At 63.4% G+C, this 112723-nt stretch carries 108 protein-coding genes, 3 tRNA genes, 1 pseudogene and 1 riboswitch (2 of these 113 only partly in view); of the genes and pseudogenes, 53 read left to right on the forward strand and 59 right to left on the reverse strand.

The window, feature by feature from the left end; genetic code table 11:
• From CK219_RS01980 to CK219_RS02000, 5 genes are all read left to right on the forward strand, one after another.
• Positions 1-580, forward strand: the end of a protein-coding gene (locus CK219_RS01980; RefSeq protein ID WP_095765079.1) for a CpaF family protein. It extends 842 nt beyond the left edge of the window; only the last 580 of its 1422 coding nucleotides appear in the window; its start codon lies off the left edge, out of view; it ends in the stop codon at positions 578-580.
• A gap of 4 nt (positions 581-584) precedes the next feature.
• Positions 585-1550, forward strand: a complete 966-nt coding sequence (locus CK219_RS01985) for a type II secretion system F family protein (RefSeq protein ID WP_095765080.1) — start codon at positions 585-587, stop codon at positions 1548-1550.
• A gap of 1 nt (position 1551) precedes the next feature.
• The gene (locus CK219_RS01990) at positions 1552-2514 is read left to right on the forward strand and encodes a type II secretion system F family protein (protein WP_095765081.1); all 963 of its coding nucleotides are present in this window, start codon (positions 1552-1554) and stop codon (positions 2512-2514) included.
• 228 nt (positions 2515-2742) lie between these two features.
• The gene (locus CK219_RS01995) at positions 2743-3216 is read left to right on the forward strand and encodes a hypothetical protein (protein WP_095765082.1); all 474 of its coding nucleotides are present in this window, start codon (positions 2743-2745) and stop codon (positions 3214-3216) included.
• Positions 3217-3390: 174 nt separating this feature from the next.
• Positions 3391-4563: a GGDEF domain-containing protein gene (locus CK219_RS02000; protein WP_095765083.1), complete on the forward strand. Its 1173-nt coding sequence runs from the start codon at positions 3391-3393 to the stop codon at positions 4561-4563.
• Between the two features lie 7 nt (positions 4564-4570).
• Here the strand turns inward: CK219_RS02000 and gcvP are convergent, their stop codons facing one another.
• Genes gcvP through gcvT form a run of 3 tightly spaced genes read right to left on the reverse strand, consistent with a single transcriptional unit; the run spans position 4571 to position 8874 of the window.
• Positions 4571-7381 (reverse strand): aminomethyl-transferring glycine dehydrogenase, encoded by a 2811-nt coding sequence (gcvP, locus tag CK219_RS02005; RefSeq protein ID WP_095765084.1) that lies wholly within the window; start codon positions 7379-7381, stop codon positions 4571-4573.
• Positions 7382-7397: 16 nt separating this feature from the next.
• Entirely contained in the window at positions 7398-7766 is a 369-nt protein-coding gene (gcvH, locus tag CK219_RS02010; RefSeq protein WP_095765085.1) for a glycine cleavage system protein GcvH, read from the reverse strand.
• Between the two features lie 7 nt (positions 7767-7773).
• Positions 7774-8874: a glycine cleavage system aminomethyltransferase GcvT gene (gcvT, locus tag CK219_RS02015; RefSeq protein ID WP_095765086.1), complete on the reverse strand. Its 1101-nt coding sequence runs from the start codon at positions 8872-8874 to the stop codon at positions 7774-7776.
• Positions 8875-9023: 149 nt separating this feature from the next.
• Positions 9024-9110: riboswitch (glycine riboswitch) on the reverse strand.
• 222 nt (positions 9111-9332) lie between these two features.
• On the opposite strand from gcvT, the gene CK219_RS02020 reads away from it, so the two are divergent.
• Complete coding sequence (locus CK219_RS02020) at positions 9333-10337, forward strand: hypothetical protein (protein WP_095765087.1); 1005 nt, start codon at positions 9333-9335, stop codon at positions 10335-10337.
• Here CK219_RS02020 and CK219_RS02025 read toward each other — a convergent pair.
• The 7 genes from CK219_RS02025 to CK219_RS02055 all read right to left on the reverse strand — a co-directional run bounded on the left by CK219_RS02025 (position 10334) and on the right by CK219_RS02055 (position 15523).
• Positions 10334-10765 carry a GNAT family N-acetyltransferase gene (locus CK219_RS02025; RefSeq protein WP_095765088.1) on the reverse strand — a complete coding sequence of 144 codons (432 nt, stop codon included), beginning with the start codon at positions 10763-10765 and terminating at the stop codon, positions 10334-10336. The two genes, CK219_RS02020 and CK219_RS02025, sit on opposite strands and share 4 nt — an antisense overlap.
• Complete coding sequence (locus CK219_RS02030; RefSeq protein WP_095765089.1) at positions 10765-11556, reverse strand: molybdopterin-binding protein; 792 nt, start codon at positions 11554-11556, stop codon at positions 10765-10767. The genes CK219_RS02025 and CK219_RS02030 overlap by 1 nt, the downstream gene beginning before the upstream one ends.
• 1 nt (position 11557) lies before the next feature.
• Positions 11558-12430 (reverse strand): cytochrome b/b6 domain-containing protein, encoded by an 873-nt coding sequence (locus CK219_RS02035; RefSeq protein ID WP_095765090.1) that lies wholly within the window; start codon positions 12428-12430, stop codon positions 11558-11560.
• Between the two features lie 98 nt (positions 12431-12528).
• Complete coding sequence (locus CK219_RS02040) at positions 12529-13200, reverse strand: DUF1345 domain-containing protein (protein ID WP_095765091.1); 672 nt, start codon at positions 13198-13200, stop codon at positions 12529-12531.
• A 26-nt stretch (positions 13201-13226) separates the two neighbouring features.
• Positions 13227-13694, reverse strand: coding sequence for a YaiI/YqxD family protein (locus CK219_RS02045; protein ID WP_095765092.1), 468 nt, complete (start codon positions 13692-13694; stop codon positions 13227-13229).
• 66 nt (positions 13695-13760) lie between these two features.
• A complete protein-coding gene (gene gfa, locus CK219_RS02050) occupies positions 13761-14330 on the reverse strand; it encodes an S-(hydroxymethyl)glutathione synthase (RefSeq protein WP_095765093.1) in 570 nt (189 codons plus the stop codon).
• 65 nt (positions 14331-14395) lie between these two features.
• Complete coding sequence (locus CK219_RS02055) at positions 14396-15523, reverse strand: S-(hydroxymethyl)glutathione dehydrogenase/class III alcohol dehydrogenase (protein ID WP_095765094.1); 1128 nt, start codon at positions 15521-15523, stop codon at positions 14396-14398.
• A 268-nt stretch (positions 15524-15791) separates the two neighbouring features.
• Between CK219_RS02055 and CK219_RS02060 the strand changes: the two genes are divergently transcribed.
• Together CK219_RS02060 and dnaE are read left to right on the forward strand one after the other, a co-directional pair.
• On the forward strand, positions 15792-17804 hold the full coding sequence (locus CK219_RS02060) for an acetyl/propionyl/methylcrotonyl-CoA carboxylase subunit alpha (protein WP_095765095.1): 2013 nt from the start codon (positions 15792-15794) through the stop codon (positions 17802-17804).
• 113 nt (positions 17805-17917) lie between these two features.
• Positions 17918-21442, forward strand: coding sequence for a DNA polymerase III subunit alpha (gene dnaE, locus CK219_RS02065; protein WP_095765096.1), 3525 nt, complete (start codon positions 17918-17920; stop codon positions 21440-21442).
• A gap of 146 nt (positions 21443-21588) precedes the next feature.
• On the opposite strand, the gene CK219_RS02070 is transcribed toward dnaE, so the two are convergent.
• Entirely contained in the window at positions 21589-22476 is an 888-nt protein-coding gene (locus CK219_RS02070; protein ID WP_095765097.1) for a DMT family transporter, read from the reverse strand.
• A gap of 178 nt (positions 22477-22654) precedes the next feature.
• Here CK219_RS02070 and CK219_RS02075 point away from each other — a divergent pair, with 178 nt between their 5' ends.
• Complete coding sequence (locus CK219_RS02075; RefSeq protein WP_095765098.1) at positions 22655-23158, forward strand: hypothetical protein; 504 nt, start codon at positions 22655-22657, stop codon at positions 23156-23158.
• Between the two features lie 4 nt (positions 23159-23162).
• Here the strand turns inward: CK219_RS02075 and CK219_RS02080 are convergent, their stop codons facing one another.
• Entirely contained in the window at positions 23163-24491 is a 1329-nt protein-coding gene (locus CK219_RS02080; RefSeq protein WP_095765099.1) for a DNA polymerase IV, read from the reverse strand.
• Positions 24492-24556: 65 nt separating this feature from the next.
• Here CK219_RS02080 and CK219_RS02085 point away from each other — a divergent pair, with 65 nt between their 5' ends.
• On the forward strand, positions 24557-25132 hold the full coding sequence (locus CK219_RS02085; RefSeq protein WP_095765100.1) for a GNAT family N-acetyltransferase: 576 nt from the start codon (positions 24557-24559) through the stop codon (positions 25130-25132).
• A 149-nt stretch (positions 25133-25281) separates the two neighbouring features.
• The gene (locus CK219_RS02090) at positions 25282-26859 is read left to right on the forward strand and encodes a hypothetical protein (protein ID WP_095765101.1); all 1578 of its coding nucleotides are present in this window, start codon (positions 25282-25284) and stop codon (positions 26857-26859) included.
• A 9-nt stretch (positions 26860-26868) separates the two neighbouring features.
• Here CK219_RS02090 and CK219_RS02095 read toward each other — a convergent pair whose 3' ends face one another.
• Together CK219_RS02095 and CK219_RS02100 are read right to left on the reverse strand one after the other, a co-directional pair.
• Positions 26869-27522 (reverse strand): hypothetical protein, encoded by a 654-nt coding sequence (locus tag CK219_RS02095; protein WP_095765102.1) that lies wholly within the window; start codon positions 27520-27522, stop codon positions 26869-26871.
• Complete coding sequence (locus CK219_RS02100; RefSeq protein WP_095765103.1) at positions 27519-27818, reverse strand: DUF3572 domain-containing protein; 300 nt, start codon at positions 27816-27818, stop codon at positions 27519-27521. Before CK219_RS02100 ends, CK219_RS02095 begins: the two co-directional genes overlap by 4 nt.
• Positions 27819-28058: 240 nt before the next feature.
• Here CK219_RS02100 and CK219_RS02105 point away from each other — a divergent pair, with 240 nt between their 5' ends.
• Both CK219_RS02105 and CK219_RS02110 read left to right on the forward strand, forming a co-directional pair.
• Positions 28059-28430 (forward strand): response regulator, encoded by a 372-nt coding sequence (locus tag CK219_RS02105; protein ID WP_027166515.1) that lies wholly within the window; start codon positions 28059-28061, stop codon positions 28428-28430.
• A gap of 31 nt (positions 28431-28461) precedes the next feature.
• Positions 28462-29835, forward strand: coding sequence for a PleD family two-component system response regulator (locus CK219_RS02110; RefSeq protein ID WP_095765104.1), 1374 nt, complete (start codon positions 28462-28464; stop codon positions 29833-29835).
• A gap of 489 nt (positions 29836-30324) precedes the next feature.
• Here CK219_RS02110 and rpmG read toward each other — a convergent pair whose 3' ends face one another.
• The 7 genes from rpmG to topA form a co-directional block, all read right to left on the reverse strand.
• Complete coding sequence (rpmG, locus tag CK219_RS02120; RefSeq protein WP_006201775.1) at positions 30325-30492, reverse strand: 50S ribosomal protein L33; 168 nt, start codon at positions 30490-30492, stop codon at positions 30325-30327.
• Between the two features lie 156 nt (positions 30493-30648).
• A complete protein-coding gene (locus CK219_RS02125; RefSeq protein WP_095765106.1) occupies positions 30649-31107 on the reverse strand; it encodes a hypothetical protein in 459 nt (152 codons plus the stop codon).
• A gap of 91 nt (positions 31108-31198) precedes the next feature.
• The gene (locus CK219_RS02130; protein WP_095765107.1) at positions 31199-32374 is read right to left on the reverse strand and encodes an MFS transporter; all 1176 of its coding nucleotides are present in this window, start codon (positions 32372-32374) and stop codon (positions 31199-31201) included.
• 20 nt (positions 32375-32394) lie between these two features.
• Positions 32395-33135, reverse strand: a complete 741-nt coding sequence (locus CK219_RS02135) for an NUDIX hydrolase (protein ID WP_095765108.1) — start codon at positions 33133-33135, stop codon at positions 32395-32397.
• Between the two features lie 91 nt (positions 33136-33226).
• A complete protein-coding gene (locus CK219_RS02140; RefSeq protein WP_095765109.1) occupies positions 33227-33670 on the reverse strand; it encodes a DUF983 domain-containing protein in 444 nt (147 codons plus the stop codon).
• Positions 33670-35976 carry a ribonuclease R gene (rnr, locus tag CK219_RS02145; protein ID WP_095765110.1) on the reverse strand — a complete coding sequence of 769 codons (2307 nt, stop codon included), beginning with the start codon at positions 35974-35976 and terminating at the stop codon, positions 33670-33672. The genes CK219_RS02140 and rnr overlap by 1 nt, the downstream gene beginning before the upstream one ends.
• A 6-nt stretch (positions 35977-35982) precedes the next feature.
• Complete coding sequence (gene topA / locus CK219_RS02150) at positions 35983-38550, reverse strand: type I DNA topoisomerase (protein ID WP_095765111.1); 2568 nt, start codon at positions 38548-38550, stop codon at positions 35983-35985.
• A gap of 347 nt (positions 38551-38897) precedes the next feature.
• Here topA and CK219_RS02155 point away from each other — a divergent pair, with 347 nt between their 5' ends.
• Positions 38898-39644 (forward strand): cytochrome c biogenesis CcdA family protein, encoded by a 747-nt coding sequence (locus CK219_RS02155; RefSeq protein WP_095765112.1) that lies wholly within the window; start codon positions 38898-38900, stop codon positions 39642-39644.
• Between the two features lie 177 nt (positions 39645-39821).
• Here the strand turns inward: CK219_RS02155 and CK219_RS02160 are convergent, their stop codons facing one another.
• On the reverse strand, positions 39822-41645 hold the full coding sequence (locus CK219_RS02160) for an adenylate/guanylate cyclase domain-containing protein (protein WP_245340370.1): 1824 nt from the start codon (positions 41643-41645) through the stop codon (positions 39822-39824).
• Between the two features lie 296 nt (positions 41646-41941).
• Between CK219_RS02160 and glmU the strand changes: the two genes are divergently transcribed.
• The gene (glmU, locus tag CK219_RS02165; protein ID WP_095765114.1) at positions 41942-43312 is read left to right on the forward strand and encodes a bifunctional UDP-N-acetylglucosamine diphosphorylase/glucosamine-1-phosphate N-acetyltransferase GlmU; all 1371 of its coding nucleotides are present in this window, start codon (positions 41942-41944) and stop codon (positions 43310-43312) included.
• Positions 43313-43316: 4 nt separating this feature from the next.
• Here glmU and CK219_RS02170 read toward each other — a convergent pair whose 3' ends face one another.
• The gene (locus CK219_RS02170) at positions 43317-43691 is read right to left on the reverse strand and encodes an ADP-ribosylation/crystallin J1 (RefSeq protein WP_095765115.1); all 375 of its coding nucleotides are present in this window, start codon (positions 43689-43691) and stop codon (positions 43317-43319) included.
• 326 nt (positions 43692-44017) lie between these two features.
• On the opposite strand from CK219_RS02170, the gene glmS reads away from it, so the two are divergent.
• Entirely contained in the window at positions 44018-45841 is a 1824-nt protein-coding gene (gene glmS, locus CK219_RS02175) for a glutamine--fructose-6-phosphate transaminase (isomerizing) (RefSeq protein WP_095765116.1), read from the forward strand.
• A gap of 186 nt (positions 45842-46027) precedes the next feature.
• Here glmS and CK219_RS02180 read toward each other — a convergent pair.
• Positions 46028-46315: pseudogene (locus tag CK219_RS02180) on the reverse strand (GIY-YIG nuclease family protein).
• A 277-nt stretch (positions 46316-46592) separates the two neighbouring features.
• On the opposite strand from CK219_RS02180, the gene CK219_RS02185 reads away from it, so the two are divergent.
• Both CK219_RS02185 and CK219_RS02190 read left to right on the forward strand, forming a co-directional pair.
• Positions 46593-46787: a hypothetical protein gene (locus tag CK219_RS02185; protein WP_141245284.1), complete on the forward strand. Its 195-nt coding sequence runs from the start codon at positions 46593-46595 to the stop codon at positions 46785-46787.
• Positions 46788-46791: 4 nt separating this feature from the next.
• The gene (locus tag CK219_RS02190; RefSeq protein WP_095765117.1) at positions 46792-47547 is read left to right on the forward strand and encodes a DUF502 domain-containing protein; all 756 of its coding nucleotides are present in this window, start codon (positions 46792-46794) and stop codon (positions 47545-47547) included.
• On the opposite strand, the gene recG is transcribed toward CK219_RS02190, so the two are convergent.
• A complete protein-coding gene (gene recG / locus CK219_RS02195) occupies positions 47499-49607 on the reverse strand; it encodes an ATP-dependent DNA helicase RecG (RefSeq protein ID WP_095765118.1) in 2109 nt (702 codons plus the stop codon). The two genes, CK219_RS02190 and recG, sit on opposite strands and share 49 nt — an antisense overlap.
• Before the next feature lie 93 nt (positions 49608-49700).
• Between recG and CK219_RS02200 the strand changes: the two genes are divergently transcribed.
• From CK219_RS02200 to CK219_RS02210, 3 genes are all read left to right on the forward strand, one after another.
• Positions 49701-49988: a succinate dehydrogenase assembly factor 2 gene (locus tag CK219_RS02200; protein ID WP_095765119.1), complete on the forward strand. Its 288-nt coding sequence runs from the start codon at positions 49701-49703 to the stop codon at positions 49986-49988.
• Between the two features lie 13 nt (positions 49989-50001).
• Positions 50002-53499, forward strand: a complete 3498-nt coding sequence (mfd, locus tag CK219_RS02205; RefSeq protein ID WP_095765120.1) for a transcription-repair coupling factor — start codon at positions 50002-50004, stop codon at positions 53497-53499.
• Positions 53500-53711: 212 nt separating this feature from the next.
• Positions 53712-55085 carry a 3-deoxy-7-phosphoheptulonate synthase class II gene (locus tag CK219_RS02210; protein ID WP_095765121.1) on the forward strand — a complete coding sequence of 458 codons (1374 nt, stop codon included), beginning with the start codon at positions 53712-53714 and terminating at the stop codon, positions 55083-55085.
• Positions 55086-55170: 85 nt separating this feature from the next.
• Here CK219_RS02210 and CK219_RS02215 read toward each other — a convergent pair whose 3' ends face one another.
• Positions 55171-56604 (reverse strand): glycosyltransferase family 39 protein, encoded by a 1434-nt coding sequence (locus CK219_RS02215; protein ID WP_245340371.1) that lies wholly within the window; start codon positions 56602-56604, stop codon positions 55171-55173.
• Positions 56605-56943: 339 nt separating this feature from the next.
• Here CK219_RS02215 and CK219_RS02220 point away from each other — a divergent pair, with 339 nt between their 5' ends.
• A complete protein-coding gene (locus CK219_RS02220) occupies positions 56944-57648 on the forward strand; it encodes a hypothetical protein (RefSeq protein WP_095765123.1) in 705 nt (234 codons plus the stop codon).
• 82 nt (positions 57649-57730) lie between these two features.
• Here the strand turns inward: CK219_RS02220 and CK219_RS02225 are convergent, their stop codons facing one another.
• The 3 genes from CK219_RS02225 to CK219_RS02235 form a co-directional block, all read right to left on the reverse strand.
• Positions 57731-58498 (reverse strand): RES family NAD+ phosphorylase, encoded by a 768-nt coding sequence (locus CK219_RS02225; protein ID WP_095765124.1) that lies wholly within the window; start codon positions 58496-58498, stop codon positions 57731-57733.
• Positions 58458-58835 carry an antitoxin Xre/MbcA/ParS toxin-binding domain-containing protein gene (locus tag CK219_RS02230; protein WP_027166494.1) on the reverse strand — a complete coding sequence of 126 codons (378 nt, stop codon included), beginning with the start codon at positions 58833-58835 and terminating at the stop codon, positions 58458-58460. The genes CK219_RS02225 and CK219_RS02230 overlap by 41 nt, the downstream gene beginning before the upstream one ends.
• Before the next feature lie 63 nt (positions 58836-58898).
• A complete protein-coding gene (locus CK219_RS02235; protein ID WP_095765125.1) occupies positions 58899-59969 on the reverse strand; it encodes a diguanylate cyclase in 1071 nt (356 codons plus the stop codon).
• 317 nt (positions 59970-60286) lie between these two features.
• Between CK219_RS02235 and CK219_RS02240 the strand changes: the two genes are divergently transcribed.
• Positions 60287-60706: a GFA family protein gene (locus CK219_RS02240; protein ID WP_095765576.1), complete on the forward strand. Its 420-nt coding sequence runs from the start codon at positions 60287-60289 to the stop codon at positions 60704-60706.
• Between the two features lie 78 nt (positions 60707-60784).
• On the forward strand, positions 60785-61144 hold the full coding sequence (locus CK219_RS02245; RefSeq protein WP_095765126.1) for a diacylglycerol kinase: 360 nt from the start codon (positions 60785-60787) through the stop codon (positions 61142-61144).
• A gap of 14 nt (positions 61145-61158) precedes the next feature.
• On the opposite strand, the gene CK219_RS02250 is transcribed toward CK219_RS02245, so the two are convergent.
• Together CK219_RS02250 and CK219_RS02255 are read right to left on the reverse strand one after the other, a co-directional pair.
• Complete coding sequence (locus CK219_RS02250) at positions 61159-61758, reverse strand: DedA family protein (protein ID WP_095765127.1); 600 nt, start codon at positions 61756-61758, stop codon at positions 61159-61161.
• Complete coding sequence (locus tag CK219_RS02255; RefSeq protein ID WP_095765128.1) at positions 61755-62312, reverse strand: DUF1003 domain-containing protein; 558 nt, start codon at positions 62310-62312, stop codon at positions 61755-61757. Before CK219_RS02255 ends, CK219_RS02250 begins: the two co-directional genes overlap by 4 nt.
• A 91-nt stretch (positions 62313-62403) precedes the next feature.
• On the opposite strand from CK219_RS02255, the gene CK219_RS02260 reads away from it, so the two are divergent.
• The 5 genes from CK219_RS02260 (at position 62404) to CK219_RS02280 (ending at position 69124) form a co-directional block, all read left to right on the forward strand.
• Complete coding sequence (locus CK219_RS02260) at positions 62404-63117, forward strand: DNA-3-methyladenine glycosylase I (protein ID WP_095765577.1); 714 nt, start codon at positions 62404-62406, stop codon at positions 63115-63117.
• Positions 63118-63367: 250 nt separating this feature from the next.
• Entirely contained in the window at positions 63368-65047 is a 1680-nt protein-coding gene (locus CK219_RS02265) for an NAD+ synthase (protein ID WP_095765129.1), read from the forward strand.
• A gap of 20 nt (positions 65048-65067) precedes the next feature.
• A complete protein-coding gene (locus CK219_RS02270) occupies positions 65068-65475 on the forward strand; it encodes a GNAT family N-acetyltransferase (RefSeq protein ID WP_095765130.1) in 408 nt (135 codons plus the stop codon).
• A gap of 374 nt (positions 65476-65849) precedes the next feature.
• Positions 65850-67655, forward strand: coding sequence for an ABC transporter ATP-binding protein (locus CK219_RS02275; RefSeq protein WP_095765131.1), 1806 nt, complete (start codon positions 65850-65852; stop codon positions 67653-67655).
• Positions 67656-67966: 311 nt separating this feature from the next.
• The gene (locus CK219_RS02280) at positions 67967-69124 is read left to right on the forward strand and encodes a hypothetical protein (protein WP_095765132.1); all 1158 of its coding nucleotides are present in this window, start codon (positions 67967-67969) and stop codon (positions 69122-69124) included.
• Positions 69125-69129: 5 nt separating this feature from the next.
• Here CK219_RS02280 and CK219_RS02285 read toward each other — a convergent pair whose 3' ends face one another.
• From CK219_RS02285 to CK219_RS02300, 4 genes are all read right to left on the reverse strand, one after another.
• A complete protein-coding gene (locus CK219_RS02285) occupies positions 69130-69618 on the reverse strand; it encodes an NUDIX hydrolase (protein WP_095765133.1) in 489 nt (162 codons plus the stop codon).
• Positions 69619-69816: 198 nt separating this feature from the next.
• Positions 69817-70317 carry a xanthine phosphoribosyltransferase gene (gene gpt / locus CK219_RS02290; protein WP_095765134.1) on the reverse strand — a complete coding sequence of 167 codons (501 nt, stop codon included), beginning with the start codon at positions 70315-70317 and terminating at the stop codon, positions 69817-69819.
• 263 nt (positions 70318-70580) lie between these two features.
• Entirely contained in the window at positions 70581-71414 is an 834-nt protein-coding gene (locus CK219_RS02295) for a universal stress protein (protein ID WP_095765135.1), read from the reverse strand.
• 80 nt (positions 71415-71494) lie between these two features.
• Complete coding sequence (locus CK219_RS02300; RefSeq protein ID WP_095765136.1) at positions 71495-72235, reverse strand: competence/damage-inducible protein A; 741 nt, start codon at positions 72233-72235, stop codon at positions 71495-71497.
• Between the two features lie 135 nt (positions 72236-72370).
• Here CK219_RS02300 and CK219_RS02305 point away from each other — a divergent pair, with 135 nt between their 5' ends.
• Positions 72371-73333, forward strand: a complete 963-nt coding sequence (locus CK219_RS02305; RefSeq protein ID WP_245340372.1) for an alpha/beta hydrolase — start codon at positions 72371-72373, stop codon at positions 73331-73333.
• 177 nt (positions 73334-73510) lie between these two features.
• Complete coding sequence (locus CK219_RS02310) at positions 73511-73783, forward strand: hypothetical protein (RefSeq protein WP_095765579.1); 273 nt, start codon at positions 73511-73513, stop codon at positions 73781-73783.
• Between the two features lie 69 nt (positions 73784-73852).
• Here the strand turns inward: CK219_RS02310 and CK219_RS02315 are convergent, their stop codons facing one another.
• From CK219_RS02315 to CK219_RS02325, 3 genes are all read right to left on the reverse strand, one after another.
• Positions 73853-74092 (reverse strand): DUF2188 domain-containing protein, encoded by a 240-nt coding sequence (locus tag CK219_RS02315; protein ID WP_095765137.1) that lies wholly within the window; start codon positions 74090-74092, stop codon positions 73853-73855.
• 25 nt (positions 74093-74117) lie between these two features.
• Positions 74118-74396, reverse strand: coding sequence for a DUF982 domain-containing protein (locus CK219_RS02320; RefSeq protein WP_095765138.1), 279 nt, complete (start codon positions 74394-74396; stop codon positions 74118-74120).
• Positions 74397-74561: 165 nt separating this feature from the next.
• A complete protein-coding gene (locus CK219_RS02325) occupies positions 74562-75665 on the reverse strand; it encodes an NADH:flavin oxidoreductase/NADH oxidase (protein WP_095765139.1) in 1104 nt (367 codons plus the stop codon).
• Positions 75666-75854: 189 nt separating this feature from the next.
• On the opposite strand from CK219_RS02325, the gene CK219_RS02330 reads away from it, so the two are divergent.
• Positions 75855-76433 carry an NUDIX domain-containing protein gene (locus CK219_RS02330; RefSeq protein WP_095765140.1) on the forward strand — a complete coding sequence of 193 codons (579 nt, stop codon included), beginning with the start codon at positions 75855-75857 and terminating at the stop codon, positions 76431-76433.
• Positions 76434-76508: 75 nt separating this feature from the next.
• On the opposite strand, the gene CK219_RS02335 is transcribed toward CK219_RS02330, so the two are convergent.
• Positions 76509-76594: transfer RNA gene (locus CK219_RS02335), tRNA-Leu, on the reverse strand.
• Between the two features lie 165 nt (positions 76595-76759).
• Between CK219_RS02335 and CK219_RS02340 the strand changes: the two genes are divergently transcribed.
• The gene (locus tag CK219_RS02340; RefSeq protein WP_245340373.1) at positions 76760-77011 is read left to right on the forward strand and encodes a hypothetical protein; all 252 of its coding nucleotides are present in this window, start codon (positions 76760-76762) and stop codon (positions 77009-77011) included.
• 231 nt (positions 77012-77242) lie between these two features.
• Here CK219_RS02340 and CK219_RS02345 read toward each other — a convergent pair whose 3' ends face one another.
• Positions 77243-77908, reverse strand: coding sequence for an outer membrane protein (locus CK219_RS02345; protein ID WP_095765581.1), 666 nt, complete (start codon positions 77906-77908; stop codon positions 77243-77245).
• A gap of 160 nt (positions 77909-78068) precedes the next feature.
• Here CK219_RS02345 and ade point away from each other — a divergent pair, with 160 nt between their 5' ends.
• A complete protein-coding gene (gene ade / locus CK219_RS02350; RefSeq protein ID WP_095765141.1) occupies positions 78069-79886 on the forward strand; it encodes an adenine deaminase in 1818 nt (605 codons plus the stop codon).
• A 7-nt stretch (positions 79887-79893) separates the two neighbouring features.
• Here the strand turns inward: ade and CK219_RS02355 are convergent, their stop codons facing one another.
• The gene (locus tag CK219_RS02355; protein WP_245340374.1) at positions 79894-81042 is read right to left on the reverse strand and encodes an alpha/beta hydrolase; all 1149 of its coding nucleotides are present in this window, start codon (positions 81040-81042) and stop codon (positions 79894-79896) included.
• Positions 81043-81159: 117 nt separating this feature from the next.
• A complete protein-coding gene (locus CK219_RS02360) occupies positions 81160-82236 on the reverse strand; it encodes an alpha/beta hydrolase (protein WP_095765582.1) in 1077 nt (358 codons plus the stop codon).
• 231 nt (positions 82237-82467) lie between these two features.
• On the opposite strand from CK219_RS02360, the gene ilvA reads away from it, so the two are divergent.
• Together ilvA and CK219_RS02370 are read left to right on the forward strand one after the other, a co-directional pair.
• A complete protein-coding gene (gene ilvA / locus CK219_RS02365) occupies positions 82468-83724 on the forward strand; it encodes a threonine ammonia-lyase IlvA (RefSeq protein ID WP_095765143.1) in 1257 nt (418 codons plus the stop codon).
• Complete coding sequence (locus tag CK219_RS02370; protein ID WP_095765144.1) at positions 83721-84272, forward strand: DUF1697 domain-containing protein; 552 nt, start codon at positions 83721-83723, stop codon at positions 84270-84272. Before ilvA ends, CK219_RS02370 begins: the two co-directional genes overlap by 4 nt.
• 34 nt (positions 84273-84306) lie before the next feature.
• On the opposite strand, the gene CK219_RS02375 is transcribed toward CK219_RS02370, so the two are convergent.
• Together CK219_RS02375 and gloA are read right to left on the reverse strand one after the other, a co-directional pair.
• Entirely contained in the window at positions 84307-84594 is a 288-nt protein-coding gene (locus tag CK219_RS02375) for a DUF2218 domain-containing protein (protein WP_095765145.1), read from the reverse strand.
• Between the two features lie 114 nt (positions 84595-84708).
• On the reverse strand, positions 84709-85149 hold the full coding sequence (gene gloA / locus CK219_RS02380) for a lactoylglutathione lyase (protein ID WP_095765146.1): 441 nt from the start codon (positions 85147-85149) through the stop codon (positions 84709-84711).
• A 262-nt stretch (positions 85150-85411) separates the two neighbouring features.
• Between gloA and CK219_RS02385 the strand changes: the two genes are divergently transcribed.
• The 3 genes from CK219_RS02385 (at position 85412) to CK219_RS02395 (ending at position 87397) form a co-directional block, all read left to right on the forward strand.
• Positions 85412-86005 (forward strand): cold-shock protein, encoded by a 594-nt coding sequence (locus tag CK219_RS02385; protein ID WP_095765583.1) that lies wholly within the window; start codon positions 85412-85414, stop codon positions 86003-86005.
• 114 nt (positions 86006-86119) lie between these two features.
• On the forward strand, positions 86120-86614 hold the full coding sequence (locus CK219_RS02390; RefSeq protein WP_095765147.1) for a DUF192 domain-containing protein: 495 nt from the start codon (positions 86120-86122) through the stop codon (positions 86612-86614).
• Between the two features lie 15 nt (positions 86615-86629).
• Entirely contained in the window at positions 86630-87397 is a 768-nt protein-coding gene (locus CK219_RS02395) for an alpha/beta hydrolase (RefSeq protein ID WP_095765148.1), read from the forward strand.
• A 44-nt stretch (positions 87398-87441) separates the two neighbouring features.
• On the opposite strand, the gene speB is transcribed toward CK219_RS02395, so the two are convergent.
• Positions 87442-88407, reverse strand: coding sequence for an agmatinase (speB, locus tag CK219_RS02400; protein ID WP_095765584.1), 966 nt, complete (start codon positions 88405-88407; stop codon positions 87442-87444).
• A 94-nt stretch (positions 88408-88501) separates the two neighbouring features.
• Positions 88502-89107, reverse strand: coding sequence for a hypothetical protein (locus CK219_RS02405; protein WP_095765149.1), 606 nt, complete (start codon positions 89105-89107; stop codon positions 88502-88504).
• 131 nt (positions 89108-89238) lie between these two features.
• On the opposite strand from CK219_RS02405, the gene CK219_RS02410 reads away from it, so the two are divergent.
• The 3 genes from CK219_RS02410 to CK219_RS02420 all read left to right on the forward strand — a co-directional run bounded on the left by CK219_RS02410 (position 89239) and on the right by CK219_RS02420 (position 91286).
• The gene (locus CK219_RS02410) at positions 89239-89868 is read left to right on the forward strand and encodes a VOC family protein (protein ID WP_095765585.1); all 630 of its coding nucleotides are present in this window, start codon (positions 89239-89241) and stop codon (positions 89866-89868) included.
• Between the two features lie 215 nt (positions 89869-90083).
• Positions 90084-90932 carry a serine O-acetyltransferase gene (gene cysE, locus CK219_RS02415; RefSeq protein ID WP_095765150.1) on the forward strand — a complete coding sequence of 283 codons (849 nt, stop codon included), beginning with the start codon at positions 90084-90086 and terminating at the stop codon, positions 90930-90932.
• A gap of 150 nt (positions 90933-91082) precedes the next feature.
• Positions 91083-91286: a DUF3126 family protein gene (locus tag CK219_RS02420; RefSeq protein WP_027166457.1), complete on the forward strand. Its 204-nt coding sequence runs from the start codon at positions 91083-91085 to the stop codon at positions 91284-91286.
• 72 nt (positions 91287-91358) lie between these two features.
• Here CK219_RS02420 and CK219_RS02425 read toward each other — a convergent pair whose 3' ends face one another.
• The gene (locus CK219_RS02425; protein ID WP_095765151.1) at positions 91359-91946 is read right to left on the reverse strand and encodes a hypothetical protein; all 588 of its coding nucleotides are present in this window, start codon (positions 91944-91946) and stop codon (positions 91359-91361) included.
• A 345-nt stretch (positions 91947-92291) separates the two neighbouring features.
• Between CK219_RS02425 and CK219_RS02430 the strand changes: the two genes are divergently transcribed.
• From CK219_RS02430 to hupB, 4 genes are all read left to right on the forward strand, one after another.
• Positions 92292-92927: an ATP-dependent Clp protease proteolytic subunit gene (locus tag CK219_RS02430; RefSeq protein ID WP_095765152.1), complete on the forward strand. Its 636-nt coding sequence runs from the start codon at positions 92292-92294 to the stop codon at positions 92925-92927.
• A gap of 291 nt (positions 92928-93218) precedes the next feature.
• On the forward strand, positions 93219-94493 hold the full coding sequence (gene clpX, locus CK219_RS02435) for an ATP-dependent Clp protease ATP-binding subunit ClpX (RefSeq protein WP_040981372.1): 1275 nt from the start codon (positions 93219-93221) through the stop codon (positions 94491-94493).
• 275 nt (positions 94494-94768) lie between these two features.
• Positions 94769-97180, forward strand: a complete 2412-nt coding sequence (gene lon, locus CK219_RS02440; RefSeq protein WP_095765586.1) for an endopeptidase La — start codon at positions 94769-94771, stop codon at positions 97178-97180.
• Between the two features lie 196 nt (positions 97181-97376).
• The gene (gene hupB, locus CK219_RS02445; protein ID WP_027166452.1) at positions 97377-97649 is read left to right on the forward strand and encodes a DNA-binding protein HupB; all 273 of its coding nucleotides are present in this window, start codon (positions 97377-97379) and stop codon (positions 97647-97649) included.
• 73 nt (positions 97650-97722) lie between these two features.
• Here hupB and CK219_RS02450 read toward each other — a convergent pair whose 3' ends face one another.
• The gene (locus CK219_RS02450) at positions 97723-98745 is read right to left on the reverse strand and encodes an aldo/keto reductase (protein ID WP_095765153.1); all 1023 of its coding nucleotides are present in this window, start codon (positions 98743-98745) and stop codon (positions 97723-97725) included.
• A 184-nt stretch (positions 98746-98929) separates the two neighbouring features.
• Between CK219_RS02450 and hxlB the strand changes: the two genes are divergently transcribed.
• Positions 98930-99496 carry a 6-phospho-3-hexuloisomerase gene (gene hxlB, locus CK219_RS02455; RefSeq protein WP_095765154.1) on the forward strand — a complete coding sequence of 189 codons (567 nt, stop codon included), beginning with the start codon at positions 98930-98932 and terminating at the stop codon, positions 99494-99496.
• 4 nt (positions 99497-99500) lie between these two features.
• Entirely contained in the window at positions 99501-100244 is a 744-nt protein-coding gene (locus tag CK219_RS02460; RefSeq protein ID WP_095765155.1) for a creatininase family protein, read from the forward strand.
• 157 nt (positions 100245-100401) lie between these two features.
• On the opposite strand, the gene CK219_RS02465 is transcribed toward CK219_RS02460, so the two are convergent.
• The 3 genes from CK219_RS02465 to CK219_RS02475 form a co-directional block, all read right to left on the reverse strand.
• Complete coding sequence (locus CK219_RS02465) at positions 100402-101319, reverse strand: carbohydrate ABC transporter permease (RefSeq protein ID WP_095765156.1); 918 nt, start codon at positions 101317-101319, stop codon at positions 100402-100404.
• Between the two features lie 8 nt (positions 101320-101327).
• Positions 101328-102443, reverse strand: coding sequence for a sugar ABC transporter permease (locus CK219_RS02470; RefSeq protein WP_095765157.1), 1116 nt, complete (start codon positions 102441-102443; stop codon positions 101328-101330).
• 194 nt (positions 102444-102637) lie between these two features.
• A complete protein-coding gene (locus CK219_RS02475; protein ID WP_095765158.1) occupies positions 102638-104302 on the reverse strand; it encodes a sugar ABC transporter substrate-binding protein in 1665 nt (554 codons plus the stop codon).
• A gap of 280 nt (positions 104303-104582) precedes the next feature.
• On the opposite strand from CK219_RS02475, the gene ugpC reads away from it, so the two are divergent.
• The 4 genes from ugpC to CK219_RS31935 all read left to right on the forward strand — a co-directional run bounded on the left by ugpC (position 104583) and on the right by CK219_RS31935 (position 107277).
• The gene (gene ugpC, locus CK219_RS02480; RefSeq protein ID WP_095765159.1) at positions 104583-105641 is read left to right on the forward strand and encodes a sn-glycerol-3-phosphate ABC transporter ATP-binding protein UgpC; all 1059 of its coding nucleotides are present in this window, start codon (positions 104583-104585) and stop codon (positions 105639-105641) included.
• A gap of 26 nt (positions 105642-105667) precedes the next feature.
• A complete protein-coding gene (locus tag CK219_RS02485; RefSeq protein WP_095765160.1) occupies positions 105668-106120 on the forward strand; it encodes an RbsD/FucU family protein in 453 nt (150 codons plus the stop codon).
• A 4-nt stretch (positions 106121-106124) separates the two neighbouring features.
• Positions 106125-107069 carry a ribokinase gene (gene rbsK / locus CK219_RS02490; protein ID WP_176476905.1) on the forward strand — a complete coding sequence of 315 codons (945 nt, stop codon included), beginning with the start codon at positions 106125-106127 and terminating at the stop codon, positions 107067-107069.
• A 109-nt stretch (positions 107070-107178) separates the two neighbouring features.
• Positions 107179-107277, forward strand: a complete 99-nt coding sequence (locus tag CK219_RS31935; protein ID WP_208648418.1) for a putative RiPP precursor — start codon at positions 107179-107181, stop codon at positions 107275-107277.
• Positions 107278-107293: 16 nt separating this feature from the next.
• On the opposite strand, the gene CK219_RS02495 is transcribed toward CK219_RS31935, so the two are convergent.
• From CK219_RS02495 to CK219_RS02505, 3 genes are all read right to left on the reverse strand, one after another.
• Entirely contained in the window at positions 107294-107497 is a 204-nt protein-coding gene (locus CK219_RS02495) for a hypothetical protein (protein ID WP_095765588.1), read from the reverse strand.
• A gap of 245 nt (positions 107498-107742) precedes the next feature.
• On the reverse strand, positions 107743-108648 hold the full coding sequence (locus CK219_RS02500; protein ID WP_095765161.1) for an ankyrin repeat domain-containing protein: 906 nt from the start codon (positions 108646-108648) through the stop codon (positions 107743-107745).
• A 294-nt stretch (positions 108649-108942) separates the two neighbouring features.
• Positions 108943-109019, reverse strand: a tRNA-Asp gene (locus tag CK219_RS02505).
• A gap of 219 nt (positions 109020-109238) precedes the next feature.
• Between CK219_RS02505 and CK219_RS02510 the strand changes: the two genes are divergently transcribed.
• Positions 109239-109314, forward strand: a tRNA-Val gene (locus CK219_RS02510).
• Between the two features lie 82 nt (positions 109315-109396).
• On the opposite strand, the gene CK219_RS02515 is transcribed toward CK219_RS02510, so the two are convergent.
• From CK219_RS02515 to CK219_RS02535, 5 genes are all read right to left on the reverse strand, one after another.
• Positions 109397-109939 (reverse strand): hypothetical protein, encoded by a 543-nt coding sequence (locus CK219_RS02515; protein ID WP_095765589.1) that lies wholly within the window; start codon positions 109937-109939, stop codon positions 109397-109399.
• A 129-nt stretch (positions 109940-110068) separates the two neighbouring features.
• Positions 110069-110824, reverse strand: coding sequence for an ABC transporter permease (locus tag CK219_RS02520; protein ID WP_095765162.1), 756 nt, complete (start codon positions 110822-110824; stop codon positions 110069-110071).
• Positions 110821-111597: an ABC transporter ATP-binding protein gene (locus CK219_RS02525; RefSeq protein WP_095765163.1), complete on the reverse strand. Its 777-nt coding sequence runs from the start codon at positions 111595-111597 to the stop codon at positions 110821-110823. The genes CK219_RS02520 and CK219_RS02525 overlap by 4 nt, the downstream gene beginning before the upstream one ends.
• Positions 111597-112649, reverse strand: a complete 1053-nt coding sequence (locus CK219_RS02530; protein ID WP_176476906.1) for an ABC transporter substrate-binding protein — start codon at positions 112647-112649, stop codon at positions 111597-111599. The genes CK219_RS02525 and CK219_RS02530 overlap by 1 nt, the downstream gene beginning before the upstream one ends.
• Before the next feature lie 67 nt (positions 112650-112716).
• Positions 112717-112723 carry the 3' portion of a VOC family protein gene (locus CK219_RS02535; RefSeq protein ID WP_176476907.1) on the reverse strand. It continues 428 nt past the right edge of the window, so the window shows 7 of its 435 coding nt (coding positions 429-435); its start codon lies beyond the right edge, outside the window — the gene reads right to left on this strand; the stop codon is at positions 112717-112719.

The following is a 112723-nucleotide window of genomic DNA, read 5'->3' on the forward strand; positions in this document are numbered from 1 at the left end:
GGCCGAGCTGCAATTGCAGCAGCCGCATGTCGCGCGCATGGAGACGCGTCCGGCCAACATCGAGGGCCAGGGCGAATTGAAGCAGCGCGACCTGGTCAAGAACGCGCTGCGCATGCGCCCCGACCGCGTCATCCTCGGCGAATGTCGCGGCGAGGAAGCCTTCGACATGCTGCAGGCGATGAACACCGGCCATGAAGGCTCGATGGCCACCATCCATGCCAACACGCCGCGCGATGCCATCTCGCGTCTGGAACAGATGCTCGGGATGACCGGCATGCCGATGACCGTGCAGTCGATCCGCAGCCAGATCTCCAGCGCCATCGACATCATCGTCCAGCTGACGCGCCTTTCCGACGGCAAGCGCAAGGTGACCAGCGTCGCCGAAGTGACCGGCATGGAAGGCGACGTCATCCAGATGCAGGAGATATTCCGTTTCGTGCGCACCGGCATGGAGGCGGACGGAAAGATCCTCGGCCACTTCGAGGCGACCGGCATCCGCCCGCGCTTCCTCGAGGATCTGCGCAACATGGGCATCGAATTCCCGGGCAAGTATTTCGAACCCGGCCGGCCGCAGGACTAGGCCGGTGTTCGAGGGATTCAGCCCGGTCTACGTAGTCTACGCCGCGGCGGCGCTCACCGGCATCATGATCGCCGAGGGCCTTTATCTGCTCTATGCCGGGCGCAGCGACAAGCGCACGGCCATCAACCGCCGCATGAAGCTCGCGGAGAACAAGATCAGCCAGGAGCAGGTGCTGATCCAACTGCGCAAGGAACGCGGGATCGACGGCGGTACCTCCATCTTTTCTCTCGACCGCTTCCGCGCCCTGCGCACGCAGTCCGGCATAAGCACGCCGCTGCCGAAATTCCTGACGATCACATCGGGGATCGCTCTCGCCCTGGCGCTCGTGGCGATCTGGAAAGGCTTGCCGCTCCTGTTCGGCCTTATCCTGCTTCTCTTGCTGTTGCCGGTGTTGCCGGTCATGGCATTGCGCTGGATGCGCAAGCGCCGGCACAAGCGTTTCGGGATGCAACTGCCTGAGGCGCTTGAATTGATCACGCGCGGGCTGAAGGCAGGCCATCCGGTGCCGGTGGCGATTGCCATGGTGTCGCGCGAGATGGCCGATCCGATCGGCACCGAGTTCGGCGTCGTGGCCGACGAGGTGACCTACGGCTCCGACCTGGTCTCGGCGTTGAACAATCTTTTCGACCGGGTGGGGCATGAGGACTTGCCGCTGTTCGTCACGGCGGTCTCGATCCAGAGCAGTTCGGGCGGCAATCTGCGCGAGATCCTCGATGGCCTGTCGGCGACGATCCGCGACCGCGGCAAGCTGCGCCGCAAGGTGCGCGCCATTTCGACGGAAGGGCGCATGTCGGCTTACATCCTGACCGCGGTGCCAGTGCTTCTGTTCACCGCCATCATGGTGCTGATGCCGCAGTTCTATCAGGATGTCTGGGACGTGCCGAAGACCTGGTACATGATGGGCGGCTCCATCATCTGGCTGCTGCTCGGCAACGCCATCATGTTCAAGATGTCGAATTTCAGGTTCTGAGATGGAAGACGTGATCCGCTTCCTCGCCTCGCTCGCGCCGACCTCGCTGGTGCCGTTCGCCGTGCTGCTCCTTGTGCTGGGCGGCGGCGCCGTCGCCTGGCCGCTGGTGCTCGCTAAGGGCGATCGCGGCGAGGTCAAGCGCCGGCTGAAGGTGGAGACATTGCAACCGGCCGAGCAGGCGGAGCCCGCGCCCAAGAAGAGCACCAATGCCGTGCGCGAGAAGGCGGTGAAACGGGCACAGGAGTTCTACGCCAAGAGCGATCCGGAAAATGTCGCGCGGCTGCGCTTGAAGCTCATCCAGGCCGGCTACATGGAACCGCGCGCCGTCGGCATGTTCTTCCTCATCCGTTTCGCCGCGCTGGTCGGCGCGGCGCTCGGCGCATTCCTGGTCAATCACTGGGCGGCAAGCGCCGAGTCGACCATGACCAGCCGCTGGACCTTCATTATCCTGTCGGCTGCCGGCGGCTATTTCCTGCCTGGCCTGGTGCTGATGCAGAAAATTCGGGAAAAGATGCGCGAATACCGCAACGGCTTTCCCGATTTCATGGATTTGATGATCGTCTGCTCCGATGCCGGCATGAGCATGGAGGCCGGCATCGAGCGGGTCTCCAGAGAGCTTGCCAGGACCTATCCGTCGCTCAGCCAGAACCTGATCCTGGTGTCGCTGGAGTTGCGGGCCGGGCGCAGCCTCGACGACGCGCTGAAGGCGCTTGCCGACCGCCTCAGCCTCGACGAGGTTCGCTCCTTCGCGACGCTGCTGCAGCAATCCAAGGAACTCGGCACCAGCCTGTCGGGCTCGCTGCGTGTCTTTTCCGACGAAATGCGGCACAAGCGCATGTCGCTGGCCGAGGAGAAGGCGCATGCCCTGCCGGCCAAGATGTCGGTCCCGGTGACGGTCTGTATCCTGCCGGTGGTGCTGATGATCGCCATCATTCCGATCATTGTGAAGCTGACCGCGCGTTGAGTATTCAGCTGAGGCCGGTTTGCAAACGGCAGCTTCCTGCGCTCCGCCCCGGTTCTCGGAATCTGCCATTTTCGACTCGGCCTTACCTGAATCCAGGACATAGCCGTGGTTAACGCATCCTTGGCGCGCAACCGAATTTTATCTGCATTTCGGCACCGAAGCTTAATCGCTGTCCTGTATCGTTTTTCCTGAAGAACGACCCGGCAAATCGGGCGATGGGGCAGGGGCATGCGTCAGAGACTTCCCAGGGCAGCGGCGGCATTGGCGGCCGTCTTGATGATTACCGGCTGCACGACGAACAACGATGTCGACACGACCAAGACCACGGCGATCCAGCCGGTGGCCAAGGACGTCAGCGCCAACGACCTCGTTGAAGGCAAGGCGCAGTTCCGCGAGGCGAATTTCGGCCTTGCCGAACAGCATTTCCGCAAGGCGGTCGAGCTCAAGTCCGACAATGCCGAGGCCTGGATGGGGCTTGCCGCATCCTATGACGAGCTTGGCCGCTTCGACTTCGCCGATCGCGCCTATATGCAGCTGTTGAAGGTCGCCGGGCGCAAGCCGCAGATCGTCAACAATATGGGCTATTCGCAGCTTCTGCGCGGCAACAAGAAAAAAGCGCGCGCGCTGCTGCTCGAGGCCAAGGCCGGCATGGCCGATCAGACAGTGGTCGATGCCAATCTGGCGCTGCTCGACAAGGGCTGATCCTGCTCCCGCTTCGCGTATTCCGTGTGCCGTCATGGGATTTCGCCTCACATGTCGACGCTTTGTAAACCCTGTGTCGAGGTAGCGTTGGGTGTCCGCCGAAAACGGTTTGCGCCGGGCGCCGCCAGTCTACATTGAGGAGCGACGGGCACCCGCTAGAGGCAGTTCTTCAGGATGTTGGATTTCAGTTCGCTCCTGCTCGCGGCGGCGCTGTCGGGTACCTGCCTCAGCATCACTATGTTTGCGATCTGGCTCGCCACACCGAGGGCGCGCTTCGTGCTCACGGTCGCCTGCGGCATCCTCGTGCTCGTCGCCCATGTCGTCGCGTTCTGGCGCTATACCAAGAATGCCGATCCCTGGCTGTGCCAGGTCGTGCTCGCGCTGCTGACCCTGGGTTTCCTGGTCCTCTGCCTGTCGGCGATGCAGTATCTCGGCTTTCGCGACTACCGCCGCGCCATCGTGCCGACGCTGGCCGCGATGGCTGCCTGCGCGATCTTCACCTTTCTCGGTTTCGACGGCATCGGCTTTCAGATCACCTATGCGGCCGTGACGGCGTTGCTTGCGGCGATCGGGGCGATGTTCTGGATGAAGGGGGATCACGACCGCCGGATATTGCTCGTCGTTTCGTTCCTCAGCGGCGCCTGCGGCTTGTCCTTCGTGCTGTGCGGCCTGGCGTTGCTGACGCAAGAGCAATGGGTTCTCGGCGCCGCGCCCGACAATTGGGCGGAGCGATTGAACTCCGTTGTCGCGGTCGCCTGCATGACCGGCCTCGGCGCGCTGACGCTTTCACTGCACCATCTACAGGCGCAGATCGAGCTCAAGGCCGAAACCATGACCGATCCGCTGACCGGCCTGATGAACCGCAGGGCGCTCACCGAGCTTTACGGCGAGCGCAGCTTCGGTCCGTTCATGGCGATCGCCATGTTCGATCTCGACCATTTCAAGATGACCAACGACGTCTTCGGTCATCCCGTTGGCGACCAAGTTCTTTGCCGCTTCGCGGCGGTGATCAGGAAATATGGCAGGACAGGGATCGACGCGTTCCGGCTGGGCGGCGAGGAATTCGCGCTCGTCATGTCGCGCGTCACACCGGAAAAAGCGCATGACATTGCAAGCCGGATCGGCGTCGCTTTCGGCACCGAGGTCGTCGCGACCCATCGCGGGCCGCTGCGCAGCAGTGTCAGCGGCGGCATGGGTTTCGGGTCGATCGCGGGCCGTCCGCTCCATGAGGTGCTGGCGCAGGCCGACGCCGCGCTTTATGCGGCCAAGCGTGCCGGGCGCAACCGTGTCGTCGTTCAGGACGGAGCGGGCCAGCCCGATGCCGGGCCGGCCCTGAAGTCTGCCTGAGCAGACGCTACTCGGCCGCGCCGAGATATTCCGACAGCGGCGGACAGGAGCAGACCAGGTTGCGGTCGCCGGCGACGTTGTCGATGCGCGAGACCGGCGGCCAATATTTCGCCGCCAGATCGGCGTCGCCCGCCGGATAGGCCGCCTCCAGTCGCGAATAGGGATGCTTCCATTCACCGGCAAGCGCTTCCGCCGCGGTGTGCGGGGCGTTGACCAGCGGGTTGTCGCTGGACGGCCACTCGCCCTTCGCCACTTTCGCCGCCTCGGCGGCGATGGCGATCATCGCCTCGCAAAACCGGTCGAGCTCACGCTTGGGCTCGGACTCGGTCGGCTCGACCATCAGCGTGCCGGCAACCGGGAACGACATCGTCGGCGCATGGAAGCCATAGTCGATCAGGCGCTTGGCGATGTCGTCGACGCTGACGCCGGCGCTCTCCTTGAGAACGCGCGTGTCGAGGATGCACTCATGGGCGATGCGGTCGCTTCTGCCTTTGTAAAGCAGCGGGTAGTGCGGCGCGAGCCGTGTCGCCACATAGTTGGCCGAAACGATCGCCGTCTCCGTCGCTTGCTTCAGGCCGGTGCCGCCCATCATGCGGATATACATCCAGGTGATCGGCAGGATGGAGGCGCTGCCGAAGGGCGCCGCCGCCACGGCATGCGCCGAGCCTTCGGTGACATGGCCCGGCAAATAGGGTTTCAGATGCGCCCTGACGCCGATCGGACCGACGCCCGGGCCGCCGCCGCCATGCGGGATGCAGAAGGTCTTGTGCAGGTTCATGTGGCAGACGTCGACGCCGATGTCGCCGGGACGGGCGAGGCCGACCAGGGCGTTGAGGTTGGCGCCGTCGAAATAGACCTGGCCGCCATGCTCGTGGATCAGCGCGCACAGATGACGCGCGCCTTCCTCGTAGACGCCATGCGTCGAAGGGTAGGTGAACATCAGCGCCGCGAGGTTCTTGGAATGCTCATTGGCCTTGGCGCGCAGATCGTCCATGTCGATATTGCCGTCGTCCAGGCAACGCACGACGACGACGCTCATGCCGGCCATCGCGGCGCTTGCCGGATTGGTGCCATGCGCGGAAGACGGGATCAGGCAGATGGTGCGGTGGCCTTCGCCGCGCGCGCGGTGATAGGCGCGAATGGCGAGCAGGCCGGCATATTCGCCTTGGCTGCCGGCATTGGGCTGCAGGCTGACGGCGTCGAAGCCGGTGATTTCCGACAGCCATGCCTCCAGGTCGGCGGCCATTTTGCGATAGCCCGCCGAATGGCCGGCCGGCGCGAAGGGATGCAGATTGGCGACGCTCGGCCAGCTCACCGGCATCATCTCGGCGGCGGCGTTGAGCTTCATGGTGCAGGAACCGAGCGGGATCATCGTGCGGTCGAGCGCCAGGTCCTTGTCGGCCAGCCTGCGCAGGAAGCGCATCATCTCGGTTTCGGAATGATTGTCGTGGAAGACCGGCTGGGTGAGGAATTCCTTGCCGCGCGGCTTGCCCGGCATGGAGCTGCCTTCAGCCGCGCCGGGCTTGGCGCCAAACAGGGCAGCGATCGCCTCGAGATCGGCTTCCGTCGAGGTCTCGTCGAAGGCGATGCTGACATGGTCGGCATCGATGACCCGCAACAGCCGGCCGGTCTTCTCGGCGGCTTGCGCGATCGAAGCGGCCTTGCCCTTCACCTCGGCCGTGACCGTATCGAAGCGCCTCGCGCCGAGCACCGAAACGCCGGCTGCTTTGAGGCCCGAGGCGAGGCGGCCGGCCAACGCGTGGATCTGCCCGGCAATTGCCTGCAGGCCGGCTGGGCCGTGCCAAATCGCATAGGCGGTGGCCATGTTGGCCAGCAGCGCCTGTGCGGTGCAGATGTTCGAGGTGGCCTTGTCGCGGCGGATATGCTGCTCGCGCGTCTGCAGCGCCAGCCTGTAGCCCGGGCGGCCCTTGGTATCTGTCGACTGGCCGACAAGGCGGCCTGGCATCAGGCGGGTCAGCTTGTCGGAGACGGCGCAATAGGCGGCGTGCGGGCCGCCGAAGCCCATCGGCACGCCGAAGCGCTGCATCGGACCAACGGCGATGTCGGCGCCGAGCTTCGCCGGCGCATCCGTCAGCGTCAGCGCCAGCGGATCGGCGATGAAGACGACCAGCGCGCCGGCGGCGCGGGCCTTCTCGATCGCCGCCTTGTGGTCGCCATAGACGCCGAACGTGTCCGGCCAGGAGACGAGCAGGGCGGCGGTGTTGTCGTCGATCGTCTCGCCGTCGACCTCAATGTCGAGCGGCTCGGCGCGGGTGCGCACGACGTCCAGCGTCTGCGGATGCGGCGTGCCGGCAAGCGCCACCTTGGTGCGCTTGTCGCGGTGGTGGCGCAGCGCAATGCCGACGGCTTCGGCGACGGCGGTCGCTTCATCGAGCAGCGAGGCCGACGCCACCGGCAGGCCGGTGAGCTCGGCGACCAGGGTCTGGAAGTTGAACAGCATCTCCAGCCGGCCCTGGCTTATCTCAGCCTGGTAGGGGGTGTAGGCCGTGTACCAGGCCGGGTTCTCGAACAGGTTGCGCTGGATGACCGGCGGCACGAAGACGCCGTGATAGCCGGCGCCGATGAAGCTCTTCAGCACCGTGTTCTTCGCCATGATCGCCGACAATTCGGCCAGCGCTTCGGCTTCGCTCGCCGGAGCGGGCAGATTGAGCGGCAGGTCGAGGCGGATCGATCTCGGCACGGCCTGGCTGATCAACGTTTCGACGGATGGAACGCCGATGACGGCGAGCATTGCCCTGACGTCGTTGACGCCTGGGCCGATGTGGCGGGCCGAGAAGGGAATAGGTGCTGCGGTCATTTCCAGGATCCTGATATCAGCCAATATGGGCTTTGTAGGCGGCTTCATCCATGAGGCTGTCGAGCTGGCTTTCGTTGGCCAGCCTCATCTTCCAGAGCCAGCCGTCGCCGGTCGCTGCCGAATTGACCAGCGAGGGGTCGGCCGACAAAGAGGCGTTGGCTTCGGTGATCTCGCCGTCGACCGGCGCGTAAACGTCCGAGGCCGCCTTGACGGACTCGACCACCACGGCGGTATCGCCCTTGGCGAGCTTGCGGCCGATTTCCGGCAGCTCGACGAAAACGAGATCGCCGAGCTGTTCCTGCGCATAGTCGGTGATGCCGACCGTAGCGACGCCGCCGTCGACGCGCAGCCACTCATGGTCTTCCGTGAAATAGGTCTTTGCCATCTGAAAATCATCCTTTGCGGTAGCGATGTGGGGTGAAGGGCAGGGGCGTGACGTCGACCGGGATTTTCGTCCCGCGGACATCGGCAAAGAGCTTCGTGCCGGCCTTGGCCAGCGCGGTGTTGACATAGCCCATGGCGACCGGGTGGCCCGCCGAGGGGCCGAAGCCGCCCGAAGCGACATGACCGGCCGGATGGCCGTCGGCGTCGATCAATGCGGCGCCCGAGCGCACCGGCTGGCGTCCATCGGGCTTCAGGCCGACGCGCTTCTGCGACGGCCCGCGCTCGATGATCGAGCGCAGCGCGTCGGCGCCGATGAAATGACCCGAGGCGCGGATATCCTTGGGAATCGCCCACATCAGTCCGGCGCTTGCCGGGTCGATTTCCGGCGTCAGGTCCTGGCCGTGCAGGCAAAGCCCGGCCTCGAGCCGCAGGCTGTCGCGGGCGGCAAGGCCGATCCACTGCACGCGCTCGTCCCCCAGCAGCTTCGCGACCAGATCCCGCGCGTCCGCTTCCGGCAGGCCGATCTCGAATCCGTCCTCGCCGGTGTAGCCGGAGCGGCTCATGAACCAGTTTTGCCGGGGCTCGACCCCATGCATGAAGAGCAGCGAGCCGGTCTCGATGCCGGCCCGCGCCAAAGCTGCCCAGGCGTCCGGCCCCTGGACCGCCAGGAAGACGCGGTCGAGCGGATCGACCCTGGCATCGAAACCGGCAGCAAGCGCGCGCAGATGCTTCTCGTCCTCCACCGCGTTGCCGGCATTGGCCACCACCATGAACCGGTCATCGCCTAGGCGAGTCACGATGAGGTCGTCGATGATGCCGGCAGCCTCGTTGAGGAAGAAGGTGTATTTGGACTGCGAGATTTCCAGCGCGCCGGCATCGAGCGGACAGGCGCGGTTCAACAAAGCGATGGCCCCCGGACCGGAGACCTCGAACAGCTTCATATGCGAGATGTCGAACAGGCCGGCATGCTCGCGCGTGTGAAGATGCTCCTTCATCACGCCGGGTGGGTAGGTGAGCGGCATCGACCAGCCGGCGAAGGCGCCGAAACGCCCGCCCGCGGCCTGATGCAAATCCTCAAGGGGGAGGTGTCTGGTGTCTTGGCCTGTCATGTCTTCTCCAGAGTCGCACGGCTATCGACCGCCATTGGCGGCCTAGTCGTGCCCCTCTGTCTGAAGCCTGAGAGACTCGCGCCCCGTAACTCTGTCGGCAGCGCTTACACCTTCGGCGCGGGAAGATTCCCGACTTTCCAGAGTTGTCTTTCCCGTCCACGGTTCTTTTGCCTGAGAGATTTCGGGCGATTTCCCCTTCGGCGACAGCTTGCGCTGCTCTCTCCCGCAAACAGGTAGGACTCAGTCACCTAAGTCCTCGACGTGTCATCCATAGCCCGTCGGCGACACCTTGTCACCTCCCAGCGACATTTTAAGCGCGCCCTGCTTTTCAGCGACATGGATTGGCCGACAAGGCTTCGCTAACCACGCCGTTTGCCGGTTTCTCAAGATAATGCTGATAAAGCTTGGCGGGGTAACGCACTCAGTTCGCCGGCAACGGGCGACGGCAGGGACGGCAAATGGGCGAATTGATCATGAGCGCTCCAGTGGCGGGGCTGATCTCGAAGAACAAGATCACGGTCGAAGACGTGACGATGCTGCGGCGCGAGGTCTTCGCCGACGGCGTGGTGAGTCGCGGCGAGGCGGAGGCGCTGTTCGCGCTCGACCAGACGGCGCGCGACAAATGCGGCGAATGGGCGCCGTTCTTCGTCGAGGCGGTGACCGACTACATCGTCCACCAGGAAAAGCCGGAGGGCTATATCTCCGAGCAGAATGCCGACTGGCTTGTCCGCACCGTCTCGCGCGACGGCATGGTCGACGGCCGCACCGAGCTTGAACTGCTGGTGCATGTGCTGGAGGAAGCGAGGTCCTCCCCCAGCGAGCTCTCGGCCTATGTGCTGGAACAGGTCGCGCATGCGGTAATCGACGGCAAGGGTCCGCTGATGCATGGCGGCAGCCTGGTTCCGGGCCATATCGCCAAGGCCGAGGTCGATCTGCTGCGGCGCATCCTCTATGCCTATGGCGGCGACGGCAACATCGCCATCAGCAAGGCCGAGGCGGAGGTCCTGTTCAGGATCAACGACCGGACCGCGGCAGCCGACAACGATCCGTCCTGGAGCGACCTCTTCGTCAAGGCGATCGCCAACCACATCATGTGCTCGACCGGCTACGAGCCGCCGACGCGGGAAGTGGCGCTGCGCCACGAGAACTTCCTCGACGAGGCAGCGCCGACGCTTGGCGGCTTCTTCAGCCGGATGGTGTCGGGTGGTTTCGCGGCGATCCTCGAAGCCTATCATTCGCCCGGTGATATCGAGGCCGAATGGGAAGCCAGGAACCGGGCTGCTGAAGCGCTTGCTCGCCGCGCCGAGACGATCGACGCCAGCGAGGCCGAATGGCTTGCCAAGCGTGTCGGCGGCGGCCGGCGGCCGCTGCGCGACAACGAGCGCGCGCTGCTGACGCTGATCAAGCACGCGGCGCCGGAAATCCATCCGACGCTGAAGCCGCTGCTTGAGAAAGTGGCTTAGGCGTTTCCTGCAATCGTCTTGCAAAGAATGATGTTGGAATGGCCTTCGGGCCAGCCGGTCAATTCGGCCATGCGCTCGAAGCCGGCCTTTTCGTAAAGGCCCGGCGCCTGGAAGTCGTGGGTCGAAACCCATATCCGCAGCGAGCCGCGAGCGGCGGCTTCCGCGACGAAGGCATCGAGCAGCTTCCTGCCGAGGCCAAGGCCTCGATAGGCTTCGTCGACCCACATCAGCGTGAGCTCGGCAATGCTCGCCCAGGAATACCCGGCGGCGACCCCGACGGCGCGGCCTTGCTCATCCCGCAGCGCAAAGACCAGAGCACGGTCGTCGCCACGACCGGTCAGCCGCCGGTTGTCGTTGTCGAGACGCTCCTCGATGGCACCAAGCTCGGCGGCTGCTAGACTATGCTCGGCCTGCAGGCGAGGGGCCATCAAATCCCGCCATACCAGTCGTAGCCATTGTCCTCCCAGTAGCCGCCGCGGCCGCCGCCGACATTGGCGAAACTGTCGACCAGCTCGATCTTGTAGATGTATTTCGGCATCTTGTAGCCGAGCTGGCGCTCGACCCGCACGCGCAGCGGCGCGCCGTTCTCGACCGGCAGGGGCTTGCCGTTCAGGCCGTAGGCAAGAATCGTCTGCGGGTGGCGGGCGTCGATCAGGTCGATGGTGCCGTAATATTTTATGTCGCCGGACAGGCTTTGCTCGATCGTGTCGAGGCAGTGGAACATGACATAGCGGGCCTGCGGCTTGACCACGGCCTGGTCCAGCACCAGCGACAATGGCGTGCCGGTCCATTTGGCGATGCAACTCCAGCCTTCGACACAGTCGTGGCGGGTGATCTGCGTGCGGCTCGGCATGTTCTGAAGCTGCTCGCGGGTCAGCGAAAGCGGCTTCTCTACGAGGCCTGAAACCTCGAGGCGCCAGTCTGCGAAATTGTTGGCGAGCAGGCCCTTGTAGGTGTCGTCGTCCGGCGCTGTAACGCCGTTCGGCCGTTGCGGCTGGCGGATATCGGCCTCGGTGAATTCCGGCGCCAGCGCGTCCCGCCCGGCAAGCAGGCGCTGCGCGCGCCAGGTCAGGCTATTGGCGTTTTCGAGGAAGCTGCGCAGGCCGCCGCCGATGCCGAGGCCGCTGTCGAATACGTCGCAACCAGACAGCGCGATGCCGGACAGGCCGAGGCTGGCGGAGGTGAGGAATTTGCGGCGGCTGATCTGGAATTTTGCCATGTCAGGCGCTCCTCTCGGTCGGCTCAACGTGCTTCGCAGGCGGGTCGGTGCGGTACCAGCCGGTGATGATCGAACGCAGCTCGTTGATCGGGCCGGCGGCGAGGATCATCAGGATGTGGACGACGAAGAAAAGCACGAGCAGCACCATGGCGGTGAAGTGGATGGTGCGCGCCGTCTGCCTGCCGCCGAGGATTTCGTTGAGCCAGGGCAGCACCGAATTCATGCTCGGCGACATTGCGAGGCCTGTGACGATCATCAGCGGCAAAAGCACGAAGAGCACGCCGCCATAGGCCATTTTCTGCAGCGTGTTGTATTCGCGCGTGTGGTGGAACTTCAGCTTCGCATGATCGACGATGTCGCGCGGCAGCTTGCGCAGGTCTGACACGCGAGGGGCAAGATCGCGACGGATATGGCCGTTGACCAGGCTGGCGATCAGCCAGATGAGCAGGGTCGTGGTCAGGATCCAGGCAAAAAAGAAGTGCACGACGCGGGCCGTGCCGAGATCGTAATAGGACGGGATCGTGGCCCAGGAAGGGAAGGCGCGGGGCGTCTCTTGTCCCGGGGGACCCGACCAGCCGAGCACGCCGGTTGTGTCGAAGCGATGGCCGAAGATTTCAGTGAAGCCGCGCTGACCGTTGGCGGTGTTTTCGGCGCCGATCTGGAGGATCGTGTTGTTGAACTCGAAGCCGGACTGCTTGCCGACATAGAGCTGCGGCCGCGCGTTGAAGATCTGCAGGCCGGAAAGCAGCATGAAGAACAGCGAGAAAGCCCAAATCCAGTGGGTCAATCGCGTCCAGCGCGATTGCCGGTAGATGAGGGTCGTGTCCTTGCCTTCCGCCTCGACGGCGGAATGGTTGTTGGCAACAGTGTCCATCTTGCCTCCGGCCGCCTCAAGCAAGCGGCTTCTCAGGTCATTGTCTCCCCCTCAATACGTCGCCGCACAAGGCAATGTTTCATGCGATCACGGATTTATTACGGAGAGCCCAGGCTGACCGCGAGATTGACTGCCGCCGCGACGATCACCGTGTTGAAGAAAAAGGTCAGGATCGAATGAACAAGCACGACCAGCCGCATTTGCGAGGTGGTGACGGCCGTGTCCGCCGTCTGCGCCGTCATGCCGATGACCGTCGCGAAATAGAGGAAATCCCAGCCTTCCGGCCTTTTGCCGCCCGGAAAATCGAGGCCGCCGACCGGCATCTTCTTGTGGGTTTTCTCGTCGATCCCGTCGCCATCCTTCCAATAGACGTGCGCGTAGTGCAGCGACGCCATGGCGTGGATTGTGAACCAGCCGAGCGGGATCGACAATATGGCGAAGGCGAGTTGCAGCGGATGCGCGGCATCCTTGCGGTTGATCAGCAGGAACAGCGAGACGATGGCCGCGCCGACGACAAAGAGCGTGACGGCAAAGATCAGCAGCACGGGCAGGTCGGTCGCGCGCGCATTCTTTCGGAGATAGCGGCCGGTAAGGCTCGGCATCAGGGTCAGCACCAGGGCGATATAGCTTGCAAAGAACACATTGGCGCCGATCGAGTAGGGGAGCGGCCAGCGCAGCAACAAGGCAAGCAGCAGTGCCACGATACCGATGGCCGCGGCGAGGGCGAACTGCATGTGCCGATGCATCGGCGTCTTGAGATCGTCACCCATGGCCCGAGGCCCTTGAAGACGTTGGATCAGTCCGGTGTGACGGATTTGAGCGCGCGCCGCAAGATGCGGTCGAGCTCGCCCAGAAACTGCGAACGGTCCTTCGGTGTGAAGGAGGCATTGAAGCCCCGGCTTTCGCCGGTCTCGCGCAGATGCTGCTTGAGATCGCGCATCGCCACCGCCATGCCGATGGTTTCCGGGGTGAAGGGGCGGCCGGTGGGGCCGAGCACATGCGCACCGAGCGCCACCGTGCGCGCGGCAAGCGGAATGTCGGCCGTTATCACGACGTCGTTGGCCCTGGCGTTCTCGGCGATCCAGTCGTCGGCCGCATCCGCGCCTTTGGAGACGGCGACGTTGCGGATCATCGGATCGCGCGACGGCCGCAGGCCGCCATTGGAGACATAGGTGACGACGACGCCGTGGCGCTCCGCGACCTTCTCGACCTCGGCCTTGACCGGACAGGCATCCGCGTCGACATAAATGATTGGGGCAGGCAACCTTATCTCCAAATGAACGAAAGGGCCGACAATAGGCCGGCCCCTTCGCATGAAATTTCGCAATTGTCAGGCCGCCAAGGCTCCGGACCTCTTGGCGGTCCAGGTGGCCATATAGTCCATCAGGCCGGGATTGAGGCAGTCATAGGGCTCAAGCCCGATCGACTTCAGCTGGCCGCGGATGCCGGCCATGCGGCTCGGGTCGACGCCGGATTCGATGATCGAGGAGACGAAGGCGGCGAAGCCCGGCGGCGACCAGCCATCCTCCTCGAAGCGCTCGGGATGGATGAAGGACAGGCCCTTGAAGGGATGGTCGCGCTCGACCGGGCCGTACATGTGGACGCCGCAGCCGGTGCAGGCATGGCGCTGGATCAGCGCGGCGGGATCGACCACCTTCAGCTTGTCGCCATTCTCGGTGACGGTGACATCGCCAGTGCCGGCAACGGCCACGACCGAGAAGATAGCGCCGTCCGGCTTCCAGCATTTGGTGCAGCCGCAGGCATGGTTGTGGGCGATCTGGCCCTTGACTTTCACCTTCACCGGATTGCTGGTGCAGGCGCAGACCAGCGTGCCGCCGGCAAAGCTCGCGCTCTCCCTCGGCAAGCCGTTGTCGATCTTCGGATGCAGTTTTTCAGGCATTGAGTCCTCCCTTGTTGAACCTGTGCAACTTCAGTCGCTGGCCATAGGTCGGCGGCTTGTTTTCCTCAGTAAACCACGACGCTGCGAATCGACTTGCCCTCATGCATCAGGTCGAAGCCCTTGTTGATGTCCTCGAGCTTCAACGTATGCGTGATCATCGGATCGATCTGGATCTTTTTCTCCATGTACCAGTCGACGATCCTCGGCACATCGGTGCGGCCGCGCGCGCCGCCGAAGGCGGTGCCCATCCAGGTGCGGCCGGTGACCAGCTGGAAAGGCCTTGTCGAGATCTCCTGGCCGGCGCCGGCGACGCCGATGATGACCGACTTGCCCCAGCCGCGATGCGAGGCTTCCAGGGCCTGGCGCATCACCTTGGTGTTGCCGGTGCAGTCGAAGGTGTAGTCGGCGCCGCCGATCTGGTCGGCGCCGCGCTTGGTCAGGTTGACCAGGTAAGGCACGATGTCGCCGTCGATCTCCTTCGGATTGACGAAATGCGTCATGCCGAACTTCTCGCCCCAGGCCTTCTTGTCGTTGTTGACATCGACGCCGATGATCATGTCGGCGCCGGCAAGGCGAAGACCCTGGATGACATTCAAGCCAATGCCGCCGAGGCCGAAGACCACGGCGGTTGCGCCTTGCTCGACCTTGGCGGTGTTGATGACCGCGCCGATGCCGGTGGTGACCCCGCAGCCGATGTAGCAGATCTTGTCGAAGGGAGCGTCGGGATTGACCTTGGCCACCGCGATCTCGGGCAGCACGGTGAAGTTGGAGAAGGTCGAGCAGCCCATGTAATGAAACAGCTTGTCCTTGCCCATCGAGAAGCGCGAGGTGCCGTCGGGCATCAGGCCCTGTCCCTGCGTGGCGCGGATGGCGGTGCAGAGGTTTGTCTTCCGCGACAGACACGACGGGCACTGCCGGCATTCGGGCGTGTAGAGCGGGATGACATGGTCGCCCTTCTTGACCGAGGTCACGCCCTTGCCGACATCGACGACCACGCCGGCGCCCTCATGGCCGAGGATGGCCGGAAACAGCCCTTCCGGATCGGCGCCCGACAGCGTGAACTCGTCGGTATGGCAGATGCCGGTCGCCTTGACCTCGACCAGCACTTCGCCTTCGCGCGGCCCCTCGAGGTCGACCTCCATGATCTCCAGCGGCTTTCCGGCGGCGACGGCGACTGCGGCACGCGTTTTCATCAGGCGTTTCCTCCCAAGGCAATCAGTAAGTTTCAGGTTACGGCAGGCCGTCGTTCCCGCCTGGCGGGACGAAATCTCTGCCCGCCGTTTGTTTCTCCGAGCCCATCGACCACCTTATCGCTTTCCTTGCTGGCGGCCAACTTCCCTTGCGACGTTTTTCGCCGCGGCAGTCGCAATTCGAGCAAGTCGGATGCGCACCGGCCGGCCACTTGAGACATGGCGGGATTGTCCATAGAACTGGACCGCTTCGCCGGAGGACGACATCCGAATGTTCAAGAAAATCCTGATCGCCAATCGCGGCGAGATCGCCTGCCGCGTGATCAAGACCGCGCGCAAGATGGGGATTGCCACCGTCGCGGTCTATTCGGATGCCGACCGCGATGCCGTGCACGTCGAGATGGCCGACGAAGCGGTGCATATCGGACCTTCGCCGGCGGCACAGAGCTATCTGTTGCCTGAGAAGATCATCGCCGCCTGCAAGGAGACCGGCGCCGAAGCCGTGCATCCGGGCTATGGCTTTCTGTCGGAGCGCGCCTCTTTCTGCGAGGCGCTGGAGAAGCAAGGCATCGTCTTCATTGGGCCGAAGCCCAAGGCCATCAAGGCCATGGGCGACAAGATCGAATCGAAGAAGTTCGCCAGCCAGGCCAAGGTCTCGACCGTGCCCGGATGGCTGGGCGTCATCGAAGACGCCGACCATGCCGAAAGGATCGCCGGCGAGATCGGCTATCCGGTCATGATCAAGGCCTCGGCCGGCGGCGGCGGCAAGGGCATGCGCATCGCCTGGAGCAAATCGGAGGTGCGCGACGGCTTCGAGCGTGCGCGTTCGGAAGCGAAAAGCTCCTTCGGCGACGACCGCGTCTTCATCGAGAAGTTCGTCGTCGATCCCCGCCATATCGAAATCCAGGTGCTGGCCGACGCGCATGGCGCGGCAGTCTACCTTGGGGAGCGCGAATGCTCGATCCAGCGCCGCAACCAGAAAGTGGTGGAAGAAGCGCCGTCGCCGTTCCTCGATGCCAAGACCAGAAAGGCGATGGGCGAGCAGGCGGTGGCCCTGGCCAAGGCCGTCGACTACCAGAGCGCCGGCACCGTCGAGTTCATCGTCGACAAGGACAAGAATTTCTATTTCCTTGAGATGAATACGCGATTGCAGGTCGAGCACCCGGTGACCGAGCTGGTCACCGGCATCGACCTGGTCGAACAGATGATCCGCGTTGCCGCCGGCGAGAAGCTCGGCATCAAGCAGAGCGACGTGAAGCTCAACGGCTGGGCGGTGGAGAGCCGCCTTTACGCGGAGGATCCCTTCCGCAATTTCCTGCCGTCGATCGGCCGGCTAACGCGCTATCGACCGCCGGAGGAGGGCACGTTCGGCGGCACCGTCATCCGCAACGACACCGGCGTCACCGAAGGCTCGGAAATCTCGATGTTCTATGACCCGATGGTGGCCAAGCTCTGCACCTGGGCGCCGACAAGGCTGGAAGCCATCGACGCCATGTCAGAGGCGCTGGACAGGTTCATCGTCGACGGCATCGAGCATAACATCCCGTTCCTTTCGGCGTTGATGCAGCATCCGCGCTGGCGCGAGGGGCGGCTGTCGACAGGCTTCATCGCCGAGGAATATCCGGACGGTTTTGCGCCGGTCGCGCCGGATGGCGAGGAGAGGGCGGTATTCGCCGCCGTCGCAACGGCGATCGAACTGCTGCGCCGCGACAGGCTCGACCGCCTCAGCGGCCGGCTGGCGCCGCATTCCGGACATCTCAAGCGCGATTGGGTGGTGAAGATCGGCGCTGACTATCTGCCGGTCGAGATCGTCGATGGCATGATTTCCATCCCGATGGAGGTCGCTTTGTCGATCAACGGCGGCAAGCCGCTGACCGTCGCCTCGGACTGGCGGCCGGGCGACGCGATCTGGCAGGGCATGGTGGGCGCCGACAAGGTCGTGGCGCAGATCCGTCCGACGCTGAACGGTTTGCGCATCGCCTGGAAAGGCATGTCGGTGACGGCACGCGCCATGCTGCCGCGGATCGCTGAGCTCGAAAGGCTGATGCCGGAGAAGCTGCCGCCCGACACCTCGAAGATGCTGCTTTGCCCGATGCCTGGTCTCGTCGTCTCGATCGCCGTGGCGGAGGGGCAGGAAGTCAAGGCCGGCGAGACGCTGGCCGTGGTCGAGGCGATGAAGATGGAAAACGTGCTGCGCGCCGAACGCGACCTCACGATAGCCAAGCTCAACGCGAAGCCCGGCGACAGCCTGGCGGTCGATGCGGTGATCATGGAGTTTGCCTGACAAAGGGCGGTGCGGGACGCAAGCCTGTGTCGCGGTCGATTGTGCTGGACTGGCATGGCCCCGTCCGGGACAATACATCTGCACCGATGAGTCTTGGCACAGCGTGAAAAAACATGGCGGATGAACGACTTCCACGCGATCCTTTGCAGCGCGAAGCGGCAGTGAAGGCCAGCCGGCCCGAAACGCCGGCGCGTAGGTTCATCCATCTGCGCGTGCATTCGGCCTATTCGCTGCTCGAAGGCGCGCTTCAGCTTGGCGCGATCGTCGGCCATGCGGTCAAGGACGAGGCGCCGGCGATCGCGGTCACCGATACCAATAACCTGTTCGGCGCGCTCGAATTCGCCCAGAAGGCGGTCAAGGAAGGTATCCAGCCGATCATCGGCTGCCAGATCGATCTGGCCTTTTCCGGCGAGGTGAGCGACGGCCAGCGCGACCGCCGCCGCCACGGCCCGGACATGTCGCCGGTCGTTCTGATCGCCGCCAGTGAGGACGGCTACAGCAATCTCGTGCGGCTGATCAGCAAGGGCTATCTGGAGACGCCGCCAGGCGAGCCGGTGCATCTGACCAGCGCTATGCTGGAAGATCGGTGCGACGGGCTGATCTGTCTGACCGGCGGGCCGCGCGGTCCGATCGGCAGTGCGCTCAAAGCGGACCGGCGCGACCTCGCCGAACAGCGGCTGCTGTTCCTCAAAGGCCTGTTCGGTGACAGGCTTTATGTCGAGCTGGAGCGGGTCGCCGGCTACGACCGCATGGTCGAGAAATCGACCGTCGATCTTGCCTATACGCATGACCTGCCCCTGGTCGCAACCAACGAGGCCTTCTTCTCCAAACGCGAGGACTACGAGGCGCATGACGCGCTGATTGCGATTGCCGAAGGCTCGGTGGTTGCCGCCGACAACCGCCGGCGGCTTTCGCCTGACAATTTCCTGCGCGGCCAGGCCGAGATGGCGCGCCTCTTTTCCGACTTGCCCGAAGCGATCGACAACACGGTCGAGATCGCGATGCGCTGCTCCTACTATCCGAAGACCCGCAGCCCGATCCTGCCGCGCTTCACCGGCGCCGACGCTGCCGACAAGGACGCAGCCGAGAAGGCGGAGGCGGCCGAGCTTGCCCGGCAGGCGCGCGAAGGCCTGGAGGCGCGGCTGGCCGCGCACGGGCCGACGCCGGGCTACACGGTGGAGCAATATCGCGAGCGGCTCGAATTCGAGCTCGGCATCATCGAGAAGATGAAGTTCCCGGGCTACTTCCTGATCGTTGCCGACTTCATCAAATGGGCGAAGGCGCAAGGCATTCCCGTCGGGCCGGGGCGCGGTTCGGGCGCCGGCTCGCTGGTCGCCTATTCGACCACCATCACCGACATCGACCCGCTGCGTTTTTCGTTGCTGTTCGAGCGCTTCCTCAATCCGGACCGGGTGTCGATGCCGGACTTCGACATCGACTTCTGCCAGGACCGGCGCGAGGAGGTCATCCGCTACGTCCAGCAGAAATACGGCCGCGACCAGGTCGGGCAGATCATCACCTTCGGAACGCTGCAGGCGCGCGCGGTGCTGCGCGATGTCGGCCGCGTGCTGCAGATGCCTTACGGCCAGGTCGACAAGCTCTCCAAGATGGTGCCGCAGAACCCGGCCAACCCGGTCAAGCTGGCGGATGCCATCGCCAACGAGCCGCGTTTCGCCGAGGAGGCGGAGAAGGAGCCGATCGTGCAGACGCTGCTCGACACGGCGCAGAAGCTCGAAGGCCTCTACCGCCATGCTTCGACGCATGCCGCGGGCATCGTCATCGGCGACCGCCCGCTGTCCGAGCTGGTGCCGATGTACCGCGATCCGCGCTCGGACATGCCGGTCACCCAGTTCAACATGAAATATGTCGAGCAGGCGGGGCTGGTGAAGTTCGACTTCCTCGGCCTGAAGACGCTGACGGTGCTGGAAACGGCAGTGAAGCTGATAAGGCGGCGCGGCGTCGACATCGATCTCGCCAAGATACCGCTCGACGACCCCGACACCTACGCGATGCTGTCGCGCGGCGAGGTGGTCGGCGTGTTCCAGGTTGAAAGTGCCGGCATGCGCAAGGCGCTGATCGGCATGCGGCCGGACTGCATCGAGGACATCATCGCGCTGGTGGCGCTCTATCGGCCCGGCCCGATGGAGAATATCCCGACCTACAACGCCAGAAAGCATGGCGAGGAGGAGATGGCCTCGATCCATCCCAAGATCGACCATCTGGTGAAGGAGACCCAAGGCGTCATCGTTTACCAGGAACAGGTGATGCAGATCGCGCAGGAGCTTTCCGGCTATTCGCTCGGCGAAGCCGACCTCCTGCGCCGCGCTATGGGCAAGAAGATCCGCGCCGAGATGGACAAGCAGCGCGAGCGCTTCGTCACCGGCGCGGTCGAGCGCGGCGTCTCAAAGCCGCAGGCCGATTTCATCTTCGACCTCCTGGCCAAGTTCGCCGACTACGGCTTCAACAAGTCGCACGCCGCCGCCTACGCGGTCGTTTCCTACCAGACCGCCTATCTCAAGGCGCATTACCCGGTCGAGTTCCTCGCCGCGTCGATGACGCTCGACATGAGCAATACCGACAAGCTGGCCGATTTCCGCCAGGACGCCATGCGCCTCGGCATCGAGGTGGTGCCGCCGTCGGTGATGTCGAGCTTCCGTCCCTTCGAGGTCGGCGAGAACAAGATCTTCTATTCGCTGGCGGCGCTGAAAGGCGTCGGCGACGCGGCGGTCGAGCACATCGTCGAGAAACGCGGCGAGAAGCCGTTCAAGAACCTTGCCGATTTCTGCGAGCGGGTCGATCCCAAGATCGTCGGCAAGCGCGTCTTCGAAAGCCTGATCATGGCGGGCGCGCTGGATTGCTTCGGCCACGACCGCGCGCAGATGATGGCCGGCGTCGAGCGGATGATGGGCCTTGCCTCGCTGGCGCAGCAAAACGCCATCTCCGGCCAGGCCGACATTTTCGGCGCTTCGCTTGGGAGCCAGTCGCAGGCTCTCAACCTGCCGGCGACCGATCCGTGGCTTGCTGCCGACAAGCTGCACCGTGAATTCCAGATCGTCGGCTTCTATCTTTCAGCGCATCCGCTCGATGAGTACAAGTCCGCGCTGCAGAAGATGCGGGTGCAGAACTGGGCGGAATTCTCGGCTGCGGTCAAACGCGGCGCCGCCGCCGGGCGCCTCGCCGGCACGGTCACCTCCAAGCAGGAGCGCAAGACCCGTACGGGTAACAAGATGGGCGTCGTGCAGTTTTCCGACACGACGGGACAGTATGAGGCCGTACTGTTTTCCGAAGGCCTGGCGCAGTATCGCGACATGCTGGAGCCCGGCAGTTCGGTGGTGATTATGGTTGCGGCCGAAGACAGGCCTGAGGGTGTGAACCTGCGCATCAACTCGGTGCAATCACTGGACGATGAAGCCAGCCGCATCCAGAAAGCGCTGCGCATCTTTGTCAGGGATGATGGACCATCGTCGATCATTCAATCGCAGCTCAAACAGCGTGGCGACAGTCAAGTCAGCATCATCGTTCTCAAGGGAGAGGCACAGGGCGAGATTGAGATCGGCCTGGGTAATTATCGCGTCTCGCCGCAGATCGCCTCCGCCATGCGCGCGGTGCAGGGCGTGGTGGACGTGGAGCTGGTCTAGGTTGTGTTGAAATTCAGGTGATGCCAGCCTGCAAATGCTGGTTTTCTGCGCTTCCGGTGCTCACGGACCCGAATGTCCGCTCCGCTCCGGTTCTCGAAAGCCACCATTTTCGGCTTGGCCTGACCTGAATCTCAACACACCCGAGCTCAGGGCGTTGCCGCCTCCGCCTCTGCCACCCGCGGCGTCTTCTTCTGCAGGTTGAGCAAATTGCCGGCGAGAATCAGAGCCGCGCCGCCGGCGGTGAAGACGTCGATGTGCTCATGGTAGAGCAGCCAGCCTACCAACGCCGTCAGCGGCACGCGCAGGAAGTCCATCGGCGAGATGATCGTGGCATCGGCATGGACGAGCGCGCGGGCCAGGCAGAAATGCGACGACATGCCGGTGAAGGCGATGACGAAGATCCATGGCCAGAGCCCTGGCGAAGGGTTGTGCCAGCTGTAGAGAGCCGGGATCAGGCCAACCGCCGACTGGATGATCAGCATCCAGAAGATGATGCGCACCACGCTTTCGGTTTTGGTCATCGACTTGACCAGCACCATCGAGATGCCGAAGCAGACCGCGGCGCCCAAGACGACGAGGTGGCCGGGATCCATCGAGCCGGCGCTGGGGCGCACGATGACGAGCACGCCGATCAGGCCAAGCACGATCGCCGTGAGCTTCGACCGGGACAGTCTTTCCCCCAGAAAGCTGACCGCCAGGATCGCCGTCCAGATCGGCGTGGTGAACTCGATCGAGATCAGCACGGCGAGCGGAATGAGCGTCAGCGCGTAGAGCCAGGCGGCCTGGCCGGTATAGTGGATCATGTTGCGGGCGATATGGGCGAACGGGCGCTCACTGCGCATCGCGGCAAAACCGCCGCTCATCATCACCAGCGGCAAAAGGATGAAGAAACCGATCACCGAGCGCAGCTCCAGCACCTGGAAGACGTTGAGCTCGGCCGTCGTCTCGCGGCCGGCAACCGACATCGCCAGCATCGAGGCGATTGACAGAGCCATCCAGAACGCGGCTTTTGGGATCGAGGGAGCGGGCGCCATTTGAGCCCTATGTCGCAAGCCCGGACCCGGGCCGCAACCGTTAGTGGCGTCATTCCACTGGGCCAGCGGAGCGGGCGTCAAAAAACCGTCATCGCGGCGGCGGAACCTGGCGCCTGGGCATCCGTTAAGTCCACGCCTTCCGTCGGAGGGCGCATGATCGCGAGAGGGAAACGTCTTGATGAAATCGACCGCCGCTTTGCTGGCCGCCGCCTGTCTTTTCTGCGCGACGGGCGCGCATGCCGACGAGGCGGCCTTCCTGCGATCGCTGCAGGGGAAGTTCGCCGGCAAGGGGACGGTCAGGATCAGAACGAACACGCCGGTGATGAACATCAACTGCAACTTCACTTCGGACGCGACGGCGGACTCGCTCTCGCTTGACGGCACCTGTCGTGCGTTGTTGATCATGTCGCGGGAAATCCGCGCCGACCTGAAGGTCGACGGGGCGAGCTACACTGGCACTTACATAGGTTCGCGCAGCGGACCTGCCGGGCTCAGCGGAAGCCGCAAGGGCGACGCAATCAACCTCGACATCCACTGGGCGAAAGTCGTCAATGGCGACCGCAATGCGGAGCTGACCGTGGAAAAGATCGGGCCGGACAACATGCGCATGACGGTGACTGACATGGATCCGGCAACCGGCAAGATGGTGGTGACGAGCCGGATCGACCTCAAGCGGACCTGACCCTTCAATCTTCCAGCGGCTCGGGCGGATTGGCGGCGCGGCCCTTGCCGAATGTATAGCCGGTCTCGACGGCTTTCCTGCCGAACTTGTCGCGCAGCGTGTCCATCGCGCCTTCGGCAAGCGCGCGCTTGCGCGACTGCACGTCGACCAGATCCGGCGGATCGGCCTTTTGGTCGTCGGAGAGGTCGCTGACGCCGATTCCGAGCAGGCGGAATTTTGTGCCGTCGGCCTCGCGGCGCAACAGGTCGAGCCCGGTCTGGAAAATGCGGTCGGCCAGTCGCGTCGGGTCGCCGAGCTGGCGGTTACGGGTGCGGGTCTTGAAATCCTGCGTCTTCAGCTTCAGCACCACGGTGCGGCCGGCGATGCCGGATTTTTTCAGCCGGGCCGAGACCTTTTCCGACAGCCCGCGCAGCACCGGCACCAGCTCCGCCAGGGCTCCGATGTCGTTGTCGAAGGTGGTTTCGGCCGAGACGCTCTTGGCATCGCCGTCCGGATCGACCGGGCGGTCGTCCTCGCCTCGCGACAGGCGGTAGAGCCGGTCGCCCATCACGCCATAGCGGCGCATCAGGTCGCCGCGCTCCATGCGCTGCAGCTGCCCGATCATGCGGATGCCGTCGCGCTCCAGCGTCGCGGCCAGCGCCTTGCCGACACCCCAGATCATCGTCACCGGCTGCGCGGCGAGGAAGCTTGGCGCCTCGGCTTCGCCGATCACGGAAAAGCCGCGCGGCTTGCGGAAGTCCGAGGCAATTTTCGCCAGGAACTTGCAGTAGGAGAGGCCCGCCGAAACGGTGATGCCGAGCTCCTTTTCCACCGTCTGCGCAAAGCGCCCAAGCACCAGCGCCGGCGGCATGCCGTGCAGCCGCTCGGTGCCGGCGAGGTCGAGAAAGGCCTCGTCGATCGACAGCGGCTCGACCTGCGGCGTCAGCGCCTGCATCAACGCGCGCACCTGGCGGCCGACACCGACATATTTTTCCATGTCGGGCGGGATCACCACCGCTTCGGGGCACAGTTCGAGCGCCTTGAACATCGGCATGGCCGATCGAACGCCCTGAATGCGGGCGATGTAGCAGGCGGTGGAGACGACGCCGCGCCGGCCGCCGCCGATGATGACAGGCCTGTCCTTCAGCGCGGGATTGTCACGCTTTTCGATCGCCGCGTAGAAGGCGTCGCAATCGATATGGGCGATCTTGAGCTGGTAGAGCTCGGCATGGCGGACAAGGCGCGGGCTGCCGCAGCGATCGCAGCGGCGCGTCTCCGAGCGCTGGAGCGCCAAGCAGTCACGGCAAAAACCGTGTTCGGGATTGTTGACAGGAGCCGCCATCGCTGCGAACATAAAGAGAACAAACGCAATGGTACGACAGCGCAGGGCCGGCAACAAGCTTGGCCTGGGGAGATCGCATGAGCACGACCATCGCACCGCTGACTCCTGAGCGCTGGCCCGATTTCGAGGACCTGTTCGGCAAGCAGGGTGCCTGCTACGGCTGCTGGTGCACGCATTTCCGGTTGTCGCCGGCGGAGCGCCGCGCCAGCGACAAGGAGCGGAACAAGGATTTCATCAAGGCGCGAATCGAGACGGGCCCGCCGCCGGGGCTCTTGGCGCTCGAGGACGGCAAGGCCGCCGGCTGGATGCAGGTCGGCCCGCGCGCCGACATCCCCGAGTGGAACAATCAGGGCAGGGGCTCGGCCCCGGTCGATCCCGCCGATGCCGGCGACCCGGCCGTCTGGGCGATCTCCTGCTTCTTCGTCCGCGCCAGGGCGAGGGGACGAGGCATCACGCATCGCCTCGTCGAGGGCGGCATCGCCTTCGCCCGCGAGAACGGCGCGAGGCTGCTGGAAGCCTGCCCGATCGACCTGTCGCGCGATTCGCGCTCGATCGGGCTTTTCGTCGGCTCGTCGCGGGTGTTCGAGAAGGCCGGCTTCGAGAGGCTGGTGGAGCGCAAGCCCGGCCGGCCGCTGATGCGCCTTGTGCTTTAGGTACTGATGCGCCTTGTGCTTTGGGCGCTGATGCGCCTAGCGCTTTAGCCGAATGAGCTTTTGGCCTACAGTCGGCGTCTTGCGGCTGTTACGCTTCTTGCCTACCAGAAGCATGAATATTTCGTCTTCCGAAATCACGGAGAACTGACGTGAAGCGTATTTTGCCATTTGCCTTTGCCCTTGCGCTCAGCGCGCCGGCTTTTGCCCAGACCGTCGACAATCAAGGCGCCAAAGATCTTTCCGACAATCTGGCGCGCTATTTCGGCAAGCAGGCGTTCGACAAGGGCGTGCTCAAGGTTTCGGTCGAGGGCGACGCCTACAAGATTGCGCTTGACGTCAAGGCGCTCGTCAATGCGCTGCCGGAACAGAAGCTCCTGAAATTCAACATGGCGCCATACGCGCTGATGGTGAAGCCGCGCAGCGACGGATCCTGGGACGTCTCGTCGAATTTCTCGCAAGGCGCATCCTTCGAGTTCGAAGGACCGGAAGGCCGTCAGAGCATGGAGTTCACGATCAAGGACGGCAAGCTGACCAGCGTCTACGATCCGGCCCTCGCCGCCTTCACCAGCGCGACCAGCTCATTGGCCGGAATGACCATGACGTCGCGGCAAGCCAAGCAGCAGGCAGATGTCTCGACTGGCGCCGGCACCGCCACCGTTACCGCGACCAAATCCGCCAATGGCGGCGTCGACTTCACGGCCACGCAGAAAGTCTCGGACTTCGTCGAGATGATCAAGGTGAACGATCCCGACAGCGGGATGAATTTTCCGCTCACCTTGAAGACGCCGGAACTTTCGGTGGACGCAAACGGCAAGGGCGTGCGGACGAAGCCGCTGCTCGACCTGCTTGCCTTTGCCGTGGCCAATGAGGACGAAGCCAAGCTCAAGGCCAACCAGGCCGAGCTCAAATCGCTCATGCTGGCCGCGCTGCCCATTTGGGAAAGGGTCGACGGCAATTACGGCTTCAAGAATTTCGAGGTCGACAGCCCTGTCGGCAAGTTCGGCGCCACGCAATTCAGGACCGCATTCGGCATGGACGGCATCTCCCAGAACGGCAAGGTCGATTACGCGATCAAGGCTGCCGGTCTGACGATCCCGCATCAGACCCTGCCGGAATGGACCGCCCCATTGCTGCCCACCGACATCGACCTGCATTTCGGCGGCGCCAATATCGATCTCGATACGATGGCGAAAAAGGCGATCGAAGGCTTTGATCTCAATAAGAATCCGCCGCTGTCGGACGAGTTCGGCAAAGCTTTGGTCGCCGATTTCAAGGCCAAGAATCCGAAGGTCGTGATCGGGCACAGCACGGTGAAGAACGGCGCCATCGAAGTCGCGCTGGAAGGCGAGATGACCTTTCCCGGCGAGAAACCCGATGCGAGCGTGACCGTCGATGTCGCCGGCTATGACAAGATCGTCGATGCCTTGAAGGAAGCCGCCAAAAGCGATGAGCAGATGGCGCAGGCGTTCCCCTTTGCCCTAGCCGTCAAAGGCTTTGGCAAGACGCTGCCGGACGGCCGGCTGGAGTGGACGATCAACACCAAGGCCGATGGATCAGTCACGGTCAACGGCGCGATGCTGAAGGGACCGGACGCCGCCCAGGACGACAGCGCCGGTCAGGATGACAACTCAGGCGATGACGGCGCGGACGGAACGGATGATTCCACCGGCGGAGACGATTCGGACGGCGGCGACAATGGTGGGGCCGGAGCGAAGCTGAAGCCCTGAGTGCTTGGGTTAAAGCCCGAGCGCGGCCGCGATCTTTGGCGTCGCATCGCACCAGTCGTCGACCGAGATAATGTCTTCCGGCGTCGGCGGCAGGAAGGCGCGCAGCGAGTTGTCAGCCATCAAATGGAAGAGATGGGCATCTGCCACGGAGTTGCGCGCCGAAACCAGGTTGGAAGGCTGGTCGTCGACGAAGGCGACGGGCCGGCCCCCGACGCCGCGCAGTTTCGCGATGGCGGGTCCCTTGGCCATTTCCGTCGTCAGCAGCGGGTAATTGAGCCCCAGCGCATCGAGATGCGCACGGCGCACGGCGCGGTGCTTGTGCGGCATGGCGGTCAGCAGGACGATCTCGGCGCTTCGGCCGAGCATCGCCAGCGCGTCCGCCGCACCCTCTGCGATGCTTTGCCAGTCCGCCTGGGCGTCGAAGAAATCGCCGAGCAGCGCCGTCACTTCCGGCTGCTCGATCAGCCGCCCGCTCACCGTCTCGGCGATGTTGCCGGTGAGGCGGAAGGAAGCCAGCGTCAGCCCGAAGCCGCGCGTTTTCAGGAAATGCGGGAAGGGCCGGACGAATTCGAGCACGACATCGTCGACGTCGAGCACCAGCAGCGGCCGGTCATCCGCGGCAAGCTCTTCGATCTGCCGCGCCGTCTCGGGATCGTCGCTCATGTCGAGCGCTCGTGATCGTCGTCGCCGAGCGGAAGGGCGCGCAATGCCTTGCCGACGGCGGCTGGCGGCGTGCCGGTTTCCTCGGCGAAGCGCAGAAGCGTCGGCTCGTGCGCCAGGATGAATTGCAGAACGCCGGCAAGGAAGCCCGGCTCAGCTGCGGCCCTGCGGATCGAGTTCGCCTCGATGCCCGTGATCGCCAGAAAGCGGGGCAGAAGCTCCGGGTCGGCGGCGACGAAGGCCAGGGCCTTGACGGCAATGGTTTCCGCTTCCTCGCGCATTGACGGTGCGTTCGCCATCGTTACCTTTGCAATGGTGGATTTTTTCGAGTCTCCTTCCGCAGTAACGGCAAGCGTCGCTTGCGGCAAGCCTCCGCTCTTTCCCATGCAACGTCCGAAGGTGGAATTGGTGCAGCTTTCCAACCTCCGGTTTCCGTTTCGTCAATCATATTGGGCTAGAGTGGAAATGGGTTGGGTGCGGTCCGAAGGGGACGCATTGCGACGGCCTTCGGCTTCGAGGGCGGTCGGGACGGGAAACTGATGGCTAAGAAGGTGATGATCGTCGAGGACAATGAGCTTAACATGAAGCTCTTTCGGGACCTCATCGAAGCCAGCGGTTACGAAACGGTTCGCACGCGCAATGGCCTGGAGGCGCTCGACCTCGCGCGCCAGCACCGGCCGGACCTCATCCTGATGGACATCCAACTGCCGGAAGTGTCCGGCCTGGAAGTGACCAAATGGCTGAAGGAAGACGACGAATTGCATTCGATCCCCGTTATCGCCGTCACCGCCTTCGCCATGAAGGGCGATGAGGAGCGCATCCGCCAGGGCGGCTGCGAGGCCTATATTTCCAAGCCGATCTCGGTGCCGCGCTTCATCGAGACGATCAAATCCTATCTGGGCGACGCCTGATGCCCGAGACCAGCAGAACCGGAGTTTTGAGATGACCGCGCGGATCCTCGTCGTCGACGATATCCCCGCCAATGTGCGGCTGCTGGAGGTTCGGCTGCTTGCCGAGTATTTCGAGGTGCTGACGGCCAATAACGGCCCGGATGCGATCGAGACCTGCGAGAACGGCAAGGTCGACGTCGTGCTGCTCGATGTGATGATGCCGGACATGGATGGGTTCGAGGTCTGCAAGCGCCTGAAGAGCGATCCGGCGACCTCGCATATCCCTGTCGTCATGATCACCGCGCTCGACCAGGTGTCGGACCGGGTACGCGGCCTCGAGGCGGGCGCAGACGATTTCCTGACCAAGCCCGTCAACGACCTGCAGTTGATGACACGCGTCAAGAGCCTGGTCAGGCTGAAGTCGCTGACCGACGAGCTCAGGCTGCGCGCCTCGACCACGCGCAATATCGGCATCGAGGAACTTCTGAGCCGCGATTTCGCGACCGAAGACGCAAAGCCGCGGGTGCTGCTCATCGACGAGCGCAAAACTTCCGTCGAACGCATCCAGAAGATGCTGCGCAACACCGCCGAGCTCGATGTCGCGACCGACCCGAATGCGGGGTTCTTCCAGGCGGCCGAGACGGCGTATGAATGCGTGCTGATCTCGACTGCCTTCTCCGACTTCGATGCGCTGAGACTCTGCTCGCAGCTGCGTTCGCTCGACCGCACCCGCTTCCTGCCGATCATGCTGCTCGCCGACGAGGGCGAGGAGGGCCGCATCCTGCGTGGCCTGGAACTTGGCATCAATGACTACCTGATCCGGCCGATCGACCAGCACGAGCTGACGGCGCGCCTGCGCACACAGGTGCGGCGCAAGCGCTACAACGATCAGTTGCGCGCCAGCGTCGCCCAGACGATCGAGATGGCGGTCATCGACGGGCTGACCGGGCTGCACAACCGCCGCTACCTCGACAGCCATCTGCAGACACTGTTCGATCGCGCCGTGGCGCGGCGGCGGCCCTTGTCGGTGATGATCACCGATCTCGATCGCTTCAAGTCGATCAACGATACCCATGGCCATGACGGCGGTGACGACGTTCTGCGCGAGTTCGCCCGGCGGCTGCGCAAGAATGTGCGCGGCATCGATCTCGCCTGCCGCTTCGGCGGCGAGGAGTTCGTCGTGGTTATGCCGGACACCGACGGCGCGGTCGCCGAGAAGGTGGCCGAACGCATTCGCGCCGAGATCGCGCAGGCAGCTTTTGCCATCGGTGCCGACGGCAAGGCGATCGAGGTCACGGTCAGTGTCGGCGTGTCGTCGCTCCTGAAAGGGACCGACAGCGTCGCCGCGCTGATGAAGCGCGCCGACCTGGCGCTCTATGAGGCCAAAAGCGGCGGCCGCAACAGGGTGGTCGCCAAGGCTGCCTAAAACGCGTCGCGATCTTTCAGACCCCGCACGCGCCTGTCTTTATCCTGAAACCGGTTTCCACTTTCGGGAGACATGCTCGGCATAAAGGCGACGATTCTCCAGCGCTGCAACAGGGTTACGAATTTACCTTAACCCAAGCGATTCGTGAGCGGTGGTTAAGAAATGGTTGATTTTTATGAGGTCTTGCGCAAATCTGCGACGCATAGACAGAAGACGAGGCTGGCGCGAGGGTAGAGTAGCCGGCTCGATCCAAAAATACCCCATGATGCTCAGGTCCGCCGCATCTCCTGGGTCCGTGGGGTCGGCCGGCCGGCGCTGGCACATAGTGGCCTCCTCGTACCGCTGCCAACCGCCGACCGGCCCCCTTTTCTCAAAACCGACATCGGAACCCCCGTGCTTGATCGTGGCACGGCTCCTTTGTCGTCCGGTCCTTCCTAAAACAAAAACGCCGCCCAGAGGGCGGCGTTTCGATTTCTCGGGATAGCCAGATTACTTGATCTTGGTTTCCTTGAATTCGACGTGCTTCTTGGCGACCGGATCGTACTTGCGGAACGAGAGCTTGTCCGTCTTGGTACGGCTGTTCTTGCTGGTGACGTAGAAGAACCCGGTGTCGGCGGTCGACAGAAGCTTGATCTTGATGTTTGCGGCTTTGGCCATGATTTTCGTCCGTTAATGTTCGTGGAGTTTTGGCCGCTGAAGCACGGGGAAAACACCCGGACGCGGGAAACTTGGCGCGACACATAAAGAACGCGCCTGGAAAGTCAAGCCCGAGCGCCTTCTTCGCCTCATTTCGACATGGCCAGTGTCCACGTCTCAAGCGTTATGCTCGACCAATTGCCCCGCCTTTTTCCAGTCGCCCGTGGTGTTCCACCAGCGGTTGGGATTGGCACGGTCGTCAAGACCCTTGGAACGGCTGGCGAGCAGCGGCTGGATGCGGATGACGGGCTCCTGATAGGGATGGGCCTGGAATATCACCTCGACGACACGGGCGGCGAGCGCCTGGTCGTCGGCGATCTCGAACGACACTTCGACGGTGCCGGGTCGCCGGCGCAGTTCGGTCTCAGCGCCGGCCGCGGCGCCTTCGAGCGGCCGGTAGCGCTCGATGCCTTGCGCCGACTGATAGGCGTTGGCGTCATACTTGCCCATGCGCAGCGGCGTGATCGCCACCACGGCCTCCATGATGCGCTCGACATCGGCGGCCGGCGCCTGGAATGTGACGAGCAGAAGCAGTTCCATCCTGAGGGATTTGGTTTCAAAGCCGCTGTCGACCATCGCAATTCTCCTACCTCGCGCTGGAGACAGGTATAGCAGGGGTGCTGCTGACACGGTGATGTCAGGATGCCCGACGCTTCAGCGGCATTGCCTAGAGAATCTTGCGCACCAGCCTGACCAAGATCAAAGCCATATAGGCGGCGAAGAAGAAGGCCAGCGACCAGCCGAAGCCGGATGGGCCGAAGGCATCCATGCCGATGCCGATCGCCTGCGGACCCAGCACCATGCCGACGCCATAGCAAAGCACGAAGGCAGCATTGGCGGATGCCAGCTCATGGCCGGACAGCTGCGAGCCGAGATGGGCAAGGCCGATCGTGTACATGGCGGCGACGACGCCGCCCCAGACGAACAGGAGGGCCGCCATCAGATGCCAGTTCTGTGCGAAGAACGGCATGAAGACCGTGCCGATGAGCCCGACCGTGGCGCAGGCCAGTAGCAGGTAGCGGCGGTCGGAAACGCGGTCGCTGATCATGCCGATCGGGATCTGCAGAAGCACATTGCCGAGCCCGATCATTGTCAGAAGCAGCGCGGCGTCGGCTTCCGAATAGCCGATACGGCTGCCATAGACGGGGAAGAGCGAGAAACCGCCGGTCTCGACGGCGCCGAAAACAAGCACGGCGAAGGTCGCGGTCGGCACCAGCCAGATGTAGCGCAGGAAGTGGCTGGTTTCGCTGTCGGCGACGATACTCGGGCTCTCGTTGCGGGCGGCAAGCACCGGAATGGCGGCAAGCGTCACCAGCGCTATGGTGACGCCGAACGGCAGGAAGCCCGAACTGCCGAGATGGGCGAACAGCCAGGGTCCGGCGGCAAAGCCGAGTGACAAAACGGTGGCGTAGATGCCAAGCACAAGGCCGCGCCGGTTCGGCGGGGCCGAGGTGCTGATCCAGAATTCCGAAAGGATGAACAGCACCGTCAGCGAGATGTGCAGGGCGACGCGGAGCGGAAACCACATCCAGAAATCCGGCGCGAAATGGAAACCGACGAAGGCGAGCGCGCCGATGGCAATCATCAACAGCATGGTCCAGGCGACGCCGAGCCGCATGGCGAGCGGCGTGGCCAAAGGCGCGCCGGCGATCGAGGCGAGGCCGGCGACAGCGGTGTTGAGGCCGATCATCGAAGCCGAATGGCCGCGGCTTTCCAGAATGACGCTGAGCAGCGGCATGCCGAGGCCGATGGCGATGCCGACGACGCTGATCGAGGAGATCGCCGCGACCATCGGCAGCCAGTGTACGCGTTCGTCGCCCTGTTGTTGGGTATCGACCGTCATGAGATCAAAATGCTCTGCTTCTAAAGGACTTCGCGGACGAAGCGGTTGCGGACGAGCCGGAAGAACGGCACGGCGCCCCCCGGCCGCAACAATGGATCTTCGGCAAGCCGACTTTCCAGTTCTTCCAGGACCATGCCGGTGATGTCGGGGATGTCGGCCTTGCGGGCATCGGCAAGCGGCAGCCAGACGAGTTCTTCGAGTTCGTTCGTCGGACCGCCGCCGGGCAATTCCACGGCAACGTCGTGGCGCCAGGCGCTGAAAAAACGCGTGTCGAAACGGCGCACGCGATTGGGCGGAGTGATGGCGCGGGCGACGAAGCGGAGCGCGTCCAGCGAGGGGATCACGCCGTGTTCGGCGAAACCCTGCCAGTCGCGCTTTGCGGTCGAGAAGGTGCCCTTGCGGCCGATCAGCAGGCCGGCTTCCTCATAGGTCTCGCGAATCGCCGACAGGGCGATTGCGCGGGCCCGCGCCGCGCTGGCACGGCCGGGGCCTGCGGCCAGCTTGCCTTCTTCCTCACCACCCAGAGGGGCAGCGACGGGAACGCGGCTGTCGGCGGGATCGGTGCGGCCGCCGGGGAAGACGAATTTTCCGGGCATGAAGGCGTGCCCGGCATGACGCCGGCCCATCAGCACCAAGACGTCCTTGTCCCGGCGATCGAGCAGAATGAGGGTCGCGGCATCACGCGGACGCAGCGCCCGGCCGCTGCGCACGGCCAGGGCCTTATCGAGCTTGTCGACATCCGCCTTGGTCATTCCTTCCATGCGCTCGACCTAGCGGAAACTTCCTTGATGCGAAAGTGGCTTGCGCGTCGCGGCCTTTGCACCAGGGCCGACCGCGGTGCGACCTGGCTTATCAATGGCTCTCGAATTCGCCCTTCTCGTCGCCGAAGCCGTGCATATAAAGCGCCCATTGCAGGCCGATGACAGCTCCCTTGACCGGCTGCAGCAGTGCGACGGCCAGAATAATGGTCAGCGGAACCCAGATCAGCGCGTGCTGCCAGGTCGACAGCGTCGACGCGGCCTCGACGGCCATGAAGCCGCCAACGACGATGTGACCGACGATGACGATGACCAGGTAGGCAGGCAGGTCGTCCGCGCGATGGTGGTGCAGTTCCTCGCCGCAGACCTCGCACTTGTCCACGGGCTTCACGAAAGCGCGGAACAGCTTTCCCTTGCCGCAATGCGGGCAGCGGCCGAGTATCCCGCGCTTGATCGCCGTCCACAGCGGACGCGCGACGCGGCCCGAATGATGCTCGCCGCCGAAGACCTGTTCTTGCACTTGGAAGTTACCTGGCATTATCGTCTCCTGCCGCGCGGTCCCGAACGCGATTGCGACGCGCGGGCGCGGCCCTTGGCCTTGTGGAACGACCGCCTCGAGCCGGGCAGGGGCTTCGGGTCGGTCAGCATCTCGAAACGCATCGCACCGGCCATTGGCGCGACCTCGACCAGCCGAACTTCGACACGATCGGCAAGCTGATAGCCCTTGCCGGTGCGTTCCCCGAACAGCGATCGGGCGGTTTCGTCGTAGATATAGTAGTCGCCGCCCAGAGTTGACACCGGAATAAAGCCGTCGGCGCCATACTGCGGCAATTGGACAAAGAGTCCCGCCTTGGTGACGCCGGAGATGCGCGCGTCGAACGTGTCGTTGACGCGCTCGGCGAGATAGGCGGCAATCAGCCGGTCGACCGTATCGCGCTCGGCCGCCATGGCTCGACGCTCGGTCGCCGAGATCAGCGCGGCGACCTCTTCCAGCCGGTCCGCCTCCTGCTGCGCCAAGCCGCCGGGCCCGAGGCCAAGCGCCGCGATCAGCCCGCGGTGCACGATCAGATCGGCGTAGCGGCGGATCGGCGAGGTGAAATGGGCGTAGCGCCTGAGGTTGAGGCCGAAATGGCCGATGTTCTTCGGCGAGTACTCCGCCTGGCTCTGCGAGCGCAGCACCACTTCGTTGACCAGCGCCTCGTTGTCGGCGCCGCGCACCCGCTCCAGAATGCCGTTGAACTGGCTCGGCCGCATCTGCGCGCCGCGCGCCAAGGACAGGCTGAGCGTTGCCAGGAACTCGCGCAGCGATTCCTGCTTGGCGAGCGACGGCGCGTCATGGATGCGGTAGACGAGCGGCTCTTTCTTGCCCTCCAATGTCTCGGCGGCCGCGACATTGGCCTGGATCATGAATTCCTCGATGAGCTTATGCGCGTCGAGGCGCTCCGGCACGACGACGCGGTCGACCGTGCCGTCAGGCTTCAGCAGGATCTTGCGCTCGGGCAGATCGAGCTCAAGCGGCTGGCGGGACTGGCGGCCGCGCCTGAGCACGGCGTAGGCGTCCCATAACGGCTTCAAAGCGCTGTCGAGGATCGGCCGTGTCTTGTCGTCGGGCGCGCCGTCGATCGCGGCCTGCGCCTGCGGGTAGGCGAGCTTGGCGGCCGACTTCATCATGACGCGGTGGAAGGAATGCCTGAGTTTGCGGCCTTCCGAAGAGAAGGTCATGCGCACGGCGATTGCCGGCCTGTCTTCGCCCTCGCGCAGCGAGCAGAGATCGTTGGAGATGCGTTCAGGAAGCATCGGCACGACGCGGTCCGGAAAATAGACCGAATTGCCGCGCTTCAGGGCTTCGCGGTCGAGCGGCGTGCCGTAGCGGACATAGGCTGCGACATCGGCGATCGCCACGGTGATGATAACGCCGCCGGGATTCTTCTCGTCCGTGTCGGGCGTGGCGAAGACCGCGTCGTCATGGTCCTTGGCATCGGCCGGATCGATGGTCACCAGCGGCAGACTGCGCCAGTCCTCGCGGTGATCGAGCGTCGCCGGCTTCACCGCTTCGGCCTCGGCAATCACGTCCGCAGGAAAGACATGAGGAATGTCGTGGGCGTGGATGGCGATCATCGAGACCGCCTTCTCGCTGCTCAGCGAGCCGAGCACCGCCAGCACCTTTGCCCGGGGCAGTCCGTAACGGGCTGCCCGCGCCGGCTCCACCTCCACCAGATCGCCATTCCTGGCGCCGTTCTGGAATTCCTTGTCGACGATCAGTTCCGGCTGGCGCCGTTCGACCGGCTCGATGCGGAACGTCCCATCCTTCAGCACGCGGAAGACGCCGAGCACGGCGTCGCTGCGCTTCTCGAAGATCTTCATCACCCGCCCGGTATAGGCAGGGCCTGACGGATCGTCGGTCGGGAAAGTCTTGGCAAGCACGCGGTCGCCAATGCCGGGGACCGGGCCTCCGGCGGCGCGCGAGATGCGGATGGCAATGACGGGGGGCGAGCCGGCGCCGGTATATTCGCTCGGATTCGCCAGAAGCACGCCGTCATCGTCGCGGCCAAAAATGTCGAGCACCGCGACATGAGGCACGGCGCCCGCACGGGTGAGGCGCTTGCGCTCCTTGTTGAGGAGGCCTTCATCCTGCAGGTCTCGCAACAGGTCTTTCAGCCAGATGCGGTCCTCGCCGCGCAGCGCGAAGGCCTTGGCGATCTCGCGCTTGCCGGAGCGATCGGGATTTTCGGCGATGTAGCGCAGAACCTCGTCACGTGACGGACGATAGTCGTCCTTGACCTTGGCCCTGGTGTCGGCGTTGCGCGGATCGCCGTGGCTTCTTCCGGAGATCCTGCGCGCCACGTCCTGCTACCCCTTCTTCGCCGCCCGGCGGAAGGGCTTTTTGCCGCCTCCGCCCTTGGCTTCCTTCTCGGCAATCAGGGCGAGCGCTTCTTCCATCGTCACCGATTGCGGGTCCTTGCCTTTTGGCAGCGTCGCATTGACCTTGCCGTAGTTGACGTACGGACCATATTTGCCGTCGCGAACGACGATCTTGCCGCCGCCGTCGGGATGATCGCCCAATTCCTTGAGCGCCGCCGGCGTGGCGCCGTTGCGGCCACCCTTGCCCTTCTGCTGCTTCTCGGCGATCACCGAAACGGCGCGGTTCAGGCCGATCGAGAACACGTCCTCGATGCTTTCCAGATTGGCATAGGTGCCGTCATGCAGCACGAACGGGCCGTAGCGTCCGAGGCCAGCCGAGATCATCTTGCCGGTTTCGGGATGTTTTCCCACATCGCGCGGCAGACCCAGCAGCGCCAGCGCCTTCTCGTGGTCGATCGAGTCGGGCGTCCAGCCCTTGGGCAGGCTGGAGCGCTTGGCCTCCTTGCCCTCGCCGCGCTGGATATAGGGGCCGAAACGGCCGCTGCGCAGGGTAATTTCCTCGGCGGTGTAAGGATCCTTTCCGAGCAGCTTGACACCGTCCTCGCCATTGCCGTTCTCGCCATTGGGATTGGCGGCGTCGCCGAGCTGGCGGGTGTAGGAGCATTCAGGATAGTTCGAGCAACCGACGAAAGCGCCGAACTTGCCGAGCTTCAGCGACAGATTGCCGGTGCCGCATTTCGGGCAGATGCGCGGATTGGAGCCGTCCTCGCGCTCCGGGAAGACCAGCGGCGCGAGCTCTTCGTTGAGCGCATCGAGCACGTCGGCGACGCGCAGTTCCTTGATGTCGTCGACGGCGCCGGAGAAATCCTTCCAGAAGTCGCGCAGCACGTCCTTCCAGGCGAGCTTGCCGTCGGAAATCTCGTCGAGCTTCTCCTCGAGCGAAGCGGTGAAGTCATATTCGACATAACGCTCGAAGAAGCTTTCGAGGAAGGCCGAGAGCAGCCGGCCCTTGGCCTGCGGCACGAGCTTGCGACGGTCGATGGTGACGTAGTCGCGGTCCTCGAGTGTCTTCAGGATCGCGGTGTAGGTCGAGGGACGGCCGATGCCCAGCTCTTCCAGCTTCTTGATCAGCGACGCCTCGGAGTAGCGCGGCGGCGGCTCGGTGGTGTGCTGGGTCGCGTTGATCGCCTGACGGGCAAGCTGCTCGCCGGAGCGGATCTCGGGCAGGCGGCGGCTCTCCTCGTCCTCCGCGTCCTCGTCCCTCTGGTCGGTATAGGCGGCGATGAAGCCATCGAAGCGGACGACCGAGCCGATCGCGCGCAGCTCCGCGGTGCGGGCGCCGTTGACCGCCTCGATCTCGACCGTGGTGCGTTCGATCTCGGCCGGCTGCATCTGGCTGGCGATGGCGCGCTTCCAGATCAGCTCGTAAAGCCGGGCTTGGTCGGCATCGAGATATTGCCGAACGGAAGCCGGCGTGCGCTTGAAATCGGTCGGGCGGATCGCCTCGTGGGCTTCCTGGGCGTTCTTGGCCTTGGTGGTGTAGAAACGCGGCTTCTCCGGCAGGTATTTGGCGCCGAACTCGCTGACTATGGCGCTGCGGGCAGCCTCGATCGCCTCAGGCGCCATCTGCACGCCGTCGGTACGCATATAGGTGATGAGGCCGGCAGTCTCGCCGCCGATGTCCATGCCTTCATAGAGTTTTTGCGCGACCTGCATGGTGCGCGTGGCCGAGAAACCGAGGCCTGACGAGGCGGCCTGCTGCAGCGTCGAGGTGGTGAAGGGCGGGCCGGGATTGCGTTTTGTCGGCTTGGCCTCGACCGACAATGCCTTGAAGGTCGCGCCTTCGAGCATCGCCTTGATGTCGTCGGCCTGAGCCTTGTTGGCGATGTCGAGTTTTTGCAGCTTCTTGCCGGCAAACGCGGTCAGCCGCGCCTCGAAACTGTCGTTGCGCGGCGTGCCGAGGATGGCTGCAATCTGCCAATATTCCTCGCGGATGAAGCGCTCGATCTCGGATTCGCGGTCGCAGACCAGGCGCAACGCCACCGACTGGACGCGGCCGGCGGAGCGGGCGCCCGGCAGCTTGCGCCACAGCACCGGCGACAGCGTGAAGCCGACGAGATAATCGAGCGCGCGGCGGGCGAGATAGGCGTCGACCAGCGGCGCGTCGATCTGGCGCGGATGGGCCATCGCATCGAGCACCGAGGCCTTGGTGATGGCGTTGAAGACGACGCGGCTGACTGGCTTGTCCTTCAGCGCGCGCTTCTGCTTCAGGACTTCCAGCACATGCCAGGAAATCGCCTCGCCCTCGCGATCCGGGTCGGTGGCGAGGATCAGCCCGTCGGCATCCTTGACCGCCTTGGCAATGTCGGCAAGGCGCTTGCCGGACGCGGTGTCGACCGACCAGGACATGGCGAAGTCCTCGTCGGGCCGCACCGAGCCGTCCTTGGCCGGCAGATCGCGGACATGGCCGAACGAGGCCAGAACCTTATAGTTCTTGCCCAAATATTTGTTGATTGTCTTCGCCTTGGCCGGCGATTCGACGACGACGACGTCCATGAGGTCTCTTAATCAGCTGTGAGGTGGCGGAAGAACTCCGCGACGCACGACGAAATCCCACTCTTTTCGTCGCTCACATGGCCGTGCTTTTGCCATCGGTCAAGGGGAAGCGGCCAATTTGGGAAGCGGCCGCGGACGATACACTCTTAGAGTGTATGGCAAAGATCACATTTTTTGGGGATGGATGTATGCGCGCCTCGAACCGGGCGGGCGGCTATCGCGCGCTTGTTCGGTCAACGCGTTTGCCTGTTTCTTCCTGCGGCGAAGCGGCGACTTGCCACACAATGGTGATTGGCAGGGGCGTGCCCGCATCGCTATATCGTCGCTAGCACAATCGGACTCATTGGATGGCATTGGACATCGGCTATGTCAGCGCGGTCGGGGCAGGGGCGATCTCTTTCCTGTCGCCATGCGTGCTGCCGCTGGTGCCGCCCTATCTCTGCTACATGGCCGGCGTTTCCGTCGACGATTTCCGCGGCAATCAGAGCGTCACGGCGAAGGAGGGCGCGCGCGGCGCGCTGCTTTATGCTTCCGTGGCCTTCGTGCTCGGCTTTTCCACCGTCTTCGTGGCGCTTGGGGCCGGCGCCTCGACCATCGGCCGCCTGCTGCGCGTCTGGCAGGAACCGCTGGCGATGGCGGCGGGCGTGCTGATCATCATCATGGGCCTGAACTTCCTTGGCATCCTGCGCATTCCGCTTTTGTCGCGCGAGGCGCGCTTCCAGTCGCAGGGCAAGCCGGCCAGCATGATCGCGGCCTATGTCATGGGGCTGGCCTTCGCCTTCGGCTGGACGCCTTGCATCGGCCCGGTGCTGGGGCCGATCCTGACTTTGGCCGGCGGGCGCGAGACCGTTGGCGAGGGCGCGCTGCTGCTTGCCGCCTATTCGCTGGGCCTCGGTATCCCGTTCCTGATCGCGGCGCTGTTTTCCGGCGCCTTCATGCGCTTCCTCGGCAAATTCCGCGTCCATCTCGGCCGTGTCGAGAAAGCGATCGGCGCGCTGCTGGTCGTCGCCGGCGTGTTTTTCCTCACTGGCGGCGTGCAGAGCGCGTCCTATTGGCTCTTGGAGAATTTCCCGGTGCTGGGAAGGCTGGGGTAGTTTAGTTGCTGGCAGAGAGTCGAGCTGTGAACCCGTTGTAGAGATCAGCATCGAAGGGTCCTGTGCCCTCTATCTCGTGTTCCATAATTTGCTATGGAGACCTGGGGCGACCACTATGTTCAGACAACCCATCGAGTCACCTGCTCCGCCGTCTCACCGGAATTTCCGCCGCGACGATCACTCCGGCACGCCGGAGATGCCTAGCGCCTCGACGTAACGCTCGCCGAACACCTTGTCCTGCCATGGGTTGATCTGTCTCTGCAGGGTGAGCGTGTAGGTCGGGAACGCCTCCATCAGCCGCCGCGCCACCGCCCGCGCCTCCTCCAGCCGGTTGAGTTTGACCAGCGCCATAATCACCACCCGGTGCGAGGAGCCGTAGTTCGGCATCTCCTGCAGCGCGCGTTCTCCCCATGCCAGCGCTTCCTCGTAGCGCTCGAGCATCAGGTAGCTCATCCCGATGCCCGAGAGCGCGATGCCCTTCTCGGGGTCGACCGGGCTCAGCCGCATTGCCCTGTGAAAGTGCTCGATCGCGACGAGCGGGCGGCCGGAATGTGCGTTGACCCAACCGCAGCTCGTATGGCCCTGCGCCGAATTGGGATTGAGCAGCAGGGATCGTTCGATCGTGGCCAGCGCCATCTCGTATTCCTTCGCGCTGTAGGCGATCACCTGCGCGGCGAAGCGCAGGCTCGTGGGGTCGTCGCGCGCTTCCGCCAGTACCTCGCGCGCCATGCGCGTGGCGACCCGGGTATCCTCGGGCTCGTGCCAGCACTGGCTCACGGATATGCTGCGGATATAGGCGCCGAGTGCCTTCGCCAAGTTGAAGCCGGGGTCGATGCTAAGCGCCTCGTTGGTGAGCCGACGCACGTCGGCAAAGCCTTCGCGCGTCATGCTGTAGAAGCGCGGCAGCGCGCGAAGGTAGAGGTCGTAGGCGCTCATGTAGTCAGTCGGCTTCATGCGCGCCTGCTTGATTTCCTCCAGCCGGATGCTCGGCTCGACAGCGCCGACGACGCTCTCGGTCACCTTGTCCTGCAGGTCGAAGATGTCGCACATATCGCCCTCGAAGCGGTCGGCCCAGACATGGTGTCCGCTGATCGCGTCCACCAACTGCCCACTGATACGCACCCGCGATCCTGCCCTGCGGATGCTGCCTTCGAGCACGTAGCGGACGCCCAGCTCGCGCCCGACCTGGCGCAGGTCCACCGCCCGGCCCTTGTAGGTGAAGGACGAGTTGCGGGCGATCACGAAGAAGGAGTTCACTCGGCTCAATCCCGTGATGATGTCCTCCACCAGCCCGTCGGCGAAGTATTCCTGATCGGGGTCGCCGCTCATGTTGGTGAAAGGCAGAACCGCGATCGAGGGTTTCTCGGGCAGGGGAGGCGGGGCAGCGCTGGCGTCGGACTCGACGCGGTAGGCGCGCACGGGCCGCTCGATGTTCTTGAGGCGCAGCTCGCCGAGCGGCGTGAAGCCGCAGTCGAGCTTGCCCTGAAGGTGGTCGTAGGCGGTGCCCGAGACGACAACGGTGCCGGGATCGGCGACGCTTTCGAGGCGGGCGGCGATGTTGACCCCGTCGCCGTAGAGGTCGCCGTCCTCCTCGCAAACCACGTCGCCGAGATTGACGCCGATGCGGAAGCGAATCCTCTCTTCCTCGGGGGTCTCCGCCTCGCGTTCTGCCAGGGTCCGCTGGATCGCCATCGCCGAGGTCACCGCGTTGACAACGCTCGCGAATTCGCACAGCATGCCGTCGCCGGTGAGCTTGACGATCCGACCCTGATGCTCGGAGACCAGCGGTTCGAGGAGGTCCTTGCGGTAGATCTTCAGCCGCTCGTGCGTGCAGCGCTCGTCGCGCTCCATCAGGCGCGAATAACCGACCACGTCGCAAGCCAGGATCGCAGCGAGGTGGCGCCGCACGGTCATCGCACCGCTCGGCCAAGCGCCTGCACGCGTGCCGCTCCGCGTCCATGTCCCGCCAACTTCCAGACGCGCCACGCGCATGGTATCCATCTCTCCCAGTCTCCGCCCCTCGCCGATATGGAACGGAAAACGCAGCTCGGCCTTGCCTTCACGAGATTTCGCTATCCCGCTTGCGACGCAGCACCCCCAGCAGGCCGGGGATATTTCCTGACCTATGTAACCGGCTGACGCCACCGTGGCGGTGCTTTTGTATCGGTCATCACACCCGACGTTCGCACTTGGAGACTTGGCTTTGCCATCTCACCGGAATTTAACCGCATTGGTGCAGCATGGCCTACGCTGTTAATATGCGTTGATTCAAACCTTTTTCATACGGTTGCCCATCCATGAGCCAGAGAACCTGCCTGTCCGTTATCCTCGCCGCCGGCGAAGGCACGCGCATGAAAAGCGCGATGCCCAAGGTGCTGCATGCCATTGCCGGCCTGCCGATGGTGGCTCACGTCGTGAAAGCCGCTGAGGCCGCCGGCGCGACCGGTGTGGCGCTGGTGATCGGCCACGGCGCAGACGAGATGCGCAAGGCGGTGCAGAAATTCGCGCCGAAGGCGGAGACCTTCGTGCAGGAGAAGCGGCTTGGCACCGGGCATGCGGTCCTCGCCGCGCGCGAAGCGATATCAAAGGGCTATGACGATATTCTCGTGATGTTCGGCGACACGCCGCTAATCGATGCGCAGGCGCTGGCCGCCGCGCGGCAGAAGCTGGCGGAGGGTGCCGCCGTCGCGGTCATCGGCTTCCGTCCGCCAAGCCCGGCCGGCTACGGCCGGTTGATCGAAAAAGGCGGTCATCTCATTGCCATCCGCGAGGAGAAGGACTGCTCGGAGGAAGAGAAAAAGATCGGCTTCTGCAATGCCGGCATGATGGCGGTGGCGGGCAAGCATGCGCTGCGGCTGCTCGACAAGGTCGGCAACAAGAACGCCAAGGGCGAATTCTACCTCACCGACATCGTCGAGATCGCCGGCGCGGAAGGGCTCGACGTAGTGGCAACGGAAGCGAGTTTCGAAAGCGCGCTCGGCATCAACAACCGGGCCGAGCTCGCCGAGGCGGAAGCGATTTGGCAGGCGCGCCGTCGGCGCGAGGCGATGCTGTCCGGAGTTACGCTGATCGCGCCCGAAACCGTCTATTTCTCGCACGACACCGAGATCGGCACCGATACGATCGTCGAGCCGAATGTCTGGTTCGGGCCGGGCGTCAAGATCGCATCGGGCGCCAAGATCCATGCTTTCAGCCATATCGAGGGCGCAACGATCGCCTCAAATTGCGATGTCGGGCCGTTCGCCCGGCTGCGGCCCGGCGCGGATCTTCGAAACAAGGCAAAGGTCGGCAATTTCTGCGAGGTCAAGCAGGCGACGATCGAGGAGGGCGCCAAGGTCAACCACCTGACCTATATCGGCGATGCACGCGTGGGTGCCGCGGCCAATATCGGCGCCGGCACCATCACCTGCAATTATGACGGCTACTCGAAATTCTTCACCGATATCGGCGAGGGCGCCTTTGTCGGCTCGAATTCCTCGCTGGTGGCGCCGGTCTCGATCGGCAAGGGCGGGTACATCGCTTCCGGCAGCGTGATCACCGAAAGCGTGCCCGACGACGCGCTGGCCTTCGGCCGCGCGCGCCAGAAGACGATTCCGGGCAAGGGCAAGGAATTGCGCGAACGCTTTGCTTCCGCCGCCGCGGCGAAGAAGAAGGCTGCGGCGGAATAGCGTTTCAGGTGGTGCTTTCGGTGATTTTGCCGAAAGCAGCCGTTACCACGATCTCGCCGACGATTGCCTTGTTGAATTGAGACAGGTCTTCGGCGGGTATCCAATATTCGAGATGCGCCCTGCTGCCGGCGTGCTCGACGCGGTAGCCGTCGAGAAAGCTTTTCAGGACCTCAAACCGCGTGACGAAGCCGGAACCGCTCGCCTGCACGTTCCAGTCGCGGGCGATCTGGACAGCATAGGCTTCAGTGAGCACCGGATAGAAAATCGCCTGATCGGGCAGGCGCGGCGGAAATTCGCGCATGCCCAAAGCCTTGATCAGCGTCAACTCCTGCGGTCCGACCGGCCGCCACAGCGTCACGGTATGCGTCGCTTTGCTCATTGGTCGAATAAACTGCCCAATTCGAGCCGAGGCAAGGCCCCAAGGAGCGTTCGCCGTACGGGCCTTTGCCAACTGTGGCGTGGCGTTCGTCGTTCGAACGATGACATGCTCCGGCCACAAATGTTTACATGGTGATGAACGCCGCCAAACCGTCTAAGCGACAAGACGAGCGTTTGCGGTAACCGGATTGCAAGGGCGTTCTGAGAATGTCCAATGGTACAAAACCGTTCCCGGTGACATGGAACGAAACGCAAAGTGACTTTTACGGCAGGCCGGCAATCCATAGATAGCGCTGGGTTTTCTGCTGGGAATCGGGGGCAATCGCCATGTGCGGTATCGTTGGAATTGTTGGCCGAAGCCAAGTCGCGCCGCTCATCGTCGATGCGCTGAAGCGGCTTGAATATCGCGGCTACGACTCGGCCGGCGTCGCCACCATCGAAAGGGGCGAGCTCGGCCGCCGCCGCGCCGAGGGCAAGCTGGTCAATCTCGAACGCCGGCTGAAGGACGAGCCGCTGGACGGCACGATCGGCATCGGCCACACACGCTGGGCGACGCATGGCGTGCCCAACGAGACCAATGCGCATCCGCATTTTTCCGAGGGCGTCGCCATTGTCCACAACGGCATCATCGAGAATTTCGCCGAGCTGCGCGACGAACTCACCCGCGACGGCTACTCTTTCTCTTCGCAGACCGACACCGAGGTTGTCGCGCATCTGGTGGCGCGCGAGCTCGCCAAGGGGCTGAAGCCGGTGGAAGCCGCTCATGCGGCGCTGAAGCGGCTTTCCGGCGCCTTTGCCCTGGCAATCATGTTCAAGGGCGACGAGGACCTGATCGTCGGCGCCCGCAACGGACCGCCTTTGGCCGTCGGCCATGGCGAGGGCGAGATGTTTTTGGGCTCCGACGCCATTGCGCTGGCGCCTTTTACCAATGCGGTCACCTATCTCGAGGACGGCGACTGGGCGGTCGTGCGTCGCGAAAGCGTGACCATCTACGACATCGACGGCAGACAGGTCGACCGCAAGCGCCAGCAGTCACTGTCGACCAGCTTCATGGTCGACAAGGGAAACCGCCGCCATTTCATGGAAAAGGAAATCCATGAGCAGCCGGAGGTGATCTCGCACACGCTGGCGCATTATTTGGATTTCGCATCGGGGGTGTCGAAGCCGCTCGACCTGCCTTTCGACTTCGCCAAGATCGGCCGTCTGGCGCTTTCGGCCTGCGGCACCGCCTATCTCGCCGGGCTGATCAGCAAATACTGGTTCGAGCGCTATGCACGGCTGCCGATCGACATCGACGTCGCCTCCGAGTTCCGCTACCGCGAGATGCCGCTTTCGGCCAATGACGCGGCGTTCTTCATCTCGCAGTCGGGCGAGACCGCCGACACGCTTGCTTCGCTGCGCTATTGCCGCAAGGCCGGCATGAAAATCGGCGCTGTCGTCAATGTGCGGGAATCGACCATGGCGCGCGAATCCGACGTCGTGCTGCCGACGCTGGCCGGGCCGGAGATCGGCGTCGCCTCGACCAAGGCTTTTACCTGCCAGCTATCCGTCTTGGCTGCGCTCGCGGTCCGCGCGGGCGTGGCGCGCGGCACGATCTCGCGCGATGAGGAAAAGCAGCTGGTGCGCGAGCTTTCCGAGGCGCCGCGCTACGCCACCCGGGTGCTGAAGCTTGACGAGCAGATCGAGCGCATCTCGCGCGAGCTGTCGCGCTACAAGGACGTGCTCTATCTCGGCCGCGACACCAATTTTCCGCTGGCCATGGAAGGCGCGCTGAAGCTCAAGGAAATCTCCTACATCCACGCCGAAGGCTATGCCGGCGGCGAGCTGAAGCACGGGCCGATCGCGCTGATCGACGAGAACATGCCGGTGATCGTCATTGCGCCGCATGACCGCATCTTCGAAAAGACCGTGTCGAACATGCAGGAAGTGGCGGCGCGTGGCGGCAAGATCATCCTGATCACCGACAAGAAGGGCGCGGCGCAGGCCGGCATCAAGACGATGGAGACGATCATCCTGCCCGAAGTGCCGGAGATCATCTCGCCAATCATCTACGCGCTGCCGATCCAGATGCTGGCCTATTTCACCGCCGTCTTCATGGGCACCGACGTCGACCAGCCGCGCAATCTGGCGAAGTCGGTGACGGTGGAGTAGCACCGTCACTACCGCCGGATTGTGGATTGCGTCATGGGTTCCTCGGTTAGTGACAGTACTTCGAAGTGCGACGGCCAACAGCCTTCTTTCGTCATCCACGGGCGGAGCAGGAGCGAAGCTCCTGCGCAGACCCGAGGATCCATTCCGTGACGTTTGCGGCGGATCAAAGCGGTGCAGAATTAGGCACTACCACCCGATACCGCGGAACAGCTCGAACCACTCGGGATTGGCCTTTTCGATCAGTTCGATCTACCACTGGCGAGGCCAGCGTTTCAGCGACTTTTCACGCTGGATCGCATCGCGGATGTCGAAATACTCCTCGTACCAGACCAGGCGTTGTACGCCGTAGCGCCCGGTAAAGCGCGAGCCTTCGCCGGACCTGTGCTCCGGCATCCGACGGCCAAGATCGTTCGTCACACCAGTGTAGATGGTGCCGCGCTTCTTGCTTGCTGTCATATAGACATAGCCGGTCATGCGTGAACGATAACGGATTGATGGTTAGGGGACTATTCTGACGGGTGGCATTTTTTGGTCGGCGTCACGGAATGGATCCTCGGGTCTGCGCGTCCGCTTCGCTCCCGCTCCGCCCGTGGATGACGAGGGAGGGGTGTTGCGGCCAATCGCGAACGGAGCAGCTTCCATTTGGAATGCTGAAAGCCGGTTGATGGAGGGCACCCTTAAAAACTTCGCAGTTCCAAACCGGCTCGCGGTTCACTAATCTCAGCGTTGCAACCTGCGCCGCGGTGAACCCATGTCCGACGCCCTGAAGACCTCTGGCATGACCCGGTTGAGGAATTATTTCCTGACGGGCTTCATCGTCTGCGCGCCGCTGGCGATCACGGTCTATATCGCCTGGTCGCTTATCGGCTGGGTCGATTCCTGGGTAAAACCCTATATTCCGGCTCGCGGTTCACTAATCTCAGCGTTGCAACCTGCGCCGTGGTGAATCCATGTCCGACGCCCTGAAGACCTCTGGCATGACCCGGCTGAGGAATTATTTCCTGACGGGCTTCATCGTCTGCGCGCCGCTGGCGATCACGGTCTATATCGCCTGGTCGCTCATCGGCTGGGTCGATTCCTGGGTAAAACCCTATATTCCAGCCCGCTACAATCCCGATACCTATCTGCCGTTCCCGGTTCCGGGCTTCGGGCTGATCGTGGCGCTGGTGCTGATCACGCTGATCGGCTTCCTGACCGCCAACATCGTCGGCCGCGCCATTGTCAATTTCGGCGAGCGGCTGCTTGGCCGCATGCCGCTGGTGCGCGGCATCTATGGTTCGCTGAAGCAGATTTTCGAGACGGTGCTGTCGAACAAGGGCGACATGTTCCGCCAGGTCGGGTTGGTCGAATATCCGAGAAAGGGCGTCTGGTCGCTGGTCTTCGTCGCCAGCGACAAGGAAACCGAGATCAACCAGAAGCTCGATCAGGAAGGCGATCCGCTGATTGCGGTGTTCATGCCCTGCACGCCCAATCCAACCACCGGTTTCCTGATGTATGTGCACAAGTCCGAGATCGTGCCGCTCGACATGTCGATCGAGGACGGCGCCAAGCTGATCGTCTCGGCCGGCATGGTGGCGCCGGAGGTCAAGGCCAAGCTGGTGACGCTGAATGGCGAGCCCGTCGAAGGCGGCCTCGCCAACCCGGCGATCGGCGCCGCTCAGCCGGCGCGCAGCAACCGCACCGCCTCGTCGCGGCCGAACAGGTAAAGCAGCAGCCGCAGCGCCCCGCCGCGTTCGGACTGCAATTCCGGGTCGCGCGACAGGATCAGGCGTGCGTCGTCGCGCGCGGCTTCGAGCAGATCGGCATGGAACTCGAGGCGCGCCACCTGGAAGCCTGGTGTGCCGGACTGGCGGGTGCCCAGCAACTCACCTTCGCCGCGCAGTTTCAGGTCCTCCTCGGCGATCTTGAAGCCGTCCTCGGTCTCGCGCATCACCGAGAGCCGGCGTTTGGCCGTCTCGCCGAGCGGCTCCTTGTAGAGCAGGACGCAGGAGGAGGGCTTGTCGCCGCGCCCGACCCGGCCGCGCAGCTGGTGCAACTGGGCAAGGCCGAAGCGTTCGGCATGCTCGATCACCATGATCGTGGCGTCGGGCACGTCGACGCCGACCTCTATCACGGTGGTGGCGATGAGGATGCGCGTTTCGCCCTGCTTGAAGGCGCGCATCGCCTCGTCTTTCTCCGCACCCTTCATGCGACCGTGCACCAGGCCGATCCGGTCGCCGAAGAGCGGTTTCAGCGAAGCGAAACGATCCTCCGCCGACATCAGCTTGATCTCTTCGGATTCCTCGACCAGCGGGCAGATCCAGTAGATCTTTTGGCCATCGGCGACGGCGTCAAGCATGCGGCCGACCAGCTCATCCAGCCGCTCCATCGGCAAGGTGACGGTACGGATCGGCTGCCGGCCGGCCGGCTTCTCGGTCAGTTTCGAGACGTCCATGTCGCCGAAGGCGGTCAGCACCAGCGTGCGCGGAATGGGCGTCGCCGTCATCACCAGCATATCGGGTGCATCGCCCTTGGCGGTGATGGCGAGGCGCTGATGAACGCCGAAGCGGTGCTGCTCGTCGACGACGGCAAGCACCAAGTTGTGAAACGTCACGCTTTCCTGGAACAGCGCATGCGTGCCGACGACGATGTCGATTTCGCCGCCGGCAAGACCGGCAAGCGTCTCGGCACGCTCGCGGCCCTTCTCGCGCCCGGTCAGGATAGCGAGGCGCAGGCCGACCTTTTCCGCCAGCGGCGCGATCGTCGCCAGATGCTGGCGCGCCAGGATCTCGGTCGGCGCCATCAGCGCCGCCTGGCCGCCGGCCTCGACCGCGCGCGCCATGGCGAGCAGCGCCACCACCGTCTTGCCTGAGCCGACATCGCCCTGCAGCAGGCGCAGCATGCGTTCGGGATCGGCGAGATCGGCGTTGATCTCGCCAAGCGCGAATTCCTGGCTGGGCGTGAGCCTGTAGGGCAGGGCGGCGCGCAGCTTCTCGACGATGCGGCCGTCGCCGGTAAGCGGCCGGCCCGAAAGACGGCGAATTCTGGAACGGACCAGCGCCAACGAAACCTGCCCGGCGAGCAATTCGTCGTAAGCAAGACGGCGCCAGGCCGAGCCTTCGACGGCAACGTCGATCGGGTCCTTCGGATAGTGGATGCGGGCGAGCGCGTCGCCGAAGGTCGGGAAGGTGTGGCGGCGCATAAAGGCGTCGTCCTGCCACTCCGGCAGTTCCGGCAGGCGGCCAAGCGCCTGTCCGATGGCGCGGCGCAGCACCTTTGCCGAGAGGCCGGCGGTGAGCGGATAGACCGGCTCGACCAACGGTAGACCCTCGGCCTCGTCGATCGGCGCGATGTGATCGGGATGGACCATCGTCGGGCGGCCGTTGAACCACTCCATGCGGCCCGAGATCACCACACGCTCGCCCTCGGGAAGCATTTTCTGCAAATAGGCGGCATGGGCATGGAAGAAGGTCAGTGCGACCTCGCCGGTGTCGTCATGGGCATAAACTCTGTACGGCACCGACCTGTTGCCGCGCGGCGGCGGCTGATGGCGGTCGACGCGCACCTCGAGCGTGACGATCTGGCCCTCGGCCGACAGCGCGATGCCGGGCCGGTTGCGGCGGTCGATGACGGTGTTGGGCAGCACGAACAGAAGGTCGGCCGCGCGCCCAGCGCGATCGCCGAGGTCGGCCGGCACGACACGCTCGATCAGCAATCCGACCTTTGGGCCGACGCCAGCAAGCGAAGTGATCGGAACGAACAAGGGATCGAGGACGGTGGGACGCATCGTGTCAGCTTATGTCGCGACGAGGGCAGCGCAAAGGCTGACACCGCTCTCTATCCACGCTATATGCGCCGCTTTGGACAGGGATGCGGCGCCATGACCGGAACACAGCGATCAAGCGATGGGCTGGACGCGCGCCGCCGCAAGCTCCTGTTCCGCTCCTGGCATCGCGGCATGCGCGAGATGGACCTGATCCTCGGTTCCTTCGCCGACGCCGAGATCGGCGCCTTGACCGGCGATGAAATCGACCAATATGAGAGACTTCTCGAAATTCCCGACACTGAATTTTTCCCGATGGTCACCGGCGAGCGCCCGGTTCCGCCCGATATCGACTGCGCGGTTCTGCGGAAGATCCTGGCGTCGCGCCGGACCATGACATTTTGAAAAACGCATATCCATGACCCTCATTCCTTCCATTGGCCTGCCCAAGGGCCGCGCCGGCCAGTTCATCGTCGACGGCGTCGCCGACGGCTACGAAGCTTTCGCCCTGGTGCGGACGGCGCAGGAGATCGCGCCCGACAAGCCGCTGCTGTTCGTCGCGCGCGACGGCCAGCGGCTGCCGGCGATCATCGAGGCGCTCGCCTTTGCCGCGCCCAGCCTACCGGTGCTGGAGCTGCCGGCCTGGGACTGCCTGCCTTACGACCGCGTTTCCCCCGGCGCAGATGCCGCGGCGCGTCGGCTCGACGCGCTTTCGGCCATGATCGCGCTGGCCAAGAAACCGCATCGCGCGGTGATCCTCACCACCGCCAATGCGTTGCTGCAGCGCATCCCGCCGGCCGAGCTGATCGAAGCTCAGACTTTCCACGCCAAGCCGGGAAACCAGATCGACATGAACGCGCTGATCGCGCGGCTGGAGACGTCCGGCTTCGAGCGCGTGCCGACCGTTCGCGGGCTTGGTGAATTCGCGGTGCGCGGCGGCATCCTCGACCTTTTCGCGCCCGGCTGGAGCGAGGCGCTCAGGCTCGACTTCTTCGGCGACACGCTGGAATCGATCCGCGTCTTCGACGTCGCGACGCAGCGCACCACCGGGCAGCGCAAGTCGATGTCGCTGCAAGCGATGAGCGAGGTGGCGCTGACACCGGAAACGATCAGCCGCTTTCGCCGCTCCTATATCGAGGCCTTCGGCGCGCCGTCGCGCGATGACGCGCTCTACGCTGCGGTCAGCGAAGGCCGCCGCTTCGCCGGCATGGAGCACTGGCTGCCGTTCTTCTACGAGCGGCTGGCGACCGTGTTCGACTATCTGCCGGATGCGCCCGTCGTGTTCGACCATCTGGCACATGAGGCCTTGGCCGAGCGCCACACGCTGATCCTCGACCACTATGAGGCACGCCGGAAGCAGGCCGACAGCGCGCTCAAGGATGCCGTCCCTTACAAGCCGGTGGCGCCAGATCTGCTGTATCTCTCGCCCGAAAACCTCAAGGCGTCGCTCGGACCGCGCGAGGACATAGACTTCACCGTCTTCGACGCCCCCGACGTCGGCGGCAAAAAAGTCTTCCATGGCGGCTCGCGGCAAGGCCGTAGCTTTGCCGAGGAGCGCGCCGATCCCAACATCAACGTCTTCGACGTCGTCGTGAAGCACATTGCCGACGAGCGCGCGGCGCGTCGCCGCGTCGTCGTCGCTGGCTGGACTGAAGGCTCGCTCGACCGGCTCGGGCAAATTCTCGCGGAGCACCATCTCAGTAATCTGAAACCTGTCGCGACGCTGGCCGAGGTCGAAAAGCTAGAGCCGGGGCAGGCGGGCCTTGCCGTGCTGCCGCTCGAATCCGGCTTTGAGACCGACGATCTGGTCGTCGTCGCCGAGCAGGACATCCTCGGCGACAGGCTCATTCGGCGTTCCAAGCGCAAGAAGAAGGCCTCCGATTTCATAGCCGAAGCCTCGTCGCTGTCGGCAGGAGACATCGTCGTCCATGCCGACCATGGCATAGGCCGCTTCATCGGCTTGCGCACCATCGAAGCGCTCGGCGCGCCGCATGACTGTCTCGAAATGCACTACGCCGGCGACGATCGCCTGTTCCTGCCGGTGGAAAACATCGAGCTTCTGTCGCGCTATGGCTCGGATTCGACTGAGGCGACGCTCGACAAGCTGGGCGGCGGCGCCTGGCAGGCGCGCAAGGCACGGCTGAAGCGGCGCCTGCTCGACATGGCCGGGCAATTGATCCGCATCGCCGCCGAGCGGCAGATGCGCGCCGCGCCCTCCATGATCCCGGCGGAAGGGCTTTATGGCGAGTTCGCCGCGCGTTTCCCCTATGAGGAGACCGACGACCAGCAGACGGCGATCGATTCCGTCCTGGACGATCTCGGCGCCGGCAAACCGATGGACCGGCTGATCTGCGGCGACGTCGGCTTCGGCAAGACGGAAGTTGCGTTGCGCGCCGCCTTCATCGCGGCCATGGAAGGGTTCCAGGTCGCGGTCGTGGTGCCGACGACGTTGTTGTCGCGGCAGCACTTCAAAACCTTCTCGCAGCGCTTTTCGGGCCTGCCGATCCGCATTGCGCAGGCGTCGCGCCTGGTTGGTTCAAAAGAATTGGCGGAGACCAAGAAGGGCATCGCCGAAGGCACGGTCGACATCGTCGTCGGCACGCACGCGCTGCTCGGCAGCTCGATCTCGTTCAAGCGCCTCGGCCTGCTGATCATCGACGAGGAGCAGCATTTCGGCGTCAAGCACAAGGAGCGGCTGAAGGATCTCAAGTCCGACGTGCATGTGCTGACGCTGTCGGCGACGCCGATCCCGCGCACGCTGCAACTGGCGCTGACCGGCGTTCGCGAGCTCTCGCTGATCGCCACGCCGCCGGTCGACCGCATGGCGGTGCGCACCTTCATCTCACCCTTCGATCCGCTGGTCATACGCGAGACGCTGCTGCGCGAGCGCTATCGCGGCGGCCATTCCTTCTATGTCGTGCCGCGTATCAGCGACCTGGCCGAAATCCATGATTTCCTGAGGGAATCCGTGCCGGAGCTGAAAGTGGCGGTGGCGCATGGCCAGATGCCGCCGGGCGAGCTCGACGACATCATGAACGCTTTCTACGACGGTCAGTATGACGTGCTCCTGTCGACCACCATCGTCGAATCCGGGCTCGATATCCCGACCGCAAACACGCTGATCATCCACCGCGCCGACATGTTCGGCCTCGCGCAGCTCTACCAGTTGCGCGGCCGCGTCGGCCGTTCGAAGGTGCGCGCCTACGCGCTGTTCACGCTGCCGGCGAGTCGCAAGCTCACCGATACGGCCGAGCGCAGGCTGAAGGTGCTGCAGTCGCTCGACACGCTCGGCGCAGGGTTCCAGCTCGCCAGCCACGACCTCGACATCCGTGGCGCCGGCAATCTCCTGGGCGAAGAGCAGTCCGGCCATATCAAGGAGGTCGGCTTCGAGCTCTACCAGCAGATGCTGGAAGAGGCGGTGGCCGAGGTGAAGGATACCGGCGAGGCGCAGGACGGCGGCTGGTCGCCGCAGATCGCCGTCGGCACCGCGGTGATGATCCCGGAAAGCTATGTGCCCGACCTGCAGCTCCGCATGGCGCTCTACAGACGCCTGGGCGACCTCGAAACAACCGAGGAGATCGACGGCTTCGGCGCCGAGCTGATCGACCGTTTCGGGCCTTTGCCGGAAGAGGTGACGCACCTGTTGAAGATCGTCTTCATCAAGGCGCTCTGCCGCAGGGCCAATGTCGAGAAGCTCGATGCCGGGCCCAAGGGCGTCGTCATTCATTTCCGCAAGCGCGAGTTCCCCAATCCGGTCGGGCTGGTCAAGTTCATCGGCGAGCAGGGATCGCTGGCCAAGATCAGGGCCGACCATAGCGTCGTTTTCATCCGCGACTGGCCGAACGCGGAGAAGCGGCTCGCCGGCTCGGCCGTGGTGATGACGCAACTGGCGCGGCTCGTCGACAAGGCCGCGTAACGGCGTCTACATTGGAAGCCGAGCAGCTCAACGCATTCGCCACCACTGAAAAACCCGGCTAGAATAGGCAGTCGGCTTCGTGTAAGGAGCCGCGACCTCGTATCGAGGCTGGAATGGCGGGCAAGCACGCTCGCCGGTTTGTTTGACGCAATTCCGGACGGAAAGCCGTTACACTTTCCTGGAGTTGCTCTGGAAGGGCGTTGGGTGCAGCGATGACGAAATGGTCGCCGAATTCGTGGAGAGCAAAGCCGATCAAGCAGGTCCCGGCCTACCCGGACCTTGGGGCTTTGCAAGCCACGGAAGCGCGGCTTGCGACCTATCCGCCGCTGGTCTTTGCCGGCGAGGCGCGCAAGCTGAAGAAGCAGCTGGCGGCCGTGGCAGCCGGAGAAGCCTTCCTGCTCCAGGGCGGCGATTGCGCCGAGAGCTTCGCCGAACATGGCGCCGACAACATCCGCGACTTCTTCCGCGTCTTCCTGCAGATGTCGGTGGTGCTTACCTTCGCCGGCGCGCAGCCGGTGGTGAAGGTCGGCCGCGTCGCCGGCCAGTTCGCCAAGCCGCGCTCGTCCGACAACGAGACGAAAGCCGGCGTGACGCTGCCGAGCTACCGCGGCGACATCATCAACGGCATCGAATTCGACGCCTCCTCGCGCATTCCGGATCCGGCGCGCCAGGAGATGGCGTACCGCCAGTCCGCCGCGACGCTCAACCTTCTGCGCGCCTTCGCGCAGGGTGGCTATGCCAGCCTTGAGAACGTGCATCGCTGGATGCTGGGCTTCGTTGCCGACAGCCCGCAGGGAGAAAAATACGAATCGCTCGCCAACCGCATCACCGAGACGATGGATTTCATGCGCGCGGTGGGCATCACGTCGGAGACCAATTTCGCGCTGCGCGAGACGGATTTCTACACGAGCCACGAGGCGCTGCTGCTCGGCTATGAGGAAGCGCTGACGCGCGTCGATTCGACCTCCGGCGACTGGTACGCGACCTCGGGCCACATGATCTGGATCGGCGATCGCACCCGCCAGCCCGATCACGCGCATATCGAATATTGCCGCGGCATCAAGAATCCGCTCGGCCTGAAATGCGGGCCGTCGCTGACGCCGGACGGCCTGATGGAATTGATCGACCTGCTCAATCCCGAAAACGAGCCAGGCCGTCTGACGCTGATCGCGCGCTTCGGCTCCGACAAGGTCGCCGAGCATCTGCCGAAGCTGGTGCGGGCAGTTAAGAAGGAAGGCCGCAACGTTGTCTGGTCGTCGGATCCGATGCATGGCAACACGATCGAGGCGGCCGGCTACAAGACGCGGCCGTTCGACCGCATCCTCAAGGAAGTGCAGACCTTCTTCGAAGTTCATCGCGCGGAAGGCACGCATCCGGGCGGCATCCATATAGAGATGACCGGCAAGAACGTCACCGAATGCACGGGCGGCGCCCGCGCCATCACGGCGGAAGACCTGCAGGACCGCTATCACACCCATTGCGACCCGCGCCTCAACGCCGATCAGGCGATCGAGCTCGCCTTCCTGGTCTCGGACCTGCTCAAGAAGAGCCATCCGGTCCAGCACAAGCAGGCCGCCAACGCCTGAACAGAGGCTTGACGCCCGTCATTGGAGGCGCTGGCGGCGATGCCGTCGCCTTTTGACGTCGGGCTGATAAACGTCAAGTCGCGGGTCATTCCGGATCGGGCGGTCCGGGCGGATCGCCCGGGAAATTGGTCCTGCCGGGCTGAATGACGGCAAAGCTGATCTCCAGCGGCGGTGCCTTGAGCGACCAGTCGAATGGCACGGTCTTGACCGGCAGGCCGGCGATCCAGGCCTGCTGTTGCGGGGAGAGCCTCCAACCGGTCGGCCACACCAGCAGCAGGCCCTGATCCCGCAGGCGCTGGTCCGTGATCCAGGGGGCAAGGCGCCTGTCGAGAGCCGTGAAGATAGAGGGCTGGTCCACAGCTTCCAGCCCGGCAAGCTGGGCCACGCCGTCCTCGCCGCCGACGATGCCCAGTGGCCCTGGTACCGTCTCATGCCAGATCGCTTCGGCCGTCTGCGAGATCGATCGTGCCGGCCAGCACATCGGCTGCAGGCGACCGAGGACGTTGCAACCGGTCCAGCGTGTAATCGCATAGGCGCTCGATACGCCGACCACGCATAGCAGTGCCAGCAGCGTCAGTCGGCGCAACTCGGCCGCGCCCAGGCGCTGTCCCAAGAGTGCAACCGCGAGGGTGCCGACCAAATTGTACATCGTCGCGCCCCAGGACTCGCCGGTGCCGGTAAACAGCGAGGCGGCCATGATCAGGAGCGCCGGCCCCAGGCCCATCCATGCCAGGTAGACAATCGCGCGCCGCTCGGGGGCACGGCGGGCCGGTAAGCGGTCTCGTGCCGGGTCGGGCCGCCGTCGCAGCAGGCCGGAAATAGCAAGAACGGCGGGAAGAGCGGCAAGCCCTGCAAGCTGAACGCCGATATAGTAGAGCCGTGCGCGGTTAGCGAGCACCCAGGCGTTGCGATGCTCCGCATAGGTCAGCGGCAGGAAATCGAGGCGGAAAAGCGCAATTGCCAGCGGCGCCGCGAGGCCCAGAAAAACCGCAAGACCGAGCCATGGCCATGGGGTGGCAAGCCGGCTTCGAGCGCGGGCGTCGTACAAAATCCAGATACCACCGAACACCAGTAGCAGAGCCGTCGAGAACTTTGCGTAGAGCCCGATGCCCGAGACGAGGCCGAGGGCGAGCCACCAGCCTGGACGGCCGTCGCGCGCCGAGCGCCACAGCAACCATGAGATTGCGGCCCAGAACGGCATTTGCGCGTAATCATGGTTGAATTGCGGGGTCGGCCAGCCGAAGAAATAGATCGACGGCATCAAGAGCACGGCGGCGATCGCCCGGGTCGGGCCCATGATGTCGCGCGCGAGAAGGTAGACCAGGACGAAAGTCGTCGAGATCATCAACTGCGACAGCATATATTGCGGCCAGCGGAACGAGCCGGTGAGCAGGTGGCTGATCTCGAGCAGCCAGCAGGGGAGTTGCGGGTGCTTGTAGGTCAGCAGCACCCATTCGCGTCCCCACATGAAACCCTCGACGACGTCGCGCGGCGGCCCAACGTTGACGAGCGCGGGCATGACGGTCCAGCAGGCGATCTGGATCAGGCACAAAAGCGCCAGTAACCGCCATGGATGCCGGACCAGACCGTTCCAGATGGAAGACAGATCGTCTTCCGCCGCAGCCGCGGCGGGCCAGACATGCACGGATTCACTGGTTCTCGACATACGGGCCTAAAATCATACCGATGGATTGCTGAACAGTCCGATAGCAAAAGCTTACGAAAAAGTATTCTTCCGCAACATTGTAAAACCAAGATTGCGATGGAACCCGTCGCCGGCGCTTCGGGCAGGACCGGCCGGCCGATCATTGCCGGAGCCCGTCCGTAGCGCCGCGGTTTTAGCAATACAGGTTCCTCCATGCGCCATCAGCATGCCGTCATCCATCACCGGGGCCTCGATTTCTGGTCGGCGCGCGCCGCGGTTCTCGTCGTCATCTGCCTGCAGCTTCTGGTCATCAACAACCTGTCGTTCGGTCCGCGCTGGCTGGCCCCCACAGTGGAGGCGGCGCTGCTGGCGCCCCTGTCGATCGCGACGGCCTGGACGCAAATGGCGACGCGCAACGCCGTCGACCATGAGCATTGGTACGCGATCGGCCGATTGCGCCTCTATATCCGCCGCGCAGCATTGGTGATGACCGGCGTCATCAGCATCATGAATTGCGGGTCGCTGGCCTTCCTGGTGCGGGCGTTGCTGGAAGGGCATGCCGGGGCCGGCACGACGCTGCTCGTCGACGCGCTCAACATCTGGGTCACCAATGTGATTGTCTTTGCGCTGTGGTTCTGGAGCACTGACCGGGGAGGCCCGCCGACCTGCGGGCTGGTCAAGCGCGCGCAGGCAGACTTCCTGTTTCCGCAAATGACGCTACCAGATCGCGAGATACAGGGCTGGCTGCCGGGCTTCGTCGACTATGTCTTCCTGGCTTTTACCAATGCCACGGCGTTCTCGCCGACCGACACCTTGCCGCTCACGCAGCGCGCGAAGCTCCTGATGATGGCCGAAGCGATGATCTCGCTCCTGACCATAGCGCTGGTGGCGGCGCGTGCCGTCAACATCCTGGCCTAAACTGTATCGATATTCAGGAGAGGTCGGCCTGCGAATGACGATCTTCTGCTCGGCTGAATCTCAATACTGCTCATCGCCGATATCAGGTGGCCCGCTCCCAGCGCATGCCGGCCAATCGGGGATCGGCAAAGGCGGTGCGTGAGAATTCCAGCCGCTTGTCCGGGAATTCGCAGATCGCCTGAAGGCCGAAAGAGCCGATCCGGATGCGCCAGGTCTGCGGCTCCAGCGGTTTTGCCTTGGCAAAGCCCTTGCACGTCAACAGCGCGATATTGACGCCCTTGGGATCGCGCGCCGAGCGATAGCGGATCGCCTGCAGCTCGGCCTCACGCGCGACGTCGGCGATCGCCTGGCAGGCGGTGTAGTCGGTGGCGTGCGTCCAGGCCTTCTCGTCGCGATCGAGCGGCGGCCGTGCCAGGTCGACTGCGCGGTCGCATTTTATCGCGGCGGCGAAGGCGGTGTATTCCGCCGCGTCGCTCGGCCATTGCGTCGCCGGCGACTCCGCAAAAAACAGCAAGCGGTAGAAGGCCATCTCCGCCACCGCCGTCAGCACCGTCTCGGCAGCGTAGTAGACGCCTTTCGTCTTGCCGGCGCGGCGGAAGCGGGAGCCGTACGGATAGACGGAGCCGTAGCGAAAAGGCGTCGCCAACAGATAGTGGAGATGGCGGCACTCAAGCGGGATCCGCGGCTTGGTGTCCTCGATGAGATCCTCAAGCAGCGCCTGCTCGTCGAGCGTGTCGATGAGCTTAAGGGTCGAGACGCGGTGCTGCGCCTCGACCATCCGCCAGTACTTGCCTTCGAGCCGGACGGCCTCAGACGAGAGCGCGCCGGGAGTCCAGGTAGGCAATGACATCGACAAGTCCGGCAATCGTCAGGATTTTTTCGAGCGGCGTGCCGTCGAGCGTGGTGTTGGGATTCTTCAGCCACGCCCGGGCGACTGTCTCGTCGCCGCCGACGATGGCGTCGAGCGAGCGGAACAGGCGCACGAACAGCACCGCCAATTCGAACGGCTTGGTGCCGCGTTCAAGCAGGAATTCCTGCCGGCGCATGCGCGAGACCGTTGCTTCCGACACGCCGATGACCAAGGCAAGCGTCCTGGCGGTGATATCGAGCAGGTCGGCCGCGCGCAGCGTGGCCTTGGTAATGACGGCATTTTCGGCCGCCGTCGCAGCCGCGACTGGACGTTGCATAAGCGCACCCTTTCATTTCTGTGGAAAATATAATCCACAAAAATTCGTCTGGAAAGAGGTGTGTCAGTCTTTCTTGTAAAGCAGCCAGCTTTTGCCAGCCCGGCTGACCGTGGCCGAGTGCTTTGTCACACGGTTGCGGCCGCCGACCTTGGAGCGGTAAAGCGCCTGGTCGGCCTTGGTGTAGAGATCCTCGGGGTTTTCCGCCTCCGATGCCATGCAGATGCCCATCGATACGGTAACGGTGCCGTAGTTCATGCCGGTCTGGCTGCCGGTGAACGGGGTCTGCTCGACGAGCGCGCGGATGCGCTCGGCGATCTCGTATGTGGCTTCCTCGCTGGCGCCTTCGACGATAAGCGCGAACTCCTCGCCGCCGGTGCGCGCGACAAATATGTCGGCACGCACGCTGGACTGGAAGATCTCGGCGATGATCTGCAGGATCCTGTCGCCGACCGGGTGGCCATAGCGATCGTTTATGTCCTTGAAATGATCGATATCGGCAAGGATCAAGGCGTTGAACAATATGCCGCGGTTGCTGTTGTAGATCCGGGTGATCTCCTTGTCGAAGGCGCGGCGGTTCCACAGCTGCGTAAGCGGGTCGGTGTCGGCGAGCCGCTTGTATTCCTCGAGCTTCGACTTGACGCTTTCAAGCTCGGCTGTCTTTTCGCTGAGCGTGCTGGCGATCTGACGGCCATGGTCGATCGTCGAGCTGGTGGCGGCCGACATCGCGCCTGCGATCTTCTGCAGGAGTTCTTGCGAAAGCAGGCTGCGATTGCTCAGGCCGCTCGAGGTCTCGTCGAGGATGCGGCCGTACTTCTCGATATGCGAGCGCTCGCTGCGCAACAGCGCGGCGATGTCCTCGAGCTCCTTGGCGACCACTTCACGGGCGTGCTCGACAATGGCGGGGCCGTGGTGCTGCGGGAAGAAGCTCCGTCCGATGCGGTCGAGATCTTCCTGGGTTGGGCGGTTGCTCAACGAGACGACGGCAAGGCTGAGTTCGCGATTGCTGCTGCTGAGCGCCTCGTAGAAGATTTCATAGTTACGCGGCAGGCCAAGCACGCCGAGCTGTCGCATCGTCGTCACGACGGTGCTGGCGATGTCGGTATTCCTGTCGGTCGGAATGGCTGCCGGCTTCATGTCTGTTCACTGCCCCTTCAGTGCGACCGGAGACCTGCCACCGCCGGCGTTCGCTCACGCGGGGATTTGAATCAGAATTGCGACGGCGCGTCCCCAACACGACCATCGCTTGTGGGAATCATAAATGCAGTCCTGCTAAAGTTTCCTTAATGGCCTGCATTTCCTCCTTGTCCTTGCTACCATAGGGTGCAAAGCGGTGCAGGGGCAGCTTCTGAAACGCGTCGCTTCGGTGTCGCATTTTCCGGTGCCCGGTCATCTCAAAACTGAAATTCTACATCCGGCAATGAACGGTGCAGACGACGTCGAAGGAGGCCGGAATGGACGACAATCATAGCGGATCGTGCCTGTGCGGGGCGGTGCGTTTCAGAACGAAGGGCCCGCTACGCGGCGTGATTTATTGCCATTGTTCACAATGCCGCAAGCAGAGCGGCCATTTCTACGCCGCAACCAATGTAGCGGACGCCGACATCGTTATCGAAGGCATGGAAAATCTCACCTGGTATGAGGCATCCGACTTCGCCAAGCGTGGCTTTTGCAAGACATGCGGCTCGGTGCTGTTTTGGAAGCCGAAAGGCGATGCATATGTTTCGGTTATGGCTGGTTCATTCGAGGAACCGAGCGGGCTTCGGGGCGAATGCCACCTCTTCGTCGGCGACAAGGGCGATTATTATTCGATCGAGGACGGGTTGCCGCAGTTCGAGAAATCGGCACCGTCGATAAAGGTCGCGGGCGGATGAATTTTGCAGCGGCTGCCTTATTCCCTTGATCCCACCATTGCGATATCCCCTGCCGGTGACTCGCAAAGGGGCAGAGGAATGCAGCGGCTGATCGATGCTTTCATCAATTCAGTGCGGGCCTTCCGCAAGTTGGCCGCCCACGAAAAGGCGTTCCAGCAGGAATTGCTGTTGCTGGCGCTCGCCTTGCCGGCCGGATGGTTCATCTCGGTTTCCTGGCGCGGCTATGCCCTGCTGATCGGTGCTGTGCTGCTCCTGATCATGGTCGAAGTGCTCAACACCGGCATCGAGGCGGCTTGCGACGCAATCTCGCGCGAATTCCACATCGACATCCAACTTGCCAAGGACTGCGGTTCGCTGGCCGTGCTGATTTCGATCGTGATCGCCGGCGGCGTCTGGGGCATCGCCCTCATCGAACGCCTTGTCGGCGCGCCGATCTGATCCTCGCGGATTGATCAAGATCCTGCCTGGTCTTCCCTGGCGCGTTCGCGCTTCGCGAAGTGATGGCCTACCAACCAGGCGACCACGGCGATAACGATGCCGACGCCGAGGGCGACGAGCAGGCGCTGATGGCGAGCAAACGCCTGGCCCACGATTTCCTCCGCGCCCAGGCCGAAGACATAGCCGATGCCACTGAACAGGGCCGACCAGACCGCGGACGAGATGGCATTCAGGATGACGAAACGCGGCATGGACACGGTCGACAGGCCGGCGGCGACGCCGCCGACCAGGCGCATGCCGTAGATATAGCGGTTGGTCAGCACGAAAATGTTGGGATGGGTGTTGAGCAGGCGATAGGCTCGGCTGAAGCCCGGACGCCTGCGCAACAGTCTCACATAGCGATGTTCGGCGAAGCTGCGCCCCAGGGTGAAGAAGAACGTGTCGCCGGCGAAGGCGCCGAGGAAGGCGGCAAAGAAAGTTTGCCAGAGCACGAAAACATGCTGATGAGCGAAGAAGCCGCCCAGGATCGCCGCGCTTTCGCCTTCAGCCACGCAACCCAGGAAGACCGCGATCAGCCCGTATTGCTCGATGAGGCGGTGGATGGTCTCGCTCATTCCGTTGCGGGCCGCGCGGACAGTTTTTCGTCAATGCGCCTGATCTGCTCGGCCATGCGCAGGATTTCGTCACGCATGCCGATGATCTCGCTATGGCGAAGCTCGTCGAGTTTTTCATGCAGGGCCATGATCTCGATCTCGGCCTTCAGATTGACCTCGTAGTCATGGGCGGCGTCGATGCGGTCGCGCTCGGTCTGGCGGTTCTGCGACATCATGATCACCGGCGCCTGGATCGCCGCCAGCATCGACAGAACAAGGTTGAGGAAGATGAAAGGGTAGGGGTCGAAGGCGTCGCGGGTGAGCAGCCAGGCGTTGCCGGCAGTCCAGACAACAAGAAAGGCCAGGAAGCTCAGGATGAAGGACCAGGAGCCGCCGATCCTGGCGATGGTGTCGGCAATACGGTCGCCATAGGTCTCGTGGAAGGCCACGGCCTTGTTGGTGTCGCGGGTGATGGTGGTGCGCTCGAGCGTCGACTGGAGCACCCGGCTCTCGAGCGGACCGAAACCGTCTCGCTTGAGCAGACGGTTCGCCATGTCTTCGACGATCTTGTTCATTTGTCCTCTCCTTCGGCCGGGCGTCGATAGAGGTAGAGGCTGCCGGGCCGGACGTGAAGTGATAGATTGCGGCGAACAAGCGGGGACAATGATGCTCGATTTCCAGAAAATCCATTCACGGGCGGCAAAGCGCAAGGGCGGAGAGGCCGTGCTGGCGCAGTTGCTTGGCCCCGCGCCCGATAATATGGCGGTTGCAAAGATCCCCGACGACCGCATCCTCTCCACCATGGCCGAGCGCATTTTCGCCGCCGGCTTCGTGTGGCGGGTCATCGAGCAGAAATGGCCAGGTTTCGAGGAAGCGTTTCTCGGCTTCGAGCCGAAGCGGCTTCTGTTCCAGCCGGACGACTTCTGGCACGAGCTTGCATCCGACAGCCGCATCGTGCGCAATCCGCAGAAGATCAAGTCGGTGCGCGACAATGCCGCCTTCGTCGATCGCGTCTCGAAGGAGAATGGCAGCTTCGGCAAATTCATCGCCTCCTGGCCCGCGGACGACCAGGTCGGCCTGACCGCGTATCTCGCCAAGCATGGCAGCCGGCTCGGCGGCAACACCGGCCAGTATTTCCTGCGCTGGCTCGAATGGGACACGTTTGTCGTCTCTACCGACATGGCGGCGGCATTGCGCGATGCCGGCCTCGACATCGCCGAAAACCCGACCTCGAAGCGGGACCTCGACAAGATCCAGGCGCAGATCAACCAATGGTCGGCCGAGATCGGCCTGCCGCGCCGCCACATCTCGCGCATCCTAGCGATGTCGATCGGCGAGAACCGCTCGGCAGAGGCGCTGCGCGAATATATGGGCGACTAGGTGGTTGGGATCGATCGACGTCCGTCGATCAGGGAGATAGTCGGCTCTGCCGGCGCCGCCGATCAGTCAGGATACGATCCTCAATCGATCAAGGACATAATCGGCTCCGCCGATTAGTCAGGATACGGTCCTCAATCGATCAGGGACATAATCGGCTCCGCCGATTAGTCAGGATACGATCTTCGATCGATCCCAAGTGGCACAACCAAACGCCATTGCGGGGCGATTTCAGCCACGCTAAATCCGTACCATGACCAAGACCGCTCCCGATATCCTGCGCATTGCCGTCGCCCAGCTTAACCCGACCGTCGGCGACGTCGCCGGCAATCTGGCAAAAGCGCGCGAGGCGAGGGCGGACGCGGCGCGCCAGGGCGCCGATTTGGTGCTCTACACCGAGCTCTTCCTCGCCGGCTATCCGCCGGAAGATTTGGTGCTGAAGCCTTCCTTCCTGAAGGCTTGCGAGAAGGCGGCGCAGGACCTCGCCGAGGACACGGCCGATGGCGGGCCGGGCGTCATCGTCGGCACGCCGCTGAAGCGCCGGACCGGCACGCATAACTCGATCGTCTTCGCCGACGGCGGCAAGATCATCGCCGAGCGCTACAAGCTCGACCTGCCGAATTATGGCGAGTTCGACGAGAAGCGCGTCTTCCAGGCCGGGCCGGAACTGCAGGGTCCGGTCAACTTCCGCGGCGTGCGCATCGGCATTCCGATCTGCGAGGACATCTGGGGCGACATCGCCGTGTGCGAGACGCTTGCCGAAAGCGGCGCCGAGATCCTGCTGGTGCCGAACGGCTCCCCCTACTATCGCGCCAAGATCGACGTTCGCCACCAGGTCGTCATCCGCCAGGTCATCGAGACCGGCCTGCCGATGATCTATGCCAACCAGCTCGGCGGCCAGGACGAGCTGATCTTCGACGGCGCCTCGTTCGCCATCGGGGCCGACAAGACGCTGGCCTTCCAGATGAGCCAGTTCGAGGAGGCGGTCGCCGTCACCACCTGGAAAAGAAAGGGAGACAGCTGGGTCTGCTCGGAAGGCCCGATGTCGAAGATCCCCGAGCGTGAAGAGGCCGACTACCGGGCCTGCATGCTGGGTCTGCGCGACTACGTCAACAAGAACGGCTTCAAGAACGTGGTGCTCGGCCTCTCCGGCGGCATCGACTCGGCGATCTGCGCCGCTTTGGCCGTCGATGCGCTGGGCGAAGAGCGGTTGCGCACCGTCATGATGCCCTATCGCTATACGTCGAAGGATTCGCTGAAGGACGCCGAGGACTGCGCTCGCGCGCTTGGCTGCCGCTATGATATCGTGCCGATCTCCGAGCCGGTCGAAGGCTTCAGGCACGCGCTGACCCAGCTCTTCGAGGGTACCCAGGAAGGTATCACCGAGGAGAACCTGCAGAGCCGCGCCCGCGGCACGATCCTGATGGCAATCTCCAACAAGTTCGGCTCGATGGTGGTCACCACGGGCAACAAGAGCGAGATGTCGGTCGGCTACGCCACGCTCTACGGCGACATGAATGGCGGCTTCAACCCGATCAAGGATCTCTACAAGATGCAGGTCTACGCGCTGTCGCGCTGGCGCAACAACCATGTGCCGCCAGGTGCGCTCGGACCGTCGGGCGAGGTAATCCCGAACAACATCATCGACAAGGCACCGTCGGCGGAGCTGCGCGAGAACCAGACCGACCAGGATTCGCTGCCGCCCTATCCGGTGCTGGACGACATCCTGGAATGCCTGGTGGAGAACGAGATGAGCGTCGACGACATCGTCGCGCGTGGCCACGACCGGGCGACGGTGACGCGTGTCGAGCATCTGCTCTATATCGCCGAATACAAGCGCCGGCAGGCGGCGCCTGGCGTGAAGATTACCAAGAAGAATTTCGGCCGCGACCGCCGCTACCCGATCACCAACCGGTTCCGGGATCGCGGCTAGTCCGCGAGATTGCGCCGCGCATGCAGGATGTTGAAATCAGTTTCGACCTTTCGCGGATCGATTTCCGGGCGACCTCCGATCTGCTCATGCAAAGCTATTGGGGTGCGTCCAGAACCGACGAAGCCAACCGCCGCGCCTTCGACAACTCGCTCTGCGTCGGCGCCTATCTCGACGGCAGGCAGGTCGGATTCGCCCGCGCGATCACCGACTACACGGTCTTTGCCTATCTTGCCGACGTCATCGTCTGGCCGGAGCGTCGTGGGCATGGCATCGGCAAACGGCTTGTGCAGGCACTCCTCGATCATCCCGATATGAAGACGGTTTCTCATTGGAGCCTCACGACCAGCGACGCTCACAGCCTCTACCAGAAGTTCGGGTTCCGGGCGGAAGGGCGCTACATGCGACTGGATCGCTCACCCGCTGCCTGAGGCCTGGCCACAACCCGCCGTTGTTGCAAATTCGTCGCAGTGCTTGGACCAGATGTTGTTTTCGCGACGGGCCGACTTGGCGATCGGCTGATGCCTGCCTATAACAACCTTTCCGCGATTCCCTTCCGGGAGGACCGTATGGCAGGATTTGACATCGTTATGCGAGGCCGCGAGGCCTAGGTCGGCGCCGGCGCCCCGAAGGTTTCTCGGAGAGCCAGACGGGGATCAGGCATTTGCCGCTGCCGGTCGCCGCCTCAGGGCAGGCGGCCTTACCATACTGAACCTCCCGCTTTCAGGGTCGCCGCAACGCGCGGACGCGGGTTTTCCAATTCGATTTTTACCGGGACCGGGCTCGTTTGCGCCCGTATGACATCATGGCTCGTTTCAAGATCGACCTGCGCGCAAGCGCCTTTCGCAGCGTGCTTGGCTTTACGTTCAGCCACTGGCGCCGCCAGCCATGGCGGCTTTCGCTCATCATGGGCGCCTTCCTGCTCTCGACGCTCGCCGACGTGCTGACACCCTTCTATTCCGGCCGCCTGGTCGATGCCGTCGCCAGCGGCGCCGGAACTGACGCAGTCGCCTGGAATGCGGCGATGACGGCGTTCTCGACCTTGATCGCGCTGGCGCTGGCCGGTGTCGTGCTGCGCAATGTCGCGTTCCTCTGCATCGTCGAGTTGACGCTGAAGATGATGTCGGACATCGCGGCCGATGCCTTCCATCGGGTGCAGCGCTTCTCGACGGACTGGCACGCCAACAGCTTTGCCGGATCGACGGTGCGCAAAATAACGCGCGGCATGTGGGCGCTGGACCTGCTCAACGACACGATACTGATCGCGCTGCTGCCGTCGGTCGTCATGCTCGTCGGCTCGACGCTGCTGCTCGGCTGGTTCTGGCCGTTGATGGGGGCCGTGGTGGCCGCCGGTTCGGTGCTGTTCATCGCCGTCACGGCTATGCTGTCGCTCGGCTATGTCGCGCCTGCCGCACGGCTCGCCAACAGCTGGGACACGCGGCTGGGCGGTTCGCTGGCCGACGCGGTGAGCTGCAACGCCGTCGTCAAGGGCTTCGGCGCGGAGGCACGCGAGGAAGCGCGGCTGGCGCGCGTTGTCGCCAAATGGCGCCTGCGCACCGGCCGCACCTGGATGCGCGGCACTGCCAACGGCACCACACAAGGGGTGCTGCTGCTGCTGATGCGGGCGGCGGTGATCGGTCTTGCCCTGATGTTGTGGGCCTGGGGCCAGGCGAGCGCCGGCGACGTTGCTTTCGTGCTGACCTCGTTTTTCGTGCTGCAGGGATATCTGCGCGACATCGGCACGCATATCCGCAACCTGCAGCGCTCGATCAACGACATGGAGGAACTGGTCGACTTCCAGTCCGAGCCGCTCGGCATCGAGGACCGGCCCGGCGCTCGGCCGATCCGGATCAGCGACGGGCACATCGCCTTCGACAAGGTGACGTTCCACTACGGCACCCACCTTCTGCCGCTCTACCGCGATTTCTCGGTCGATATCGCGGCCGGCGAGCGCATCGGACTGGTCGGGCATTCGGGCTCGGGCAAGACGACCTTCGTCAAGCTGATCCAGCGGCTTTATGATGTGAGTGCCGGGCGGATACTGATCGACGGGCAGGACATCTCGCAGGTCGAGCAGGCTTCGTTGCGCAGCCAGATCGCCATCGTTCAGCAGGAGCCGATCCTGTTCCACCGGTCGCTCGCCGAAAACATCGCCTATGCCAGGCCCGGCGCAAGCCAGGCCGAGATCGAGCATGCGGCCAAACTCGCGAGCGCGCATGATTTCATCACCAGCCTGCCCAAGGGCTATGGAACCCTGGTCGGCGAGCGTGGCGTGAAGTTGTCGGGCGGCGAGCGTCAACGTGTGGCGATCGCCCGCGCCTTCCTGGCCGACGCGCGCATTCTGATCCTGGACGAGGCGACATCGAGCCTTGATTCGGAATCGGAAGTGCTGATTCAGAAGGCGATGGAGCGATTGATGGTCGGGCGCACGACCCTGGTGATCGCGCACCGGCTCTCGACGGTGCGCGCGCTCGACCGGCTGCTGGTCTTCGATCGCGGGCGTATTGCCGAGGAAGGTTCGCATGACGAGCTGATCCGGCTGAACGGCGGCATCTACCGGCGGCTGTTCGAGCGTCAGGCGCTCGAGCTGACCCAGGGCCTCGTCGCCTGAGGAAAGGACGGCGCCCGGCCTCCGCCGGGCGCCATCAGCCGCAACACGGTTGCAACCGCTCTCCCGTCATACGGTTAGAGGGGTTCAATATGTTTTTCAAATTACTTTATATATATTGAAATTTTTAGGAAATTATATTTTAGATTTTAGCTATTCACGCACATTCAAACAATGATTTTAATGTATTTACAGAAAAGAAAATCAGATATGGCAGAAGAAGGCCTATAGGATTTTTTTGCAGGAAGCCGACCAGGCGGAGATTTCCTTTGAGAAGCACGACCGCCTTTAGCGCTTTCGTATAGGCAATCACGATGAATCTTGTTTCCGCGAGTCCGGGACAGGTGGTTGCGCCACTGGAATCCCAGCATGGCTCGGTTCGGCCTTTAACCGCCGAGGATCTCGAGCAGGTCGCCGCGCTGTTCCTGATGAAGTTTCGCCATCGTCGCCGCCAGCGCGATCACGCGATCGCGCAGACGGCGGACTATATGAGGGGGCTTTACCTGGACGGGGATGAGAGCAAGGCTCTTGTCCAGATCAACCCGCAGGGCCGCTTGGGTGGCTTCATGGGCGTTCTGAAAGCCCGCTATGAACTCAATGGAAGGGCATTGAGCGCGGCCATCATCGGTCCCTTCATGACCGACTCCAGCATCGACCACGGTTGGGCCGGCCCGCAATTGCTGCGTGCCCTGCATCAGGGTGAATTCGACCTGTACCTGACCGATTCCGCCAACCGGACATCCTTGGCGTTCGCGCGTCCGATGAAGTATCAGCTGCTGCCGGTGCATTGCCTGGAGTGGACCTGTATTTTCCGGCCGGGCGCCATGGCCGCCGCCGTGCTGCGCCGTAAATGGCCCGGGCTGCCTCGCCTGGCGCTCGATCCTTGCGCGAGAGCGTTCGATGCTCTTGCAAGAAGAAGGTTCGAGCCATCGGCCCAGCATTCGTCATCCCAACGGATCCACTGGGAGCCGATCGATGCGGCCCAATTTGCCGAGCGACTGTCTGCCCTCATGACCGATTACTCCCTTCGGCCGAGTTGGAGGGGCGAGGAGTTGCCGCGGCTGCTCGCGCGGGCGGCCGAGAAGCGGGCCGACGGGCCACTTCATTTCGGCGGGACTTACGACGAAACGGGCAGGATGCTGGGCTGCCACGCCTTCTACGGCCAGGCCGGCGGCATCGCGAACCTATTGCAAATCCAGGCATCCGGATCCCATTGGGGAGCGACACTGGACGGCCTCATCGCGGCTGCGCGGGAGATGGGCTGCGTCGGCATCGCCGGGCAGACGCAGAACCGGTTCATGCCGCAACTCTTCGGCCACAAGGACGTCTTCTTCCGCTATGCCGGGGGCACGATGGTCCGCTCGCGCATCGCCGAGGTCATCGAAGCGGTCCGCTCCGGCGACATTTTCATCGGCGGGTTGATGGGCGATCGTTGGACCCGGCTCAGTTCCGACGATTTTGGCCTTGCCTGAGCGGGTCAGGCGAACTTGCGCGGCGCGGCGCAGAAGCCGGCAATGATCTGGCAAAGGTCGGGTTCGTTGACCATCCGGATGGCTTCGTTCGGGCCAACCCATTTACGCGTTCGCGCGCGCTTCTCTTTCCAGCGGTCCGCGACGCGGTCGACATGCAGCGGAAAGACCAGTACCTCGCAAGGCACTTCCTCGCCGGAGGCGAGGACTTTGGCGTAGAAATAGCGGCCGGCTTCAACATGCGATATGGAGCCGCGCAGTCCGGCTTCCTCGCCTGCTTCGCGAGCGGCGGCTTCGCAAAGCGGTTCCCTGGCTTCGGGCCAACCCTTGGGCAGCACCCAGCGACCGGTGTCGCGGCTGGTGATCAGCATGATCTCGACGCCGTTCTCACTCTCGCGCCAAGGCAAGGCGGCAACCTGCAGGCGACAAGGCGCAACGCCGAAGAGCCGCCGGACTCTTTCGGCCATCTGGTTGTGCGTCCTCGGTCTCGTCAACATGGTAAGAAGCTGCCCCAGCCTCCAGAATCGTTTGCCACCTTACGAATCTTACGGCGAATTATGAGCTTTAAAAGTAAAAAACTTCACTCCGTCGGAAAATCTCACCAGAAAAAGTCAATCCTGCAAAGTAGTCGTGCTCCTTGGCACGACTACACGACCCAAGTTTAAGGCAGATTCTCTGGAAAATAAGATGGCCGTTCAGCCGGCGTGATCGTCCGCGATCGGCTTCTGGTAAGTGAAGCCCATGTCCCACGGGAAGTAGATCCAGGTGTCCTGACTGACCTCAGTGACGAATGTGTCGACCAGCGGACGGCCCTTCGGCTTGGCATAGACCGTCGCGAAATGCGCCTTCGGCATCATCGCGCGCACTATGCCGGCCGTCTTGCCGGTATCGGTCAGGTCGTCGATGATCAGCACGCCGGCTCCGTCATCGGCGAGCAACGGAGGCGAAATCTCCTTCAGGACCTGCAGCTGACCCTGGCTGGTGTAGTCATGATAGGAGGCGACGCACACCGTCTCGATGACGCGTATGCCGAGCTCGCGCGCGATGATGGCGGCGGGCACAAGGCCGCCACGCGTGATGCAGACGATCGCCTTCCATTGTCCCTTGTTGGCGCCGGACAGCCGCCAGGAAAGCGCGCGGGCGTCGCGGTGGAACTGGTCCCAGGAGACGGGAAAGGCTTTTTCGGGAAGGGACATGTTCGCGCACTCCGCAAGCGCGCGCCATCAGCGCGCAGAAACAATGGAATGCAGGCGGAATTAGCTGGAAAGCCTTGCTCTTGGCAAGGGACAGCGGATGGACGTCCCCGGATGATGTTTGACCATCGCAGGTGAGACAACCCTCGACTGAATTTCCGACGACCTTCCGCGGGAGACCGGGGGACCTCCGTTTGTAGAGCGCGACTGAGATATCATCGCGGACGAAGAACGGTGTCACGCTTTTTCCCAGAACTGCTCCGGCGTCACCGCGACAGGAAAGCGGCTACATTCGTGCTGCGCAGTACCGTGCGGGTAACGCCGCCGAACAGGAGCTGGCGCAGCCAGGAGTGGCTGTAGGCGCCGAGCACGAGCAGATCGGTGCCGGACTCGACCATCCTCGACTGGATGATGTCGTCGATCGCCGAGCCATCCGACTTCTGCACCGAGACGCTGACATTGGCGCCGTGGCGCGACAGGGCGGCCGCGATCTCGGCGCCGGCCGCCTCGGGGGATTCGTCCAGGCTCTCGGGCGGATCGATGACGAGAATGTCGGTCTTGTCGGCCTCGGCAATGAAGGGCAGGGCGTCGAAGGCCGCGCGGGCCGCTTCCTTGCTGCCGTTCCAGGCCAGCAACACACGCCTGAAGGTTGTCACCAGCGGGCCGTCATGCGGCACGACCAGCACCGGCCGGCCGGCATCGTAGACCAGCGTGTCGACATCGGCGCTCGGGTCGCCGCCGGTGTCACGCTGCGCGGCGATGATCAGATCGGCGGCGCGCACGCTCGATATGCCGGTCAGCGCGCTGTCGCCGGAAAAGCTCTCCAGGCTTCGCCATTCGAAGGAGAGGCCGGATTCCTCGATCCGCTTCAGGAAATAGGCCTGCAATTTGTCGGCGCGCTCCTTGTTCATCTCGGCCGAGACCTGCAGGAATTCGGTGTCGGGAAAGCCCGTGGCCGATGTGTAGGGCACGGGAAGCGCCTCGGCATGGATGCCGACGAGATGGCTCTCGAATCTTTCGGCAAGCGGAAGGGCGCAATCGAGCACGCGCTCGGCGTCCTGTTCGTTCTGCAAAATGGCGACGATCGTCTTGAAGCGCATGGCTGGTCCCTCATTTGTTTACCCCGCGCATCTGCGCGGCAAGGGAACGCCTCAGCGCATTGACTGGTTCCAGCCGCGGATCAGCCTGCCTCGGCCAAGCCCGCCACCATCGCCTCGACGTCCTTGCGCGCGGCCTCGAGCGCTTCCTCGCTGCGGGCGCGGACAACGAGCTCCGTCCAGAACTTGCCGTCGCCATATTTGGGATAGGAGCCGATGATGGTGCCTGGATGCGCCTTCTGGATCTCGGCCAGCGGCCCGCCGATCAGGCCCTCGCCGAAGGGGCAGTGCACCGTGGCCGACAACATTTTGGTGCCTGCCTTGAGCGTCGGCACCACATTGTCGAGCATGGCCTGGAAGATCGACGGCACGCCGGCCATGACATGGACGTTGCCGATGCGGAAGCCCGGCGCGACCGAGACGGGATTGTCGATATGGTCGGCGCCGCGCGGCATGCGCGCCATGCGCTTGCGCGCTTCGGTGAACTCAATGCCGCGCCCGGCATAGCTTGCTTGGAGCAGCGCATAGGCCTTGGCGTCGTATTCGCAAGGCACGCCAAAGGCCTTGGCGACGGAGTCGGCGGTGATGTCGTCATGCGTCGGGCCGATGCCGCCGGTGGTAAAGACGTAGGTGTAGCGGGCGCGCACGGCATTCACCGCCGCAACGATCTCGTCTTCCTCGTCAAGGACGATGCGCACTTCCTTCAGGTCGATGCCGATCGCCGTCATGATATCGGCGAGATGGCCGATGTTCTTGTCCTTGGTGCGGCCGGAGAGGATTTCGTCGCCGATGACGAGCATGGCGGCGGTGACGATTTCAGGCATGGCGGGCTCCGGCAGCAAAGGTCGCCTGAGATAACGCGGCCCGCGGCCGGCCGCAATGCGAAAGCCGGATCAGTGCTTGTGGCGGCGGCCGTTGCGGATATGGTGCGGTCGGTCGCCTGGGGTGAAAACATGCTGATGTCTTTTGTCCTGTGGTTGCTCGTCGGCTTGCTCGTCGCGGCGGCGCTTGCCGTGCTGGCCGTGACAGTTGCGACCTGGCGGATTGCGGCAAAGGCCGAAAGACTGGTGCCGGCTTGCGGCAAATTCGTCGAGATCGACGGCAACCGCATCCACTATGTGGAAGAGGGCGACGGCAGGCCGATCGTCTTTGTGCACGGGCTGGGCGCTCAACTCCACCACTTCCGCCAGACGCTGTTCGGCCGCTTCGGTCCTGGCTACCGGCTGATCGCCCTCGACCGGCCGGGCTCGGGCTATTCAGTTCGGGCGAGCGGGGCCACCGGCCGGCTGCCCGAGCAGGCTGATATCGTGCGGCGCTTCATCGAGGAATTGCGTCTGGAGCGGCCTTTGGTCGTCGGCCATTCGCTCGGCGGGGCCATCGCGCTTGCGCTGGCGACCGGCCATCCGACAGCGATTTCCGGCATCGCGCTGCTCTCGCCGCTGACGCATCAGGAAGCGAGGGGGCGTCAGGGATTTGACCTGCTCTATGTTCCGTCACGGCTGCTGCGCCGTGTCCTGGCCTATACGGTGGCGATACCGCTCAGCCTCCGTTACGCGCAGCCGACGCTGCAGTTCATTTTCGCGCCGCAAGCGGTTCCGGCAGACTACATCATCGGCGGCGGCGGATGGCTTGTGCTGCGTCCGTCCCACTATTTCGCCACGTCCACCGACGTCGTGGCCGTGGAACGGGATCTTGGCGAAATCGAACGGTCTTACCGCGAAATTGCGATGCCGGCAGGCATTCTGTTCGGCACCGGCGACCAGGTGATCGGCGAGGCGGTCCATGGCCAACCGATGCTGGACAAGATCGACGGCCTCGACTTTGAGCGGATCGAAGGCCTGGGCCACATGCCGCAATTTACGGACCCTGAACGGGTCGTCGCCTTCGTCCAGCGTATCGCCGCGCGCGCTTTCGCGCATTGACCGCAATTGACCTTGGCGGGGGGCTCGCGGCTCTTCACGCAGCGTCACGCAAATGTGTCGGACATTCTGTCCTACCCGGAATTTCCAGAGGAACCTTCGCACCCAACCCAGGGTTTCGTTGGTGTCGCCAGGGCCTTGGCGCCCGTTTTTTTGGCGATCAAGAGAATGGAGAATCCAATGATTACAAGACTCATTGCAGCTTCGGCGCTGGTGCTGGCCATGGGTGGCGCAGCCATGGCGCAGTCATCCGATGACTGGTGGTGGTGGCACCGCGATCATCGTCCCGACACGAGCCAGCAGGTAGATCCTTATATCACAGGCAGCATCAATGGCGGCTCCGGGCTGACCACCTATGGCCATACCGGTGGCATGGGGCCGTGCGCCCACAACACACCCGGTCCGGATGCCAACTCGCAACAGAACGTCAACGATAACTACTGCGGTAAGTAGTGCCGCATAGCCACCAGCGGCCGGTGCGAGGCCTTCCGGCTTCGCCGGTCGCGGGCGGTTCCAACTCGCCTAGTCGGAGACTTCGGTTTGCGGGCGGTCGCGGCCGTCGGCGAGTTCGTCGTGCCACGTGCCTTCGGCGTCCTCATATTGGATGCCGTCGGTGGTACCGGCAACCTGCTGTTCGGACGAGGCGATCTCGGCGGCGCGCAGCGCCTCCTGGTGCGTGCGGAAAGTCTCGGAAAATGTCGAGCCGACCTTGTAGGCCCAGCCGCCATCATGCTCGACGATCTTGTAAGTCAGCTTCGCCATGGAATCCTCCGGTTAAGAAGCGTGCTCAGTGCAGCTTTCCGTCGGGCAGCCTGTCTTCGGGAACCAGAACTTCCGATTCCCTGGCTGCCTCGACAAGGGCGCGACGCGCGTCCGCTGTCGAACGATAACCTTCCAGCGCTTTGAGGCAAGTGTCGAGAGCATAACGATGGCGATCGCCGCGATTGAGCGGCCAAACGGTCATCAGGCACTCGGCGGCCTCGCGGGTGCTGCTTATCTGGCGGTATTTGCCGACATGGCCGAGCTCGACCACCACCGGCTTTTCAAAGGGTTTGTTGTCCATCATGGCCGCCAACGTAAAGCGGCCAAATTGGTTGCAGTTGTGGCGAGGATCCTGCGCCCAAACGTCTCAGGACCCGGCCGATTTCCGATTTTGTTGTGACGCAATTCGGACGGAAAGCCACGGCGAAGCCGCCGAGGCTGACCGTGTCACACTTTCCCTGGAATTGCTTTAGCCGGCGGCCTTCATCCAATGCCGCATCGTCGTCACCGAACGTGCCAGCTGCGGCGCGGGATGGATTTCCTCGCCGAAGGCGGCGGCCGCGCGCCAGCCCCAGCGCGGGTCGGCGAGGAATGCGCGCGCCAGCGCCACCATGTCGGCACGGCCGTCGGCGACGATCGCCTCGGCCTGGCTCGGATCATCGATCAGCCCCACGGCGCGCGTCGGAATGCCGGCGCCGTTGCGCACGGCCTCCGCCAGATGCACCTGGTAGCCGGGACCGGGCGGCACCTGCTGCAGGGGCGAATTGCCGCCGCTGGAGCAGCAGATATAGGCGATGCCCTCGGCCTTCAGCGCTTTGGCCACCTCGATTGCGTCCTCGATGTCGAAACCGCCTTCGACCCATTCCTTAACCGAAAGGCGCGCCCCCAGCATCATGGACGGGACGGCCTTTTTCACCGCCCTGGCGATTTCGAGAGCGAAGCGCATGCGGTTTTCCAGCGACCCGCCCCAACGGTCGGTACGCTGGTTGGAGAGCGGCGAGAGGAACTGGAAGATCAGATAGCCATGCGCGGCGTGCAGTTCGGCAAAGTCGAAGCCGGCCCGTTCGGCGCGCACGGCCGATTGCGCAAAACGTGCAATGAGCTCCAGGATCTCGTCCTCCTCCAACGCATGCGGCACGTTCCAGCCCGTGTCGTAGGCGATGGCCGAGGCAGAAACCGTCTGCCAGGGATCTTCGCCCGGCTGCAGCGGACCGCCGCCTTCCCAGGGTTTGCGGTTGGAGGCCTTGCGGCCGGCATGGGCAAGCTGGACACCGAATTTCGTGGCGGGCGCGGCGACGCGCCTGGCGGCGTCGAGCGTACGCTTCGCGGCCGCCTCGTTGTCGTCCGAATAAAGGCCGAGGCAGCCATGCGAGATGCGCCCGCGTCGCTCGACATCGGTCATCTCGACGGTCACCATGCCGGCGCCCGACATTGCCAAGTTCATCCAGTGATGGAGATGCCAATCGCTGGCCGAGCCGTCCTCGGCCGAGTACTGGCACATGGGGGCAACCGCGATGCGGTTGGGGAAGGTGAGGCCGCCGAGGGTGATCGGCTGGAAAAGCGATGACGTCATGTGAAACGGGCTCCTGGAGAGATACCGCTATCTAGGCAGTCGCGACGCGACGCGCCAGACACGAGCCGGTGAGACTCCCCCGCTGGACCAATCGGTTTCGAGGCCAGTCGGATACCAGGCCAGTCGGTTTCCTGGATTGCCTGCGACACCTTTCACCGCTACGCCTTTGCGACCAATACGGAGGTCGTCATGGAAGATCGCATTCGCATCCGTTCGCAGGAGGTCCTTTCGGACGACTGGGCGGTGCTGAAGAAGACAGTGCTCGACTATCGCCGCCGCGACGGGCGATGGGAGACGCAGACCCGCCAGACCTACGATCGCGGCGACGGCGCCGTGATCCTGCCCTTCGATCCGCAGCGCTCGACCGTCCTCCTGGTGCGTCAATTCCGCTTCCCGGCTTACGCCGTAGGCCACCACGAGCCGCTGATCGAGGCTTGCGCCGGCTTGCTCGACGAGAACGATCCCGAAACCGCCATCCGCAAGGAAGCGGAAGAGGAACTGGGTTATCACCTGAAGGATGTCGAGCGGCTGTTTTCGCCGTTCATGAGCCCGGGCAGCGTGACGGAGCGGCTCTGGTTCTTCACCGCGCGCTATTCGCCGGCCGACCGTATTTCCGACGGCGGCGGTGCGCCGGAAGAAGGCGAGGACATCGAGGTTCTGGAAATGCCCTTGGACGAGGCGCTGGCCGGCATCGCCGACGGCCGCATCGTCGATGCCAAGACGATTATTCTGATTCAGCATTTGAAGCTCAACCCGATGAAAGGTTGAGCCGATTGCGGTTGGAGGTGGCCTGCCATCCGAAGCTCCTCCTTCGCCAAGGCTTCGGAGGACTCGAGCGAAGGGTGGTGCGGACGACGGGAATCGAACCCGTACGATCAGAGATCGAGGGATTTTAAGTCCCTTGCGTCTACCAATTCCGCCACGTCCGCAGGCGAGCCCTTTTCAGATGCCAGATATGAGCCGTCAAGCCATGTTTCGGATCGGCCGCGCTTTGTGCCGCCGTCCGGCCCGGTCTCAAGTGCAGATTTAATATTAGTGATATTTAAAATGCCAACTTCTCCGAACTGATCCCATTAGCCTTTATGTGCGAGTCTATGGCCGGCTTTGATGGTGGAACCATGCGTGGGCCAGGCTGGATCAGGGGACTGCGGGAGGAGGAGGCGCGGCAGCTGCGCAGGGAGATCGGTCGGCTCGAACGAGGGCTGATCGAAGCCGCCAATTCGAAGGCCAAATGGAACCTGCACGAGGTCGCGCACACGTTGCGCTGGCAAAAGGCCCGGCTGCGGCGGCTGGAGGAGTGCCTCGAGGCCATGCCTGAAGGAAAGATGGCTTCGGACCGGTCTTGACCGTTCAGCCAAGCATGTCCGCTAGGCGGGGCAGGGCGGTGGGAAAGTGGCGCGATCACGCTATTACGGCCTGCCATGGGACCGCTAATGTTTGCGCCGTGGCGGATCGATCCGCCGAGGCCGGCGTCTATCAGGCCCCTACCCATTCCCCCGCCCCCTGCGGGCGCCGGCCACCCTGAATTTTCAAGACATGCGAGAGGGGTGTTGCGCATCGTCGCGGTGGCGCAAACCCTAGAATTTATAGCTGAAATTCACGCCCAGCGTCTGCAGCTTCACGTCCTGGTCGCGGTCGGCGAAGGTGTCCGGCGCATCGAAATGCTCCTTGCCGAAATCGTAGTAGCGGTATTGCGCGCCGACGACGACATTGTTGGTGAAGGCATAGTCGACGCCGGCGCCGAGCGTCCAGCCGGTGCTGGTGTGGGTTTGGGCAAAGGCCGTGCCTGCTGCCTGCGAGGTCTCGATGCCAGCGAAAGCGACGCCGCCGATGCCGTAGATCAGCACGCGATCCGTGGCGTAGCCGGCCTTGGCATCGATCGATCCGAACCATTTGATGTCGGTGCCGAATGTGTTTGCCGGGCCGGCCTCGGCGGTGCCGTCGATCGAGGCGTAGTTAAGATCGGCCTCGGCGCCGATCACAGCCTGGTCGAACTGCCAGAGCCCCGCGACATGGCCGCCGACGAAACCGCCGTCGATGTCGGGCTTGACCGAAAACGGACCGCCATCGTTGCCGCTGATGTCGGAGCGGCCCCAGCCATAGCCGGCCTGCAGGCCGGCGTAATAGCCGGTCCAGTCGAAGCCGGCTGCGGTCATCGGCAGATCAGCCCCCAGATCCGCCGCCCAAGCGGAGCCGGACAGCAGGACAAGAAAACCGGCACTGGCAAGCGTCAGTCGACGCATCGATCGCTCCGAAATGGCGGTTTCGAACGACTCCTCGAAGTAGACTAGCCCCATTCGCCGCGAAACGGAATTGCATCTCTGCAACAGTGGTTTACGACCTGACGCTCTGGCTCCGGACGCCGACATTTGCCAAAGTAACCTACGCAGAGGACTCAAGCCCATGACGAACGCCAAGCCGACCAGCGCCGCAAAGCCAAAGCCGTGGACGGAAGTGGCGACACATCTGGTCGACGTCGCGATGGGCCGAAAGCCGGCCGATCTGGTCATCCGCAACGGTCGCTGGGTGAACGTCCATTCGGGCGAGATCATCCCCGGCACCGATATCGCGATCGCAGCCGGCCGCTTCGCCTATTGCGGGCCGAACGCCAGCCATGCCATCGGGCAGGGGACGAAGGTCGTCGATGCCGGCGGGCGCTATCTGGTGCCCGGCCTTTGCGACGCGCATATGCATGTCGAAAGCGGCATGGTGACGGTGACGGAGTTCTGCCGCGCGGTCATCCCGCACGGCACGACCTCGATGTTCATCGATCCGCACGAGATCGCCAATGTGCTTGGACTGCCGGGCGTGCGCCTGATGCATGACGAGGCGGTCGCGATGCCGATCAACGTGCATGTGCAGATGCCGTCCTGCGTGCCGTCGGCGCCGGGGCTGGAGCATGCCGGCGCCGAATTGACGGTCGCCGACGTCGCCGAGGCCATGACCTGGGAAAATATCATCGGGCTTGGCGAGGTGATGAATTTCCCCGGCGTCGCTGCCAACGATCCGGTGATGTCGGGCGAGATCGCCGAGACGGTCAGGGCCGGCAAGACGGTGGGCGGGCATTATGCATCGCCCGATCTCGGCCTGCCCTTCCACGGCTATGTCGCCGGCGGAGCGGAGGACGACCATGAAGGCACGCGCGCGGAGGACGCGATCGCGCGGGTGCGCCAGGGCATGAAGGCAATGCTGAGGCTGGGATCGGCCTGGTACGACGTCGCAGCGCAGATCAAGGCGGTGACCGAAGACGGCATCGACCCGCGCAACTTCATCCTGTGCACCGATGACAGCCATTCCGGCACGCTGGTGCATGAAGGCCATATGGATCGCGTGGTGCGGCATGCTATCAGCCAGGGACTGAAGCCGGTGACGGCGATCCAGATGGCGACGCTCAACACGGCGCAGCATTTCAGGCTGGAGCGCGAAATCGGCTCCATCGCGCCCGGACGGCTGGCCGATCTGCTGATCGTTTCGGACCTTGCCCGAATGACCATCGACGAGGTCTATGGCCGCGGCGTCCGGCTGGCCAAGGCCGGCAAGCTCGAGATCGACATCCCCGCCTATGACTATCCGCAATCCGCAAAGAACACGGTCAAGCTCGGCAAGAAGCTCGCGGCGAAGGATTTTGACATTTCCGCGCCGGCGGGCGCCAACGAGGTGCGGGCGCGGGTGATCGGCGTGATCGAGAACCAGGCGCCGACGCGGGCTCTGGAAGCCGATCTGGCGGTCGAGGACGAGTTGGTCGCCATGGATCGCCGCAACGACATCTGCCAGATCGCCCTGGTCGAGCGGCATCGCGGTACAGGCGGCGTCACCAACGCCTTCGTCTCCGGCTTCGGCTATGTGAAAGACTGCGCAATGGCGTCCAGCGTGGCGCATGACGCGCATCACATAATCGTCGTCGGCACCAACAAGGGGGATATGGCCTTGGCCGTCAACCGGCTGAGCGAGGTGGGCGGCGGCGTCGTGCTTTATTCCGAGGGCAAGGAACTGGCGCTGGTCGAGATGCCGATCGCCGGCCTGATGTCGGACGAACGCGCCGAGATCGTCGCGGCCAAGGCCGATCAACTGACCGAGGCGATGCGCAAGGTCGGCTGCTCGCTCAACAACGCCTATATGCAGCACTCGCTGCTGGCGCTCGTGGTCATTCCGGAGCTCAGGATCTCAGACGTCGGCCTGGTCGACGTGACGACGTTCCAGAAGGTCGATCTTTTTATTTGAGTGCCAGCTATCCGCCGGTAGCGATGGTCAACACACGGAACGGCGTGGTGATGACGACCTCGGCGACCGAGCCGACCGCCTTGCCGAGGCCTTGGCCGATATCGTTGAGCTGCGTCGGGTCGGGCTCGTCCGACGCAAGCCCGGCCGGTGTGCGCAGCCGGTTGCCCAGCAATTGCACCAGGATCGGGTTATCGGCGAATTTGGCGTGGTTCAGGCCGTCGCCGCCCTTGGCGTGGGTCAGGTCGACGACCGTCACGCCGTAATCGGCAAGATCGGCGGCGTTGCCGTAGTCGCCGACGCGCGGCTTGTCGCCGGAAATGAAGCTCGACAGCTTCAGCGCACGGTCGTCGCCCGAAAGCAGGATGGCGAAGGGCTTGTCGGGCTTGCCGTAGCGGATCATCTGCTTCTTGAAGACATCGACGTCGATGTCGGGCGAGGCGAGGATGACATAGCCGAGCTTGCCGCCGAGATCGCGGTCGCCGGTGATGGCGAGCTGGCGCAGCGCCTCCATCGTCAGCCAGGTGCCCATCGAATGGGCGATGATGTCGATGCTCTTGACGCGTGTCTTGGCAAGCATCCGCAGCGTCGCCTCGAGATCGTCGCGCGCGGCGGTCGAACTGTCCTTGTCATAGATGTAGCCGGTCGCCTTGGCGCTCGATGCCCATGAGAACAGCACCGGCGTTCCGGGATATTTGGTGTCATGCGCTATCTGCGTGATGCGGTAGATGCCGTCGTCGAAACCGTTGTTGAAGCCGTGCACGAACACCAGGGCACGGTCGCCGCGCATGGAAATGTCGGCGCCGACCGCCTTGGCGAATTGCCGCGCGTCGCCATAGTGGACGACATCGGTGGCGGTGAACTGCTTGGCCGGATTGGAGTCTGCCGAGCCCTTGGCGCGCTCGATCGCGCCGACCTGGTGGATCTTCGGCACGGTGACGTCGACGCGGGCGTAGCTGGTGGTCAGCGAACGGTCGCCGTCGAAGACCTGGCGCGGATCCTTGGTCGCCTGCTGGCGGGTGGTGGCGACGAAGATCTCATGCGTGGCGGCGATGTCGGAGCCAGGCGCTGTAACTGTTTTGCGGTTGAGAAGATCATGCGTGGGACCGGCGCAGCCGGCGAGGGCGAGCGTGAAGGCAAGGCCGACAACGATCTTCACATGCGCAATCACCCGGGGTCCCCCAAGGGCGGCAACATCTCTTGCTACTGCGATAAAGCCAGAGAGCGGCCGGGTCCAGTTCAAAGTCCCTGCGGCGCGGAACCCGCACCGATACGGTTACTGCGCAGCCAGCTGACGGATGCGGTCCGTCACATCACGATCGCTGGCAAAGCCATCGTCCTCGCGCAGCCGCTGTCCGATCATCTGCACCATCATCGGATTGTCGGCGAATTTGGTGTGGTTGAAACTGTCGACGCCCTTGATCTTGGAGAGGTCGACCACCGTGACGCCATAGGAGGCGAGATCTGCGGCATCCCGATAGTCGCCGACGCGCGGCCGCGCGCCGGCGATCAGGCCGGAGAGCCGCAGCGCCCGGTCGTCGTCCGACAGGAGCAGGATGAAGGGCTTGTCCGGCTTGCCGTAGCGGCGCATCTGGCTCTTGAAGACGTCGACATCGATGTCGGGCGAGGCGAGCACAACGTCGCCGAGCTTGCCGCCGAGATCGCGGTCGCCGGTGATGGCAAGCTGGCGCAGCGTCTCCATCGTCACCCAGGTTCCCATCGAATGGGCGACAATGTCGATGCGCCGGGCGCCGGTCTGCGCCAGCATCCGCAGCGTCACCTCCAGCTGGTCGCGGGCGGCGGCGGCGCTTTCCTTGTCATAGACATAGTCAGTTGTCTTGGCGCCGGAGGCCCAGGAAAACAGCACCGGCGTGCCCGGATAGCCGGAATCGTGGACGATCTGGGTCAGCCGGTAGACGGCGTCGTCGAAGCCGGTGTTGTAGCCGTGGACGAAAACCATGACGCGGCCGCCGCGGGCGTCGATGTCGGTGTTGAGGGCGCTGGCGAATTTCGGCTGCGTGTCGTAGCCGATGACTTCGGAGGCCATGAAATATTTCGTCGGGTCGTTCGACTTGCCGCGCGAACGGCGCTCGATCTGGCCAGTCTGGTGAATGGGGGGAACGGTGACGTTGACACGCGCATAGTTGAGGGTCGCCGAGCGTTCGCCGTCAAAAACCTTGTTCGGGTCGTCGGAGCGCTTGCGGGTCGTGGCGATGAAGATCGAGTGGTTGCCGGCGATCTCGGTCGCCGTCGTCGGCACGACGACGCTGCCCAGGATTTCCTGCGTCTGCTGGCCCGCGCAGCCTGCTATCAGCAGGGCAAAGGCAATGATCAGAATTGTCTTCAACCGCACGTCGACACTTTCACTGGCATTCCACTCCGGCCACGATTGGCCGTCCACCTCCGCGGAAATCTCCCGGACAGCCGAAGTGCGGCTAAAGTAAGTCGTGTCCAGCGGAAATTGGCCCAGCGTCGGGCGACGGCCATCGCACTGTTGCGCGAAAGCCAAAACGGCGGCAGGAAGATTGCAGGCGCGGGATATGGCTGTCCTGGCGTACCGCCGAGACCAAATGAGGGACTTCTGTTGAACAGCTTCTCTTCTCGCGTCGCCGCTGCCGCCGAGGCGATCCGCGAAATCTTTCCGGAAACGCCGCTGCAGGAGAACGATTACCTGTCCAAGAAGACAGGCGCGCGCATCCTTTTGAAGCGTGAGGATCTGACGCCGGTGCGCTCCTACAAGATCAGGGGCGCGTTCAACTTCTTCCGCAAGGCGCTCGCCGCCGGCAATAATGCCGAGCTGTTCGTCTGCGCCTCGGCAGGCAATCACGCCCAAGGCTTTGCCTTCGTCTGCCGCCATTTCGGCAAGAAGGGCGTCGTGTTCATGCCGGTGACGACGCCACAGCAGAAGATCGACAAGACGCGGCTGTTCGGCGGCGATTTCGTCGAGATCAGGCTGGTCGGCGACTTCTTCGACGATTGCTACCGCGCCGCCTTCGAATTCACCGAAACCGCCGGCGCGCATATGGTGCCGCCCTTCGACCACAAGGACATTATCGAGGGCCAGGCGACGGTTGCCTACGAGATCGCGGCCCAGATGCCGGGCGGGCGCGTGCCCGACATCGTCATGCTGCCGGTGGGCGGCGGCGGCCTTGCCGCCGGTGTGACCCACTATTTCGCCGACCAGAATCGCGACCCGCGTTTCGTGTTCTGCGAGCCGGCGGGCGCGCCGAGCCTGCGTGAAAGCCTTGCCGGCGGCAAGCGGATCAAGCTCGCCAAGGTCGATAATTTCGTCGACGGCGCCGCGGTGGCCGAGATCGGCCGCGAGCCGCTGCGCCATCTCAAGGACTTCACCGCCGATGCCGTGCAGCTGGTTCCGGAGAACCGGCTCTGCGCCACCATGATCGAGATGCTCAATGTCGAAGGCGTCGTGCTGGAGCCGGCCGGCGCGCTGGCGATCGACGCGCTCAAGGATTTTTCGCGAAAGGAGATCAGGGGCAAGACCATTGTCGCCGTCGTCTCCGGCGGCAATTTCGATTTCGAGCGGCTGCCGGACGTGAAGGAGCGGGCGCTGCGCTTCGAGGGGTTGAAGAAGTATTTCATCATCCGCTTCCCGCAACGGCCGGGCGCGCTGCGCGATTTCCTCGAAATGCTCGGTCCCGACGACGACATCGCCCGCTTCGAGTATTTGAAAAAGTCGGCGCGCAATTTCGGCTCGGTGCTGATCGGCATCGAGACCAAGGACCGGCGCAATTTCGACCTGCTGAAAGCCAATTTCGACGCCGAAGGCGTGCAATATCAGGATATCACCGACAACGAGACGCTGGCGGGGTTCATCATATGAAGGGCCCTGTTTTCGTCGCGCTATTTTCCGGCATCAATGTCGGCGGCAACCGCATCGTCAAAATGGCGGAGCTCAAAGCCTTCTTCGAAAGTCTCGGCTTCAGCGATGTCGCGACTTATGTGCAGAGCGGCAATGTCGTGTTCCGGGCGAAGAAGGGGGACGCGGCGGCGCTGACCAAGGAGATCGAGGCTGCCTTCGAGAAGACGTGGGGTTTTCATTCGCGCATCATGGTGCGCGATGCCGGCTGGTTCGAGCGGCTGGTGAAGGACAATCCCTATCCCGAGGTCGCCGGCGAGCCGACCAAGCTGCACGTTTATGCGCTGGAACGGGAGCCGACCGCCGAGGAGACGAAGCGGCTCGCCGACAAATGCTCCGGCCCCGAGCGCTTCGAGATCAAGGGCGACGTGCTTTACCTCCATGCGCCGGACGGGCTCGGCAAATCGGTGTTCGCCAACCTCATCCCGCGTACCTTGAAGGTGCCGGGCACGGCGCGCAACTGGCGCAGCGTGCTGGCCCTGCTCGACATGGCCGGCAAGGCCGGCGGCTGACTGTCCGAGGCACTTTTCCCGGAATTGCTCCGGCTCAGGCAGCCTTTTGCCAATCGAAGCTTAGTTCCTCGCGAAAGGCGAAGCGCTTGATATGGTCGGCGACCACGCTCTCCAGCCGCTCCAGCGACGCTTCATCGTCGGCGGCCACAGCGATGTGCAGCGCCTGATCGTCGGCATCCATCACGGTGCGGCCGATCGAGAGTTGGATGGCGCCGTGCTGCGGGTCGAACTCGACCGGGAATTTATGCGACCAGTGCTTGCAGAGCTGCTGCAGGTAGCGGCTGGCATGTTCGGTGGCGACATCGGCGCGGCTGGTCAGCATGAAATTCTCCTGGCGGATGAAGAGACGCCAGCCTGAATGAGGCTGGCGCCAATTGCGGATAGATAGGCAGCACCGGGCGAAACGCTAGCTGCCCCCGGTCAAATCGGGGTGGATTTACCAGACGCCCGTGTTCGGCATCGAGGCCCATGGTTCGGCCTTCGCCTTGGCCGGGCCTTTCTGCAGCAGCTCGATCGAGATGCCGTCCGGCGAGCGGACAAAAGCCATGTTGCCGTCGCGCGGCGGACGATTGATGGTCACGCCATTGTCCATCAGCTTCTGGCAGGTTGCGTAGATGTCGTCGACCTCATAGGCGAGGTGGCCGAAATTGCGGCCGCCCTTATAGTCCTCCGGGTCCCAATTGTAGGTCAATTCGATCAGCGGCGCCTTCTCATGGATGCCGCTTTGCTCGTCTTCCGGCGCGGCGAGGAAGATCAACGTGTAGCGGCCCTGCTCGTTCTCGTAGCGGCGCACCTCCTTGAGGCCGAGCTTGTTGCAGTAGAAATCGAGCGACTGGTCGATGTCGGCGACGCGGACCATTGTGTGCAGATAGCGCATGGCGGCTTCCTCAAAGTGTTGGGGTTGGAACGCACCATAGGAGCCGTCCTGGGAAAGGGCAATCGTCCGACAATAGCGGCGGCACGGTCGACTTCAGGCCCTGCGATTTCGGCTTCCGGAAGCGCCGGCAAAGGACATTTCAGCCTTTCCGGTGCTGAACGGTGAAAAAAGGCACGTCAGCCCTTGCACACCCCGGAAGCCGCAGTGTTAATCTCTTGGCAAGAATCAGTTGCAGTTCAGTTGGAAAAAAGGGGGCATTCTTATGGGGGAAAAAGCCTCTTTCACGAGGCGGGACGGAAGCCTTGACGACGCCTTGCAACGGGACAATGGCGGCGACTCCGCCGAGCTTGTCGAAATCGCCGGCGCTATCAAATGGTTCGACGTGGCCAAGGGCTACGGCTTCATTCTTCCGGACGACGGCGTCTCGGGTGATATTCTCCTCCATGTGACATGTCTTCGAAGGGACGGTTTCCAGACGGCGCTCGAGGGCGCGCGGGTCGTCTGCCTGGTAAAACAGGGCGAGCGCGGCTTGCAGGCTTTCCGCGTCCTTTCCATGGATGCTTCGACGGCCGTCCACCCGGCAGAGCAGGAACAGCGCACACACGTCACCGTCAACCCGGAGAGCGGCCTAGAGCGAGCCTTGGTCAAGTGGTTCAACCGCACCAAGGGTTTCGGCTTCCTGACGCGAGGCGAGGGGACGGAAGACATCTTCGTCCACATGGAGACGCTGCGGCGCTACGGCATAACCGAGCTCCGGCCCGGCCAAGTCGTGCTCGTTCGCTTCGGACGCGGCGACAAAGGCCTTATGGCCGCCGAAATCCACCCCGATATGGGTACCTTGTCGGTCTCGCATTGAGGGCTTCTCGACGCAACTCGAAAAGCCCCTTTGCCGCGGCGCGACCATCTTGTCCGAAAACCGGTTCCACTTGTCCGGATCATGGGTTAGGACGAGCGTCTGGACGAGGTACGCATGGTTCATCGCAATTGGCTGACTGCGGGCATATTCTGCGCCGCGATCGTTTTCGCCGCCTGTTTCATCGCTGCGAAGCCAAGTTCGGCGGATGCGATGCTGCTGCCGATCGACCGGACGCCGCTTGTGGTGTCGACCGGTTCGGGCGAGCATTCCTTCTCCATCGAGATCGCCGATACCTCCGCCGAACGCGAGGCGGGACTGATGTTTCGCCAGACCATGGCAGACGATCACGGCATGTTGTTCGTCTTTGAAAGAACGGACGAGGTGGACTTCTGGATGAAGAACACGCCGATGGCGCTCGACCTGATCTTCATCGGTGAGGATGGCAGGATCAAAGCCATCAAGCGCGGCGAGCCCGAATCCGAGGCGATCATCTCGCCGGGACAACCCGTGCGCTTCGTGCTTGAGCTCAAGGCCGGCACAGCCGCCAGGGACGGCATCAAGGAAGGCGATCTGTTGCGCCACCCGGCTATCGGTACTGGCGCCAACTGAAAAGCAAATCTGCCGATGCAGTTCTTTGCCCATGACGGTTTCGAACTTGCCTATCTCGATCGCCAGCCGGCCTCGGGGCAGGGCGACCCGGTGCTGATGATCCATGGCTTTGCCTCGAGCCACTACGTCAACTGGGTCTCGCCGGGCTGGTTCAAGACGCTGAATGACGCCGGCTACCGGGCGATCGCTTTCGACCATCGCGGCCATGGCTCGTCGTCGAAGAGCTATGACGAGGCCGATTACACACCGGCCAAGATGGCGTCCGATGCGGCCGCGCTGCTTGATAATCTCGGCATCGAGCGCGCGCATGTCATGGGTTATTCGATGGGCGCGCGCGTTTCGGCTTTCCTGGCGCTCTCCGATCCGCAGAAGGTGGCGACGCTGGTGTTCGGCGGCCTCGGCATCGGCATGATCGACGGCGTTGGCGACTGGGATCCGATCGCGGCGGCCCTGCTGGCGGAGGATCCCGCCGCCACCACCCATCCGCGCGGCCGCTCCTTTCGTGCTTTCGCAGATCAGACGCGCAGCGACCGTCGTGCGCTTGCGGCTTGCATCGCAAAGTCGCGCGAGTTGCTGAGCGAGGATGACATGGCCCGCATCGCCCAGCCGACACTGATCGCCGTCGGCACCAAAGATGACATCGGCGGCTCGCCGGACGAGCTTGCCGCCCTCATGCCTAACGCCAGGGCCTTTCACATCGAGGGACGCGACCACATGCTTGCCGTCGGCGACAAGAGCTTCAAGCAGCGCGTGCTCGAGTTCTACGCCGAAAACCCGCTCTGAGCGCGGCGCTGCTGGGCTGACAAATGGTCGATCTGCTCGTCGCGCTAGCCCTGCGCCCTCCTGTCGGCGAGGGACCTCGCCATGACGCACAGCAGCTCGAACATCATCGTCGCGCCGGCCAGCGCCGTCATGCCGCCGACGTCGAACGGAGGCGCGACCTCGACGACATCGGCGCCGACGAAATTCAATCCGTCCAACAATCGAACCAACTCCTGCGCCTCGCGTGTCGTGAAACCGCCGATCTCCGGCGTGCCGGTGCCGGGAGCCATGGACGGGTCGATGCAATCGATGTCGAACGTCACATAGGTCGGGCTGTTGCCGACTAGATCGCGCGCTTCCTGCATGACCGAAGCGACGCCGCGCCGGACGAATTCTTCCATATAGATGATACGCACGCCCTGAGCGGTCGCCCAATCGTGTTCGCCCGGTTCATAGATCGAGCCTCTGATCCCGATCTGGACAATCCGCTTCGGGTCGAGCAGCCCCTCCTCGATCGCGCGGCGGAAAGGCGTTCCGTGCGTGTAGGGATTGTCGCCGAAATAGCGGTCATTGGTGTCGGAATGCGCATCGAAGTGAACCATGCCGACAGGCGCCTTGCGGGCCACGGCGCGCAGCACCGGCAGCGTCGTCGGGTGGTCGCCGCCCGCGGCGAGCGGCAGGGCACCGTCCGCTACGATCGCCGCAATGCCGTCCTCGATGCGCTTCAACCCATCGAGCAGGTTGATCGGGTTGACCGAGACGTCGCCGACATCGGCAATATTGGCGATGGAGAACGGTTCGGTTCCCGAGACATGGTGGACCCGGCGCATCAGGCTCGACTGGTTCCTGATTTCGCGCGGACCGTGGCGGGCGCCGGCCCGGTTGGTCGTGCCGCCGTCCCATGGAATTCCGACAAGGGCGATGTCGAGCCCCTTCGCGCCCGGCACGGCTGGCAGCCGCATGAAAGTGGAAAGCCCGGCAAAGCGCGGCACCTGCGCTGCGTCGACGGGTTGGTGGAAGCTGTTTTCCATGGTGGCGGCCATCCCAGAGCGGTTCACGTTCGATAGCGATCGCAGGGCCTTGAATTTGGGCATAGAGGCAAAGCCCTGCGTGAGTATGGGCCTATCAGGGCTGGTCTTGCAGGGCCTGCAATGAATGGCTGAGATTTTCCCTGGCCTGCGCCTCGAACCGATCCCGGAACTCGGTCGTATGGAAAATGTGCGGACGGGCGAGGAAACTCTTCAGGACGGCCGAGCGGCCGGCGTGCCACATCGGCTCCTCCACCCAGCCATATTCCAGCCGGACCGCCTTCTCATAAGCATCGAACACCGCCGGTCCGGCGCCGAGGATCGCCAGATCCATGTCGAGCAAAAGGGCCGCATCGTTGAGCGCGCCCTCGTCGCGCAAAGGCGGCAATTGATGGGTGGCGGTGGCGTTGATCATCGCCGCTATGCGGGCGAGGCGATGAGGATCGACGCGCCCGGCAAGCTTTTTCTCGGCCAGGTCTGCGCTTTTTGCCTCATTGTCCTTGGCGCGGCTGTCATAGATCGCGTCATGAAACCAGATCGCCGCTTCGATGGCGCCCGGGTCGTCGAGCAGGTCTCGGTATTCTTCAGCCAGCGCCAGCATGGCCTCGATATGGGCGAGGTTGTGATAGTGCCGGTCCCCGGCCTGATAGAGGGCGCAAAGCTCGGCTTTCAGCGCAACATCGATCAGCGTCTCTTTTTCCATGACGAATTTTTCCGGGCGGCTAACGCTGGCAGGACAACGCAAGTCGCCGCCGGCTTCAAGAGCATATGTATCCGATTGACCAAAATGCGCGACGGAGGGAAGCTGCCGAGATCGAACCCAAGGAGCGTGACATGACCGGCGGGACGAAACCTGGCACGATCGACATGAAATTGGAGGCGGTCGTCATCCCGGTTGCCGATGTCGATCGAGCCAAGGGCTTCTATGCCGGCTTGGGCTGGAGGCTCGATGCTGACTTCGTGGTCGGCGACGCGTTCCGAGTCGTGCAGTTCACGCCGCCGGGTTCGCCATGTTCGATCCATTTCGGCACGGGCCTCACATCGGCCGCGCCTGGTTCGGCGAAAGTGCTTTATCTGATCGTGTCCGATATTGAAGCGGCCCGGGCTGAACTCGTGGCGCGTGGCGTCGAGGCAAGCGACATCTTCCACCGCAACGGCCCCGGCCAGCCGCCGATCAAAGGCCGGCATCCGGAGGGGCGCAGCTATTCCTCGTTCGTCACATTCAGCGATCCGGACGGCAATGGCTGGCTGCTGCAGGAGATCACCCAGCGCTTGCCCGGGCGCGTCGATGCGGGTGACACGACGTTCACTTCATCCCCGGAACTTGCGGCCGCGCTGCGGCGGGCCGCGGCGGCACACGGCGAACATGAGAAACGCGCTGGCGGACAGTACGACAAGAACTGGCCCGACTGGTACGCCGCTTACATGGTGGCGGAACAGGCCGGAACGGCATTGCCGCAGTGAGGTCTGACGCCGGACTGTGACCGTTTCCTACGTTTGGGGAGACGACAATCGAGGCGATTTCGAATGCGCTCCCGATCAAGGGTTCGTTTTCCATCGCCGCTTGAATTTGCGTGAACCAGGTCCATTTGACAAAGCACTAAGGAAAATTGAGTTCAACCGTGCTATGATGTGGCCTATATGTGCCGCCGGAGAATGAGGAAGGCCGGAGAGCGTCGATGAACAGCATTACGATTGCCCGCCCCAGCAGGGTGCAGCCGGTCGATCCGATCTGGCGGTCGATCCGCGACGAAGCGATGGAGGCGGTGAACCGCGATCCGTTGCTGGCGGCCTTCCTCTATTCGACGATCCTCAACCAGGAGAGCCTGGAAGAAGCGGTGATCCACCGGCTTGCCGAGCGCCTCGACCACCAGGATATCGGCTCTGATCTCATCCGCCAGACCTTCAAAGCCATGCTGGACGACGATCCTGACTGGAGCACGACGGTGCGCGTCGACATCCAGGCCTATTACGATCGCGACCCGGCCTGCGACCGTTTCATCATGCCGGTGCTCTATTTCAAAGGTTTTCACGCCATCCAGACGCATCGTCTGGCGCACTGGCTGTGGAACCATGGCCGCCGGGACTTCGCGCTCTACCTGCAGAGCAGGTCGTCGTCGGTGTTCCAGACCGATATCAACCCGGCCGCTCGCATCGGCAAGGGTATCTTTATCGATCACGCCACCGGGCTGGTCGTCGGCGAGACGGCGGTCATCGAGGATGACGTGTCGATCCTGCACGGCGTGACGCTGGGCGGCACCGGCAAGGCCAATGGCGACCGTCATCCGAAGATCCGCCGCGGCGTGCTGATCGGCGCCGGCGCCAAGATTCTCGGCAATATCGAGGTCGGTCATTGCTCGAAGATTGCCGCCGGTTCGGTGGTGCTGTCGCCCGTGCCGCACAACAAGACGGTCGCCGGCGTGCCGGCGCGGGTCGTGGGGGAAACCGGCTGCGACCAGCCCTCGCGACAGATGGACCAGCTCCTGCCGTCGCAGAGCATGGACCACGTGGTCAGCTTCGACATCTGAGACTGTCAGCCCGCTTGGTGACCGGAATCCGGCCACGGTTTTCAAGTGCCGGTTGTCACGTGTTATCCTGTCGGCTTGCCTTTACATCGCCATCGTCGGCGTGTCAGAAGCGCGTTCCCATGAATTAAGCCGACATTTCGGAGAAGTCTTTTGAAGCCTGACGAAATCAGAAAGCTGGACGCCTATTTCAAGCGCGTCTTCCAGAATCCCAAGCTGCAGGTGAAGGCGCGTCCGCGCAAGGAAGACTCGGCCGAAGTCTATGTCGGCGACGAATTCCTCGGCATCGTCTTCAAGGACGAGGACGACGGCGACTACAATTTCTCGATGGCGATCCTCGACATCGACCTCGCCTGAGCCGGCGACAGCTCCGGCCGGCGCGCGCGACACTGCCGCCCGGCCTGCTGCAATCCTCAGGCGGAGTACCGCCTAATCCTGGCAGTGCCGCAGAATGTGTACGCGCCGCCAGCTGGTCGAACTTTCCCGCACCACCACCCTACGCGCTACCGTCCCGTAAGACGGCGGGATTTCCCGGATGCGGACTTGTTGCGGCCGCACCAGCACTTCGTGGGCAACCGCTTCATATTCCGCCGGCTGAACGACGCGCCGGACGCGCTCCGGCTGGACCACGACCGTCTCGGCGACGCGCGCATAGCGGGCCTTTCGCCATACCTTGCACAGCACCTTGCGGCCATGGATGACGCGCCATTCCCAGGCATAGCCGCCATCGTCGACCTTGACAGTGTGGTAGACCGTGCGTGTGACCGCCGGCGCGGTCTCGTAGGTGACGCGCGGCGGCGCGATCTGCTCCACGCCTTGATAGGTGCCGTAAATCGGCGCGTCGTAGTCGACCACCTGTCCGCCAGGGTTCAGCATCACGTCCTCGTAGAGGGTATCGTAAAGTGCCGGCCTGTGGATCGGCTCGTAGCATTCGAGCGCGCGGCCGCCTGCGGCGGTTTCACAGACGCTGGCAAGCATCGCGACTGCCGCCAGCGATGCGGAGCTTTTGCGGATCATGACATTCCCCCGTTGAAAAAGGATGTCTTCACAATGCAGGACTGTAACGGAAGCTCCGCGGGCGGACAGCGATTTCAAGGCTTTTCGTTAAGCGTCGTGGTTAAGGAATGGCTACCTTGCGAGCGCATTACGGGGCCGGCCGGGACTGGCCCGTCTCATCAGGCCAGAGCGCGCCCGTGCTCCGCGGGCCTACCGCGCTTGATTCGGCTTAACCAGATGGCTAGGAGAGGCGGCCTTGCGCTAGGGTGAGCCCGCATCCTATTTAGGTCGTAACCAATCCAGAACGATTCCGCGCGATTGCTGATATATCAAGGTGCCGGAATCCATCTCCTACAAGGGTAGTCCATGAAGAACCCCGTTGAAACCTACATGAACCTCGTTCCGATGGTGGTCGAGCAGACCAACCGCGGCGAGCGTGCCTATGACATTTTCTCGCGCCTCTTGAAGGAACGCATCATCTTCATCACCGGTCCGGTCGAGGACGGGATGGCGACGCTGGTTTGTGCACAGCTTTTGTTCCTCGAGGCGGAGAACCCCAAGAAGGAAATCAACCTCTATATCAATTCGCCGGGCGGCGTCGTCACCTCGGGCATGGCGATCTACGACACGATGCAGTTCATCAAGCCGGCGGTGTCGACGCTCTGCATCGGCCAGGCCGCCTCGATGGGTTCGCTGCTTCTGACCGCCGGCCACAAGGACATGCGTTTTGCCACGCCGAACGCCCGGATCATGGTCCATCAGCCGTCCGGCGGCTTCCAGGGCCAAGCCTCGGACATCGAACGTCATGCGCAGGACATCATCAAGCTGAAGCGCCGCTTGAACGAGGTCTATGTCAAGCATACCGGCAAGAGCTATGACGAGATCGAGAAGACGCTCGACCGCGACCATTTCATGACCGCGGACGAGGCCAGGGACTTCGGCCTGATCGACAAGGTCATTTCCAGCCGCGAGGCGGTCGAGACAGCCACCGCTTCAGCCTGACCTCGACGGCAAATGGCAGCATAACGCGGTTTTGGCGGGTCTTGCGGCATTTCGGCCACATTTGGCTGTTCCCTCAGGCGTTGGGATTGCCTACGTTAAGGCTATGTTGATTTTCGACGGCTTAGCTTTGCGTGGGGTTGCTGCGAATCATTGCCGCGTTTTCTGATTTGTGTTTCGTACGGAATGCGCTGTGTGAGCCGGGACACTGGCGGTGGCGGATTCCCGCGATAGATTGGTGAAGACGTCACTCAAAGCCAGACGGTCGGCGGGCGTCGGTGAAAGGACAGAAAAATGAGCAAGGTCAGCAACGGCGGCGGTGATTCAAAGAACACCCTCTACTGCTCGTTTTGCGGCAAGAGCCAGCACGAGGTCCGCAAGCTGATCGCGGGGCCGACGGTCTTTATCTGCGACGAATGCGTCGAGCTGTGCATGGACATCATCCGCGAGGAGAACAAGACCTCGATGGTGAAGTCGCGCGAAGGCGTGCCGACACCGCAGGAAATCCTCAAGGTCCTCGACGACTACGTCATCGGCCAACCCTATGCCAAGCGCGTGCTGTCGGTGGCGGTTCACAACCACTACAAGCGCCTGGCGCATGCCGGCAAGAACAACGACGTCGAGCTGGCCAAGTCCAATATCCTTCTGATCGGCCCGACCGGCTGCGGCAAGACGCTTCTCGCGCAGACGCTCGCCCGCATCATCGACGTGCCGTTCACCATGGCCGACGCAACGACGCTGACCGAGGCCGGCTATGTCGGCGAGGACGTCGAGAACATCATCCTGAAGCTGTTGCAGTCGGCCGACTACAATGTCGAGCGGGCGCAGCGCGGCATCGTCTATATCGACGAAATCGACAAGATCTCGCGCAAGTCGGATAATCCCTCGATCACCCGCGACGTGTCGGGCGAGGGCGTGCAGCAGGCGCTCCTGAAGATCATGGAGGGCACGGTCGCCTCCGTGCCGCCGCAGGGCGGCCGCAAGCATCCGCAGCAGGAATTCCTGCAGGTCGACACCGCCAACATCCTGTTCATCTGCGGCGGCGCCTTCGCGGGGCTGGACAAGATCATCTCGGATCGCGGCCGCAAGACCTCGATCGGCTTCGGCGCCACCGTGGCATCGCCCGAGGATCGGCGCACCGGCGACCTGTTCCGCCAGGTCGAGCCGGAGGATCTCCTGAAATTCGGCCTGATCCCGGAATTCGTAGGTCGTCTGCCGGTCCTGGCGACGCTGGAAGACCTCGACGAGCCGGCGCTGATCCAGATCCTGACCGAACCGAAGAACGCGCTGGTCAAGCAATATCAGCGGCTGTTCGAGATGGAGAATGTCGACTTGACGTTCCACGAGAACGCGCTGTCGGCGATCGCCAAGCGCGCCATCGAGCGCAAGACCGGCGCGCGCGGCCTGCGCTCCATCATGGAAGCGATCCTGCTCGACACCATGTTCGAGCTTCCGGCGCTGGAAGGCGTGCGCGAGGTGGTGATTTCGGAAGAGGTGGTGTCCGGCAACGCCCGGCCGCTCTACATCTACTCCGAGCAGAAGGAAAAGAAGGGCAATGTCAGCGCCTGAAATGGCACTGCGCCCGACAATTTTCATGGAACGGCGCCCGCGTGGCGCCGTTTTGCTGTCAAGGGCGGGGAGGCGAGCAGTGGAAGGGCTCGAACGACCGTGTTAACCCTTGATCTTTGCCTCGGTTACATCCACCTAACAGCAGAAGGCCGAGGCGCCGAATTCTGTGCTGTAAAATTCCCGTCACAAACGGTGGTAGGCGGAACGACGCTCGGTCGTTAATATGAGATTCGCGGTTGGCTAAAATAAGCGGCCGCGACATGAAAGGTTGGACAATGGCCAAGATATCCAAGGCTTCCGGCGACGGCGTTTTCGCAGTCCTCCCACTGCGCGATATCGTCGTGTTCCCGCATATGATCGTTCCGCTCTTCGTGGGCCGTGAAAAGTCGATCAAGGCGCTGGAAGAGGTGATGGGTCAGGAAAAACAGATCCTGCTTGCCACCCAGATGAATGCAGCCGACGACGATCCTGAGCCCGGTGCGATTTTCGACATCGGCACGCTCGCCAATGTGCTGCAGCTTTTGAAGCTTCCCGACGGCACCGTGAAGGTGCTGGTCGAGGGCGCCTCGCGCGCCAAGATCGTCTCGTTCACCGACCGTGCCGATTTCCATGAGGCCCGCGCCACGGCGCTCGCCGAGCCGGAAGAGGAAGAGGTTGAAATCGAGGCGCTTGCCCGCTCGGTCGTCACCGACTTCGAGAATTACGTGAAGCTGAACAAAAAGATCTCGCCCGAAGTGGTGGGTGCCGCCAGCCAGATCGACGACTATTCCAAGCTCGCCGATACGGTTGCATCGCATCTCGCCATCAAGATCCCCGAGAAGCAGGAGATGCTTGCAACGCTTTCCGTCAAGGAGCGTCTGGAGAAGGCGATGGGCTTCATGGAAGCCGAAATCTCCGTGCTCCAGGTGGAAAAGCGCATCCGTTCGCGCGTCAAGCGCCAGATGGAGAAGACGCAGCGCGAGTACTACCTCAACGAGCAGATGAAGGCGATCCAGAAGGAGCTCGGCGAGGGCGAGGACGGCCGCGACGAGGCCGCCGAGATCGAGGCGCGCATCAAGAAGACCAAGCTCTCCAAGGAGGCCCGCGAAAAGGCGGAGGCCGAGTTGAAGAAGCTGCGCTCGATGTCGCCGATGTCGGCTGAATCGACGGTCGTGCGCAACTATCTCGATTGGCTCTTGTCGATCCCGTGGGGCAAGAACTCCAAGGTCAAGCAGGACCTCGCCTTTGCGCAGGACGTGCTCGATGCCGATCACTTCGGCCTCGACAAGGTCAAGGAACGCATCGTCGAGTATCTCGCCGTGCAGAGCCGCCAGAAGAAGCTGAAGGGGCCGATCCTGTGCCTCGTCGGCCCGCCCGGCGTCGGCAAGACCTCGCTCGGCAAGTCGATCGCCAAGGCCACCGGCCGCGAGTTCATCCGCATGGCGCTCGGCGGCGTGCGCGACGAGGCCGAGATCCGTGGCCATAGGCGGACCTATATCGGCTCGATGCCCGGCAAGGTCATCCAGTCGATGAAGAAGGCCAAGAAGTCCAACCCGCTCTTCCTGCTCGACGAGATCGACAAGATGGGCCAGGACTTCCGCGGCGATCCGTCGTCGGCCCTGTTGGAAGTGCTCGATCCGGAGCAGAACTCGACGTTCATGGATCATTACCTCGAGGTCGAATACGACCTGTCGAGCGTGATGTTCGTGACGACCGCGAACACGCTGAACATCCCTGCGCCTCTGATGGACCGCATGGAGATCATCCGTATCGCCGGTTACACCGAGGACGAGAAGATCGAGATCGCCAAGCGTCACCTGATGCCCAAGGTGATCCGCGACCATGCCCTGCAGCCGAACGAATTCTCGGTCGGCGAGGACGCGATCCGCGGCATCATCCAGACCTACACGCGGGAAGCCGGCGTGCGCAGCCTGGAGCGCGAGCTGATGAAGCTCGGCCGTAAGGCGGTGACCGAGATCCTGCGGACCAAGAAGAAGACGGTGAAGATCACGGCGGACAACCTCGCCGATTATCTCGGCGTGCCGCGCTTCCGCTTCGGCCAGATCGAGGCCGACGATCAGGTCGGCGTGGTCACGGGTCTTGCCTGGACGGAAGTCGGCGGCGAGCTGCTGACGGTCGAAGGCGTCATGATGCCCGGCAAGGGCCGCATGACGGTGACCGGCAATCTGCGCGACGTGATGAAGGAATCGATCTCGGCGGCGGCGTCCTACGTCCGCTCGCGCGCCATTGATTTCGGCATCGAGCCGCCGCTGTTCGACAAGCGCGACATCCACGTGCATTTGCCGGAGGGTGCCACGCCGAAGGACGGCCCGTCTGCCGGTGCGGCCATGGCCACGGCCATCGTGTCGGTGCTGACGGGTATTCCGGTCCGCGCCGATGTGGCGATGACCGGCGAAATCACGCTGCGCGGCCGTATTCTGCCGATTGGCGGCCTGAAGGAGAAGCTGCTCGCGGCGCTGCGCGGCGGCATCAAGAAGGTGCTGATCCCGGAAGAGAACGTCAAGGATCTGGCGGAGATTCCGGACAATGTGAAGAACGGCATGGAGATCGTCCCGGTCTCGCGGGTCGGCGAGGTGCTCGCGCACGCGCTGACCAGGATGCCGGAGCCGATCGAGTGGGTCGAACCGGTCAATGCGCCGGCTCCGGTCGACAGCGGCGACGATGCTGGAAAGTCGCTTGCTCATTAGCATTTGCTAATATTGCAGCGCACAAAGAGAGAGCCGGGCTTTCAAGCCCGGCTCTTTTCGTGTGAAAAGCCACGAAAAAGTGGAAAAAAGCCCGGAATTCCGCGGTTTTCGGCTTGGGTTCCGGAGCGCTTCTTTCTAAAGTCCGTCTCCTGCCGGATGAGTCGTAGTTCCGGTTTTCTCATGGAAGGGAATTTTTATGAACAAGAACGAACTGGTGTCCGCCGTCGCCGACTCCGCAAGCATTTCGAAGGCTGATGCGCAGTCCGCTGTCGATGCGGTGTTCTCCGTGATCACTGGCGAACTGAAGAAGGGCGGCGATGTCCGGCTTGTCGGCTTCGGAAATTTCACCGTGTCAAAACGCGCTGCTTCGACCGGCCGCAACCCGCAGACCGGCGCGGAAGTGAAGATTCCGGCGCGCACCGTGCCGAAGTTCTCGGCCGGCAAGGGCCTCAAGGACGCGGTCAACTAAGACCTTTTTCTTTTAAGAACAGAAAAGCCGGGCAAGCCCGGCTTTTCTTTTTTATGGCTGTTCGCAGGCCGTTTCAGGCCGTTGGCGCGTCGGCGCGCATCAGGCCTTCCTGTTTCAAATCCGCCCACAGCGCCGCAGGTATTTTGGTGTCGAGCAGGGCGCGGTTGCTTTCAACTTCGGCCGGCCGCTGGCCGCCAGGGATCACCGACACTACCGAAGGATGCTGCAGCGGGAACTGCAGCGCCGCCTCGATCAGGCGCACGTTGTGGCGCTTGCAGACGGCTTCGATGCGCGCCACGCGATCCAGGATCTCCTTCGGCGCCTCGCTGTAATTGTAGAAGGCTCCGGGCTTCGGGCCGGTCGCCAGCACGCCGGAATTGTAGGGGCCGCCCAGCACGATGCCGATGCCGCGCTTCTGGCAAAGCGGCAGGAAGGTGGCAAGCGCCTCCTGCTCGAGCAGCGTGTAGCGGCCGGCGAGCAGAAACAGGTCGAAATCGCCGCGTTCGGCGAGGGTCTGTGCCACCTGCCACTCGTTGATGCCGCCGCCAAAGGCCTTGATCACGCCCTGGTCGCGCAGCGAAAGCAGCCCGTAATAGCCAGACGACATGAACTCCTCGATGCGGGCATCGGAGGCTTCCTTGCTGCCGTGGGTAAAGATGTCGACGTCGTGGACGAAGAGGATGTCGACACGGTCGACCCCGAGGCGTTCCAGCGAGGCCTCGAAGGAGCGCATGACGCCATCATAGGAGTAGTCGTAGACTTCCCGGCGCGACGGCGTCTCGAAGAACTTGCCAATGCCGGTGCGCTGGTCCGGCGGGGCGACGCGCATGATGCGCCCGACCTTGCTCGACAGCACATAGTCGTCGCGCTTCCTGCCGCGCAGAAACGGGTTGAGGCGGGTTTCCGACAGGCCGAGGCCATAGAGCGGCGCCGTATCATAGTAGCGGCAGCCGGTCGCCCATGCCGCTTCCAAGGTGGCATTGGCGTCCTCGTCGGAGATGGCGCGATAGAGATTGCCGAGCGGCGCGGTGCCGAAGCCGAGCTCGGTGAAGGTGATGCCGCCATTGCCGATGCGGTCGAAGTGCCGTGTCTTCATGTCTGACGATGTCCCGGAGTGATTTGTCTGACATGACACTATCACGCTCGTGGCCCAGCAAAAGTGCCGAGGCTCGTTGGACAGCGATTTTCGCAATGGTAGCATGAACAAAAACAAGCCTTTCGTGGTCGCGAGCCGCAATTCCATAGAGGCAAGCGACGCCCGGCAGGCAAGGTGAGCCGTCATGATCAAAGCCGGATCAGAGGTGTTCGCGACCGCGCTGGACGAGCTTGGCGCGGTGCTGGCGCGCACGGATGAAGCTCGCATCGACGCCGCCTGCAAAATGCTTGCCGGCGCCGGCAGGATCGCCGTCTATGGTTGCGGCCGCGAGGCGCTGCAGGTCAAGGGCTTCGCCATGCGGCTCTACCATCTCGGCCTGCCGGTCTCGGTTGTCGGCGACATGACCACGCCGCCGTTGGGGCAAGGGGATGTGTTCCTGGCGAGCTCAGGTCCCGGCGAGACCACCACGGTGCTGACCTTGATGCGGGTTGCCCGCGAGGCCGGCGCGAAGGTGCTGCTCTTGACCGCAGAACCGGCAAGCAGCGCCGCCAAGCTCGCCGACTTCACGCTCGTCATCCCGGCGCAGACGATGGCCAGCGACCAGGGCGAGGCAAGAAGCTCGGTGCTGCCGATGGGCTCGCTGTTCGAAGGCGCGCTGTTTCTTCTGTTCGAAATCATGGTGCTGAAGCTCCAGGCGCTGACCAATGCGACGCCGGAAGCGATGCGCGCCAGGCACACCAACATGGAGTAAGGAGATGCGCTACGAACTGATGCTGCCGCACCAGATCCGCAAGGCGATCGAGGAGAACTGGCCGGTGGTGCTGCCGCTCGGCGTGCTCGAATATCACGGCGAGCACATGGCGGTCGGCATGGACACGCTGGCGGTGATCAAGACGGTCGAACTGATCGAGAAGGAAAGGGACATCGTCATCCTGCCGCCCTTCTATTACGGCGCGGCAAGCTATGCGGTGGCGGCGCCGGAAGGCAGCGGCTCGGTGCAGGTCGGCGGCCCGGCGCTTTCGCCTTTCGCGGAGGAGTTGTTCTATGGGCTGCTGCGCGTCGGCTTCCGCAACATTCACGCCATCATTCATCATCAGACCGAGAATTTCGCGGCCGGCATGCCGACCGATCTCGCCTTCAAGACCGCCGGCCGGCAGGCAATCTTCCGCTTCCTCGAAAAGGAGCGCGGCGAGGGCTGGTGGGGCTCGAACGCGATGGCCGATTACTATGCCGGCCATGCGCAGGGCGAGAATGTCTTCAACTGGGTCCAGGTGCATCCGCTGATGCCGGCCGCGATGAACGGCAAATATCCGTTCGACCATGCCGGCATCGGCGAAACCTCGCTGATGCTGGCGCTATGCCCGGAGGCGGTGGACGAGAAGCATTTGGCCGACAACACCGGCTGGTACACGAAAAGTGCCGTGGAAGCCTCGGCGGGCCTCGGCAAGATCGGCGTCGCGATGATCCTCGACCATTTGCGGTCGATTCTGGTGCGATAGGCGTGATTCTTCCTTGTGGGAGAAGGGGTCGCCGAGACGGATGAGGGGTGTTCCAGGGAACGCAGACGCCTCACTCCGCTGGAGCACCCCTCATCCGTCTCGGCGCCAACGCGCCGATCCACCTTCTCCCACAAGGGGAGAAGGAAAGGCGCCCCGCTTACTTCACCGAGCCGGCCGTCATGCCCATGATCAGATAGCGCTCGAGCGCGATGCCGATGATGGCCAGCGGCGTGATTGCGGCGGTGGCCAAGGCCGCCATCGACCACCAGTTGATGCCTTGCGAGCCGGTCTGGCTCGCCACCATAACTGGGATGGTCTTGGCATCGGTCGATGTCAGAAGGGCGGCGAAGAAATACTCGTTCCAGCACAGCACCATCGCCAGGATGAAGGCGGCGACCATGCCGGGCAGCGCGATCGGCATGACGATGCGGAAAAAGGCGCCCCAGATCGACAGCCCGTCGACAAGGGCTGCCTCCTCCAATTCAACGGGTATCGAGTTGAACTGGTCGCGCATGATCCAGATGACGATCGGCAGCACCATCAGCGTGTAGAGGAGCACGAGCCCGATGCGCGTATCAAGGAGGGCCACTTCGCGGTAGAGCACCAGGAAGGGGAGCGCCAGAACGACCGGCGGCAGGATCAACTGCGACAGGAAGAAGAAGGAGATGTCCTCGTTCTTGAACCAGGCGAACTTGTAGCGGTAGCGGACAAGGCCATAGGCGGCGAGGCTGCCGATGATGATGGCGAGGCTCGATGCGCCGACCGAGGTGATGACCGAGTTCATGAAGCGTTTGAGGAATTCGTCGCGCACGGTCGAGGTCTGGGAGATCGAGTCCGGCGACAGGCCGAGCGAGCGCCAGCCCTTCCAGTCAGGCGTGAAGTCGACGAAGGGAATGAGATGACCTTGCGTGACGTCGACCGCCGATTTGAACGAAGTGGTGATCGTCCAATAGATCGGGAACAGGCAGACGAATGCCCAAAAGGCAAGCGCGCCATAGATGAAGACGCGGCTGGCGATGAAGGCCGCCGGCGAGCGGATTTCGGAAACGGTGTAGTCGGTGGTCTGGACGCTCATGATGCCGCTCAGTTGACGTTGCGCACGAAGCGACTGGCGAATTTCAGCAGCCAGGTCACGAACACGACGATGATGACCAGATAGGCCATGGCCAGCATGGTGCCGTAGCCGACATTCGAGCGGTCGCGGTACTCGCGATAGATGAAACTCGACACGGAATCGGTGGCGCCGCCAGGGCCGCCGGAGGTCAGGGTGATGATGATGTCGGCAAGCTTTAGCTTGAAGATGATGCGCAGGATCACGGCTGTCACCGATACCGGCAGCATCAGCGGAAAGGTCACCTGCCAGAATGTCTGCCATGCGGTCGCGCCATCGACGCGGGCGGCTTCCAGCACCTCGCGCGACATGGCCTGCAGGCCGGCCAGCAGCATGATCATCATGAACGGGATGAAGGTCCAGGCGTCGAGCATCATGATCGAGATGCGGGCAGTGATCGGATCGGAGAAGAAGGCGGGATTGTCCCAGCCGAGATGACGCGCCAGCGTCGCCGCCGGTCCGAACCGGTACTCCATCAGCGACTTGCCGACCATCCAGGACACCGCGACCGGCGACAGCATCAGCGGCAGCAGGAAGACGACGCGGAAGAATTTGCGGGCGCGGATCTGCGCATTGAGCAGGAGCGCTAGGCCGAAGGCGATGACATATTCGACCAGCACCGCAAGCACATAGAGCACCATGTTCAACAGTGCGTTGCGGTAATAGGGGTCGGCCAGCATCTGCCAGAAATTGTCGAGGCCGTTGAACCTGCGTCCGCTGAAAGAGCTGAGATTCCAGTCGGTCAGCGCGATGTAGAAGCCGAACAGCGTCGGGAAGATCACCATGGCGATGGTGAAGAGCAGGGCCGGCAAAAGGAACAGCGCGCGCTGCCCGTCCTCGCCGCGCGTCAGCACCTGCCAGGCGCCAAGCGCTGCGCCCCACAAGATGTAGGCGTAGACCACAGGACGCCATGTGTCGAAACCGACCGTGGACATCTCGGCCTTGTAGAGGATCTGCACGACGATGATCGCCAGCAGGCCAAGGGTTGCAATGGCCAGCAGGCCCCAGCCGAGGCGCTTGCGGCCTGCCGGGATCAGGTCGGCCGGATGTGCCGGCCACGCATTCACGGTCGAAGTCTGTTCAGCCACGCCTCTCGCCTTCTAGAGCGCTTCACCGTTTCACGGAAACGGCGAACCGCTCTATCTCTTTGTTTTACGCAATTCCGGACGGAAAACCGCTCACACTTTTCCTGGAATTGCTCAAACGCATCAAACCGGCCGAGCCGGTAAAAATGCGGCCCGGTGACGATGTGCCACCGGGCCGCGACGTCTCATAAGCCAGCCTACATGCCGAGCGAGGCTTTGTAGAGCTTGATCTGGTTCTCGCGGCCGATCTGGTCGGTCAGCTTTTCCCAGGCCGCGGCGATGGCGTCGGCGCCTTCCTGCGCCTTCATCTTGCCGGCAAAGGTGTTGGCCAGGATGTCCTCGGCGGCGGAATAGTACTGGAAGATGCCGGGGATGCGCGGCTCGATCGCCGCGTTCGGGTGGTTGTAGGAATCGCCTTCCGACTTCAGATAGGAGGTGATGAAGGCCTCGTCATAGCCGGCGGCCACCCATTCGGGAACGTTGAAATGGGAGTTGCGGTAGGGCTGGAAGCCCGACGGATACATCGCCGTCCAGATCGACAGGTCCTTGCCGCCGAGATGAGCGGCGGCCGACCACGCGGCCTTCTTCTTCTTCTCGTCGGAATCGACGCGGGCCATGACATAGACGCCCCAGCCGAGATAGGCGCAGTTCGGCGCATAGTTCGGCCCGCTGGCGAGCTTTTCCCACTTGCCGGTCTTGGAATTGTAGACGTCGTCGGAGCCGGGCAGGATCGAGAAGCCGGTGACATCGCCGATGACCGACGAGTCATTGGTCTTCACATTCGAGCCGACGTCGCCCCACCAGGGGATCATCGAGCCGGTGCCGGCCAGGAACTGCTGGAAGGCAGTGGTGTTCGGATCGGCATTGATCTGGTCGGCGGGTTCGGACGGCAGGGCGTCGATGACGTCCTGGATGGCGCGCACCCAGGCCGGGTTGTTGATGCGCGGCTTCATCGTGTCGGCGTCGAACAGCCAGGCCTTGTCATCGGGATGCTTGGCGTAAGCGGTGGCGCGGCTGCCGAGGAAATAGAAGCCGAAGCCGCCCCAGGGCTTGGGCGCGTCCAGATAGCCATAGATGTCCTGGCCCTTGAACTGCTTGCCCTTGAGGAACTTGGTGACGGCCTGCACTTCCTGCCAGGTCTTCGGCACGCCCCATTCGGTCGTGGCGCCGCTTTCCTTCCAGGCTTTGGCGAGATCGGCATCCGCGAACACGTCGGTGCGGTAGTTGAAATTGTGCGCGTCGCCATCGATCGTCACGCGATACTGCTTGCCGTCCCAGGTGCCGACCGGCGGCTTCAGGTAGTTGACGAGGTCGTCGAAATCGATCTGCTTCTTGACCCAATCGGGCATCTCGGAGGTAAGGCCCTTGCCGCAGACATCGCCTTCGAAAGGCGCGCCCATCTCGATGATGTCGAAATCGACGGTCTTGGTTGCGATAGACTGCTGCAGACGGGCGTTGTAGTCGGCCTGAGCAAGGTCGATCCAGCTGATCTTGGCGCCCGTATAGGCCTCCCACGGCTTCAGGAAGCCGCGGAACAGCACGTTGTGGAGGTTCTGGTTGTTGAGGCCCATAAAGGTGAGCTCGACACCGGCAAACTCGCCTTCCTTGACATTGGCCTTGGTCGCTTCGAGGCAGAGCTCGCCGACCTTCTGGAAGTCGGCATCCGTCGGCTGGCCTTTGCCGACGCCCGGGATCTGCAGGATTTTCGCGCGCAGACTGTCGTCGGCGGCCGCAGGCTTCGTCAGTGCTCCGAGCCCGGCGCCGGAGGCGGCGGCGATTGCGGCCATGCTGGCCGCACCCTTCAGCACATCGCGGCGGCTTGCGCCGGCGCGCATCAGTTTTTCGTACAGATCGACTCTCATCTACAGGTTCCTCCCAGAACAACAATGCTTGAATTGAAGTGCCAATCTCTCAGACGTCGAAACGCCTCTCGGTTCTCCTCGATCATACCGGACGTGGGGCCCCACCCTGCGTCCCCGGATCTCCGATTTCAGGATAACAGGCCTGCTCTCGGATTGGCACTCGCCACTATTCGCGTAATCGATTACCTTGTCAACAAGATTGGCTTTTTATCTATAAGATACCGACTTGCCGTTGCCGTTCGCAATGGCTAGCTTCACCGCAAACGATAAAGGGGAGACGATGGCTCAAGTCGCGATCAGCAGTGTGGCCAAGGCGTTCGGAACCGTCAAGGTCCTGCATGAAGTCAGCGTCGATATCGCCGACGGACAGTTCGTCGTGCTGGTCGGTCCGTCGGGGTGCGGCAAGTCCACGCTCTTGAGGATGGTGGCCGGGCTGGAGACCGTTTCCGGCGGCACGATCTCTATCGGCGACCGCGTCGTCAACAACCTGCCGCCGGCGAAGCGCGACATCGCCATGGTGTTCCAGAACTATGCGCTCTATCCGCACAAGACGGTGGAGCAGAACATGGCTTTCGCGCTGAAGCTGCGCGGCACGGATCCGGCTATCGTCGCCGAACGGGTCAAGCGCGCCGCCGATATCCTCGACCTTGCGCCTTATCTCAAGCGTTATCCGCGCCAGCTTTCGGGCGGCCAGCGCCAGCGCGTCGCCATGGGCCGCGCCATCGTGCGCAATCCGCAGGTGTTCCTGTTCGACGAGCCGCTTTCCAACCTCGACGCCAAGCTGCGCGTGCAGATGCGCACCGAAATCAAGGAGCTGCACCAGCGGCTGAAGACGACAACCATCTACGTCACCCACGACCAGATCGAGGCCATGACCATGGCCGACAAGATCGTGGTGATGCGCGACGGCCGTATCGAGCAGGTCGGCGCGCCGCTAGAACTGTTCGACCGGCCGGCCAATCTGTTCGTCGCCGGCTTCATCGGCTCGCCGGCGATGAACCTGCTCAAGGGCACAGTGAAAAAGGGCGAAAAGCCCGTGGTCGACATTGCAGGCTCGGCGTTTCCGATGCCGACCAATATCGCCGCGGCGGACGGCCAGGCCGTCGTCTATGGCGTGCGCCCCGAGCACCTGGAAATTCATCCCGACGGCGTCGCATCCACGATTTCGGTGGTCGAACCGACAGGCTCGGAGACGCTGGTGTTCGTACGGTTCGGCGAGGGCGAGATGGTGGCGCTGTTCCGCGAGCGGCACGACTTCAAGCCGGGCGACACGCTCAAGCTCAGACCGCGCCTTGACCAGGTCCACCTCTTCGACGCCGGGACCGGCAAGCGTCTCTGACCGCATCAACCCTTCAAGAGGAAACCATGCTCAAAGGGATCAATCCGCTGCTCAATGCAGATGTGCTCCAGGCGCTGCGGGCGATGGGCCATGGCGACGACCTGATCATCGCCGACACCAATTTCCCGTCCGATTCGGTGGCCAGGCAGACGGTGCTCGGCAAGCTGTTGCGCATCGATGCGACGGCGGCAGAGGTGGTGAAGGCGGTGCTGTCGCTCTATCCGCTGGATACTTTCGTCGACGATGCAGCAGCGCGCATGGAGATCGTCGGCAAGCCGAACGAAATCCCGCCGGTGCAGAAGGAAGTGCAGAAGGAGATCGACGCGGCCGAGGGCAAGCCCTGGCCGATGATCTCGATCGAACGCTACGCCTTCTACGAGCGCTCCAAGAAAGCCTATTGCGTGATCCAGACCGGCGAGCGCCGCTTCTATGGCTGCTTTGCCTTCCGCAAGGGCGTCGTGCCGCCGGACGCGGAGTAAGGACATGGCTATCGGCAAGCCCGTCGTCATGAAGCCCGTTGTAATCCTGGGCGTGTTCGTCGCCGACACCGCCTATCGCGCCGATCGCCAGCCGCGCCTGGGCGAGACGATCCTCGGCAACTCCTTCAAGCTCGGCCCGGGCGGCAAGGGCTCGAACCAGGCGGTGGCCGCCGGCAAGCTCGGCGCCGACATCACCTTCCTGACCAGGCTCGGAGTCGATGCCTTCGCCGACATGGCGAAGCAGACCTGGAAGGACGCAGGTGTGAAAAGCGCCGTCATCGACACGCCGGACAGCTATACGGGCGCGGCCTACATCTTTGTCGAGGAAGGCAGCGGCAACAACGCCATCATCGTCAGCCCGGGCGCGGCGATGCTGATCTCGCCTGCCGACATCGAGGCGCATGCCGACCTGATCCGGTCCGCCGGCGTCTTCGTCACCCAACTCGAACAGCCGATCGGCGCAGCATTGAAGGCGCTCGAGATCGCGCGCGGGGCAGGGGTGACGACCATCCTCAACCCCGCCCCCGCCGCCAGCCTGCCCGACCGCGTATACGCGCTCTGCGACTATGTCACACCCAACGAGACGGAGGCCGAAGGGCTGACCGGCATCAAGGTTTCCTCGATCGACGACGCCCGCCGCGCCGCCGACGCGCTGCTGGCCAAGGGTGTCGGCGCAGTCATCGTGACGCTCGGCGAGAAGGGCGCTTTGCTCCACACCAAGAACCGTTCGGAGTATGTCGACGCGGTCAATGCCGGTCCGGTGATCGAGACGACGGGAGCGGGTGACGCGTTCAACGGCGGTCTCGCGGCCGCCCTGGCAAAAGGCGTTGAGCCGCTGGAGGCCGTGCGCTTTGCCTGCGCGGTCGCCGGCATCTCGGTGACCCGCCCCGGCACTGCGCCTTCCATGCCGACATCGCAGGAGGTCGAGGCGCTGCTCGCCAGGGCCTGAGACCTCCCGCCTTCCATTTTTTGCGGCTTTTTAGCGGCCCCTTATTGCGGAACGCAACTGAGGCGAGCGCGTTCATCGTCCTGTCTGCGCGCCGATTTGGAATGGTAGGATGAAAAAGCCTTACGAAAAGCCCACGCTGGTAAAGCGCCAGAAGCTCACCGAACGGACGGCCCAGATCGTCGCTTCCGGGGTTGTGCTGGGCGAATGATTCCGAGGGGGCAGCGCTAAAGAATCCTGCTGGTCAGCTCCAGCATCGTCGTTGCGCCTTTCTCGCCGCCGGGCATATGCACGACACGAAGCACACGAAGGTCCCTGCTCGACCCTTCGACCGGTATCGACACGCTTTCGCCAACCCGCGGCAATTCCTGGAAGGCGAGCTCGTCGACATCCCTCTCATCGTCGATGGAAATCCGACATCTCACAGCCATCTTATCTCTCCCGTCTTTTCGCCCGTTGGCTGAACGGGACAAGATTGGAATGGTTCCGGGATCAAGGATCTCAGACGGCAAATCTGCTGCGGCATTCGCGCGGAGGCCCCTTCAACGCTTTGAATTGACGCCTGAAATTTGCCAACGTTGGATACCGACCAGCTCTGCGACGACGACAATCGGCCGGTCTTCTTCAGCCAGGAGGGCGCGGGCCTCCCCGAAGCGCAGTCGCGCCGCAGGAGCAATCAATTCTCGGGAAGCGGCAACGGCCTGTCGCTCAAGGTCCGTAGGTAAGCGATCAGGTTTGCTCGCTGGTTCTCGTCTCGCAGGCCCGGGAAAATCATGTCTGTTCCAGGCAATGCGAATGCCGGGTTTGAGATAAAGGAATTGAGATCTTCAAAAGTCCATGTGCCGCCAGCTTCCCTTAGAGCCGACGAATACGGGACGTCGCTTTGTGCTGCTTTCGGTCTCCCTACCACGCCCCAGAGATTGACGCGTTTGGGAATCTTGCGATTCGGCGCTGAAAGATGACAGGCCCCGCACGTTTCGTCGAAAATTCTTTTGCCCGATTCGGCGTTTGCCGATGCAAGTCGCGCCGAAATAGGCGCGATGGGCGGTTGTCCCGCGCCGTGAGCGCGCAAGTAAGCCACGACGTCTTCGTGACCGCTAAGCTTGGCCAAATGTATGGGTGGGTTTCCATTCGACGTCAGCGCGTTGACGTCTGCTCCCGCATCCACAAGATGGACCACGCAATGAAGACAGCCTTTCTCGGCAGCCACGTGCAGCGGGGTTTGCGATTTCGCCACCTGATTTGGATCGGCGCCGTTATCGAGCAGCAGCTTCACGACGTCAGAATAGCCACCCTTGTTGGCCGCGTAGAGTGGCGTTCTTTGCCAGCTGACGGGCATGTTAACGTCCGCCCCACGATCGATCAGAAGTTTTGCTATTTCCACATTCCCGCCCTCGCAGGCGATATAGAGCGCCGTAACACCGTCAACTTCGTTGACAGCAGCGCCTTTGTCCAAGGCAGAAGCCACCCCCGAGAGATCGCCATGTTTGACAAGATCGCCCAGGCTGCTTGCCTGGGCGGGCAGGTTTAAAAGCCAAAGAACCCACAAAGCCGCTATCACCCGCTTGCTTGGCCTGACCATCGTGTCCTCCCTGTGTTGCGGGCCCTCCGTCTGCGAGCAGAATCAATCGGTAGTTCCAGCGTTGGCCCGCGTGCAATCACGCCTCGGGTCGACATCACTGCCGGGAAAGCGCGGAACGTTGGCTCGCATTACGGCACCTGCGAAAATAAATTTTAGCAGATGCTGATATAAAGACCAAGGAGAGCCGGCGAAGCACTCTCATTCGGCTGCCTGCAAGATGCGCCGACACGGTCCGACGCTTCCCCCAAGTGTCAGGAGCCATTTCGGAAAATATACCTGTGTCAGGAAGTTAAATGGCGCGAGTGACGGGGCTCGAACCCGCGACCTCCGGCGTGACAGGCCGGCACTCTAACCGACTGAGCTACACCCGCGCACTTGACGAGCACGTGTCAGGCGTGTTCGTCGTTGGGGCGGTGGATAAGGGGTTCGCCTGCGGGTGTCAAGCGCGGCATTCAAGCATTACAGCAATCAGGAGAAGGTTTTTTGACAGCGGCGCCGAGGCTGGGGAAATCCGCGCCCCGACGGGTGCGCCGTCTGTTCATTTAGCCTTGCGAATGCGGCCCTAACTGCTTAAAGGTCCGCGCTCAAGCGGGCGATTAGCTCAGTTGGTAGAGCGCTTCGTTTACACCGAAGATGTCGGCGGTTCGAGCCCGTCATCGCCCACCAGCCTGCCGGACAAGCTGAAGCAGAATGCGGCGACGGCCCTTGCTGAGGCCGCCACCTTATTGCGCGCCGGGTTCAGGCGCGGCTACTGCCTGACGTAGCAGCGCTTGTGAGCGCCAGGAGCAGGGTCATCGCCAAAGGCGTCGTTGCCGCATCTGACGCCGTTCCTGAAAACATCCTGCGTGTACTGGCCGCGTGCGCCGTATCTGACCATCGCGCGGCCGCTGAAATCGCAGAACTCACCCTCTCTGGCGCAGGCGACCCATTCGCCACGGTAGGGGCGTGAGCCGTAATCGTCGTCCCCGTAGTCGTCGTCATCGCCATAGCCGCCGCCACCTCGCGCCACGAAATAACAGGCCTTTTCGCGGCCGGGAGCAGGGTCGCCAAACAGGCGGTTCGAGCAGGGCACAGCCCGACGGTCGAAAAACCGTGCGGTGGTTCGGCCTCGGGCGCCGTAGATCACTTGGGTGGGGTAGGGCAAGCGGCATATGCCGCCTTCATTGGCGCATCGCCGCAGTTGCTGCGCCGAGGCGGAGGCGGGGAAAAGGGCGGACGCCACGGCGACCAGCCCGGCCAGACATATGAAGGCCAGCATCGTTCGGATCGAGACGTGAAAAGCTTTTGACACGAATTGTCTCCCGGTTTGGTTGCACGCCGGCATCCTACCGCAGGCCGAATAAATGCGCGATGAATGCCTGCTCGGGAGGATGTTCCTATCTCGATGCGTGAGCACACGGCGCGGGGGTCGCCGTCTTGCTCAATATTTGATGATTCGCCGCTCGGTCAGGACGACGAGGCAAAACAACGCGATCGACAGCGACGACGACAGCACGATCGCCGCATAAAGCCGATCGGACTGATAGTTGAAGGTCGCCTGGATGATCAGCGCGCCGAGCCCTTTGTCCGAGCCGATCCACTCGCCGACGATGGCGCCGATCACGGCGGTGGCCGACGCGATCCTCAGCGAAGAGAACAGCATCGGCAGGGCACGGGGCAGACGCAGGCTCCAGAAAATCTCCGAGTGTGTCGCTGACAGCACGCGGAACAGCTCGTGCTCGTTGTCGCTCGCCGAATCGAGGCCGCGGATCATGTTCACCAGTGTCGGGAAGAAGCAGATTACCGCGGCAATCACGATCTTCGGCGTCATGCCGAGTCCGAAGATCAGGATGATGATCGGCGACAGCGCCAGGATCGGAATGGTGTTGAAGAAGAGCACGATCGGGAAATAGGCGGCTTGCAGGACGCGGCTGTGGACGAAGAGCACGGCGAGCAGCACGGCGGCGAGATTGCCGATGACGAAGCCGGCCAGCGCCTCGATCAGCGTCGGCCTCAGATTGTCGATGAGGAGCGCAAAATTCTTTTGGAACACGCCGAAGATCGCTGTCGGCGTCGGCACGATATAGGCCGGCACGCCGAGCAACGGCAAAAGATATTGCCAGGCAAGCAGGATCGAAGCCGCGCCCAGGATGGGAAGCGCGACCGTCATTTGCGGGGAGAGCGGCGCCTGTCTCACGATGCGCGCTCCAGCGCCACGCGCAGGTCGGCCATGGCGGCGACGATCGCCGGATCCTCGCGCTTGCAGCGGTTGCCCTCCTGCTTGAAGGGCCGCATGTCGAGGTCCTTGACCACGCGCCCAGGATTGGCGGCCAGCACGATGACGCGCTCGCCGAGATAGGCGGCTTCGGCGATCGAATGCGTGACAAAAAGGATAGTCGTGCCGCTGCGCCGCCAAAGCGCCAGCAGTTCGTCGTTCAACCGGTCGCGCGTGATCTCGTCGAGCGCGCCGAAGGGTTCGTCCATCAAAAGCAACTTGGGCTCACCGAGCAAGGCACGCGCGATCGCCACGCGTTGGCGCTGGCCGCCGGAGAGCTGATGCGGCAGGCGCTCACTGAGGCCGCCGAGCCCCATCAATTCCAGCAGTTCCGTGCTGCGATCCTCGATCTTGCGCGTCAGGCTGCCCTGACCGACGCCGAGCGGCAGGCGCACATTGTCGCGCACCGTGCGCCAGGGAAGGAGGGTCGAATCCTGGAACACGAAGCCGACATCGCGGCGCGAGCGCACCGTATGCGGCGTTTCGCCCAGCACGCTGATCGAGCCGCCAAGCGGGTCGAGCAGGTCGGCCACCACTCTGAGCAAGGTCGACTTGCCGCAGCCGGACGGCCCCAGGATCGACAGGAAGGAACCGGCCGCGACGGTGAGGTCAAGGCCGGCGAGCACTTTGACGGCTGTCTTCCGGCCGCCGCCATAGCCGACATCCAGCTGTCGCGCTTCGATCGCGTCCGGCATCACGCGGCGGGCGCGTCGAGCTTGGGCCGGTCGGCGGCCGAGAGTTCGAGTATCTTGGTGGTGTAGACATCGGCGGTCGCCGGGCGGCCGTTCGGATACTGGCCAACCTTGTCGAGCAGCGCCAATTGCTCCTCGATCGAGGCCGGGTCGAACGTACCCCAGCCATCCTTGGCGGTTGCGCCGTCGAAGGAGAGTTTCAGCACCAGATTGACGGTCTTTTCCTCCCAGCCGAGATCCATTTCGGGATAAGCGGCGACCATCTTCTTGACCGCCTCCTGCGGGTTGGCGTGGACCCAGCCCCAGCCTTTGCCGACGGCGCCGATGAACTTCGCCAGCGTCTCAGGATCCTTTTCGATTGCCGCGTCGGTCGCGAAATAGACATCGGCGTAGGAGCTCAGCCCGAGGTCACGCGTCAAGAGGTCGATGCGGTCGTCGCCGACGACGCTGAGCGCCTGCGTGTTGGTAATCCAGCCGCCGATCGCGTCGACATCGCCGCGAACCAGCGGCGCCTTGTCGAAGCCGACATTGACGATGGTCACCTCCGACGGATCGATGCCGTTCTTGGCCAGGATCTCGTCGATGACGAAGCGCGCCGTCGGCTGGATGCCGATCTTCTTGCCCTTGAGATCGGCCACGCCGCGGATCGGTTTTGCGGGCTTGGACGTCAATGCATAAGGACCGGTGCGGAAGCCGCAGGCGATGATCTTGATCGGCACGCCGCTGGCGCGGGCCGAATAGAGCTGCGGCGTTTCCGAGAACTGGCCAAGCTGCGCGGCGCCCGAGATCACCGGCGGCACGGTCGACGCATTCGGACCGCCGGGGCTGAACTCGACCTCGAGCCCGGCGTCCTTGAAGTAGCCATTGGCGACGGCCGCGATATCGCCGATCTGGCCGTTGGACATCAGCCAGTCATACTGGATGACGACCTTGCCGGCGGCCTTGGCGCCGGGCGTCAGCACCAGCTGCATGCCGGCAGATACGGCCGCCACGGCAGCCATGCCGCCTTTCACGAAAGCGCGGCGATTCAATTCGAAGTTCCTGTTCCCACTCATTTTTCGCTCCTGTTGCAGACTTTTCTCGTCTCTTCTCCAGGCGCCGTTCCCTTCGGCTCGGCGTCGTCTACGGC

This window comes from Mesorhizobium sp. WSM4313 (assembly GCF_002294725.1).
Classification (GTDB): Bacteria; Pseudomonadota; Alphaproteobacteria; order Rhizobiales; family Rhizobiaceae; genus Mesorhizobium.

Bases quoted from the DNA above. Each gene is read 5' to 3' on its own strand.
- CK219_RS01990 (WP_095765081.1), top strand. From the start codon at position 1,552: ATGGAAGACGTGATCCGCTTCCTCGCCTCGCTCGCGCCGACCTCGCTG.
- CK219_RS01995 (WP_095765082.1), top strand. From the start codon at position 2,743: ATGCGTCAGAGACTTCCCAGGGCAGCGGCGGCATTGGCGGCCGTCTTG.
- CK219_RS02000 (WP_095765083.1), top strand. From the start codon at position 3,391: ATGTTGGATTTCAGTTCGCTCCTGCTCGCGGCGGCGCTGTCGGGTACC.
- gcvP (WP_095765084.1), bottom strand. From the start codon at position 7,381: ATGACCGCAGCACCTATTCCCTTCTCGGCCCGCCACATCGGCCCAGGC.
- gcvH (WP_095765085.1), bottom strand. From the start codon at position 7,766: ATGGCAAAGACCTATTTCACGGAAGACCATGAGTGGCTGCGCGTCGAC.
- gcvT (WP_095765086.1), bottom strand. From the start codon at position 8,874: ATGACAGGCCAAGACACCAGACACCTCCCCCTTGAGGATTTGCATCAG.
- CK219_RS02020 (WP_095765087.1), top strand. From the start codon at position 9,333: ATGGGCGAATTGATCATGAGCGCTCCAGTGGCGGGGCTGATCTCGAAG.
- CK219_RS02025 (WP_095765088.1), bottom strand. From the start codon at position 10,765: ATGGCCCCTCGCCTGCAGGCCGAGCATAGTCTAGCAGCCGCCGAGCTT.
- CK219_RS02030 (WP_095765089.1), bottom strand. From the start codon at position 11,556: ATGGCAAAATTCCAGATCAGCCGCCGCAAATTCCTCACCTCCGCCAGC.
- CK219_RS02035 (WP_095765090.1), bottom strand. From the start codon at position 12,430: ATGGACACTGTTGCCAACAACCATTCCGCCGTCGAGGCGGAAGGCAAG.
- CK219_RS02040 (WP_095765091.1), bottom strand. From the start codon at position 13,200: ATGGGTGACGATCTCAAGACGCCGATGCATCGGCACATGCAGTTCGCC.
- gfa (WP_095765093.1), bottom strand. From the start codon at position 14,330: ATGCCTGAAAAACTGCATCCGAAGATCGACAACGGCTTGCCGAGGGAG.
- CK219_RS02055 (WP_095765094.1), bottom strand. From the start codon at position 15,523: ATGAAAACGCGTGCCGCAGTCGCCGTCGCCGCCGGAAAGCCGCTGGAG.
- CK219_RS02060 (WP_095765095.1), top strand. From the start codon at position 15,792: ATGTTCAAGAAAATCCTGATCGCCAATCGCGGCGAGATCGCCTGCCGC.
- dnaE (WP_095765096.1), top strand. From the start codon at position 17,918: ATGGCGGATGAACGACTTCCACGCGATCCTTTGCAGCGCGAAGCGGCA.
- CK219_RS02070 (WP_095765097.1), bottom strand. From the start codon at position 22,476: ATGGCGCCCGCTCCCTCGATCCCAAAAGCCGCGTTCTGGATGGCTCTG.
- CK219_RS02075 (WP_095765098.1), top strand. From the start codon at position 22,655: ATGAAATCGACCGCCGCTTTGCTGGCCGCCGCCTGTCTTTTCTGCGCG.
- CK219_RS02080 (WP_095765099.1), bottom strand. From the start codon at position 24,491: ATGTTCGCAGCGATGGCGGCTCCTGTCAACAATCCCGAACACGGTTTT.
- CK219_RS02085 (WP_095765100.1), top strand. From the start codon at position 24,557: ATGAGCACGACCATCGCACCGCTGACTCCTGAGCGCTGGCCCGATTTC.
- CK219_RS02095 (WP_095765102.1), bottom strand. From the start codon at position 27,522: ATGAGCGACGATCCCGAGACGGCGCGGCAGATCGAAGAGCTTGCCGCG.
- CK219_RS02100 (WP_095765103.1), bottom strand. From the start codon at position 27,818: ATGGCGAACGCACCGTCAATGCGCGAGGAAGCGGAAACCATTGCCGTC.
- CK219_RS02105 (WP_027166515.1), top strand. From the start codon at position 28,059: ATGGCTAAGAAGGTGATGATCGTCGAGGACAATGAGCTTAACATGAAG.
- CK219_RS02110 (WP_095765104.1), top strand. From the start codon at position 28,462: ATGACCGCGCGGATCCTCGTCGTCGACGATATCCCCGCCAATGTGCGG.
- rpmG (WP_006201775.1), bottom strand. From the start codon at position 30,492: ATGGCCAAAGCCGCAAACATCAAGATCAAGCTTCTGTCGACCGCCGAC.
- CK219_RS02125 (WP_095765106.1), bottom strand. From the start codon at position 31,107: ATGGTCGACAGCGGCTTTGAAACCAAATCCCTCAGGATGGAACTGCTT.
- CK219_RS02130 (WP_095765107.1), bottom strand. From the start codon at position 32,374: ATGACGGTCGATACCCAACAACAGGGCGACGAACGCGTACACTGGCTG.
- CK219_RS02135 (WP_095765108.1), bottom strand. From the start codon at position 33,135: ATGGAAGGAATGACCAAGGCGGATGTCGACAAGCTCGATAAGGCCCTG.
- CK219_RS02140 (WP_095765109.1), bottom strand. From the start codon at position 33,670: ATGCCAGGTAACTTCCAAGTGCAAGAACAGGTCTTCGGCGGCGAGCAT.
- topA (WP_095765111.1), bottom strand. From the start codon at position 38,550: ATGGACGTCGTCGTCGTCGAATCGCCGGCCAAGGCGAAGACAATCAAC.
- CK219_RS02155 (WP_095765112.1), top strand. From the start codon at position 38,898: ATGGCATTGGACATCGGCTATGTCAGCGCGGTCGGGGCAGGGGCGATC.
- CK219_RS02160 (WP_245340370.1), bottom strand. From the start codon at position 41,645: ATGGATACCATGCGCGTGGCGCGTCTGGAAGTTGGCGGGACATGGACG.
- glmU (WP_095765114.1), top strand. From the start codon at position 41,942: ATGAGCCAGAGAACCTGCCTGTCCGTTATCCTCGCCGCCGGCGAAGGC.
- CK219_RS02170 (WP_095765115.1), bottom strand. From the start codon at position 43,691: ATGAGCAAAGCGACGCATACCGTGACGCTGTGGCGGCCGGTCGGACCG.
- glmS (WP_095765116.1), top strand. From the start codon at position 44,018: ATGTGCGGTATCGTTGGAATTGTTGGCCGAAGCCAAGTCGCGCCGCTC.
- CK219_RS02185 (WP_141245284.1), top strand. From the start codon at position 46,593: ATGTCCGACGCCCTGAAGACCTCTGGCATGACCCGGTTGAGGAATTAT.
- CK219_RS02190 (WP_095765117.1), top strand. From the start codon at position 46,792: ATGTCCGACGCCCTGAAGACCTCTGGCATGACCCGGCTGAGGAATTAT.
- recG (WP_095765118.1), bottom strand. From the start codon at position 49,607: ATGCGTCCCACCGTCCTCGATCCCTTGTTCGTTCCGATCACTTCGCTT.
- CK219_RS02200 (WP_095765119.1), top strand. From the start codon at position 49,701: ATGACCGGAACACAGCGATCAAGCGATGGGCTGGACGCGCGCCGCCGC.
- mfd (WP_095765120.1), top strand. From the start codon at position 50,002: ATGACCCTCATTCCTTCCATTGGCCTGCCCAAGGGCCGCGCCGGCCAG.
- CK219_RS02210 (WP_095765121.1), top strand. From the start codon at position 53,712: ATGACGAAATGGTCGCCGAATTCGTGGAGAGCAAAGCCGATCAAGCAG.
- CK219_RS02215 (WP_245340371.1), bottom strand. From the start codon at position 56,604: ATGCCCGCGCTCGTCAACGTTGGGCCGCCGCGCGACGTCGTCGAGGGT.
- CK219_RS02220 (WP_095765123.1), top strand. From the start codon at position 56,944: ATGCGCCATCAGCATGCCGTCATCCATCACCGGGGCCTCGATTTCTGG.
- CK219_RS02225 (WP_095765124.1), bottom strand. From the start codon at position 58,498: ATGTCATTGCCTACCTGGACTCCCGGCGCGCTCTCGTCTGAGGCCGTC.
- CK219_RS02230 (WP_027166494.1), bottom strand. From the start codon at position 58,835: ATGCAACGTCCAGTCGCGGCTGCGACGGCGGCCGAAAATGCCGTCATT.
- CK219_RS02235 (WP_095765125.1), bottom strand. From the start codon at position 59,969: ATGAAGCCGGCAGCCATTCCGACCGACAGGAATACCGACATCGCCAGC.
- CK219_RS02240 (WP_095765576.1), top strand. From the start codon at position 60,287: ATGGACGACAATCATAGCGGATCGTGCCTGTGCGGGGCGGTGCGTTTC.
- CK219_RS02245 (WP_095765126.1), top strand. From the start codon at position 60,785: ATGCAGCGGCTGATCGATGCTTTCATCAATTCAGTGCGGGCCTTCCGC.
- CK219_RS02250 (WP_095765127.1), bottom strand. From the start codon at position 61,758: ATGAGCGAGACCATCCACCGCCTCATCGAGCAATACGGGCTGATCGCG.
- CK219_RS02255 (WP_095765128.1), bottom strand. From the start codon at position 62,312: ATGAACAAGATCGTCGAAGACATGGCGAACCGTCTGCTCAAGCGAGAC.
- CK219_RS02260 (WP_095765577.1), top strand. From the start codon at position 62,404: ATGCTCGATTTCCAGAAAATCCATTCACGGGCGGCAAAGCGCAAGGGC.
- CK219_RS02265 (WP_095765129.1), top strand. From the start codon at position 63,368: ATGACCAAGACCGCTCCCGATATCCTGCGCATTGCCGTCGCCCAGCTT.
- CK219_RS02270 (WP_095765130.1), top strand. From the start codon at position 65,068: ATGCAGGATGTTGAAATCAGTTTCGACCTTTCGCGGATCGATTTCCGG.
- CK219_RS02275 (WP_095765131.1), top strand. From the start codon at position 65,850: ATGGCTCGTTTCAAGATCGACCTGCGCGCAAGCGCCTTTCGCAGCGTG.
- CK219_RS02280 (WP_095765132.1), top strand. From the start codon at position 67,967: ATGAATCTTGTTTCCGCGAGTCCGGGACAGGTGGTTGCGCCACTGGAA.
- CK219_RS02285 (WP_095765133.1), bottom strand. From the start codon at position 69,618: ATGTTGACGAGACCGAGGACGCACAACCAGATGGCCGAAAGAGTCCGG.
- gpt (WP_095765134.1), bottom strand. From the start codon at position 70,317: ATGTCCCTTCCCGAAAAAGCCTTTCCCGTCTCCTGGGACCAGTTCCAC.
- CK219_RS02295 (WP_095765135.1), bottom strand. From the start codon at position 71,414: ATGCGCTTCAAGACGATCGTCGCCATTTTGCAGAACGAACAGGACGCC.
- CK219_RS02300 (WP_095765136.1), bottom strand. From the start codon at position 72,235: ATGCCTGAAATCGTCACCGCCGCCATGCTCGTCATCGGCGACGAAATC.
- CK219_RS02305 (WP_245340372.1), top strand. From the start codon at position 72,371: ATGTCTTTTGTCCTGTGGTTGCTCGTCGGCTTGCTCGTCGCGGCGGCG.
- CK219_RS02310 (WP_095765579.1), top strand. From the start codon at position 73,511: ATGATTACAAGACTCATTGCAGCTTCGGCGCTGGTGCTGGCCATGGGT.
- CK219_RS02315 (WP_095765137.1), bottom strand. From the start codon at position 74,092: ATGGCGAAGCTGACTTACAAGATCGTCGAGCATGATGGCGGCTGGGCC.
- CK219_RS02320 (WP_095765138.1), bottom strand. From the start codon at position 74,396: ATGATGGACAACAAACCCTTTGAAAAGCCGGTGGTGGTCGAGCTCGGC.
- CK219_RS02325 (WP_095765139.1), bottom strand. From the start codon at position 75,665: ATGACGTCATCGCTTTTCCAGCCGATCACCCTCGGCGGCCTCACCTTC.
- CK219_RS02330 (WP_095765140.1), top strand. From the start codon at position 75,855: ATGGAAGATCGCATTCGCATCCGTTCGCAGGAGGTCCTTTCGGACGAC.
- CK219_RS02340 (WP_245340373.1), top strand. From the start codon at position 76,760: ATGGCCGGCTTTGATGGTGGAACCATGCGTGGGCCAGGCTGGATCAGG.
- CK219_RS02345 (WP_095765581.1), bottom strand. From the start codon at position 77,908: ATGCGTCGACTGACGCTTGCCAGTGCCGGTTTTCTTGTCCTGCTGTCC.
- ade (WP_095765141.1), top strand. From the start codon at position 78,069: ATGACGAACGCCAAGCCGACCAGCGCCGCAAAGCCAAAGCCGTGGACG.
- CK219_RS02370 (WP_095765144.1), top strand. From the start codon at position 83,721: ATGAAGGGCCCTGTTTTCGTCGCGCTATTTTCCGGCATCAATGTCGGC.
- CK219_RS02375 (WP_095765145.1), bottom strand. From the start codon at position 84,594: ATGCTGACCAGCCGCGCCGATGTCGCCACCGAACATGCCAGCCGCTAC.
- gloA (WP_095765146.1), bottom strand. From the start codon at position 85,149: ATGCGCTATCTGCACACAATGGTCCGCGTCGCCGACATCGACCAGTCG.
- CK219_RS02385 (WP_095765583.1), top strand. From the start codon at position 85,412: ATGGGGGAAAAAGCCTCTTTCACGAGGCGGGACGGAAGCCTTGACGAC.
- CK219_RS02390 (WP_095765147.1), top strand. From the start codon at position 86,120: ATGGTTCATCGCAATTGGCTGACTGCGGGCATATTCTGCGCCGCGATC.
- CK219_RS02395 (WP_095765148.1), top strand. From the start codon at position 86,630: ATGCAGTTCTTTGCCCATGACGGTTTCGAACTTGCCTATCTCGATCGC.
- speB (WP_095765584.1), bottom strand. From the start codon at position 88,407: ATGGAAAACAGCTTCCACCAACCCGTCGACGCAGCGCAGGTGCCGCGC.
- CK219_RS02405 (WP_095765149.1), bottom strand. From the start codon at position 89,107: ATGGAAAAAGAGACGCTGATCGATGTTGCGCTGAAAGCCGAGCTTTGC.
- CK219_RS02410 (WP_095765585.1), top strand. From the start codon at position 89,239: ATGACCGGCGGGACGAAACCTGGCACGATCGACATGAAATTGGAGGCG.
- cysE (WP_095765150.1), top strand. From the start codon at position 90,084: ATGAACAGCATTACGATTGCCCGCCCCAGCAGGGTGCAGCCGGTCGAT.
- CK219_RS02425 (WP_095765151.1), bottom strand. From the start codon at position 91,946: ATGATCCGCAAAAGCTCCGCATCGCTGGCGGCAGTCGCGATGCTTGCC.
- CK219_RS02430 (WP_095765152.1), top strand. From the start codon at position 92,292: ATGAAGAACCCCGTTGAAACCTACATGAACCTCGTTCCGATGGTGGTC.
- clpX (WP_040981372.1), top strand. From the start codon at position 93,219: ATGAGCAAGGTCAGCAACGGCGGCGGTGATTCAAAGAACACCCTCTAC.
- lon (WP_095765586.1), top strand. From the start codon at position 94,769: ATGGCCAAGATATCCAAGGCTTCCGGCGACGGCGTTTTCGCAGTCCTC.
- hupB (WP_027166452.1), top strand. From the start codon at position 97,377: ATGAACAAGAACGAACTGGTGTCCGCCGTCGCCGACTCCGCAAGCATT.
- CK219_RS02450 (WP_095765153.1), bottom strand. From the start codon at position 98,745: ATGAAGACACGGCACTTCGACCGCATCGGCAATGGCGGCATCACCTTC.
- hxlB (WP_095765154.1), top strand. From the start codon at position 98,930: ATGATCAAAGCCGGATCAGAGGTGTTCGCGACCGCGCTGGACGAGCTT.
- CK219_RS02460 (WP_095765155.1), top strand. From the start codon at position 99,501: ATGCGCTACGAACTGATGCTGCCGCACCAGATCCGCAAGGCGATCGAG.
- CK219_RS02465 (WP_095765156.1), bottom strand. From the start codon at position 101,319: ATGAGCGTCCAGACCACCGACTACACCGTTTCCGAAATCCGCTCGCCG.
- CK219_RS02475 (WP_095765158.1), bottom strand. From the start codon at position 104,302: ATGAGAGTCGATCTGTACGAAAAACTGATGCGCGCCGGCGCAAGCCGC.
- ugpC (WP_095765159.1), top strand. From the start codon at position 104,583: ATGGCTCAAGTCGCGATCAGCAGTGTGGCCAAGGCGTTCGGAACCGTC.
- CK219_RS02485 (WP_095765160.1), top strand. From the start codon at position 105,668: ATGCTCAAAGGGATCAATCCGCTGCTCAATGCAGATGTGCTCCAGGCG.
- rbsK (WP_176476905.1), top strand. From the start codon at position 106,125: ATGGCTATCGGCAAGCCCGTCGTCATGAAGCCCGTTGTAATCCTGGGC.
- CK219_RS31935 (WP_208648418.1), top strand. From the start codon at position 107,179: ATGAAAAAGCCTTACGAAAAGCCCACGCTGGTAAAGCGCCAGAAGCTC.
- CK219_RS02495 (WP_095765588.1), bottom strand. From the start codon at position 107,497: ATGGCTGTGAGATGTCGGATTTCCATCGACGATGAGAGGGATGTCGAC.
- CK219_RS02500 (WP_095765161.1), bottom strand. From the start codon at position 108,648: ATGGTCAGGCCAAGCAAGCGGGTGATAGCGGCTTTGTGGGTTCTTTGG.
- CK219_RS02525 (WP_095765163.1), bottom strand. From the start codon at position 111,597: ATGCCGGACGCGATCGAAGCGCGACAGCTGGATGTCGGCTATGGCGGC.
- CK219_RS02530 (WP_176476906.1), bottom strand. From the start codon at position 112,649: ATGAGTGGGAACAGGAACTTCGAATTGAATCGCCGCGCTTTCGTGAAA.